Genomic DNA, 115,343 nt, shown 5'->3' on the forward strand with positions numbered 1-115,343 from the left:
GGTAATTAATGGCCGGAAAGGCCTTGAGACTTCATTCAGGAGCAGGCATGATTGATGGGATCAGTGTGTTATTCTTTCCTGTGTTTCTGCGATTCTCCCCTGAAAAAGAGCCAAAAAAAACGGCAGCCTGAGCTACCGTTTGTCTACGGACATGTGAAATTACGCTGCGCTGTTGGCGGCAATAATTTTCGCGACTTTATCAGCCTGAGTGTTCAGCTGCAGTTCGCGGTAGGCGTTTTCCATCAACGGCAACGCATCATGCGTTGCTTTTGTATCCGGGTAATCTTTCAGCATTTGCTCTACACGGTTAACGACAGCGACGTAAGCACCGCGTTTAGTGTAGTATTGCACCACTGACAGTTCGTATTTCGCCAAACGATCTTTCAGGAACACCAAACGTTTAGTCGCGTCTGTAGCGTACTGGCTGTTTGGATACGTGTGGATCAGCTGGCTGAAATCACGGAATGCTGCACGTGCATGCTGTGGATCACGGTCTGAACGATCAACCCCGAAAAATCCTTGCAGTGCACTGTCATCCAACGCCATATCCGTTAAACCACGCATATACATGACGTAGTCGATATTCGGATGGGTTGGGTTCAGACGCATAAAGCGATCAATAGAAGCCTGAGCCATAGGCAAGTCAGCAGACTTGTAATAGGCATAAATCAGATCTAACTGAACTTGCTGCGAGTAAGGCCCAAACGGGTAGCGGTTATCCAGCGCTTCTAATTGCGCAATAGCGCCTTTAAAGTTACCGTCCTGCAGCTTTTGCTGGGCAGTGGCATAAAGGACGTTAGGCGGGTTATCGGGAACCGTTTCTTTGGAACTGGAGCAACCGACCAGCGCCAGGCTCAACGTGGCTGCTGCCACCAGATATTTCACACGCGTCATGACGTTTTGATTATCCTCAGGTGTTATTCTGGGAGACTGTCCGTTAAGCTCCCGACAAAGACCAGCTACAATAGCACATTATTTTAAACGGCATCGCCGTGAAAACCCAACGTTAACCAAGAAGCTGCATATGGCACAACAAGTACAACTCACCGCAACGGTGGCCGAATCTCAACTCGGTCAACGGTTAGATCAGGCTTTGGCCGAATTGTTCCCTGATTATTCAAGATCTCGCATAAAAGATTGGATCCTTGAAGACAGGGTCACGGTCAATGGCAAAAAAGTGACCAAACCAAAAGAAAAAGTGTTGGGTGGCGAGGCTATCGCAATCGATGCGCAAATTGAAGAAGAAGCGCGTTGGCTGCCACAAGATATCGCTTTAGATATCGTGTATGAAGATACTGATATTTTAGTCATCAATAAACCCCGCGATCTGGTTGTTCATCCGGGCGCAGGGAATCCTGATGGCACGGTACTGAATGCGCTGCTGCATTATTACCCGGCAATTATTGATGTACCGCGCTGCGGCATCGTGCATCGCCTGGATAAAGATACCACCGGTCTGATGGTGATCGCCAAATCGGTGCCCGCACAAACGCACCTGGTGACCGCACTTCAGGCCCGCGAAATTACCCGCGAATATGAAGCAGTGGCGATTGGTACAATGACGGCAGGCGGCACTGTGAATGAGCCGATTGCGCGCCATTCCACCAAGCGTACGCATATGGCGGTTCATCCGACAGGAAAACCGGCGACTACGCATTACCGCATCATGGAGCATTTCCGTGCTCATACGCGTCTGCGCTTGCGTCTGGAGTCAGGTCGCACACACCAGATCCGTGTGCATATGGCGCACATTAACCACCCTCTGTTAGGCGATCAGCTTTATGGCGGCCGTCCGCGTCTGCCGAAAGGCGCCTCAGAATCGTTCATTAATATGCTGCGCGGGTTCGATCGTCAGGCTCTTCACGCTACTATGCTGCGCCTTTATCATCCGGTCACTGGTATTCAGATGGAATGGCATGCGCCAATTCCTCAGGATATGGTTGATCTGATTAATGCGCTCAAAGCAGATACTGAAGAGTTCAAGGATCAGATGAACTGGTAATGAGCGCCCTTATCCAGCCTCAGTGGCCGCAACCGGCATCGGTGCGGTCATGTGCAACAACCCGTGAAGGAGGCGTCAGTTTGCCTCCTTACGGGGCGCTCAACCTCGGCAGCCATGTCGGGGATTCTCCTGAAGATGTCGCTGCGAACCGCCAGCGTTTAATCGAACTTGGCGGTCTGCCTGCTGCGCCACACTGGCTGGAGCAGGTGCATGGCACCGATGTTATTCGTTTAACGACCGAAACGCCCCCTGTCTCCTCACTGATTGCTGATGCGGCGTATACCCGCGAATCAGGCGTTGTGTGTGCAGCAATGACGGCGGACTGCTTGCCGGTGCTGTTCTGCAGCAGGAATGGCGATGAAGTGGCAGCAGCCCACGCCGGCTGGCGTGGTTTGTGTGCGGGTGTGTTAGAAAACACAGTGGCCTGTTTTGAAGCGACGCCTGCAGACGTGATGGCGTGGATGGGACCTGCGATTGGCCCTTCTCATTTTGAAGTTGGCGGTGAAGTACGTGAAGCTTTTATGGCTGTGGACTCTGCCGCATCAGCCGCTTTTACACCTGCAGGGTCCAAATTTATGGCCGACATTTATCAACTTGCACGGTTTCGCTTGCAAGCTGCGGGCATCACCGCTATCTACGGCGGTGAATATTGCACCGTGACAAACAGCAACAAATTTTACTCTTACCGGCGCGACGGAATTACCGGACGGCTGGCAAGTTTAATTTGGCTGATATAACCTATTGAATCAAGACGATCCATCGCGCATAACCGCTGTCCTCAGAATATACTGCCAAGATAACCTTGAAAACGTGAGGGTTGACCTCATCTAATCTCCAGTAGCAATTTTGTTCAGTATTGGAGGTGTTATGCGTCTGGATCGTCTTACCAGCAAATTCCAGCTTGCCCTCGCGGATGCCCAGTCACTCGCGCTCGGGCGCGACAATCAATTTATCGAACCTGTTCACCTGATGAGTGCATTGCTCACTCAGGAAGGCGGAACCGTGCGTCCTTTATTAACAGCGGCTGGGGTTGATACCCAGAAACTGCGCACGGACGTTGATCAGGCTTTGGGGCGTTTGCCGCAAGTTGAAGGTACCGGCGGTGATGTTCAACCATCCCATGAGCTGGTACGTGTTTTAAATCTTTGTGACAAATTGGCACAACAACGTGCCGATACTTTCATCTCTTCAGAACTGTTTGTTCTGGCTGTGATGAAAGACCGCGGCTCTTTAACGGATCTGTTAAAAGCCTGTGGTGCAACGGCCGAGAAAATCACAACGGCTATCGATCAAATGCGTGGGGGTGAGAAAGTGGATGACCAGAATGCCGAAGACCAACGTCAGGCATTGAAAAAATTCACTATCGATCTGACCGAACGTGCCGAGCAGGGCAAACTGGATCCGGTTATCGGTCGTGATGAAGAAATTCGCCGGACCATTCAGGTTCTGCAACGTCGTACCAAAAATAACCCGGTTCTGATTGGTGAACCAGGTGTCGGTAAAACCGCGATTGCGGAAGGACTGGCACAGCGCATCATTAATGGTGAAGTGCCCGAAGGCCTGAAAAATAAACGCGTACTTTCATTAGATATGGGCGCCCTTGTGGCCGGGGCTAAATACCGTGGGGAATTTGAAGAACGACTGAAAGGTGTCCTGAGCGATCTCGCTAAACAGGAAGGCAATGTCATTCTGTTTATCGACGAATTGCACACCATGGTCGGTGCCGGTAAAGCCGATGGCGCGATGGATGCCGGTAATATGCTTAAACCGGCATTAGCGCGGGGGGAACTTCATTGTGTGGGCGCGACGACATTAAACGAATATCGTCAGTTTATCGAGAAAGATGCAGCGTTAGAGCGACGTTTCCAAAAAGTGTTTGTCGCCGAGCCGTCTGTTGAAGATACCATTGCTATTTTGCGTGGCCTGAAAGAACGCTATGAGCTGCATCACCATGTGCAGATTACTGACCCGGCAATTGTTGCGGCAGCTACATTGTCGCACCGTTATATTTCTGACCGTCAGTTACCGGATAAAGCGATCGACCTTATCGATGAAGCAGCATCCAGCATTCGTATGCAAATGGATTCCAAACCTGAATCTCTGGACCGTCTCGAACGTCGTATTATCCAGCTCAAACTGGAACAGCAGGCGCTGAAAAAAGAGTCTGATGATGCCAGCGTGAAACGCCTGGAAATGCTGGAAACCGAACTGAACCAGAAAGAGCGTGAATATTCTGAGCTGGAAGAAGAATGGAAAGCCGAGAAAGCCTCCCTGACCGGCACGCAGAATATTAAAGCCGAACTGGAGCAGGCTAAGATCACGCTTGAACAGGCCCGTCGTGTTGGCGACCTGGGTCGGATGTCAGAATTGCAGTACGGGAAAATTCCTGAACTGGAAAAACAACTGGCAGCTGCAACTCAGGCTGAAGGTAAGACCATGAAGCTGTTACGAAACCGCGTGACAGATGTGGAAATTGCCGATGTGCTGGCGCGCTGGACCGGCATTCCGGTTGCCCGGATGCTGGAAAGTGAGCGTGAAAAACTGCTGCGCATGGAAGAAGAACTGCATAACCGCGTAATCGGCCAGAACGAAGCGGTGGAAGCGGTATCTAATGCGATTCGTCGTAGCCGCGCAGGGTTGTCAGATCCAAACCGTCCGATCGGGTCATTCCTTTTCCTCGGTCCGACCGGTGTGGGTAAAACAGAGCTGTGTAAAGCGCTGGCGACATTCCTGTTTAACAGTGATGACGCGATGGTTCGTATCGATATGTCAGAGTTTATGGAGAAACACTCGGTTTCACGTCTGGTCGGTGCGCCTCCGGGCTATGTCGGTTATGAGGAAGGTGGCTATCTGACAGAAGCTGTCCGTCGTCGTCCTTATTCTGTCATCTTATTAGATGAAGTGGAAAAGGCGCACCCGGATGTTTTCAACATCTTATTGCAGGTGTTGGATGACGGTCGCTTGACTGACGGGCAGGGCAGAACGGTCGACTTCCGTAACACGGTTGTCATCATGACGTCTAACCTGGGTTCTGACATTATTCAGCAGCACTTCGGTGAGGCCAGCTATGCGCAGATGAAAGAATCGGTAATGGAAGTGGTTACACACAGCTTCCGTCCGGAATTCATCAACCGTATAGATGAAGTGGTCGTGTTCCATCCACTGGGTCATGCGCATATTAAAAATATCGCCAAGATTCAGCTGGAACGTTTGTACAAACGTCTGGAAGAACATGGCTACACAGCCACCCTGACCGATGCGGCTCTGGAATTGCTGGGGAATACCGGATTTGACCCGGTATATGGCGCGCGTCCGTTGAAACGTGCCATCCAGCAGGAGATTGAGAACCCGCTGGCGCAGCAAATCTTGTCAGGTAAGCTGATCCCAGGTAAGCCGATTACTGTCGATGTGGAAAATGATCACATCATCGCAAGACAGTAAATAGATACGTAGCAACCTTAAACGGGCTCCGGAGTCATCCGGAGCCCGTTTTTTATGCATTACTTGTTCGTTATTAATTCATTTGATGAATTTATGAACGCTTGGTAAGAAAAGTGAAATTAGCCCTTGCGGCCTGCTGAGAACTCCCTATAATGCCGCTCCATCGACAGGGAACAACGTGAACAACATCACGAAGTGACCGGGTCGGAAAGATTAAAAACAGTGATGACCGGGTAAAATAAACGGTTGACACTGAATGAGGAAAGCGTAATATACGCCACCTCGAGTTAGCAAGCGAAAGCGCGTAACTCACTGCTCTTTAACAATTTATCAGACAATCTGTGTGGGCACTCACAAGACGATATCAGCCACCTCGGTGGCAAAAAATATCAAGTCTTAGAGTGACCAAGCAGTAATTCATTTAGTTGAATTATTACGAAGTAATCTCTGAGCACCGCTTCACTTGTTGAAGCAAATCGAACTTTTAATTGAAGAGTTTGATCATGGCTCAGATTGAACGCTGGCGGCAGGCCTAACACATGCAAGTCGAGCGGCAGCGGGAAGTAGCTTGCTACTTTGCCGGCGAGCGGCGGACGGGTGAGTAATGTCTGGGAAACTGCCTGATGGAGGGGGATAACTACTGGAAACGGTAGCTAATACCGCATGACCTCGAAAGAGCAAAGTGGGGGATCTTCGGACCTCACGCCATCGGATGTGCCCAGATGGGATTAGCTAGTAGGTGAGGTAATGGCTCACCTAGGCGACGATCCCTAGCTGGTCTGAGAGGATGACCAGCCACACTGGAACTGAGACACGGTCCAGACTCCTACGGGAGGCAGCAGTGGGGAATATTGCACAATGGGCGCAAGCCTGATGCAGCCATGCCGCGTGTGTGAAGAAGGCCTTAGGGTTGTAAAGCACTTTCAGCGAGGAGGAAGGCATCACACTTAATACGTGTGGTGATTGACGTTACTCGCAGAAGAAGCACCGGCTAACTCCGTGCCAGCAGCCGCGGTAATACGGAGGGTGCAAGCGTTAATCGGAATTACTGGGCGTAAAGCGCACGCAGGCGGTTTGTTAAGTCAGATGTGAAATCCCCGCGCTTAACGTGGGAACTGCATTTGAAACTGGCAAGCTAGAGTCTTGTAGAGGGGGGTAGAATTCCAGGTGTAGCGGTGAAATGCGTAGAGATCTGGAGGAATACCGGTGGCGAAGGCGGCCCCCTGGACAAAGACTGACGCTCAGGTGCGAAAGCGTGGGGAGCAAACAGGATTAGATACCCTGGTAGTCCACGCTGTAAACGATGTCGACTTGGAGGTTGTGCCCTTGAGGCGTGGCTTCCGGAGCTAACGCGTTAAGTCGACCGCCTGGGGAGTACGGCCGCAAGGTTAAAACTCAAATGAATTGACGGGGGCCCGCACAAGCGGTGGAGCATGTGGTTTAATTCGATGCAACGCGAAGAACCTTACCTACTCTTGACATCCACGGAATTCGCCAGAGATGGCTTAGTGCCTTCGGGAACCGTGAGACAGGTGCTGCATGGCTGTCGTCAGCTCGTGTTGTGAAATGTTGGGTTAAGTCCCGCAACGAGCGCAACCCTTATCCTTTGTTGCCAGCGAGTAATGTCGGGAACTCAAAGGAGACTGCCGGTGATAAACCGGAGGAAGGTGGGGATGACGTCAAGTCATCATGGCCCTTACGAGTAGGGCTACACACGTGCTACAATGGCATATACAAAGAGAAGCGAACTCGCGAGAGCAAGCGGACCTCATAAAGTATGTCGTAGTCCGGATTGGAGTCTGCAACTCGACTCCATGAAGTCGGAATCGCTAGTAATCGTAGATCAGAATGCTACGGTGAATACGTTCCCGGGCCTTGTACACACCGCCCGTCACACCATGGGAGTGGGTTGCAAAAGAAGTAGGTAGCTTAACCTTCGGGAGGGCGCTTACCACTTTGTGATTCATGACTGGGGTGAAGTCGTAACAAGGTAACCGTAGGGGAACCTGCGGTTGGATCACCTCCTTACCTCAAGATACGCATTGTGCAGTGTCCACACAGATTGTCTGATAGAAAGTAACGAGCAGAAATACCTTAATAGGCTTGTAGCTCAGGTGGTTAGAGCGCACCCCTGATAAGGGTGAGGTCGGTGGTTCAAGTCCACTCAGGCCTACCAATTCGTCCTCATGCTGCGTTGTCGTCACACTCGTTTGCGGTTGCAAACGTCGTATGAACTCCGCCTTGCCTGAGAACAAATTGGCTGACTCATCTTGCTGATGAGTGATTAAGGTATCTGTAAGTGACTGTATGGGGCTATAGCTCAGCTGGGAGAGCGCCTGCCTTGCACGCAGGAGGTCAGCGGTTCGATCCCGCTTAGCTCCACCATTACCGTACAGCCCCTAAATAATACTTCAGAGCGTATTGGAAACAGTATGCTGCGAAGTATTTTGCTCTTTAACAATCCGGAACAAGCTGAAAATTGAAAGTTTACAGCTGAACATCACTCTCCGTAGCAGTACTGAGTGGTGGATTAGTCTGTAACAGAGTCTCTCAAATAATCGCAATGCGACGGTGGAAACACCTTCGGGTTGTGAGGTTAAGCGACTAAGCGTACACGGTGGATGCCTAGGCAGTCAGAGGCGATGAAGGGCGTGCTAATCTGCGAAAAGCGTCGGTAAGGTGATATGAACCGTTATACCCGACGATACCCGAATGGGGAAACCCAGTGTGCTCCGGCACATTATCATTACATGAATACATAGTGTAATGAGGCGAACCGGGGGAACTGAAACATCTAAGTACCCCGAGGAAAAGAAATCAACCGAGATTCCCCCAGTAGCGGCGAGCGAACGGGGAAGAGCCCAGAACCTGAATCAGTTTGTGTGTTAGTGGAAGCGTCTGGAAAGTCGCACGGTACAGGGTGATAGTCCCGTACACAAAAATGCACAGGCTGTGAGTTCGATGAGTAGGGCGGGACACGTGACATCCTGTCTGAATATGGGGGGACCATCCTCCAAGGCTAAATACTCCTGACTGACCGATAGTGAACCAGTACCGTGAGGGAAAGGCGAAAAGAACCCCGGCGAGGGGAGTGAAATAGAACCTGAAACCGTGTACGTACAAGCAGTGGGAGCCTACTTTGTTGGGTGACTGCGTACCTTTTGTATAATGGGTCAGCGACTTATATTTTGTAGCAAGGTTAACCGAATAGGGGAGCCGTAGGGAAACCGAGTCTTAACTGGGCGTCAAGTTGCAAGGTATAGACCCGAAACCCGGTGATCTAGCCATGGGCAGGTTGAAGGTTGGGTAACACTAACTGGAGGACCGAACCGACTAATGTTGAAAAATTAGCGGATGACTTGTGGCTGGGGGTGAAAGGCCAATCAAACCGGGAGATAGCTGGTTCTCCCCGAAAGCTATTTAGGTAGCGCCTCGTGAACTCATCTTCGGGGGTAGAGCACTGTTTCGACTAGGGGGCCATCCCGGCTTACCAACTCGATGCAAACTACGAATACCGAAGAATGTTATCACGGGAGACACACGGCGGGTGCTAACGTCCGTCGTGAAGAGGGAAACAACCCAGACCGCCAGCTAAGGTCCCAAAGTCATGGTTAAGTGGGAAACGATGTGGGAAGGCATAGACAGCCAGGATGTTGGCTTAGAAGCAGCCATCATTTAAAGAAAGCGTAATAGCTCACTGGTCGAGTCGGCCTGCGCGGAAGATGTAACGGGGCTAAACCATGCACCGAAGCTGCGGCAGCGACGCTTATGCGTTGTTGGGTAGGGGAGCGTTCTGTAAGCCGTCGAAGGTGGACTGTGAGGTCTGCTGGAGGTATCAGAAGTGCGAATGCTGACATAAGTAACGATAATGCGGGTGAAAAACCCGCACGCCGGAAGACCAAGGGTTCCTGTCCAACGTTAATCGGGGCAGGGTGAGTCGACCCCTAAGGCGAGGCTGAAAAGCGTAGTCGATGGGAAGCAGGTTAATATTCCTGCACTTGGTGTTACTGCGAAGGGGGGACGGAGAAGGCTAGGCTGGCCGGGCGACGGTTGTCCCGGTTCAAGCGTGTAGGGGGTGTGACCTGGTAAATCCGGTTGCATATCAACCCTGAGGCGTGATAACGAGCCACTACGGTGGTGAAGTAGCTGATGCCATGCTTCCAGGAAAAGCCTCTAAGCTCCAGGTAACACGAAATCGTACCCCAAACCGACACAGGTGGTCAGGTAGAGAATACTCAGGCGCTTGAGAGAACTCGGGTGAAGGAACTAGGCAAAATGGTGCCGTAACTTCGGGAGAAGGCACGCTGGCGCGTAGGTGAAGGGACTTGCTCCCGGAGCTGAAGCCAGTCGAAGATACCAGCTGGCTGCAACTGTTTAATAAAAACACAGCACTGTGCAAACACGAAAGTGGACGTATACGGTGTGACGCCTGCCCGGTGCCGGAAGGTTAATTGATGGGGTCAGCCGCAAGGCGAAGCTCTTGATCGAAGCCCCGGTAAACGGCGGCCGTAACTATAACGGTCCTAAGGTAGCGAAATTCCTTGTCGGGTAAGTTCCGACCTGCACGAATGGCGTAATGATGGCCAGGCTGTCTCCACCCGAGACTCAGTGAAATTGAACTCGCTGTGAAGATGCAGTGTACCCGCGGCAAGACGGAAAGACCCCGTGAACCTTTACTATAGCTTGACACTGAACATTGAGCCTTGATGTGTAGGATAGGTGGGAGGCTTTGAAGCGTGGACGCCAGTCTGCGTGGAGCCAACCTTGAAATACCACCCTTTAATGTTTGATGTTCTAACTCGGCCCCGTAATCCGGGGTGAGGACAGTGTCTGGTGGGTAGTTTGACTGGGGCGGTCTCCTCCTAAAGAGTAACGGAGGAGCACGAAGGTTAGCTAATCACGGTCGGACATCGTGAGGTTAGTGCAATGGCATAAGCTAGCTTGACTGCGAGAGTGACGGCTCGAGCAGGTACGAAAGTAGGTCATAGTGATCCGGTGGTTCTGAATGGAAGGGCCATCGCTCAACGGATAAAAGGTACTCCGGGGATAACAGGCTGATACCGCCCAAGAGTTCATATCGACGGCGGTGTTTGGCACCTCGATGTCGGCTCATCACATCCTGGGGCTGAAGTAGGTCCCAAGGGTATGGCTGTTCGCCATTTAAAGTGGTACGCGAGCTGGGTTTAGAACGTCGTGAGACAGTTCGGTCCCTATCTGCCGTGGGCGTTGGAAGATTGAGAGGGGCTGCTCCTAGTACGAGAGGACCGGAGTGGACGCATCACTGGTGTTCGGGTTGTCATGCCAATGGCATTGCCCGGTAGCTAAATGCGGAAAAGATAAGCGCTGAAAGCATCTAAGCGCGAAACTTGCCTCGAGATGAGTCTTCCCTGTGGCTTTAAGCCACCTGAAGGGACGTTTAAGACTAAGACGTTGATAGGCTGGGTGTGTAAGTGCAGCGATGCATTGAGCTAACCAGTACTAATGACCCGAGAGGCTTAACCTTACAACACCGAAGGTGTTTTTGATTTGAGAGACAGACTCGAGAGAGTAGATTTTCAGCGAATTGTTCCGGTATTGGTTCGTATGGCGGCGTGTGATGAGAAATTATGACACGACGCGGTATGAATGAAACAGAATTTGCCTGGCGGCAGTAGCGCGGTGGTCCCACCTGACCCCATGCCGAACTCAGAAGTGAAACGCCGTAGCGCCGATGGTAGTGTGGGGTCTCCCCATGCGAGAGTAGGGAACTGCCAGGCATCAAATAAGTGGAAAGCCCTGTACTGACGTACAGGGCTTTTTGCTATGGAAAATTTGACGACTAATACGACCTTAATCGCGCTTCGCGTCACAAAAAACGCCGCAACTCCAGGTAACAACCAAATTAATTTCCCTTATTTATTCATTCGTTGCTTAACTCAATATTTCTAATCGAATAATAAGTAGCAGCCTCACATTCCGGGTGAGCACTGCCAGGAGAAAGTAATATGATGGATACTCTGGGATCCCAGCCTGATCATCACGATCAGCAAGATAAGAAGAAACGTATTTTCGCTATTGTGGGGGCGTCTTCAGGAAATCTGGTGGAATGGTTTGATTTCTACGTCTACTCCTTTTGCTCGCTCTACTTTGCCTCTTCATTTTTCCCCAGCGGAAACAGCACAACTCAGTTATTACAAACGGCGGGTGTTTTTGCTGCCGGTTTCTTTATGCGTCCTATTGGCGGATGGTTATTTGGTTATATCGCCGATAAACACGGGCGCAAGAATTCAATGATGATCTCGGTCTGCATGATGTGCTGCGGTTCACTGGTCATTGCCTGTTTGCCTACCTACGCGACGATAGGCAGCTGGGCACCAATCTTATTGCTTATCGCCCGCCTGTTTCAGGGGCTTTCTGTTGGCGGTGAATACGGCACCAGTGCCACTTATATGAGTGAGGTGGCGATTAAAGGCCGTCGCGGTTTTTATGCTTCATTTCAGTATGTGACCTTGATCGGCGGCCAATTACTGGCTCTTCTGGTATTGGTAGTATTGCAGCAAATCTTCTCGAATGATGAACTCAAATCCTGGGCATGGCGGATTCCCTTTGCACTGGGTGCTGTGCTGGCCGTCGTTGCCTTGTTCCTGCGTCGTTCACTGAATGAAACGTCTGATAAACAGACCCGTGAACACAAAGATGCAGGTACGCTTTCAGGATTATGGAAGCATAAAAAAGCGTTCATGATGGTACTGGGATTTACGGCGGCAGGCTCTCTGACGTTCTATACCTTCACGACATATATGCAAAAATATCTGGTGAATACTGCCGGAATGGATACCAAAACCGCCAGCGCATTAATGACTGTCGCCTTGTTTGTCTTTATGTGTTTACAGCCCATTATTGGCGGACTGTCGGACAAAATAGGCCGCCGCAGTTCTATGCTGATATTCAGCGGCCTGGCGACTGTTTTCACCATTCCTATTTTGTATATTCTACAAACTGTTTCCAGTCCTTATATCGCCTTCGGACTTATTGTTATGGCACTGCTGATTGTCAGTTTTTACACATCAATCAGCGGGCTATTAAAGGCAGAGATGTTCCCGCCGGAAGTCAGGGCATTAGGTGTCGGATTATCTTATGCGGTGGCGAATGCTGTGTTTGGCGGCTCGGCAGAATATGTGGCGCTGACCTTTAAATCCTGGAATATTGAAGAAGTGTTTTTCTGGTATGTCTGCGTAATGTGTTTCATTGCATTTATTGTTTCGATGAAATTACACCGCAGGGGAAAGGAAATTCAGCTGTAGTTCGCCCTGTGAGAGTGCAGGGATGCACTTTTAATAATGGTGTTCGGCTCATTTGTGAAATGCGAGCATTCGCCGCGCCCCGATATCAGAATAATGACCGGCAGCCTGAGTGCCCAAGATAATTTTTGTATCATAAAACGAACTTCCCCATATAAAAAAGCCCGATCAAAATGATCAGGCTTTCAATATAGCCAATTACAGGATCCGGCTGATTAATCTGTCGATACGTATTCTGCGCAGACGGCGGATAAGCTTACGGACTTTCACAGGATAATTAGGAATACTTTCCAGTTCCATATAATGCGAGACAACCTGCGTATGCTGGCGAATTTCTTCCAGCTCTTTATGTCGCGCTTCTTCGAGTTCTTTATGCGGATCGTGGATAAGAATGGCATTCTCGAGATCCAGACGCCATGCGCGTGGATTCAGGTTATTACCCGTGATCAACTGCCAGCGATCATCTACCCACATTCCCTTCAGATGGTAACTGTTATCGCCGTCTTTCCACAGGCGAACAATCAGCTGCCCGCTGTCAACGAAGCGTTGTAAACGGCTCAGGAAGCGGCGCAGATTAATTTCATACAAATACGGTAAGGCGCCGATGATTTTGAATGGCTGATCCTGAGGGATATAAAAATCATTCGCGGTTTTATCACCCACGATAATTTCCACCTGCTTACCCCGGCGCAGCAGATGAATGATATTTCTCGCCAGCATGGCCGGCATATTGAAATAAGGTGTACATAGCGTCAGTTTATGCTCCGTACTGGCCATCAGATGATGGATAGTCCGGTTCAACTCATTTTGTTTGCCCAGACCGACGATAGGCGTCACTGCCAGTTCATCATTTCCTGCACTGTCTTTGAAATGATAACCGCTGATGCGCAGGTTCTGACGGAACTGACGTGTTTCGTTTTTGATCTCAATGCTTTTTGGACGATCTTCGCGATCAAGACGCTGTACGGCAGCAGCGGTCAGGATCGACTTCTTTATAAAGTCGGCCATGGCATTTGCCAGCGGGGCGTTAGTCATCAGCTGATAGCGATCGTAGCGGTATTTTTCATGACGATGCAGGTAAACATCATTGAGGCTCGCGCCGCTGTAGATCACCTGATCGTCAATAACAAAGCCCTTGAGATGCAAAACACCTAACGCTTCACGGGTGTTAACCGGAACGCCGTATACCGGCACGGAAAGCTCAGGATGCTCTTTTGCCATGCGACAATACCAGTCAGCATTGGTGTTTGAGGCTGCCGCGCCAATGCGGCCACGCTGAGCACGGTGCCAGTCAACCAGCACACAAATCTCCAGTTCAGGACGTTGTTGCCTGGCGGCATACAGCGCCGACAGCACATCACGACCACCATCATCGTTCTCTAAATAGAGCGCGACCAGATAAATCCGTTGGGTGGCGTTGGCAATGGCTTCGAGCAGCGTCTTACGGAAATCTGCAGGACAGTAGAGCGTTTTTACAGCATCAACCGTTTGGGGGAGTTTGGGCAGTTGAGCAAGGTGTTGTTGATGTTTATTACGTTTGAATTTTGACAACATCACAGTGCGCTTCTTCTCTCTTCATGTAATGGCTTTAGCGGCACAAGCAGACAGTGGTAACCGCACAATCGCTGGATAATACCATTAGTCCTGTCTCATGTGCGCATCTTTTGCCTGTTCACGGTGCAGGCTCACGGTTTTCTGCTGCGAAATCCGGGTCTTTTCCAGTGCCAGTGAAAGGTTCACAATGCCGTCCTGAATCTGAATATCAACGTCGAATTCCAGTTTTCTGGCCAGCGTGATCATGCCACGATTATTGGGCATTGTAATGCCTGTGAGACGTTGCAGGCCGTGCTCTGCCGCATAATGAATCATCTTATCAAGCAGTCGCCTTCCTAGCCCCAGGCCTTTCAGATCCGACCGCACCAGCACTGAGAATTCAGCATCAATATTATCAGGATCCGAGACCGCCCGGGTGACGCCAATAATTTCGCTTTCGTCATCCACAGTATGAATGGCGACGAATGCCATTTCACGGTCATAGTCGATCTGCGTCATGTTCGCTAAATCTTCATGCGTGAACTCATTGATCTCGCTGAAGTAGCGGTAATACAGGTCTTCCTTAGTGACTTTCAGGATAAACGCTTTCAGCAGCGGCTCATCTTCCGGAAGGATTGGCCGGAACAACGCGGGTGATCCGTCTTTCAGTATAACGCGCTCTTCCAGTTCGCGCGGATAAGGGCGAATCGCCAGTCGTGATGGAGCCTCTGCTCCCTGTGCACAAAGCTGCATGGACACGTCGAGCAGGCTGAGTTCGCTGCCGGAAATCAGCAGAGGATGGATATCCAGCCGTTCGATCTCCGGGCAGTCGATAATCAGGTTCGACACGTTCACCAGCAACTGACTCAGCGCCGGAATATCGAGAGGATGCAGGGCATTGCGGCCACGAATTTTGCCGCTCTTCAGCGCCTGAACCACCTGATAACGCGCCAGCGTCATGTTCAGCGGGGGCAGCGAAATCGCCGCCTGTCTTTCAGGTCGCCAGTCAGTGCCGCCTTCGGCCAGCATGATCAGCGGGCCGAAGACCGGATCCTGTTCGACGACTACGCGCAGTTCTTGTGAACCCGGCCGGTTGGCCATGGTTTGCACCAGCAACCCCAGGATCCTTGCGTGTGGAAATGCCTGTCTGGCACGGTCAAAAATGGCATTCGCCGCCTGCTCAACTTCGGCCGGTGTACGCAGATACAGCATCACGCCCTGAACTTCAGAATTATGCGGAATATCCGGGGAGCGCAATTTCAGTGCCACCGGATAACCCACCTGACTGGCGATATTCACGGCTTCGGCACTGTCGCTGGCAATCCATGTCGGCAGCACATTCATGCCGTACGCCTGCAATATCGCCCGGACCTCATGCGTATCCAGTTGTGTGGTGCCTTCCGCCAGCGTCCGGGCGATCAACTGATGCGCCTGATCGGTGTTTTGTTCCAGATCCGCCGGAAGCGCCGGGGTTTCTTTCAGCTGTTTCTGGTTGCGGCGATATTCCACCATGTGCATAAACGCCGTCACCGTGCCTTCCGGCGTGCGGTAGGTCGGGATCCCGGCTTCGGTGAACAGCTTACGGGCTTCCTGCGACGAAAACTCCCCGCACCAGTTGGTCAGGAGCGTGATGTATTTGCCGCGTGAATGCTTCTGGACGGCGTCAATAAGATGGCTGGCGGTCACCGTGCCATGAGCGGCGGCGCTGGGCGCGTGGATCACCAGCAGCGCATCGTAATCGGTGCTGTCGAGCAAGGCGGTCATCACTGCCTGATACAGTTGTGGTGTGGCGTCATCGTGTAAATCCAGCGGATTCGAGACGGCGATATTGTCAGGCAGAACGGCACTCAGTGTTTTACAGGTTTCATCAGTCAGTTTCGCCAGTTTGCCGTTACGGGCAAGCAACTGATCCAGCGCCATGGCAGCCGGAGCGGCACCGTTACTGATGATAAGTAAACGTTCACCCCGCAAAGGCCGCATATGGCTCAGGGTTTCGACGGCGGAAAACAATTCATGGGTATCCTGCACGCGCAGCAAACCGGCGCGCTGAATAGCCGCATCATAGGCGGCGTCGAGGCTCAGCGGGCTATTGAGTAATTGCTGCGCCTGTCCGCTGCGACCACTTTTGATCACCAGAATCGGTTTATTGCGTGATGCACTGCGCGAGGCGGAAAGAAAACGCCGCGCATCGCTGATGTGTTCGAGATACAGCAGAATGGCGCTGGTTTTACTGTCGCGGGCGAGGAAATCCAGCAGGTCATCGACATCAATATCCAGGCTGTCGCCCAGCGACACGAAATAGGAAAAGCCGACGGCACGCTGTTGCGCCCAGTCCAGAATAGTATTGGCGACCGCAGCCGATTGCGAAATAAACGCCAGCTTACCCGGCAGGATGGGCACCGGCGAAAAGCTGGCGTTTAGTTTTTGCCACGGTGCGAGAATGCCGAGACTGTTAGGGCCGAGCAGGCGCATCGAAAAGCGCTGGGCGCAGGCTTTGAGTTCAGCGAATTGTTGTGGCTGTGAGGAAAGCACAATCACGGTTTTACAGCCGCGTTCGCCGAGTTGTTCGAGCAACTCAAGATTGCGGTCAGCATGCGTACAAAGAATGGCGAGATCCGGCGACATCGGCAAACTGGCGACATCCTGCCAGGTCAGCACGCCACACACTGCGCGGTAAGCCGGTGTGACCGGTAAAACCGGGCCGTTGAATCCGCTGTCGAGCAGATTGCGCATCATCAGATATCCGGCCCGACCCGGTTTATTGCTGGCGCCGATGACCGCAATAGATTCTGGTCGTAATAGTGCTTCCAGTCCGCGCTGACTCATAACATCTCCGATTCATCATGTTCCCATGATTCTAGAGGCTTTCTTCACTCTTTGCTGTGAGCTGATGCACCGGATGATGGGGCTTTCCGGCCAGATACTGGGTGCGGAAATGGGTAAAGTGGCGCGAGAGGCCCGCTGAGGCGCTGAAATCTCCGGCTTTTTCCAGCAACGCGGCGGCGACCTCCACGGTGCAATGCAGTTCCGGGCGCGAGGCTTCACGCAGGATATAGCCGGAGCTGGCGCTCACATCGAGAGAGAAAACGGGCAGATTATCCAGATAAGGACTTTTGCGGAACATCTTGCGCGCTTCGTTCCACGTGCCGTCGAGCATAATGAATAAAGGCGGTTTGCTGTCTGCCGGAACTTCGGTAAACACCTGACGCGGTGGTTCGGCGAAAGAGGCCGGAAAAACCACGTAAGCCTGACGTTGCGGATCCGCAATGGCTTCCAGCAGCGCCGGATCGGTTTGCGTGCGTGACCACAAAAACGCCTGCGTATCCGGTAATACGTCCGCGATCAAGCGACCGGTGTTGCTCGGTTTCATCGGTTCAGTGTCAAACATCACCAGACAAAAACGGCTGGTGGCCTGATGAATTTCGCGTGTGGCGCAGATGCAATTGCGTTTGGGCAACAGACAGGTCTGACAGCGTATTGCCCGTGAACCTCGTGCAAGAAAAGGGCGGGTAGATCGGGCTAAACGCTGCTCACGCAGGCGAAGGACGGCGTTGTCTGACATAAGCATTCCGGTTTTCGAAAACGGCTATTCTAATCGCCCGGTGGTGGCAGGCAAGTGGCTTGTGTTCTGAACAGAAAAAGGCCCGTGCGGTGACGGGCCTTCAGCAGGGCTTTATCGCAGCTTATGCGTTACAATGATTCATTAAGCCAGTTGTTGAACGGTGCTTTAGGCATTGCCCCACTCAACATATCGACCATTTTGCCTTCATTAAACACCATAATGGTCGGAATACTGCGGATACGGAATCGCGCGCTCAGTTCAGGTTCAGCTTCGGTGTTCACCTTGATGAAGCGGATTTTACCGGCGCGTTCCTGTGCAACGTCTTCAAAAATTGGCGCGAAGTTAACGCAAGGTCCACACCACGGTGCCCAGAAATCGATGACTACCGGCAGATCATCCTGCAGGTATTTATCCAGCGTGGCAGCGGTTGCGTGAACCACATCGCCTTCAAAAAGTGCATGACCGCAACGACCGCATTTTGCGCCGTCGTCGATACGATCCTCAGGCAGGCGGTTGGTGGCCTGACATGATGAACAAACCGTATTCATAAAATAGCCTCTACATTGCTTAACGTGAGAATGGTATCAACCACAACCCCGGTTTTATCCTTAAAAGCGGTAAAGAACACGGCTGATATGTTACTTATATGTTGTAAGTATGGGGTCGATAGGTCACGTAAACAACGTGGTTTATTCAATGATTACGATAGTTTTTAGCTTTTGGTCCAAAGCCTGTGGCTTAGCTCACAGACATCAGGTAATCTTCGCGCCCTGCGCGTAGGTGGAGAGAAAAATGAACGATTCATTCAGTGGCAAGAACGGCAAAGTCAAAGTGATGTACGTCCGCAGTGACGACGACGGCGATAACCGCAATAACGATAAACGTCCTTCTAACAATAAAGGACGTCCGGGCGATAAACCTCGCCAGGGTTCCCGTCCAGACGATGCCCGCCGCAATGAGCGTCGCAGCAGCGATTCCCGTGGCGATTCCCGCGGCCCGGCACCACGCCGTGGTGATGATCGCCCGCGTCGTCCGGCGCGTGACGACGACGGCCCGTACTCTTCGCCGTGGAAAACAGTTTCACGTCCGCCGGCAGATGAATCTGTTCCGGATCACGGCGGTATCAGCGGTAAAAGTTTTATCGATCCTGAACAACTGCGTCGTCAGCGTCAGGAAGAAACCCGTGTGTATGGCGAAAACGCCTGTCAGGCACTGTTTGCCAGCCGTCCGGACGCCATCGTTCGTGCGTGGTTCGTGCAGTCCGTAACCCCGCGTTTTCGCGAAGCGCTGCGCTGGATGGCGGCGAACCGCAAAGCTTATCATGTGGTTGAAGATGACGAACTGGCGAAAGCGTCCGGTACCGAACACCACGGCGGCGTGTGCTTCCTGATCAAAAAACGTCAGGGTCTGGATGCAGAAACGTATCTGCAAACGGCTCCGGCGAAAGACTGCGTACTGGCGCTGGAAAACGTCGGCAACCCGCACAACCTCGGTGGTATCATGCGTTCTTGTGCGCATTTTGGTATCAACGGGATGATGGTTCAGGATCCGGCTCAGCTGGAATCTGGCGCGGCAGTCCGTACCGCTGAAGGCGGCGCGGAGCATGTTAAAGCCATCAATGCTGATAACTTCCTTGAAGTGCTGGAAACTTTCCGTAAAGCGGGATACACCATCGTGACCACCTCCAGCCATAAAGGTACAGCGCTGGGCAAAGCACAGTTACCGGCCAAAATGGTACTGGTGCTGGGCGAAGAAAGTGATGGTTTGTCTGACAGCGCATGGCAGCAGGGCGACCTGAGCGTGTCAATCGGCGGTACCGGCAAAGTGGAAAGCCTCAACGTTTCCGTGGCATCCGGTATTTTGCTGGCAGAATGGTGGCGTCAGAACCAGGCGTAGTAGCCCGGTTTCAGCCATAAAAAAACGGACGCTTAAGGCGTCCGTTTTGCTTTCTGACTGTCAGGGATTGCCTGAATCAGTGCGCGCCCCCCGCACCGCCGCCACTGGTGAATGGCGGTCGGGCGAACCAGATTAAAATCAGCAACACCAGGAATGCGCCACCGGATAACCAGAAAATCTCATTGGCAGAGATAATTAATCCCTGATTGGTGATCTCCCGCGCTATCCATCCTGAAGCCTGCTGGTGGCTCATGCCGAGGCCTTCCAGCTGCTGATAAGTCTGCGTCGCTGCCGGATTAAACGGCGTGATGTTTTCCGTTAACTGGGCGTGATGCAGCGATTCACGGTTCGACCACAACGTGGTGGTGATTGACGTACCAATCGAACCTGCCAGCGTACGGATAAAGTTCGACAGACTTGATGCCGCCGCCATCCGTTCCGGTGGTAATCCCGACAGAATAATGGTGGTCAGCGGCATGAAGAAGCAACCCACCGCAAAGCCCTGAATAAATTGTGGCCAGGCGGACGCGCCAAAATCCATCCCCGGTTCGAACGTATACGCGCGCCAGAAGAAGCAATAGGCATACATGATAAAGCTGAAGGTCACCAGCTTTCGCATGTCCAGACGATGTGCAAAACGCCCGATAATCGGCGACATCAGTACCGGCAAAATACCCACCGGCGCGGACGCCAGACCGGCCCAGGTGGCGGTATACCCGTAAACCTCCTGCAACAGCTGCGGCAGCAAGACAATGGCGCCGAAATAAAGCATGTAGGCCAGACTGATACACAACACACCAATGGTGAAGTTTCGCGATTTAAACAGTGACAGATCGACGATCGGATGCTCGTCGGTCAGTTCCCAGACCACAAGGAAACAGAGCGCGACCACCGCCACGACCGCCAGCACGATAATTTCTGTCGAGTTAAACCAATCCAGCTCCTTGCCCCGGTCAAGCATCACCTGCAAAGCACCGATACCCAGCACCAGCAGCACTAACCCCACACTGTCGATCGGACGGATCTGCGTGGCGGTTTCGCGTCCCTTCAGCGTTCTGAGCGTCAGGAACACCACGGCCAGGCCGATCGGTACATTGATGAAGAAGATCCAACCCCAGTGGTAGTTATCACTGATATACCCGCCGAGGATCGGCCCGCAAATTGGGGCGACGATCACCGTCATCGACCAGAGCGCGAGCGCGGTACTTCGCTTGGCCGGCGGATAGTTATTCAGTAACAGACTTTGTGACAATGGGATCAGCGGACCTGCCACCACGCCCTGCAACACACGGAAGAAGATCAGCATTTCCAGACTGTTGGACATTCCGCACAACCACGAAGCAAGGGCAAACAGCACTGTGGACCACAGGAACAGTTTGACCTCACCGATGCGTTTTGCCAGCCAGCCGGTGATCGGGATCGAGATGGCGTTCGCCACCCCGAACGAGGTAATCACCCAGGTGCCCTGTGAGTTTGAGGCACCCAGATTCCCGGCGATGGTCGGGATCGCCACGTTGGCGATCGTCGAGTCCAGCACCTGCATAAAGGTGGCCATAGACAAAGCCACCGTCATCCAGGCCAGCGGGGCGCCTACCAGCGGTTTATTTGCCACAGAGGCCTCCGGATGTTTTAGCCTGCATTGGCATGAATAACGTCAGAAATAATGGCGTTAACCGGCGCCAGATCCAGCGTCAGTGCTGAAGTCTGATACAGCGGTTCGCTGCGGACTTTATTGGCCAGCACCAGACCCTCGCGGTTCTGAGTATCCACCGTCACCAGCGTCGATAAACCAATACGCAACGGATGTTCAGCCACTTCCTGATCGTTGAGTTCGATACGTACAGGCAGGCGCTGAACCACTTTGATCCAGTTGCCGGTGGCATTTTGCGCCGGTAACAGCGAGAACGCGCCGCCGGTACCCATATCCATACCGACCACTTTGCCGTGATATTTCACGTCGTCGCCGTACATATCGCTGACCACGGTTGCCACCTGACCAATACGCATATTGGCGAGCTGGGTTTCTTTAAAATTGGCATCGACCCAGATGTGATGCGCTGGCACCACGGCCATCAGGGAAGTTGTCGGGCTGATCTGCTGGCCAATTTGAACAGCACGGCGCGAGACGAAACCGTCAACAGGGCTGCGCACTTTAGTACGTTGCAGGGCAAGCCATGCGTCACGAACCTGAGCGGCTGCCTGCAGAACCTGCGGTTGCTTATCGACCGGCGTATCCAGAATCATCGCCTGGTTGGCGTTGTATTGCTGAACGGCGACATCGTATTGTGCTTTCGCGGTATCGACGGCGTCACGGGCGTGTTGCAGTTCTTCACGGCCAATCGCATCGACATTACCCAGCACAATGCGGCGCTTAAGGTCAGTCTGCGCCTGTTGCAGTTGCGTCTGACGCAGCGCGATATTGGCCTGATATTGCTTACCGTTAATGATCAACTGATGCGTCTGACGCACACTGTTCGCCAGCGCCGTTTTAGAGCGCTCGAAAGCCTGCTCTGCATCGGTCGGATCGAGGGTCACCAGCACGTCACCTTTTTTCACAAAGTCGGTGCTGTCGAAATTGACGTCGGTCACGCTGCCCGACACTTGCGCCATAATCTGCACCTGGTTACCGGCCACATAAGCATCGTCGGTAGACTGGAAGTGACGTAATACCAGCAGCCAGTAGAACAGGTAGGCGATGGCGATAATAATGAAAATCCCGGTTAACAAGAGCATCGCGACTTTGCGCGTTTTCTTCTTATTTTTCGGAGCTTGCGGCGTTGCCTGAGTATCGGCATTTGCGCTCATGGTCTTCTCCACACTGAGTCTTTTATTATGATTTTAGGTCCGCTGCCGGGGCCTGATAGCCACCCCCAAGCGCACGGATGAGACTGATTTTTGCCTGCATCAACTGACTGCTGGCAGTGAGTTGCGCCTGCTGTTGTTGCAGGAGCGCTGACTGGCTGGTTAACAGCTCATCCCGTCCGATGACGCCAGCGTTGTATCTTGCATCTGAAACGCGATACACCTCGTCCAGCGATTTAGCGGCAGAAGACGCCTGCTGCAATTGTTCAACGCTGCTTTTCGAGACCGTAATGGCATCCGCAGTTTGCTGGATGGCGTTCAGGATGGTCTGGTTATACGACTCAACGGACTGGTCATATAACGCGGACTCTTCGCCCAGTTTGGCGCGCAGCGCACCGGCGTGGAAAATCGGCAGCGAAATGGCCGGCGCGATATTCCAGGCTTTACTGGCTGCTTCAAAAAGATTCGGGCTGGTGCCACCAAAGTTAGTGGTCGTCAGGCCACCGAAGGCACTGATAGAAAGGCTTGGGTAAAACTCTTTTTTCGCGGCGCTGACGCTCTGGGAATAGGATTCCACCAGATCACGCTGTGCGGCAATGTCAGGGCGTTTGCCGAGTAAATCCAGCGTCAGCTCACCTTGAGGTGCCAGCGCGTCTGGCGACGGCAATGCTACGGCGTGCAGCCCGTCCATCGCATCCGGGCCACGTCCCGCCAGCGCGGAAAGCTGATGGCGCAGCTGTTCGGTTTGCGACTTCAGATTGATGATTTGCTGTTTCGCGTTGTCGGCCTGTGCCTGGGTTTGCTGCGGAATTTCAATGCCGTACACACCGGCCTGATATTGCGCTTTGCGCAAATCAGCCAGATGCTGATTATTGTCCACTTCGTGTTGCAGAATATCCTGCAAGGCAAGATTGGCCTGCAACTGATAATAGGCTGACGCCACCGAACTGGTCAGCGTCAGAGCGGCTTCAGCCTGTTCGGCACGGGCGGAATCGACCTGTGCTTTCGCGGCATTCACCTGATTGCGGTATTTACCCCACCAGTCAAACTCATAGCTCAGATTCAGCCCGAGGCTGTTGCTGCTGTCGTAAATTGGCGCTTCGGGATAACTGGTCAGAAACGGCGGGATTGTGTTTTTTGCCACACGTTCACGACGCGTTGAACCGTTCAGATCCAGATAAGGGCCATTGGCGGCATCGGCCTCTCCCATCACACTTTGCGCTTCGCGCACCCGGGCGGCTGCCTGACGTAATGATGGCGAGTTTTGCAACGTCGTGGTCATCAGATTATCGAGTTGCGGGTCATTAAGACTGCGCCACCACTGAGGGCCGATAGTCAGGGAACTGACTTTTGCCTGCTGCAGATGAAGCTGTTGCGTATCCAGCAGCGACGACTGAGGGGCAATATTATTACCGGAGGCACAGCCGGCCAAAATCAAAACGGCAAACAGCGGCGTAAGCCTCCAGCGAGCTTGGAGTGACATGTGTGGTTTACCTGAACTGAAATCTAGAGTTGTTGTAGTGCTGTCGCATCCATCTGATCAAGGCGAGTTAACAGTTTGCGCGTCAGGGTTTCTAACTGCTTCTGTTCATCTGCGTCTAGCGTCGACCAGAGGAAGTGCAGGCTCTTATGTTGAGGCGGCAGTAACTTCTGAATAAAGGCTTCACCGTCAGCCGTCAGGTGCAAATGCAGGCACCGGCGGTCGTTATCGCTTTCACGGCGTTCGATCCATCCGCGCTTTTCCAGCTCATCCGCAATACGGGTGGCGTTGGTGCGGGATGAACCCAGCGCAGAGCTGAGCTCCGAAGGCTGAATGCTGTGACTTTCCTGCGCATCAAGGGTGAGCAACGCCATAAACAGCGTTTCATTAATTCCTTGTGCTTTCAGCATCTTATTACGGTTTTCAAGCAATTTACTTTGCATGTGCATACACAGGCGGGTCAGCAAAATTTCCTGATAAGGAAAATCTTTTTGCTTTTTAGCCCGGAAATTTAACATGTTTTCAATTGGCGCGAACGAACTGTCCATATGAGAAGCCTCATTAGTTACGAATGACATAGTAACGATGGTAATTAATAATATCAATGTCATGAATCACCAATTCTTTAGCAATTAGTGTTATCCATAACTCCGGTGAATTATTCGATGTTTAATGTATCGGGCAGACTTTGCCCGGTTGTTACCTCGCGGTAAAAAAAGTCTTCAGCCTGCCAGCAGCATCACCTTGAACACCAGACCGTACGCGACGGCACCGGTCAGGGTGGCAATAATAATGCTTTTGGTACGCCAGAAAATCAGTGCGAGCAGAGCGAAACCCGCCAGCGACGGCAGCAGCTTTTGCTGATCGCGCAGAATTTCAGGGGTGCCTGAAACCACCAGCAGCGCGCAAATTGAAGCGATACCAATGCTGTCGAGCACGCGGGATAACGGGCCACTTTTCAGTCCTGATTTCTGCCGCGAACCCAGGCGCAGAGGCAGATACCGGAACAGGTAATTGACGGTGCCGACGAGCAGACAAACCAGAATGACATCAGTGCTCATCTGAGGGGATCTCCGTGGCAGAATGGGCGTCGGGGCGTTGCAGCAAGGCGGCGAGACACCCGGCGCTCAGACCGCAGCCGATAGCCGCGGGAATCGACCAGAACAGCAGCCCGCCCAGCGCACCGGCCAGTGAGGCGACAAACACCATGCTCTGTCGGCGCTTAAAGGCTGCCAGCAAAAAACTCAGGAACAGCGCTGGTAACATAAATCCCAGTGCGGCTTCGATGGCGGGGAAATTTTCCAGCGGACCATTGCCAAACAGCGCACCTGCTGCGGTGCCGGAAACCCATGAAAGCCATGATGACAACGCAATGCCGCACATCCAGTTTTCACTCCAGCTGCGTTTATCACGGATGAGTTTGGCCGTAGCGGCAGCGAACACTTCGTCCGTCAGGCCGAATGCCCAGAGCGCGGTTTTTTTGCCATTGAGTTTCCCCACCAGACGGTTACGCAGCGACGGGCCATACAGCACGTGCCGGACATCCATCGCCATCACGGTCAGGGCGGAAACCCACAACGACATTCCTGCGCTGAGCAGCGCGGTGATCACAAACTGACTGGCGCCAGCGTAGATGAGAATGGAAAACAGCAGACTTTCAGCGGGTGTAAAACCCAGTTTGACGGCGCTAAGCCCGAATGCAAAAGCGATGGGCAGATAACCAATCACGATAGGCAGGCTATCGTTAATACCTTGTGCGAAAGTGGAAACGTGGACGGGGTCAGGTGCTTCGAGATCTGGATTGGTTTGCATGGGTGTTTGAAACATTGTGAAACCGGATGGTTGCCGGCAAATAATTCATGGCGTAAACATTACCAGACTGTAAGTATCGTTGACACCCTTTGGTTCAAATAAATTTCTTCAATGACTATTCGCAAGCTAATCAGGAGGAGTGATGGTTCCCTCCTGATGTAGTTTCGTATGTTATCAGGCCAGTGTGTACTTATGGCCCTTCCACCAGACCAGTAAATTCAGTAGACACATGATGATGCCTGCTGCTGAGACCCCGTACCAGCCCGCCGCCTGATAGGCTGAAGCCGACACCAGCGACCCCACTGCACCACCAATAAAGTATGTCGTCATGTAACCCGCGGTCAGACGGTTACGCGCTTCCGGCATCGTTTTATAGATAACGCTTTGGTTGGTGATGTGTACGCCCTGAACCGAAAGGTCCAAAATGATGATGCCGATAATCAGCGAAATCACCGAATATTGCCCGTATGCAATCGCAGCCCATGACAACAACAGCAATATCAGACCCGCTGTCGTGGTCAGATGCGCTTTGCCTTTATCCGCCAGATTCCCGGCACGGGTGGCCGCCAGCGCACCCGCCGCGCCCACCAGACCAAACAGGCCGATCACCCCTTCGGAATAGCGATACGCCGGGCCTGCGAGCAGGAACGCCATTGAGGTCCAGAGAATGCTGAAGTTGGCAAAACAGAACATACCGAGCAGCGCACGGGTGCGTAAAACAGGCGTACAGATGAACAGGGTGAAAATGGATTTCAGCAACTGCGGATAGTTCAGATCTGTTTTCTGCTGATGCTTAGGCAGTTTGCGCCACAGTACCAGCGCCATCACGATCATCAGCGCACTGGCGACCCAGTACACCGTCCGCCAGCCCCCGAGCGATGCCAGTGCCCCCGCGACGGTACGCGCCAGCAGGATCCCCAGTAACAGGCCGGACATAATCAGCCCGACAATTTTACCGCGACGCTCAGGTTCCGCCAGCGTGGCCGCCAGCGGCACCAGAATTTGTGCCACTACCGAGAACAGTCCGGTGAGCGCCGTCCCGATCAGCATGATGGTCAGCGTCGGTGCCATTGCCGTGATCAGCAATCCGGCGGCAGAAAGCAGCGTCATCAGTACAATCAGACCGCGACGTTCAAACATATCGCCCAGTGGTACGATAAACATCAGGCCACAGGCATAACCGAGCTGGGCCACGGTGACAATAAATCCGGCCTGATTCACCGACAGGCTGAATGCGCGGGCGATGGTTTCCAGCAGCGGTTGCGGATAATAGTTACTGGCGACGGCAAGTCCGGTGGCGACCGCCATCAGAATAATCAGCGCCGGGCTGAGCGGAGAATGTGTTGTAGTTTTTTTCATAATGAGAATAAACGGATCTTATTGAAGAAGCAGGGAAAGGCGAATGACGATTATCGTTTTGGTCAAAATATTAAACCAATGAATAGTTTTAATGGCAACTATCTGGTTTTGTAATAAACGCAATAATAAGGAAGCAGCAGGAGGCGTTTCCTGCTGCCAGATTGTCAGGCCAGCAATTCCTTACGTGCCGCCATCGCCAGAAAATGGCTGCGGTCGCGATACGACGGATGATTTTTAACTTTATTATCAATGCGCTTGATCAGGGTGTCAGGCAGCGAAATATTGATCCGGTGTGCTTTCCCTTCGAATTCTGAGAGATCAATATCAATCAGAAACCAGGTATCGAAGTCGGCATATTCGGGACTGGCGGCATAGACTAAATGGCCCGCGTCGAAAATGTCGTCAACCACGAAACGTTCGCTGTCGATCAAATCTTCTACTGTCATCAGGATGGCTTCGCGAACCATAGGGCCGATTTCTTCACGGGTATCCGCTGCAGAAAAACATCCGTAATCAAACGCGGTAAAGGCAGGCACCACCATACCGTAGGCGGTTTTGTCATCTTTTGGTGTTTCAAGACCGACTGAAAAGAACATATTCAACCTCCGGTTGCAGGATCATATCCCTGCCATTTTCATAATGGATTTGAGAGTTCCCACAGGTAAATCATTTTTGGGGTGGGGAACGGGAAATGTTTTGTTGGTGATGGGTGACCACCAAATTTGATGACTTCCTCCCCGGTGACGCTTGAGTTCACAACCCGCTGCAAGCAGCGCTTTAATCAATTCCGTCGATTTCATAAGCTCTCCCTGGTGAGGAATAATTATACACACGAATACACACGAACTCAATCACCCCACAAAAAAACGGGCGGAGATTTCTCTCCGCCCGCGGGTCTGACTGAGTCTGTGACTGCGTTATTTCGCTGCGGCAGCCGCTTCCTTCACCCAGCCGTCGAACTGTTCCTGATGGGCTTTAATCCAGCCATCGGTCTGTGCATCAATATCGGCTTCTGAATTTTTACCGGCATGCATGGCGGCGTTTTGCGCATTGATGTCTTTCAGAGGCAGTTTCATGATGGCAAACAGTTTCGCCGCTGCCGGGTTTTTCTCAGCCCAGGCTTTGTTCGCCACGATGTGCATGGTGCTCACCGGGAAACCGTAGTTTTTGCCGTTTGGCAGCTTGGTGTCGGCGTTTTTATCCCCCGGCACTACTGAGAACGGTACCTGCATCCACAACACGTCTTTGCCCGGGATCAGGACATTGCTGACCCAGTACGGCGTCCAGGTGTAATAGAAGATCGGTTTTCCTTCTTTGTAACGCGTAATGGTGTCGGCGATCATCGCAGAATAGTTACCCTGATTATGGGTCACGGTATCTTCCAGACCATAAGCTTTTAACTGCTCATTCAGTGCCGCTTCACAACCCCAACCCGGCGTACAGCCGGTCAGATCGGCTTTGCCGTCACCGTTGGTATCAAACAGTTTGGCCAGTTTCGGGTCTTTCAGCTGTTCGATATTGGTGATGTGATACTTCTCAGCGGTTTTCTTATCGATCAGCCAGCCTTGTGCCGCACCGGTCACGTAGGTGCCTTCACGGTAAAAGACTTTATCGCCACCGGCGGCTTTGTACATTTCATCATGCAGCGGTGACCAGTTGACGGCGGTGAATGTCGCATCTCCGGCCGCAATGGTGGTGTAGCCGACGTTATAATCGACTTCGCGTGTCGGCTGGACGTCATAACCCAGTTTTTCCAGCGCTTTATTCACCAGCTCAGTCTGAAATGTCTCTTCGCTGATGGTGCTCTGGATGGGCGTCACGGTGACGCCTTTACCCGGCAGATCGGCGGCGAATGAGGTGACTGTTGCAAATGTGGTGAGGGCAGCAACGGCCCAGAGTCCTGTCTTTTTCATAAATTCCTCGATTTTTATCATGCGTTATTTTGCTGCGGCGGCAGCTTCTTTGATCCAGCCATCGAAGGTCGCCTGATGTGCCTTGATCCAGCCATCAACGTGCTGCCGGATATCCTCAGAAGACGATTCCCCTTCATGCATCCGCAGGTTCTGCGCATTCACGTCGGCCAGAGGGAGTTTCATGAGGGCGAACAGTTTCGCGGCTGCCGGGTTTTTCTCAGCCCAGGCTTTATTCGCTACGATGTGTTCGTTATTGACCGGGAAGCCGTAGTTCTTACCGTTCGGCAGCGTGGTATCGAGATCTTTCTGCGAACCCGGATTGGCCGAGAACGGCACAGTCAGCCAGACCACGTCTTTGCCCGGTTTCATCTCGTTGCTGACCCAGTACGGCGTCCAGGTGAAGTACAACACCGGCTTGCCGGACTTATAGCGGGTGAGGGTATCGGCGATAATGGCCGAATAGTTGCCTTCGTTTTGCGTCACGGTATTGCTCAGGCCGTAGGCTTTGATTTGAGTATTGATCACCTGATCGCAGACCCAGCCCGGATTACAGCCCGCCATATCGGCTTTGCCGTCGCCGTCGGTATCAAACAGTTTGGCGATTTTCGGATCTTTCAGCTGTGACAAATCGTGGATGTGATATTTGTCGGCGGTTTTTTTGTCGATCAGATAACCCTGTGCCGCGCCGCTGATGTAGGTGCCCTGACGGTAGAACTTCTGGTCGCCACCGGCTGCGTTATACATGTCTTTTTGCAGCGGCTCCCAGTTCACCGCCATGTAGGTGGAATCGCCGCTGGCAATGGCGGTATACGCGACGTTGTAGTCCACTTCGCCGGTTTGCTGAACGTCGTAGCCCAGTTTTTCCAGCGCGCGGTTAACCAGTTCGGTCTGAAAGGCTTCTTCCGCGATGGTACTTTGCAACGGTTTGACGACCACGCCTTTGCCCGGTAAATCGGCAGCGAACGTTGTTGAGGATGTGACGAGTGTGCTCAGGGCTAGTGCCCAAATAGATGTTGTGCGCATGGTGAACCCTTATTCTTTTCCTCTTCATCATTGAGTTGTCGCCCGAATGATTTTGAGGATTGTTTATCAATACGTAAGAGTGGACTGCGTTGTTTTAGCTTTTGAGAGTTCCCGGCAGCGAACCGCCGGGAAAAGTGCAGTGTGTGAATCAGGCTTTCTTCGTGAAAGGTTTCATCACCAGACCGACAGGACCGCGGGTGAACCAGCGGTGGCCGCCTTTGCTGCGGCTGTCGCGTCCCATCGACTGGGTGAGACGGTCAAGGATGATGGCGAGAATAACGATACCCGCCCCCCCGACTGACGCCAGACCCATATCCAGACGGCCGATACCGCGCAGTACCATCTGGCCCAGACCCCCTACGGCGATCATCGAGGCGATAACCACCATCGACAGCGCCAGCATCAGCGTCTGGTTGATACCTGCCATGATGGTCGGCATGGCCAGCGGCAACTGCACTTTAAACAGCAACTGACGCGGGCTGGAACCAAAGGATTTCGCCGCTTCGATCAGATCTTCCGGCACCTGATTAATACCCAGAATCGTCAGACGTACCACCGGCGGCAGGGCGAAGATGATCGTCACCACTACGCCCGGCACGTTACCGATACCAAACAGCATGACGATCGGCACCAGATACACGAACGCTGGCGTGGTCTGCATGGCATCGAGTAACGGCCTGATAATTTTGGCTGCCTTCTGACTGCGGGCCAGCCAGATACCGAGCGGCAGACCTATCAAGATACAGAAGAACAGCGAGGTCAGAACCAGCGCCAGCGTGACCATTGCCTGTGACCAGGCACCGATTGCGCCAATCAGTACCAGCGAAACCAGCGTGGCCGCACCCATACCGAAACCGGCCATCTGCCAGGCGAGCAGGGCGAAGACCAGGATCGCAATCGGTGCAGGCAGGGATTCCAGACCGTGCTGGAAACCGCTCAGGACGAAATCGACCGGCACGCGGATCCCCTGGAATACCGGGCGGAAGTTGCCCACCAGCCAGTCGATCCCTTCCGTGACCCAGCGGTCGAGCGGGATCAGCGTGCTGTGAAACGGATCGAGAATATTAAAATGCTGATGATGTTCCGGCGCGACGCTCAGCCAGTCGTTGGTCTGGGCGGCGGCGTGATGTGTGGCGTCCGGTGTGCTGGTCGCGGCATCGCTGCCGCCGCCCCACGGATCACTGCTGCCCGCATCGGCTGGCGCGGCGTCAGCTTGTGGCGCGACACCACCACTGGCGTTATCGGCACTCCACGGATCCACGGAAGGATCCAGAGCCTGTGTCTGAGCGGCCTGTGCATGCTGTGTAATGGTGTTCGTTATGGTTGAAGTGCTCATTCGTTACCCCCTTCTTTGTCCAGAGCCTGAAGCAGCATGGCTTTGGAAATAATGCCGATATAGTTATTGTCCTCATTGATGACCGGCACGGCGCAAGGCGCGGCGGCGACATGAGAAATCAGTTCGCTGAGTGGCATGTCTGCCTGCACGGCTGCCGGAGATTCCAGCAGGGCGCTTTCCAGCGGCTGATTGGTTTTGAGCGCAGTTTTCAGCGATTCAATCGACACCACGCCGATGAATTTCTGTCCACGTTCAAGCACATAACCATATTCGCGGTCTTCATCTTCGAGCAGCTTGAGGGCGGCACGGGGACCAAAACCGGGGGTTTTACGAATAAGCGCGCCACGACGGCGGGCAATGTCTTTGGCGCTGAAGACCTGACTGATATCCACACCACGGAAGAAGGTGCGCACATAATCGTTGGCCGGATTATTGAGAATGTCTTCCGGCGTGCCGACCTGCACCACTTCGCCGCCCTGCATAATGGCGATACGGTCGCCGATACGCATGGCTTCGTCCAGATCATGGGAAATAAACACGATGGTGCGCTGATGCTGAGCCTGAAGCTTCACCAGTTCATCCTGCATTTCGGTACGAATTAACGGGTCGAGTGCCGAGAAGGCTTCATCCATCAGCAGAATATCAGGGTTGTTGGCCATCGCGCGGGCCAAACCGACACGCTGACGCATCCCGCCGGACAATTCATCCGGATAAGAGTTGGCATAGTTTTCCAGCCCGACCTGACGCAGTGCATCAATCGCTTTGGCATTGCGCTCTTCCACCGGCACACCTGCCAGCTCCATACCAAACGCCGTGTTGTTCAACACGGTCAGGTGTGGCATCAGCGCAAAAGACTGAAACACCATACTGATTTTGCTGCGGCGTACCTGGCGTAATTTTGCTTCTGAGATTTTGGCGATATCTTCGCCGTCGATCAGGACTTCGCCGCGGGTGGGCTCTATCAGACGATTGAGAAGGCGTACCATGGTGGATTTACCGGAACCGGATAACCCCATGATGACGAAAATCTCGCCTTCTTCAATGGCCAGACTGGCATTCTTAACGCCAAGTGAAAGACCTGTTTTCTCAAAAATTTCTTCTTTACCCTTGCCTGCGTCAATCATCTTGAAAGCGCGATCCGGGTTTTCGCCAAATACCTTATAAAGGTTCTTTACTTCGATTTTAATTGCCATGCAATATGCATTCCTTGGATATAAATAGCCGTATCGGCTCGATGTCTAATTTTTGTGTTGGACCGTATAGGGTTTTGCCTGTTACCAAATAGTGAACGCGTTATACCCTAACACATCGAAATTCTGAGACAAGTCTCAATGTTTCCGGAGAATATTCATGGTTGGTTTTCCGGTTACGTATTTATCTGTATTTTCGGTGGTTAATTTCATTCAGCATGCGTTGACAATTAATGACAAATTACCGCGTGTCTTCGTTTGAGGTTTTTACCTAATTCCCCGGCGGAAATATGCGCTGTAAATATAATTAATTATATGATTTAATTGAAATTAATGACTTTTGTTTGAGCGAAATTTTGGGGTGTAATAATTGCGTGATTTAAATGAAATTAATGCGTAACCCTCACGGCGTGTTGACAGGTGTAAATAGAGATTTCAGATTTATGTGAAAGCCGTGAATTTACCGGTTGTCTGAAAGATGAATGCACAGTGAAATAATAGTCTGAACCGGCAGGGGAAGCCGGAAATTCGCCGGTGATGACACCGGCAGAGAGTGTGAAATTCGTCCAGTGAAACAGCCAGAATTCGGCATCAGGAAGATGGTTTGCCGTCATCGGCTATTTTTCGATACAGGCGCCTCGGATGTCCGATATTTCCGTACTGCATCTCCACGGCGATAAAGCCAATTTCCACACAGTATTCGAGATAACGGCGACCTGTCGTTTTGCTGATCCCAACTTCTTCCACCACCTGTTCGACCGACCAGCTGACGTCAGGTCTGGCGGTAAAAGCACGCTGAACCAGTTCCAGTGTATTCGGCTCAATGCCTTTGGCGGAAGGCGCTGACGGCGCATCGGTAGCGGGCAGATTGAACAGTTTATCCAGCGCCCGTTGATCAACCACTTTGACATTACGCAGGGTTTGCACCAGTTGCATAAAGCGTTCAAGCGAACTGCGCAGACGATGGAATGACACCGGCTTGATAATGTAATCGAATGCGCCACTGCGCATCGCCTGACTACAGGTTTGCATATCGCTGGCGGCGGTAATGAAAATCACCGAGCAATCGACGCTTTTCAGCAACGGGCTGTCGATCAAATCGACCCCCTGACCGTCGGGCAAATAGTTATCCAGCAAGATCAGCCGTGGCTGATGCTGCCGCAGCAGGGAACGCGCCTGTTCCAGCGTGGCCGCAATACCGACCACGCGCAGATTGAAATTTTGCTCGATAAAGTCACGATGCAGACCGGCCAGATGCGGCTCATCTTCCACAATCACGACATCGAGTGCGCTGCTGTTATTCATGGTTCTGTCCTGTTGAGGCTTCCGCCGGGTACGGGATAAAGACTGAAAATATCGTACCTTGCGGCGTGTTGTCTGAGATTTCGATGCTGCCACCCGCCTGACGGACATAACCGGCCACCAGATACAGGCCGATACCGTGTTCTGCGCCTGTGGCGTCCTGCCCGCTGGAAGGCTTGCTGGTGACGCCTTGTTCAAACAGGTGCGGCTTAAGTTCGTCTTCCACACCGCTGCCCTGATCGGCGACTTCAATCAGCAGCTCACGGTTCCTGTCGGAAATATACAATTCGACCGGTGCCGGTGGCGTCAGTGCTTTCAGCGTGGCATCCACGGCGTTATCCAGCAAATTACCCATCACTGACATCAGTTCGGTTTCACTGATGGTCGCCGGAATGCGGGTTAGCTGACAAGCGGGGTCGAAACTCAGCCCGACACCTTTTTCGCGCGCGCTGACGTATTTTCCCAGCAGCAGGCCGCACAGCGCCGGCGAGGTAAAGCGCGCCGAGACGAAATCCAGTACCGCCTGCGCGCCTTGCGACTGTGCCTGAATATAGTGCATGGCGTCGTCGTAACGCTGCATTTGCAGCAAGCCTGCCAGCGTAGCGGTCCAGTTCAGTTGTTCATGGCGCATGATGCGCAGATTATCGGCGTAGCGTTTCACCTGACTCAGCTGGCTGCTCAGTGTATTAATGTCGTTTTTATCGCGGAAACTGAATACCCAGCCACTTTCTGCACCGGGTTCAAGTTCGATTGGCACACGATTGACGATCACCTGGCGCTGATTAAGTACCGTAATCTGATCATGCTGGCTGTTATTTTCACTGACCCCGCTTTGCGTAAAAAATGCGGGTGGCGTATGCAGTACCTCCGCCAGCGGTTTCCCCAGCAATTCGTTTTCGGGCTGGCGGATATCCAGTAACTCGCGTGCGGCACGGTTAATCAAAATCAGCTGTTTTTCAGCGTTAACAGCAAATACGCCCTCATACATGGCTTCCAGCAACGCTTTTTGCTGGCGAACCAGCAGGGCGATAGCTTTGGGCTCCAGCCAGAACATCTGTTTTTTAACGTTGCGGGTAAACATCCATGAAAAAATAAACAGCAGTAATAAAAGCAGCAAACCGTATAAACCGGCCTGCGCCAGACGGCGGCCATTAATATTATCGATGTAAGACGTGAGATAACCGACCGAGACAATACCGATCACCTGATTATTCGCATCCAGAATCGGGGCTTTGCTGCGCAAGGAAACGCCAATGCCGCCCTGACGCACAGAAATAATGGTTTTACCGGCCAGCACACCGGCGTTATCACCGCCAATCATCGGCAGGTCTATGCGCTCCGGCGATTCGGAATGATAAAGATGCAGCTCGCGGGTATCGCCGATAACGATATAACTGGCGTCACTTTTATCGCGTAATGGCTGGATAAGTTGTGCGATACCGGGGATATCCCGCGTCTTAACTTTCTGCGCCAGCCCCGGCATCAGCGCGATCTCGCTGGCCTGAACCCGCGCTCGCTGACCGAGATCATGATGCAACTGGCGGTCGATAATATGAAATAAAATAGCCCCGAGCAGTGCCAGCAACACGCAGGAAAATACCACCAGAGATAAAAATAGTTTTACCTGAAAAGGTAATCTGAATTTCATACGACCTGCTGCAAGGCGAACCTGAGATAGACATTCAATAAGCCTATCACGGCGAAATGTGAGTCGTAATCGCAGAGAATCGGAGTTGTGAACAGAAGATTAAAATAATGATTATTTCACACAGTAATAACAGGGTTAATAGCGGTATTTACTACTAATCTTATAATCCTTATAAATCAGGGTGCATTAACACCATAAACACCATAACAACCTTTATCCCTGCGATTTTAATTTGAACAACCTCACATCCGGCTGACCGGCTGTTTTCATATGCTCAGACCCTCAATAAGAAAAGTATTCAGAAAAAAGAGGCAATGTCATGAGCACAACCGACGATTCCTACATCGCTGTCAAAGAAACGAAAACCTCCGGCCTTTCAGCCAGACAAAAATGGTGGCACATTCTGGATAACTACAAGATAGGTATTATCCCGCTGCCCTTTTTCCTGCTGGCGGGGGTGCTGATCCTGCTTGACTGCCTGAACGGCAAGTTGCCGGGTGATATCGTGGTGATGGTCGCCACGCTGGCCTTCTTTGGTTTTGCCTGCGGTGAATTCGGGAAACGCTTACCGGTGGTGGGTAAACTGGGGGCCGCGGCGATTTGTGCCACTTTTATTCCTTCGGCGATGGTGCATTACGGCCTGCTGCCGGATGTTGTTGTTGATTCCACAGTCAAATTCTATAAATCCACCAATATTCTCTACCTTTATATCTGCTGCATTATTGTCGGCAGCATTATGAGCATGAACCGTCAGGTGCTGATCCAGGGCTTTATGCGTATTTTCGTACCGATGCTGTGCGGGGAAGTGGTCGGCATGATTGCCGGTATGGCGATGGGCACTGTGTTAGGTTTACCGCCAATGCAAACCTTCTTCTTCCTGATCCTGCCGATCATGGCTGGCGGTGTAGGGGAAGGTGCGATCCCGCTGTCGATGGGTTACGCGACCATTCTGCATATGGAGCAGGGCGTGGCGCTTGGGCGCATTCTGCCGATTGTGATGCTTGGCGGTCTGACGGCTATCGTGCTGGCGGGCGTACTGAACCAGCTTGGAAAACGTTATCCACATCTGACGGGCGAAGGCCAGCTCATGCCGTCGAAAAAAGGCCAGATGGGCAGTGGCACCGATGAATTTGAGGGCAATCCGGGCGTCAACGCGCTGGCCTGTGGGGCACTGCTGGCGATCCTGCTGTACATGGTCGGCATGCTGGGTCAGAAATGGATCGGCCTGCCGGCGCCGGTCGGCATGCTGTTTGCGGCGGTACTGGTGAAACTGGCGAACGGCGTCTCGCCGACCATCCAGCACGGTTCAATGACGGTGTATAAATTCTTCCGTACGGCGGTAACTTATCCGGTGTTGTTCGCGGTGGGTGTAGCGATCACGCCGTGGCAGGAACTGATCAACGCTTTCACCCTTCAGAACCTGCTGGTCATTGTGACCACGGTGATGGCGCTGGTGGGCACCGGTTTTTATGTGGGTAAGAAAATTGGTATGCACCCTATCGATGTGGCGATTGTCTCCTGCTGCCAGAGCGGGCAGGGCGGCACTGGCGACGTGGCGATTCTGACATCCGGCAACCGCATGACGCTGATGCCTTTCGCGCAAATCGCTACCCGTATCGGCGGTGCCATCAACGTTTCTGTCGGTCTGTTTGTTCTGGCGAAGTTCTTCTCATAACATCTTCACCCACCCCTTCAGCCTGAGGGGGGGGGGTCCTGAGAAAAAATCCCCAGTCCAATTTTGGACTCAATTCAACCTGCTTATTTATTGTTCAGCGGTTATTATTTGCGCACTCAGAGACGAGTCACCCGCCCCGTGAGCAGGTTCCCACGTAAGGAAGAGCACTATTTTTTGACCAAAGAATCCACGCATGTTCCGTATTAAATCGCTTGTTTCTGCTTTACTACTTCTCGTTACCGGTTTGTTTAGCATCCAGTCCTTTGCTTTTGATATGCCAAAAGAATTTGAGTCTATGGACAGCTATAAATTTTTTCATGGCGAACTTTTTAATGAAAAAGGATCCCCCGTGACTGCGGTCAATGCGGGCAACTCAGAAAATATTAAAAGCGCCCTGCTGGCTGAATATCCACGCTGGAAAGGGACACATTACCGCTGGGGCGGAACCACACACAAAGGCGTCGATTGCTCGGCGCTGATGCAGCATCTCTTCAGGGATTCTCTGCAAACACGTCTGCCAAGAACCACCTTTCAGCAAATCAGGAACGGCAGAAAGGTGAGTAAAAATAACCTGAAACCGGGAGATTTAGTGTTTTTCAAAACGTCGCCGGGCGATCGTCATGTCGGCGTGTATGTCGGGGATCATCAGTTCATTCATGCCTCGAAAATTGAAGGCGTTACTATTTCATCACTGGATAATCAGTATTGGGTTGATCATTACGAAACAGCACGCCGCCTGACATTCATCAGTTGATCAGTCGACGTTTTAATAAATTTTTTTAATGTTATGAATTTGCAGAATTATATTTCCGATTAACGAATGCTTTAGTCATTATTAATTAGAAAGATTGTTATTAGTTGTGGATAATCGTTTTTCATTTTTTATTTAAAATAATATTTCAGGTTAGGTTTTTTATGCATTCAGTTATTAATCGCCGTATCACCAAAACGCTTGCGTTGGTTATTCTTGCCGGGGGATTGCTCTCCGGATGTGATTCGAAAACTGTCGGGGATAAAGAAGTGAAATTCGTAAATATTGAACAAGTCGTCAATGAATCAGGTCTTGCCGCCCAACAAAAAACGCATCTCGAAGCTGTTTATAAGAGCCTTCAGGGTACGGCTAAACAAGCGGAAGAAATCTATAAAACCATGACGCCGGAAAAGGCAGCACAGGTTCGTCAGGCTGATACTAAAGCTCTGAATGCCCAATGGCAGGTACAGATGCAAGCGGCGCGTCAGGTTGTTGCAGATCAGATTAAAAAGTCGGCGGAACAATACCGGGTTGCTCACAAGATTGGAGCAATCTTGCCTGTCCAAACGACGGTAAGTTATGCGAAAGATCTGGATATCAGTACAGAACTGGCGGCTCAGCTGAAGACTGAAAAAGTAACTTTTGGCGAATTGCCTAAATTAACGCCGAAAATGGCACCACAACCGGCGGCTAAAACCCCAGAAGCCAAAAAATAATTTCCCTGTTATTTGCTTTACCCGTATTCATTTAACACCTTCTCAGTATCTGAATTAACGTTTTAATGTAGCGTTAATTCAGAATGCTGATCTCTATAAAACTACTTATCTGACGAAGCCTGCCAAAGATTCAGCTGACCATCTGCCACATGCTTATCAATCGCCGTCAGCTCTTCAGCGGTGAAGCGCAGATTCTCCAGTGCTTTCACGTTTTCATCCAGTTGCTCCGGACGACTCGCCCCAATCAGCACCGACGTCACGCGATCGTCTTTCAGCAGCCAGCTCAGCGCCATCTGCGCCATGGTCTGTCCGCGCTGTTGTGCCATGTCATTGAGTAATCGCAGGCTGTTCAGGTTGTCCTCTGACAGCATTTTGGCATTCAGGCCACGCACTTTATTACCTTCCACCTGCATCCGCGAACCGTCCGGAATACCGTTGAGATATTTCCCGGTCAGCAGCCCCTGCGCCAGTGGCGTAAACGCAATACAGCCTGTGCCATTTTGCTCCAGCGTATCCAGCAAACCGCTCTTGTCTACCCAGCGGTTCAGCAGATTGTAGGACGGCTGATGGATAAGCAGCGGCACTTTCAGCTCGCGTAACAGTTCCGCCATGATCCGCGTACGTTCCGGCGAATAAGAAGAAATCCCGACATACAGCGCCTTACCGCTTTGCACCGCATAAGCCAGCGCCGCCGCCGTTTCTTCCATCGGCGTTTCTTCATCCACCCGGTGCGAATAGAAGATATCGACATAATCCAGCCCCATGCGTTGCAGGCTCTGATCCAGACTGGCGAGCAGATATTTGCGCGAGCCACCGGAACCGTAAGGCCCCGGCCACATGTCGTAACCGGCTTTGGTGGAGATGATCAGTTCATCGCGATACGGCGCAAAATCCTGCTTCAGCAAACGGCCAAAGTTTTCTTCCGCAGAGCCCGGAGGCGGCCCGTAGTTATTCGCCAGATCAAAATGAGTGATACCTAAATCGAAGGCTTTTTGCAGCAATGCCCGCTGAGATTCCAGCTGACTGACATGGCCGAAGCTATGCCACAGGCCGAGAGAAAGTGCAGGGAGTTTTAAACCGCTCTGACCGCAGCGACGGAATTGCATGGTTTCATAGCGGGAGGGTGAAGCCTGATAGGGCGTCATGATGTTTCCTTTTTCTGAGCGTAGGGTTTTGAAACACTGTTTCTATACTAACGCGGTGAAAAATAACGGCAACATCAGAAAGTGGGTTTTAGCTCCTCCCCCTGCGAAGGGGAAGGAGTACAAGCAAACCTTGCTCTTCTCGGGGAGAATCAGAAATCCCAGTCCTCGTCTTCGGTGTTGACGGCTTTGCCGATCACATAGGAAGAGCCGGATCCTGAGAAGAAATCATGGTTTTCATCGGCATTTGGCGACAATGCTGACAGGATAGCCGGATTGACGTCGGCCATGCTGGCCGGGAACAGGGCTTCGTAGCCGAGATTCATCAGCGCTTTGTTGGCGTTGTAGTGCAGGAATTTCTTCACGTCTTCGCTCCAGCCTACGCCGTCGTACAGTTCTTCGGTGTAGCGGATCTCGTTGTCGTACAAGTCCTGAATCAGATCAAATGCCTGCTCCTTGATCTGACGCTGGCGCTCTTCGCTTTCCAGCGCCAGCGCTTTCTGGAATTTATAGCCGATGTAGTAACCATGAACCGCTTCATCACGGATGATCAGACGGATCAAATCGGCGGTATTAGTCAGCCTGGCGCGGCTCGACCAGTACATCGGCAGGTAGAAGCCGGAGTAGAACAGGAACGATTCGAGGAACACGCTGGCGACTTTCTTCATCAGCGGATCTTCGCCGTCGTAATAGGACAAAATGATCGCGGCTTTATTTTGCAGCGCGACGTTTTCCTCACTCCAGCGGTAGGCTTCATCCACGTCAACGGTGGCGCAAAGCGTCGAGAAAATCGAGCTGTAAGAACGCGCATGGACCGCTTCCATAAAGCAGATATTCGAGTAAACCGCTTCTTCGTGTGGCGTTACCGCATCTTTCATCAGCGTGGGTGCGCCGACGACGTTTTGCACGGTATCCAGCAGCGTCAGGCCAGTAAATACGCGGATCGTCAGCTGTTTCTCTTGTGCGCTGAGCGTCGCCCAGGACGGAATATCGTTCGACAACGGCACCTTTTCCGGCAACCAGAAGTTCGACGTCAGGCGGTTCCACACTTCCAGATCTTTATCGTCCTGGATTTTGTTCCAGTTAATGGCTTTACTGACCGGCTGTTGCACTAACAATTGTTTTACTGCGCTCATCTTTTAAATCCTTTCAGTCGGTTACAGCGTGCAGGAAACGCAGCCCTGAACTTCGGTGCCTTCCAGTGCCATCTGGCGCAGACGGATGTAATAAATGGTTTTAATGCCTTTGCGCCAGGCGTAAATCTGCGCTTTATTGATGTCACGCGTGGTGGCGGTATCGCGGAAGAACAGCGTCAGCGACAGCCCCTGATCGACGTGCTGTGTGGCTTCGGCGTAGGTATCAATGATTTTTTCCGGGCCGATTTCATAGGCATCCTGGTAGTAATCCAGATTGTCGTTGGTCATAAACGCCGCCGGATAATACACACGGCCAATCTTGCCCTCTTTACGGATTTCCACGCGGGACACGATCGGGTGAATACTCGACGTCGAATTATTGATGTAAGAAATAGAACCGGTTGGCGGCACCGCCTGTAAATTCTGATTATACAGGCCATGCTGCATCACCGAGGCTTTCAGCGCCGCCCAGTCTGCGGTGGTCGGAATGGCTATTCCGGCGTCAGCAAACAGTTCGCGCACACGATCGGTTTTCGGCTGCCATTTCGCGGCCAATGCATCATCGACATATTTGTCGAAATACGTGCCACTGGCGTAAGTCGAATCTTTGAACCCTTTAAATGACTGCTGGCGTTCGATGGCGATCTGGTTCGAGGCGCGGATCGCGTGGTAAGCCACGGTGCAGAAATAGATATTGGTGAAATCCAGACCCTCTTCCGAGCCGTAGTAAATACGCTCGCGGCACAGATAACCGTGCAAATTCATCTGGCCGAGGCCGATGGCGTGCGAATCCTGATTACCCTGATCAATAGATGGCACTGAACGGATGTGGCTCATGTCGGACACCGCCGTCAGCGCACGCACCGCCATTTCGACAGTATTGCCGAAATCCGGCGAATCCATCGCCGAAGCGATATTCAGCGAACCGAGATTACAGGAAATATCTTTGCCAATGTGCTGATAAGACAGGTCTTCGCCGTAGATCGTCGGCGAATTCACCTGCAAAATCTCCGAACACAGATTGCTCATATTGATGCGACCTTTGATCGGATTGGCGCGGTTGACCGTGTCTTCAAACATCATGTACGGGTAGCCGGATTCGAACTGAATTTCTGCCAGTACCTGAAAAAATTCACGCGCGTTGATTTTGCTTTTATGAATGCGCTTGTCATTCACCATCTCGCGGTACTTCTCGCTGATACTGATTTCTGACATCGGTACGCCATACACTTTCTCGACGTGATAGGGCGAGAACAGGTACATATCTTCGTTATTCTTTGCCAGCTCGAAAGTGATATCCGGAATGACCACGCCCAGCGACAGCGTTTTTATACGGATTTTTTCGTCAGCGTTTTCGCGTTTGGTATCAAGGAAACGCAAAATATCCGGGTGATGGGCGTTCAGGTAGACCGCTCCCGCGCCCTGACGTGCGCCGAGCTGATTGGCGTAAGAAAAGGCATCTTCCAGCATTTTCATAATCGGGATCACGCCGGAAGACTGGTTTTCGATGCGCTTAATCGGCGCGCCCACTTCGCGGATGTTGGTCAGCATAAACGCCACACCGCCACCGCGTTTGGAAAGTTGCAGCGCCGAGTTCACCGAGCGCCCGATGGATTCCATGTTGTCTTCAATGCGCAGCAGGAAACACGACACCAGTTCGCCGCGCTGCTTTTTACCGCAGTTGAGGAACGTCGGTGTGGCAGGCTGGAAGCGGCCGGAAATGATCTCATCGACAAAATGACCTGCGAGCCGGATATCGCCACGGGCCAGCGTCATCGCCACCATGCACACGCGATCTTCATAACGCTCAAGGTAGCGTTTGCCGTCGAAGGTTTTCAGCGTGTAGCTGGTGTAATACTTGAATGCGCCCAGAAACGTCTGGAAGCGGAATTTTTTGGCGTAAGCCTGTTTGAACAGACGCTTGATGTCGTCGAATTCATACTGATTGAGCACGTCGGCTTCGTAATAACCTTCTTCCACCAGATAACGCAGTTTCTCCGCCAGATTATGGAAGAAAACCGTGTTCTGATTGACGTGTTGCAGGAAGTAATGGCGCGCCGCCAGTCGGTCTTTATCAAACTGGATCTGGCCGTTAGCGTCGAACAGATTCAGCATCGCGTTAAGCGCGTGATAGTCCGGGCTGCGGGTGCCGGGGTCGGAAATTGCTAGTTCTGTCGCTGCCAAAATTCTGTTACTCCCTGTCTGACCTTTGCAACGTCTTCCGGCGTTCCCAGCAACTCAAAACGGTACAGGTAAGGGACCTGACACTTCTGGGAAATAATATCGCCGGCAATACAATACGCTGCGCCGAAGTTGGTGTTTCCTGCGGCAATCACGCCGCGAATTAATGAACGGTTATGTTCATCATTGAGGAAACGGATCACCTGCGTGGGCACCGCCCCTGTTGCTGATCCACCGCCGTAGCTTGGCACCAGCAAAATATAGGGTTCGTCCATACGCAGCTTTGCGCCTGCTCCGCCGATCGGAATACGGATTGCTGGCAAATCAAGCTTGCCGACAAAACGATGAGTGTTTTCCGACGAACTGGAGAAATACACTAACGGATGCATCAGCCGGGCCTCAGAAGGCAGTTTGCAACTGGCGCAGGGCGGAAATTTTGTCCGGACGGAAACCAGACCAGTGGTCGTCACCGGCCACAATCACCGGTACCTGCTGATAACCCATGGCACGAACCTGGCCGAGCGCCTGCTCATCCTGAGTCAAATCCACAACCTGATAAGCGATGCCTTGTTTATCTAATGCACGGTAAGTCGCGTTGCACTGGACACAGTCGGGTTTGCTGTAAATAATAATGCTCATGATTCGTATTTCCATTTAGTAAGAAATCAGAGACAATTTTTGCCTTCCCGCTGTGCGGCTGATTGAGCCGGGGGAAAGACGCGAGAGTCGGTGCCATCGTGGCGTCCCGATGCTTTGAATACTAGATGTGGTGATTTAAATTTTCAACCACACAATATGTAGATTTTCCAATTTTGCTTGTTGCAAAAACGGCAAAGCCCGCAGGGAGCGGGCTGGAGAGAGAAAACTTTTTTCAGTTCAAAAAAACAACAGAAAAATGACTGACGCATACCGACGGCGAGGCGGTTAAAGGCATTCATCAGGCTGATGGCGAAGGTCAGTTCCGAGATTTCCACGTCGTTGAACTGCGCTTTCAGCGGTTCAAAGGCAGTGTCCGGTGCGCCGGTTGCCGCCACTAACGTCAGCGATTCTGCCCATGCCAGCGCCGGTCAGGAAAGACGCCGTGCGTAAGCCCATCAATCCGATGCTGCCTTCAGTTTCTTCCCTTCCTTTCCAGCTCGGGCTGCAGGCGCTGTCTGACTGGCGGGTTGAGCACCGCGAACGGGGCGACGCGTTACGTCCGAACGGCCTGCTGATGGGGTTTGTGAATATCAGCTCGCAGGCGCAGGCGGACGAACTGGTGCAGCGGCTGGCGCAGGTGGTGGCTGACAGCCGCTGATCAGTGCGGCATTCGTCTGGCGACCAGTGTGAATTTATAATCATCCGTGCGGAAGGTATTACGGCTGAATTCAAACACCGTGCCGTCCGCCAGAAAACCCTTCGAGATTTTCTGCAAAATCGGCTGATCTGCGGCCACGCCCAGCAGCGACACCATCTCTTTGGTCGGCATCAGCGGGATAACTTCCTGCTCGCTGCGGTCAATCACCAGATGTTTGGTCTGCTCCATCCAGGCATATTTCGAACCCTGCATCACCTCGTAAGTCAGGTCAGGGAACAAGTCCAGCGGCATCCAGGTTTCTTCCAGCGTCACAGGTTTGCTGGCGATATAGCGCAGGCGCTTGATGTAATACACCCGCGCCTGTTCAGCCAATGCCAGCGCTTCGGCGATACCGATCGGCGGTTTCACAATGGAGAACGCCAGAACCTCACTGTGCGAGGGCCTGTCCAGAGGCTGTAACTTCTCATCAAAGCTGGTCAGCTGATAAATATCGTAATTGACCTTCGCTTCCTTCACGTAAGTCCCGCTGCCCTGCACACTTTCCAGCACATCCTGTTCGACCAGCAGCTTAATCGCCTGCCGTACCGTCACACGACTGACGCCAAACTGCTCGCGCAGACGCAATTCTGTCGGCAGCGCATCGCCTGTTTTGATTTCTCCGCGCTGGATCTGATCGCGGATCTGCGAAGCGATCTGGCGGTAAAGCGGCTGATTACTCACGTTTCAGATTCCTGTCTGGCACTTTTTGACGAGTGTAGCAGTTCGCAGACTCTGCAAAAACAATACAACCCAACGAAAGATCTTCTATCCGGATCACATTCATCTCTTGCTGATTTGATGTGTAATACAAATACAATACAACAATAATACAAATATTGTTTTTTCATCGATTCAGACAGGACAACTTTATGGATCTGACATTACTGACCTCACCCGAACTGATACATCTTAATAGCCATTTTTCCAGCCGTGAACGGGCGATCGCTTTTCTTGTTCAGCAACTCGATCAGCAGGGGATCCTTGATAACGCAAAGGATTTTTTGCAGGCGGTGACGGAACGTGAAAACGAAGGCCCGACCGCGCTGGGTGAAGGACTGGCGGTACCGCACGGCAAATCGGCCAGCGTCCGGCGCGCGGCGTTTGCGCTGGCAACGCTGGAAAATCCGCTGCCCTGGCAGGGCGTAGATGGCGAGGAGCCGGTAAATATGATCTTCCTGCTGGCGATCCCCGAAGCGGAGGCGGGTTCGACTCACATGGAACTGCTGACGGCACTGACCACGCGGCTGGTGGATGATGACACCCGTGCGGCGTTGATGGTGGCGCGACACGTGCAGGAGGTGCTGGCGCTACTGGGCGCAGAGCCAGCGACGGAAACGCCGCATCCGCAGATTCTGCCTGACGATGCGCCGCGGGTGGTGTGTGTTACCGCCTGTCCGGCAGGCATCGCGCACACTTACATGGCAGCGGAATACCTGGAAAAAGCGGCGAAAAAATTAGGTATCCACATTGATGTGGAAAAGCAGGGCGCTAACGGCATTGAGAATGCGATCACTGCCGCGCAATGTGATCGCGCCGTTGCCTGCGTTTTTGCCGCTGAAGTGGCAATCAAAGACAGCCAGCGTTTTGACGGGATCCCCTGCGTTCAGGTGCCGGTGGCGGAACCGATCCGCCACGCCGAAGCGGTGCTGCAACAGGCGCTGGCGATACGGCGTCAGCCCGGTGAAACCGTGGCTTCAGCGCCGGTTAATCCGCAGAAAACCAGCATAAAAGCAGATTTAAAACAGGCGTTGCTGAGCGGGATTTCCTTTGCGGTTCCGCTGATTGTCGCCGGTGGCTCGTTGCTGGCGGTGACCGTGCTGATCGCGCAACTGTTTGGCTGGCAGGAACTGTACGCGCAGAAAGCGTCATGGCTGTGGATGTACCGTCAGCTCGGCGGCGGCATGTTAGGCATTCTGATGGTACCGGTGCTGTCGGCTTACACGGCGTATTCGCTGGCAGACAAACCGGCGCTGACGCCGGGATTTGCCGCCGGACTGTGCGCCAACATGATCGGTGCAGGTTTTCTCGGTGGTGTTGCGGGTGGCCTGATTGCCGGTTATGTCATGCGCTGGATGAAAAAACATGTCCGCCTGCGCGCCAGCTTCAACGGCTTCCTGATGTTTTACCTCTATCCGGTGCTCGGCACGCTGGCGACCGGCAGCATCATGTTATTTGTGATCGGCGAACCGGTGGCGTGGCTCAACAGCAGCCTGACCGCGTGGCTGAACGGATTATCCGGCAGTAACGCGATGGTACTCGGCGCGATGGCAAACGGCGTTTACGGCCCTTACGCCATTTTCGGTGCGACCAAAATGGTCTCGGCATTTACCGTGACCGCGTCAACCCTACTGGCACCCCACCTGTTTAAATCTTTTGAAATCGAAACCGGAAAGTCCACCTGGCTGCTCGGCCTGGCGGGGATCACCGAGGGCGCGATCCCGATGGCGATTGAAGATCCGCTGCGTGTCATTGGCTCCTTCCTGGCAGGGTCGGTAGTGACTGGCGCGATCGTCGGGGCTTCGGGGATCGGCCTTTCCACGCCGGGCGCGGGCATTTTCTCCATGTTCCTGCTGCATGACGGCGGATGGGGTGGCTGGCTGTCGGCAGCTATCTGGCTGGGCGCCGCGCTGGCGGGCACGGTGATCTCCACGCTGGTTCTGCTGAGCTGGCGCGGCTACGCGGTACGACAGGGACATTTCACCGGCGACATCCCTTCTTCTTAATTTTGGGTTAATTCACATTATGCCCTGCAGGGCTTGAAAGGAATGATTTTATGACTGTTTCCCGCGTTCATCTGACCCCGCATATGCACTGGGATCGCGAATGGTATTTCACGACGGAAGCCTCGCGGATCCTGCTGGTTAATAACATGGCGGAGATCCTCGATCGTCTGGAAAATGACGCTGACTATCCGTTTTACGTCATGGACGGACAAACGGCGATCCTCGAAGATTATTTTGCCGTCTGCCCGGAAAACCGTCCGCGTGTGAAAGCGCTGGTCGAAGCCGGAAAGCTGATTATCGGCCCGTGGTATACGCAGACCGACACGATGGTGGTCAGTGGCGAATCCATCCTGCGTAATCTGCTTTATGGTATGCGCGACTGCCGCGAGTTTGGTGAGCCCATGAAAATCGGCTATCTGCCGGATTCCTTCAGCATGTCTTCTCAGCTTCCACATATCTTTAACGGGTTTGGCCTGCAACATGCCATGTTCTGGCGCGGCTGCTCGGAACGCCACGGCACGGATAAAACCGAATTCCGCTGGCAGAGTAACGACGGCAGCGAAGTCACCGTGCAGGTGCTACCGCTGGGTTATGCCATCGGCAAATATTTACCCGAGGATGAAAAGGCGCTGCGCGAACGGCTGGATAAGTATTTGCCGGTGCTGGAAGCGGCGTCGCTGACCGGCGATATTCTGCTGCCTAACGGTCATGATCAGATGCCGCTGCAGCAAAATATCTTTACCATCATGGAGATGCTGCGGCGGATTTACCCGCAGCGCAGTTTCCAGCTGAGCCGTTTTGAAGAAATTTTTGAACGCATCGATGCCATCAAACCGCAACTGGCGTTGTTGCGGGGGGAATTTAACGATGGCAAATACATGCGCGTTCACCGCACCATTTCCTCGACCCGTATGGACATCAAACAAGCCAACGCAGCGATTGAGAACAAAATCGTCAATGTGCTCGAACCCTTGTGTTCCATCGCCTGGCGCTTGGGTTTTGATTACCATCACGGTCTGATCGAAAAAATGTGGAAGGAAATCATGAAGAACCACGCGCACGACAGCATCGGCTGTTGTTGCAGCGACAAGGTTCATCAGGAAATTATGTCGCGCTTTATTCTCGCTGACGACATGGCCGAAAACCTCATTCAGTTCACGATGCGTAAAATCATCGACAACCTGCAACCCGACGGTCACACCGCTGACCGGCTGGCGCTGTTCAACTTCTCGCTGTATCCGCGGCAGGAAACGGTCAATACCACCGTGCGGATACGGGCGTCCTCTTTCAGCCTGACTGACGGGCAGGGCAGTACGGTGCCTTATTTCATCCGCGAAGCGCGGGAAATCGATCCGGGGCTGGTGGACAGGCAGATTGTGCATTACGGCAATTACGAACCCTTTATGGAATACGACATCCAGCTTTGCGCCACGCTGCCCGCGATGGGCTACGTCACCCTGAACGTTACGCCGCATCAGCCGGGCATTTTGCAGCCCGCGCCGCAGGGCGAAGAGACGCTGGAAAACGATTATTACCGCGTGACGGTTAACCCGAACGGTACGCTGGATATTCTGGATAAACAGACTTTCCACCGTTATCAGCAGGTACTGGAACTGGAAAACGGCTCTGACGATGGCGATGAATATGACTATTCTCCGGCGCGTGAGGAATGGGTGCTCACCTCGGGCAGCCTGACGGCTGAGGTGAGTTATCAGCATCAGCCGTGGCAAAGCACGGCGACCATTTCGCTGAACATGCCGCTCCCCCGCACGCTGGAAGATCGCGCTGCGCGGACGCTCAGCTGTGAAATGCCTGTAACGATCAACGTGACGCTGGCGAAAAACAGCCGCCGGATTGAAATCGAACTGGCGCTGGAAAACCGCGCGGAAGATCACCGGTTGCGGGTACTGATCCCGACGCCGTTTGCCAGCCAGACAGTGGTAGCCGACAATCAGTTTGGTTGTATTACCCGCCCGGTAAATGATGCGGCGATGGACAACTGGGAAGCAGAAAGCTGGAAAGAAGCGCCGGTACCGGTATGGCAGCTAATGAATTTCGCGGCATTACAGGACGGCAATCATGGGCTGGCGCTGTTTACCGAAGGGTTGCGTGAGTTTGAGGTGGTCGGCGAATCCTATAATACCTTCGCCCTGACGCTGTTTCGCGCCGTCGGTGTTTTGGGTAAGGAAAATCTGTTGCTGCGTCCTGGACGTCCTTCCGGCATCAAAATGCCGACGCCGGATTCGCAGATGGCAGGCAAACAGGTTTACCGTTTCGCCCTGTTCGGTTTCAGCGGCGATCCTGTTCAGGCAAATGCCATGCAACATGCGCGGGATTATCTGACGCCGGTGCGCACCTACAACAAAATGCCGTATGACGCGATGAAGCTGAATCTGACGAAAAACAAAACCCCGTCGCGTTTCAGCCTGATGCACAAATGCATATCGGGTACGGTGTTAAGCGCCCTGAAAAAAGCCGAAGATGAAGAGGCGCTGATTGTGCGGGTTTATAACCCCTCGGAAACGCAAAGCACGCAGGATAATTTGCAGATTAATGTCACTGTGGCCGAATGGCAGGAAGTCCGCATGGATGAAACGCAGGCCTCTTCTCACCATAAAAAAGGTGACCTGGGGACATTTAAACCCAGCCAGTCAAAGAGTTTTCGCATTCATTTTTAACGTTAACGGGTTGCAAAAATAGAAAACGGAGCCCGAAGGCTCCGTCGTCTTTTTAGCAACTGCGCGGCAATGAGGGAGCCACGCGGATGTTTCAGCTTTTTAAGCCATATTCCCGACACAGGAGTGAAACATCACAAATTGCCTCTTTACGTTAGCGGCGTCCCAACAGAACACCGATAACAATACCGATTGCCGCACCTGCACCGACGCCGTACCACGGATTATCTTTCACATAATCATTGGCTGTAGCCGCCGCTTCACGCGCCTGCTGACTCAATTTTTCGCTGTTGAAACGAGCACGGGTTTCACGCAGAACACCCTGTGCTTTACTGCGGATTTTATCCAATTCATCCCTGGATTTATCACCTGCAGACTGAAGCACTTCATCCAGCGTGTCTGCCAGCAGGGTGACGTCCTGATCGACATTTTTTTCAATTTTATCTTTTCTGTTAAACATTCCGTCTCTCCTTGTGTGACTGTTATCATAAGCATAGACCATAATGTTGTACCGGATGGTTCTTTAAGGACAAAGGTCTGTGATTTCGGGGCTTTTCAGGCCATGTCACTGCGTCACAAAGTCAGGTGCGGCGCGGGCTGGCGTGATACAGATCAGATTTTTCTGCAAAACAAAATTCGCGTTACAGCCCATAACATTTTTAACCCGTTTTGAGGGAAAAACCTGTTTATACTGTGTATTCCACTCCCTGTGATCTCATTTTTCGGGTCCGCCCATGTCTTTAAGTACGCTTCGTTCTAACGCTCTGCTCAATAAACGCATTTTGTCGTTCATGCTGTTCACTTTCGTTGTCTATCTGACCATTGGTTTGCCGCTCGCGGTGCTGCCGGGATTTGTGCATAACACGCTGGGATACAACTCCGTGCTGGCGGGGCTGGTGATCAGTGTTCAGTATTTCTCTACGCTCATCAGCCGTCCGCACGCCGGGCGATATGCCGATCTCCTTGGCCCAAAACGGGTGGTCATTTTTGGCCTGATTTGCTGCGGGTTCAGCGGGGTCTTTTACGTGCTGGCGTATCTGCTCTCCGCCATTCCGCTGGCGAGTTTGCTGCTGCTGTGCATCGGCCGCGTTTTTCTGGGGGTCGGTGAAAGCTTCGGCAGCACCGGGACCACGCTGTGGGGGATCGGCGCGGTCGGCGCAAAACACACGGCGCGGGTGATTTCATGGAACGGCGTGGCGACGTATGGCGCGATGGCGGTCGGCGCGCCGCTCGGGGTACTGCTTAATCACGGTTACGGGCTGATGGGCGTGGCGGTGTTAATTATGGTAGCCGCCGCATTTGCCGCGATACTGGCCTGCATGAAAGCCGCGATTTCTGTCACCGCCGGTAAACGTATTGCCTTCAAAGCGGTGGTCGGGCGCATCTGGTTGTATGGACTCGGGCTGGGGTTCGGCACCATCGGCTTTGGCGTTATCGCCACCTTTATTACCCTTTACTACGCCGATAAAGGCTGGAGCGGGGCGGCCTTTACGCTCACCTTATTCAGCCTCGGATTTGTCGGTGCACGCCTTATATTTGGCAACATGATTAACCGGTTCGGTGGCCTGCGGGTCTCACTGGTCTCCTTTGTGTTGGAAGTTGCGGGCTTACTGATGATCTGGCTGGGGCACGATCCGTTATCGGTGCAACTGGGCGCCTTTCTTACCGGTTCAGGTTTCTCGCTGATTTTCCCGGCGCTGGGCGTGGAAGCGGTAAAACAGGTGCCGCCGCAAAATCAGGGCACGGCACTGGGGCTATATTCCGCCTTTCTCGATCTGGGGCTCGGCATTACCGGGCCGGTAGCCGGGCTGATTATTTCCCATTTTGGAACGCCGTCTATTTATCTGGCAGCGGCATTTATGGTGGTGATTGCCTGGCTGCTGACCCTCAGATTATGGGTTACGACGTCGCGGCAATCTCCTGCGGAATAGCCCTTTCAATGGCAGGGGGAATGCGTTTAGATAAATCCTAAATACGCCAAAATTTGGGATAAACGCATTGTCTGGCAGAGTTATTGCGGTAAGGTCGCCTTGCGGTTAAAGAAGCGAGGAGCAACCATGTATTTACGGCCAGATGAAGTGGCACGTGTTTTAGAAAACTCAGGGTTTGAACGTGATTTTATTGATGATAAAGCCTACGGTTACCGCCGGGGCGAGCACTATGTGTATGTAAACCGGGAAGCGCGGTTTGGCCGGACTGCCCTGGTAATACACCCGGCGCTGAAAGAGCGCAGTGAGCGTTTTGCTGAACCTACAGCATCGTTTCGCAGCAGTGAAGCTTACAAGAATTTCCCGCTGGATGTCTCCAGCGACAATGAAACTTACTATGGCATTTGCCATGGTTTCAGTTCACGCCAGATCCTGGCCAGTTATCTGGACAACGTTTTCAGGTAATCCGGCGACGTTGCAGGGTGATGCGAAAAAGCCACTGAATTCAGTGGCTTTTTTACGTTAAACCAGATGGATTTGATTATAGGTTTCGTTGTAGTCGCGGCGAAACTGCGCCAGCTCGAAGGGTTCGATATCCAGTTCGGCAAAATAGAACAGCGCCAGCTCGGCGTGTTCGCTGCTTAACTGTGGCGGCAGATGCGCGCGCACTAAAATGTTTCGCCAGCGGACGATATTCTCTTCCGAAGGATCTTTAATAAACGTCTGATAAATAAAAACAACATAAGCAGCTTTGCGGATTTCTTCAGCATAGCCACCGCTGATTGAGCGGATAAACATCTGGCTCTGACGTTTGCCCATTTCCAGCAACATGGAATCGATATAAACCGGCTTTATTTTCAACAGACTGGCGAGAGAATCATTCGCTTTACGGGTATCTGCTGTCATAAACCAATAACCCACAATAAAAACCACAACAATTGCAGCAAGCATAATCCATATCATTCTGGACTCTGGCCTCCGGCCTTTTCTGGCGTGATGTGAAAGGTGCATGCAACACCCGATGCTGCGAGTTTATCTGCTAATCAGGGGAAATACGTGAAGGAGTGACAAAGAATTTGCGCCCGCTGAGCAGAATGTCATTGTAGGGTCATGGGATATTGATTAATTCCGTGTAAAAACACATGAACTTTTAAGGAGTGAAAGATGGCCAGAAACATTGAGATCAAAGCCCGGATTGATGATTTTTCCGCACTGTATGAAAAAATTGCGCTGCTTTCTGATGGATTGCCGGACATCATTGAGCAGGACGACACCTTTTTCGTGTGTCCGCACGGACGCCTGAAATTACGCACATTAGCACCCGACCGCGGCGAGTTGATTTTCTATCAGCGTCCTGACAAGGCGGGTCCGAAAACCAGTTTCTACACGCTTTCAGAAACGCATGATCCTGACAGTCTGCGCGAAACCCTGACGCTGGCCTATGGCGCTGCCGGACGGGTCATCAAACAGCGCACCCTTTTTATGACCGGACGAACCCGCCTGCATCTCGACAGGGTAAAAGGACTGGGCGATTATCTGGAATTCGAAGTCGTGCTCGCTGATGATGAAACGCAGGAGCAAGGTATTGCCATTGCAGAAGATTTACTGGAACGGCTGGGGATTGACCGCCAGGAACTGGTGGATCAGGCGTATGTGGATTTGCTGAATGCGAAAGGCAAACACCTTCACGATTAAATTCACCATCACCGCCTTCATATCAGGAAGGCGGTAATATGTTGAAAGTTACTTGGTTTCTTCCAGCGAATACGGCAGCGGCTGAATGCTCAACTGGCTGGTCGCGTCATCGCGCACCCGCAGACGGGCATCGGCTTGCAGATCGTTATTCAGCACGGCCTGAACCCAAAGCGTGCCGTCGCTGAGCTGAACCGCCGCGAGAACGGTGCCGGTCCGGCGCCAGTTTTCACCCAGTTGCAGTTCGAGATCGTCCGCCGGTGCAGGTACTTTGCTCCCTTTACCAGCCAGCCAGTACAGTGCACGTTTGTTCGCCCCACGGTATTTCGCACGCGCCACCATTTCCTGACCGGCATAGCAGCCTTTGGTAAAGCTGATGCCGTCGAGCGCCTGAATGTTGGTGGCCTGCGGGATAAACTGCACGGCGTTGGCGGTATCAATGACCGGGAAACCGGCTTCGATATCCAGCGCCAGCCATTGCTGACTGTCGTTGCGCTGTGCCTGTTCACCCAGTTCTTCCACCACCTGACGGGCTTTTTCCGGGCTGGTGACAATCAGATAACGCTCGGCGGGCAGGGAGAAATGCAGCAGGGTGGTTTCATCTTGTTGTACGACCTGCTGTTCCGCCGTTGGCAAGGTTGAAAAAAGTCCGGTCAGTGCCGCACTGGCCTGAAAACCGGCCACACCGAGCAGCACCACATCGTCATCGGCAGTGAACGTCACTTTAGAAAATACCGCGTACTTTTTGATTTCCGTTAGCTGTGTGTCGCGTAAATTGCGGCGTTCAATAAACGCCATACCATCGCCACGCTTGAACAGGCGCAAATTACTCCACATTTTCCCTTTCGCATCACAGTGCGCACAGAGAATATGCTGATCGGCGGCCAGTGCATCGACATCCGCAGTGACCTGGCCTTGCAGGTATTTCACGGTGTCTGCACCGGTCATGGTCACCTGTGCCCAGTCTTCCAGTGAAATCAGCGTCAGCGGAAGGTGGGAAGACGCTGAAGGTTTTTGCGGTGGAAAGGGAAATTCGTTAGCCATTTTCTAATCCCGGTCTGTGAAATGTGACTGATGCCTCATGGTAAAAGAGCCCACCCGCTTTGAAAACAGTTATTGGTGCCTTTTCCAGGATGCCTTCCAGAGAATGTAAGACAAACGGCAGGTTTGCATCAGGTTTTCCAGCACATCACATAGATTGACAAAACAGGGCACTGAAAAGTTACGCCCCTGCGCAACGGGCTGTTAGAATCGCTTTCTATATAAAAGAATTCTCATTCTGTATCCTAAAAAAGAGTCTTGTTATGGAAAGCAAAAACCCACTGGATATTAATAATCGATCCCGCGTTCACTGGGCCTGCCGTCGTGGCATGCGCGAGCTGGATATCTCCATCATGCCGTTCTTCGAATATGAATATGATTCGCTGAGCGAGACCGATAAAGAAGTGTTTGTCCGCCTGCTGACCTGTGATGATCCGGATCTGTTCAACTGGCTGATGAATCACGGCGAACCGAAAGACACCGAATTGCAGCGTATGGTCGCCCTTATCCAGACTCGAAACAAAGCCCGTGGCCCTGTGGCGATGTGATCTCAGGGTGTCCTGGCGCAGTCAGTTGATTTCACTGGGATGTTATGGCGGAGTGATGTTGCTGATTTTGCTGGCACCCTGGCCTGCAGGTTACTGGCCGGTATGGATGGCGTTGCTTTTGCTGGTGCTGTTTGAATGCATCCGCAGCCAGCGGCGTATTACGGCGCGTACGGGCGAAATGATCCTGCTCGAGGATAACCGTCTTTTGTGGCGCGGCCATGAATGGCAGATTAAACAACCGGTATGGATGATAAGCCATGGCGTACTGCTCTCGCTGCGTCGCGAAAAGCGTAAAGGCGGGCTGGCGCAGGCGATGCGCAGTTCAAGGCAGCGATTATGGCTGGCGTCGGATAGTATGAGTCTGGAGGAGTGGCGGCGGTTGCGACAGATATTGCTCAGTAGCACTCCGCGCAGCCCGGCAAAACCGGGCTGAGAGAGGCCATGTTCATGGAAGGCTGACGCTGATTTATTATGCTGCGTTAAAGCAGGGCGTCCATTTCCAGCAGGATCTGCTCGCACCATTGTTGCAGGCGTTCTTCGGTAAGATCGAACTGGTTCACATCATCCAGAGCCAGCCCGACGAAATGTTTACCGTCCGCACTCAGTGGTTTCGGACTGGTGAATTCAAAGCCTTCTGTCGGCCAGAAGCCAATGAAATGCACGCCAAGGGGAACCAACTGATGATAAAGCATGCCGAGTGCGTCAAGGAACCATTCGCCGTAGCCGAGCTGGTCGCCCATGCCATACATGGCCACGATTTTGCCGCGTAATTTCAGCGTCGGAAGTTGATTCCAGACCGCTTCCCAGTCTTCCTGGATTTCGCCAAAATCCCATGTCGGGATGCCCAGGATCAGGATGTTGTAGTCTTCCATCCTGTCGGGATCAACATCTTTTATGTTATGCAAATCAACCAGTTCTTCGCCCAAAATATCGCGGATTTTTTCCGCCGCCATTTCGGTGTAACAGGTGCTGGAACCGTAGAAAAGTCCGATCTTCATACTTGCTGCCATAACGTTATCAGAATACGAATGGCAGGCAGTGTAGCAGATTTGAGCGCATGAAAGGCATAATGGCCGTCGTGAGTAAGAGGAGTCGGAATGTCAAAACAAGATAATGCGCGTCCTCAGGATGTTACGCCTGAGCAGGCGGCACAAGCGGTCAATGAGGCCGATCAGAGCCTGACTGAGCAGTTTCTGGATATGCTCTGGATCGAGCGCAATCTCGCTGAAAATACGTTGTCGTCCTACCGTCAGGATCTGAAATCCCTGCTGGGCTGGCTGCATCATAACAACACGGATCTGCTGCATGTCAGCGCCGAAGATTTACAGCTATTCCTTTCCGAGAGGATCGAGGGGGGATACAAAGCCACCAGCTCAGCACGGTTGCTCAGCGCGATGCGTCGCCTCTTTCAGTATATGAACCGCGAATCCGTGCGCCAGGATGACCCGACCGCGCTGCTGTCTTCGCCAAAATTACCGCAACGCCTGCCGAAAGACCTCAGCGAGGCGCAGGTTGACGCATTGCTGGCCTCACCGAGTGTTGATGTGCCTCTTGAACTGCGCGATAAAGCTATGCTGGAGCTGCTTTATGCCACCGGTTTGCGTGTTTCCGAACTGGTCGGACTGACGCTCAGCGATCTGAGCCTGCGCCAGGGGGTGGTGCGGGTTATCGGTAAAGGCAACAAAGAACGGCTGGTACCGATGGGCGAAGAAGCCGTGTACTGGATCGAAAATTATTTCGAACACGGCAGGCCGTGGCTGCTGAACGGACAGTCGCTGGATATCGTGTTCCCCAGTAACCGGGCGCAGCAAATGACACGCCAGACGTTCTGGCATCGCATCAAACACTATGCGATCCTTGCGGGCATTGATGCGGAACGGTTGTCTCCCCACGTTCTGCGCCATGCTTTCGCCACCCACTTATTGAATCACGGTGCGGATCTGCGCGTCGTGCAAATGTTGTTAGGTCACAGTGACTTATCGACCACGCAAATCTATACCCATGTAGCGACTGAACGACTCAAACTGCTACATCAACAACATCATCCCCGTGCGTAACAGGCCGGAGAAAAAGGACGACATGATGAAAAAAGGTTTAATGCTGCTGACACTTCTGGCTGCGTGTATGAGTTCCGCGGTCCATGCTGACGAAGCAGCAATCAAAGCCACGTTGGGCAAACTGGGCATGAGCCATGCCGGGATCCAGCCTTCGCCGGTAACCGGTTTGAGTGCGGTCTCTACCGACAGCGGCACCCTTTACATTACCGACGACGGCAAGCACGTTTTGCAGGGCCCGCTGTATGACGTCAGCGGCAGCCATCCGGTTAACGTCACCAACAAAACGCTGGTGAAGAAGATGGATGCGTTACAAAACGAGATGATCATTTATAAAGCCAAAAACGAAAAGCATGTGATCACGGTGTTTACTGACATCACCTGCGGCTATTGCCACAAGCTGCATCAGCAGATGCAGGACTATAACGATCTTGGCATAACCATCCGTTATCTGGCCTTCCCGCGTCAGGGGCTGAATTCCAAAACCGAGAAAGACATGCAGTCGATCTGGTGTACAGGCAACCGCAAAACCAACTTTGATGCGGCAATGCGTGGCGATGACATCACGCCTGCTACCTGCAAAACCAGTGATATTGCGAAACACTTTGAGCTGGGCGTTCAGTTCGGCGTGACAGGCACTCCGGCCATCGTGCTGGAAGACGGAACGTTGATCCCTGGTTATCAGCCGCCAAAAGAAATGGCCGCCATGCTCGACCAGCAGGATCCTTCACATAAAACCGGTGGTTGATTTTTCGTGACCTTGCAGACTCAACTTCGCCGCCGTGAGGCGGCGACTGGCGTGGATCTTCCCGCCGAACTCTCCCCGCTGTTACGCCGCCTGTATCTCGCCCGCGGTGTGACACAAAGCCAGGAGCTGGAACGCGGCGTTCGCGGCATGCTGCCTTATCAGCAGCTTGATGGCATTGATACCGCCGTTGCCTTGCTGCAAAAAGCGCTGGCTGAGCGTCTGCGTATAATTATCGTCGGTGATTTTGATGCCGATGGCGCAACCAGTACCGCGCTGACGCTGCTGTCGTTACGCAGCATGGGCTGCGGGAATCTGGATTATCTGGTACCTAACCGTTTTGAAGACGGCTATGGCCTCAGCCCGGAAGTGGTTGAACAGGCGGCGTCGCGCGGTGCGGAGCTGATCCTCACCGTTGATAACGGCATTTCTTCCCACGCGGGCGTGACGCTTGCCCACGAAAAAGGCATTCAGGTGCTGGTCACCGATCACCACTTACCGGGCGAAACATTGCCGGATGCCGAAGCGATCATTAACCCGAATCTGGTCGGCTGCGAGTTTCCCTCCAAATCGCTGGCGGGTGTTGGCGTGGCGTTCTACCTGATGCTGGCGCTGCGTAGTGCTTTGCGTGAAAGCGGCTGGTTTGAACAAAACGGTCTGACGATCCCGAATCTGGCGGAACATCTGGATCTGGTGGCGCTCGGCACGGTGGCGGACGTCGTGCCGCTCGATGCCAACAACCGCATCATGGTGTATCAGGGGCTGAACCGTATCCGTGCCGGAAAATGCCGTGCGGGGATCCGGGCGCTGCTGGAAGTGGCCGGGCGCGAAGCCCGTACGCTGTGCGCCAGTGATTTAGGTTTTGCGATCGGGCCACGGCTGAATGCTGCCGGACGTCTCGATGATATGTCGGTGGGTGTGGCGCTGTTACTCAGCGAAGACATCGGGCAGGCGCGTGCGCTGGCCAGCGATTTAGATGCGCTGAACCAGACCCGCCGTGAGATAGAGCAGGGCATGCAGGTCGAAGCACTGGCGCTGTGTGACAAGCTGGAACGCAGTACCGACGCGCTGCCGTTCGGGCTGGCGATGTACCATCCGGAATGGCATCAGGGCGTGGTCGGCATTCTGGCATCTCGCCTGAAAGAGCGCTTTAACCGGCCGGTGATTGCGTTCGCACCGGCGGGTGAAGGCATTCTGAAAGGGTCCGGTCGCTCGATTGCCGGATTGCATATGCGCGATGCGCTGGAGCGCCTCGATACGCTTAATCCCGGTCTGATGATGAAATTCGGCGGACACGCGATGGCCGCCGGTTTGTCGCTGGAAGCCCATAAGTTCGACGAATTTAGAGACAAATTCGCCGGACTGGTCGGGGAATGGCTGGATCCTTCACATCTGGAAGGGGTGGTCTGGTCGGATGGCGAGCTGTCGGCGCGTGAACTGACGATTGATACGGCTGAAATGCTGCGCGACGGCGGCCCGTGGGGGCAGGCGTTCCCGGAACCGACCTTTGACGGCAGGTTCCGTATCCTGCAACAGAAACTGCTGAAAGAGCGTCATCTCAAGCTGATGATTGAACCTGTCGGCGGCGGCCCGTTGCTCGACGGTATTGCTTTTAATATCGATCCGACTTTCTGGCCGGACAGCAGCATCCGCGAAGTGCAACTGGCCTACCGGCTGGATATCAATGAATTTCGGGGAAATCGCAGCGTTCAGTTGATTATCGAACATTTATGGCCGAAATAAGCGATTTTTGCCCGCAATAAACCCTGCAAAAAAACGGCTCCTTGCTATAAAAAGACCGCTAATTCCGTTAGAATCGGCGGTTCGAATGGCATTGGGCCAACTCCGAATCTAACGTAAGACGCGAAAAATCATGTTTGAAATTAATCCGGTTAAAAACCGCATTCAGGACCTGTCCGAGCGGACAGTCGTTCTTCGGGGGTATCTTTGACTATGATGCCAAGAAAGAACGCCTCGAAGAAGTAAACGCCGAGCTGGAACAGCCGGACGTCTGGAACGAGCCAGAACGCGCACAGGCGCTGGGCAAAGAACGTTCCTCACTGGAAGCTATCGTTGAAACTATCGATGAGTTGTTGCAGGGCGCGGAAGATGTGACCGGCCTGCTGGAACTGGCTGTTGAAGCCGATGATGAAGACACCTTCAACGAAACGGTTGCCGAACTCGATGTACTGACCGCCAAACTGGAACAGCTGGAATTCCGCCGCATGTTTTCCGGCGAATACGACAGTGCGAGCTGCTATCTCGATATCCAGGCCGGTTCCGGTGGTACGGAAGCACAGGACTGGGCGAGCATGTTGCTGCGCATGTATTTGCGCTGGGCAGAAGCCAAAGGTTTCAAAACTGAAGTGATCGAAGAGTCCGACGGCGAAGTTGCCGGGCTTAAATCTGCCACCATCAAGATCATCGGCGATTATGCCTTCGGCTGGCTGCGTACGGAAACCGGCGTTCACCGCCTGGTGCGTAAAAGCCCGTTCGATTCCGGCGGCCGTCGCCATACGTCTTTCAGTTCCGCGTTTGTGTATCCGGAAGTGGATGACGATATCGAAATCGAAATTAACCCTGCCGACCTGCGTATCGACGTATACCGCGCGTCAGGTGCGGGTGGTCAGCACGTCAACAAAACGGAATCTGCGGTACGTATTACCCACCTTCCGACCAACATTGTGACCCAGTGTCAGAACGACCGCTCCCAGCATAAAAACAAAGATCAGGCCATGAAGCAGATGCGTGCGAAGCTTTATGAGTATGAAATGCAAAAGAAAAATGCGGACAAACAGCAGCTGGAAGACAACAAGTCTGACATCGGCTGGGGCAGCCAGATTCGTTCTTACGTGCTGGACGATTCGCGTATTAAAGATTTACGCACGGGTGTTGAAACGCGAAATACGCAGGCCGTACTGGATGGCGACCTGGATAAATTCATTGAGGCAAGTTTGAAAGCCGGGTTATGAGGAACCAAAATGTCTGAGCAACAACCAGCAGCGCAAAGCGCAGAAAACGTACCAGATCTTAACAACGAGCTGAAATCTCGTCGTGAGAAGCTGGCTTTACTGCGCGAATCCGGTATCGCTTTCCCTAACGATTTCCGTCGTGACAGCATCTCTGATGAATTGCATGCGAAATATGGCGAAAAGACCAACGAAGAACTGGAAGCATTAAACATCGAAGTCACTGTCGGTGGCCGTATGATGACCCGCCGTATCATGGGCAAGGCGTCTTTCGTGACCCTGCAGGATGTCGGCGGCCGTATCCAGCTTTACGTTGCGCGTGATGACCTTGCAGAAGGCATCTACAACGAGCAATTCAAGAAATGGGATCTGGGCGATATCCTGGGGGCGACCGGTAAACTGTTCAAAACCAAGACCGGCGAACTGTCGATCCATTGTTCTGAACTGCGTCTGCTGACTAAAGCGTTGCGTCCGTTGCCGGACAAATTCCACGGCTTGCAGGATCAGGAAGCGCGTTACCGTCAGCGTTATCTCGACCTGATCGCTAACGAAGATTCCCGTAAAACTTTCAAGATCCGTTCTCAGATCATGTCGGGCATCCGCAGCTTCATGGTGGAAAACGGCTTCATGGAAGTCGAAACCCCGATGATGCAGGTGATCCCTGGCGGCGCGGCGGCGCGTCCGTTCATTACTCACCACAATGCGCTTGATATCGATATGTACCTGCGTATCGCGCCGGAACTGTATCTGAAACGTCTGGTTGTCGGTGGCTTCGATCGTGTATTCGAAATCAACCGTAACTTCCGTAACGAGGGCGTTTCTCCGCGTCACAACCCAGAGTTCACCATGATGGAACTCTACATGGCGTACGCGGATTACAAAGACCTGATCGTTCTGACCGAATCCCTGTTCCGCACCCTGACTGAGTCCGTTCTGGGCAGCAGTGTGGTGCAGTACGGCGATCAGACGTTTGATTTCGGTAAGCCGTTCGCCAAACTCACCATGCGTGAAGCGATCTGCAAATACCGTCCGGAAACTAACGTTGCTGATCTCGACGATCTGGCTAAAGCGACCGCTATCGCAGAATCACTCGGCATCAACATCGAGAAGAGCTGGGGTCTGGGCCGTATCGTGACCGAGATCTTCGAAGAAACCGCCGAAGCACAGCTGATCCAGCCAACCTTCATTACCGAGTATCCGGCAGAAGTTTCTCCGCTGGCGCGCCGTAATGACGTGAACCCTGAAATCACGGACCGTTTCGAGTTCTTCATCGGTGGCCGTGAAATCGGTAACGGGTTCTCTGAGCTTAACGATGCCGAAGATCAGGCACAGCGCTTTGCTGATCAGGTTTCTGCGAAAGATGCCGGCGACGACGAAGCGATGTTCTACGACGAAGACTACGTAACAGCGCTGGAACACGGCCTGCCACCGACCGCCGGTCTGGGCATTGGTATCGACCGTATGGTGATGCTGTTCACCAACAGCCACACCATCCGCGACGTCATCCTGTTCCCGGCAATGCGTCCGCAGACTCAGAAATAAGTTTTCCTCAGAAACAACAAAGGGCGCTCCGGCGCCCTTTTTCATGCTGCAGATCACGCCACATGCTAACTGCTTAAAACTCCAGCGCTTATCCGCAATCACGTCTTGCTCCGCCGTCGTAACCGGTTATAATGCCAGTCGCACACCGATGCGGGTGTAGTTCAATGGTAGAACGAGAGCTTCCCAAGCTCTATACGAGGGTTCGATTCCCTTCACCCGCTCCAGAAGCTTCTGACTTATTAAGAATAACTAAATCAGCAAGTTATCAGGCGTTTGAATCCTCGAATACTCCTTAAAGTATCACCGTGACTTATCCCAGAACTGTCGTGTTTTGGTGTGTGGTTCTGGGAGCATATCAAACCGCTGGCGGTCGTTCCACGTCTTACCGCGATAGCACAACAAGAACTCTATGCCGTTCTAAAGGCTCTAAACTCTCCCAAAGCTCATAGCAGGGCGCATTCAAGCCCGATGTTATTAAACAGGTCTATGGTGGTAACGTACCTGCAAACGTATGCAGGCTCTGCCAGCGGTTCAGCCACGCTTCCTCACGGATACACGGTTATCCTGATAAGACTCTGCTATAGGTTACATTAATGAAGTCGCTCCGCTCCGCATGGTGTATTACCACCAACGGGGCTTTATGGTTTCTATTGGTCCAACTCTTGCGATGGCTCATTTTTAATCGTTCTAAGTTTGAGCATTTCGCTTTTTCCGGAGTCTGTCAGAATCCAAAATAAAGCCATACTCCCGGCTGTAGTCTTGAGGGATTTTATAGAAATTAATCCATAAGCTTGGAGTTGAATGCCAATAGTTTTCAAGTCTTGTGAGATAACAGATGGAGTAGTGCCTCCTTTCCCTAATTTTCTTTGTGCAGCTTCAACTATTATATTAGATACTTTACTTTCTGCTGTGTATTCAGATAAGTAAGGTGAAATAGTATAAAATATATCTCGCCAGGACATTTCTACATTCCACTCCCTTGCCCCTGCTCTGCCAATCTGTTGAGCTGTATAATATGATTTACAAGTAAATTTAAATACACTTTCAATACCCACTAAATTTAGTGACTCAAATTTAATATTATTATTTTTAATGTCAATCAATTCATTTTTCAAAATCTCATAATCTTTCTGAAGTTTTATCATTTCCCGTAAATCAGATTCATTACCTATGCTATTGGCACGTACCCAGCCAACCGCAGGATAAGTCTTTATAGTTTTAGTCATACTTAAGGCCACTAAGCCGGGAAGATCTTTCGCTGTTGACCATGTCTTTCGAAGTCTACCTTTGGAAGCCTTTTCAATAAATAATTCCAATTTATTAACTAGCTCTTCATTTATTTCTGACTTGGAAACTGGTAATTCAGAACGATTCTCATGTGTCAGTACAATAATTTTAATGCCCTTGGAAACAGCATAGTCGAATTCTTTTTCCGTATAACTAAGGCCATCTTCGGCTACGGAACCGTAACGGCCGCCGATGATTAGAAGGTAGTAATCACAATCATCGATTATTTTTTTTATAAACTCCCACTGTTCCTCATCAATAGCCGGAAATAATTCCATCCCAGCGGGAATACAGTCCATTTCCATTAACGTTTGGATAACGTTACTGCGTTCATCCTTTAAATCGGTAAAAGTAGAGCTAACAAATACCTGATATCTTTTATCCATAATAATACTCTTGTAATTAATTATATTATGATCTACACCAAGAGTCGCAGGGAGAGAATTATCTCTCCCTGCGAGATATTAACCTGCTTTAGAATAAGAGTCGCGAACGCCATCACTGTAACCATCAGCAAACGCAGCATGCGGACTTTTATGGCGAACAATCCCAGCTTGGCTAAATGGAAGAGTATTTAAATCTAAGGATGCACGACATGTTCGAGTTAAACCCAGTGCGTAGCCTTGATCATAAGCACAACCACTGCATTTATGACGGCCCATGCCACCCTGATCATGTGGCAATCTAGCTAGAGATTCATCGTAACGATGTTGGTGAGTACAAATAGTCATGTTGAATACCTTAATGTTTGATTTGAAATCAACTTTTAGTTGAGATCAACTTTTAGGTTGCAAGTTTATTTGCATGACTCGATTAGCATGACTACAATCCGACTGTTGAATGTAGGAAGTAGGTGCAGCTTTATCAATTAACTAAAAATTTGGCGATTTTTAGTGATCACGCATCTTAAATAGGCTGAATTCACTATTGTGGATTCGGCCTTTTTGCTTAAGAGCACAACATGTAGTGGTGCTAGCTCAAGTAATGATCAAGATAGTGACTGAATGGCCCTTTGGCAAGTGAAGATAATGACCAGATTTGTGGATAACTTGGGGAGAAATTAACGGGCCAAGGCTGCGGAGTCCGCCGTTGCTGGCGCGACAAACCTGTCAATATCTGAGATGCGATTTTCTTATATTTTTACGAAAGGTGATCGACTGCCGGTTTATTAAACATTAGAAAAAAACGCTATATTGATCTTAATTACTATTCTAAAAAATCATATTGGCGCGGCGGTACACTCCAGAAGCCTAAAAATAGTATTTTATCTAATGCTTCCTAGTGAAGTTTTTTGAAAAAGTCCATTCAGCAAACGCTTTGCTTCCTATCTTAGTTAACCTATTAATTGTCTTTTTACACTTATGCCAAGTGCGAACTAAATTTTATTATTTCTAAATGAGTGAGTTCCTCCACTTATGCTGCCTCGCTTGCCCCCGTAGCCTTCTGCTACCTGTCTACTTTCCTCCTTTTCTGTGCAATTTTGTGGGCTTAAGTTGTTCTTTACACATCAATATAAGCTTTGCTCCTATCTCATTTGAGTACACACCATCGATAGGTAAGTACTGCATTGTATCAACTATCAAATAAGGCTTGTTGTAACTCTAATGATAGACTATCGTTAGGGTGACTTAATTGGTATTTAGGGTGACAGCATGAGCAAGTTTGGTTACATACGAGTATCAACCGCAGAGCAGAACACAGCACGTCAGGAAGCAGCATTGGAGCCGCTGTGTGATGAGCTTGTAATAGATAAGGTATCAGGCAAGAGCACTGACAGACCGCAGTTACAACTCTTGTTACAGCGTGTGCGTACTGGTGATGAAGTGATAGTGAAGAGTGTTGATCGTCTGGCACGTAACACTAAGGATCTCCTCACAATATTAGATGAGCTGCTAGCCGCTGGTGTTACGGTTCGATTCATTGATAACGGAATGGAGTTCTCAGAAAACCCAACATCCCGATTCATGATCACTATGTTGGGTGCAGTTGGCGAGTTAGAGCGTAGCTTCATCCGTCAACGCCAGTCAGAAGGAATTGCAGTTGCTAAGACAGAGGGCAAGTTCAAAGGTCGCAGCAAGAACAGCGTGTTACGACAAGAGGTGCAGAAGCTACTCGAACGCGGCTTAAACAATGATGAGGTCGCTAAGCTGGCTGGTTGTGGCGTTGCAACCGTGTACCGTATTAAACGTGAACTCAACTCAGAACCCAGTAATACATAGTACTGTAACTGTCTGTTTTTACTGTAAAGGTACTTAGAATAGCACTCTTAGGGGAAGAGGGGGACACCGCATAGGTGTTTAGGGTGCCCACTTAAAGGGGAGATGATAAGACTGTGTTCCCACCTGAGTATAATAGAGAGAATATTCAACCTGTGATTTATGAAATCACAAGTCGGATGAGCTTTCCCCATCAGCCATTCTGAGCAAGCCGAATAAACCCAAATGTAGAATCGCCAAGGTACATCACACTTAAGTGGTGCGCGTAGTTGCGTCTGGATATCGTGGGGTTTCGGTGGAGGAAAGCATGTTTCAACTAGATGAATATGAATTACCAAAGCAGTTTAGTACCGATACCACACCGCCAGATCTTACAAAGATGGACGTACACTTTTGGGGCATGTTTCAACGTGGCTGGATTCCCTCAGCCAATGACTTACAAGCCCATTCACTAAAAGCACTGCACGGACGCTATAAGGATCTACACGGGCGAGATGATATGAAGACAGCGATAGCGGACAAGCTACGTGCTGAGAGCGCTATCAGACGTATTGCAATGCAGAATCCTAACCGAATTAGCCTGAACCAATCACAGGTTACGCTCGCGGTAAAAACCTCGCTTGATGTTTACCACACAGGCGAGACTCAACCTAGCATCAATATTGTACGTGACCTTTTACCCGGAAAGGAAGTTAAGCCCGTGATGAGTCGCCCACAACAGCGTAAACGTATGAAGAAAGCCCTCAAAGCAAATGCCAGCCACCCCGCAGTAATAACAGCAGTTGCACAGGGAAATCCTATCCGCATGGATGCAGACACCCTGAGTTCCGGCCTAATGAGCCTCCAGAATGCTGCTATGGTTGTGCGCAAGCTGAATGACCATGAACAACGTCTTGCTGATATGGAAGCCCGCATGAAAGAGCTGGAAGCGTTTAAAGCCAGCACTGAGAAGCGTCACGCAATCGAGGATGCAGGACAAACGCCAGAGCAACGCGTCATCGAGTTACGCAAGCAGGGCCTAGGTTATAAAGCGATTCATTCAGCCACGGGGGTTCCTGCCAGTACCGTGCGCGATATGTGCAAGCGCAATTCGATTTAATGCCAGTATGGGTGTGGGCATCCGCACCCACCCGCACCCCCTGAACACCAAGAAAGTCTTATATATAAATATATATGTAACCCTTCTGCTTAAAAATACTCAGCCCCGCTGGGTACGCCCCTCCCCCCCCACCAATCCTGTCCGTACGCACTATCTACAAAAGGAGTTACCCATGCCGATTCGTCAACCGAGTCACATACCAAGCCGTGTCTCAGGCAAAGCCAATACAACCTTTACTTACGTTGAACGCCAGACCATTCAGGACATTGCCCAGCGGATGCGAGGAGCGAATAAAAACCAACATACTGAGTTACAAGCAGCCCTAGATCATCTGGTAGGAGATCGCGACTTAACCCCAGCAGATGCCCGCCTAATTGCTGTACACGCTGCTTACGGAGCTGCTGACGGAAAAACAGGAGAAACAGGCGGCAATGATGCTTGGCAATCTCTTATCCCGACCCTGACAGACTCTGACTAATACTGCCTGAGTCGAGCTAGAACTAACCAAACCAAAAGGAAAATCATGAATAATCAATCCAGTAGCAACAAGAAAGTCACTGTTTTACCTACTCCCGACGCAGTGGTACATGCCGCTGTTGATGTTAAATCGACTGAGCAAACACAAAGCACTACTTCTCAGGTAACCGGTACGGATGCCTCTGCGCGTGCTCACGCAGGCCGTGGGGCTGTGCTTTCTGCATTAGAGTACGCGAGTAGTGTTGATGCAGCAGAGGGCATACAGGATCTTCCAGAGCTGTTCAAAGCGGTTGACTACCCGGCTGATGGATTGTCCCACGGCTACCGAAGTACTGCATACGGCCGCATTCGATTAGACCTGCGCGATATCACCCGCGACTGGCAGATTCATACTCAGAATGACCTTGATGATTTGTTGGGTGTGATTGCATCCGAGCTGGTCAATAAGATGAATCACCAGAAGCGTCACAATATCAATCGCATTGAGAATAACCGACTTCAAACGTTGGCTGATAAAGCTGCTGCGGATTACAAGGTAATTGCGGATGGTTACATTCAGCAGTATCTACTTAGAAAGCGTTTCTCTGAGCCAGAAGTGCAAGAGCTTTTACAGATGGTAGCTGATAACAAAATTGGCTTTGTTCGTGGCATTGTCGGTTCAGGTATCGACGTGCAGGCTGTACACGCAAGTATCGGTACTAATTGGAAAGCAGCGGCGGACGAATGGGCGAATAACACTACGCAAGCTGGCTCGTGCTCATTCAGCACCGGCGCCACCGATAACGTAGATGGTACATCATTTATTCTACAGGTTCGCCCTGCGGGTAAATGGATTCTGTCAGCGTGGGCCGATGGTTCATGGTATCCGCTTCAAGCCTCACCAGTTGCCCTACCTGATGCACTATCTGACCGCGCCGTCATTGATTCCATACGTGAAGCCCAGACTAAGCCCCGCCCAGTTACAGGTGATATCTTCATGGATGAATTGCAGTATGAACATTAATCCCTTGCCGAACGGGCGACACCCGACAAATCGAGAGCTGCAACTGATGCGTCTGGGGTATCCAGAGTATCAGCAACGACTCCTCAGCATTCACAAGAGTAACCCCCTGCGGTACAGCGCAATTATGGATGGACGTAAACGGTTCTACCAACCGAACTGGTCATGCCCTACCTGTTTAAACTCTGAACGTTACACAAGAAATCTGGCCTGTGCTTACTGTGCAGGGCAGCGCGTCCGCTTGTGTTTCACCATCCTCGAAGGTGGATTATCTGTGTACAAGCCAACCTCAGAGGAGCGCTCTGAAATGTACCAGCAGCGTAAGCAGAAACTCATTTATAAACGGGATTTTAATCAGCGTCTGAAATTACTGGGTGATATCCGATGTGGTGGGTGGGAGTTCCGCTGCGGTGAATTCATTGGAAAGAACCTTTCTGGAATTCAAGTTCAGATATCGCTGCATGAGCCTGACGCCTTCACAGTGCGGACTCTTTGCAAGCAGGATGCGAGCTTTGAATCCATCTGGAGTTACGTGCATGACCATTTAAGAATCCCCGATACAACCGGTAGAACAACCGGCACAACTAAATAACCCCAGCGCCATTGCTGGGAGGAGACAGTATGCGAACTGAAACAAAACCAGCAGTAAGTGTCATTACCCCAAAGAAAATCCGTCGCTCGCGTTCCCGTGCGGTATCAGTACAACAGGCGGCGCGGTTTAACGCTGTGCTTTCACTGTGTGATAAATCCCCTTCGGGGCTTGTCTGGAAGGAGTGGAATAGAGGTGTTGGTGCTCGCAGTCGGGAGTGCGGCGAAACAGCCGGTTGTGAGAAAAGAAATTATCCAGGAATTTATCTCGTGGGGCTTGACGGCCAGCGGTGGTACAGCCGCGTTGTGGTTTCTGCATTAAAAGCATTGCATGAGGCTCATAATGGCAACTTATAACGAGGTACCTATAGTACGTACTCTGGAAGAACAGTTCTTATTAGCGGATGACTCACCCTCTGGCCTGCGGCATTGGGCGGGCGGGTGGATTGGCCCCGTTGCTGGTACCCCGTGCAATGTGTTCTACCCGTACTCGGAGGCTGAGCGCTTTGCTGGTCAGCATCTCTGCCCGATGGATTATGAGGTTCGTGTCCAGACCGGTTGGAATGTAGTAGATCTCGGTTTCACATACGACTGTTACGCACAGTACGAGGTGCTACCGGCCACGTCCGTGCGCGAGTATCTCGAGCTTGTTCGCGAAATAGAACTACTTACTGCAATAGTGCTGATAGGTCGCACCCACTAGTAGACCTGTACCGCCCCAGAACTTTCTTTCCCATAATTTAAATAGACAACTCACAAACTCATTTGGTGGGCTGCTGCATGATCATAAGGAATTCGGATGAGTATATTCCCTAAAGAAATAACTGAAATACTGGCTGATGTGCTGGCTCCTGATGTGCATTCACCTAGCGGCCTTGTTTGGAAATCTTCCGTAGCTAATAGGATTAAAATTCACGGTTATGCTGGTACTCACGGCAAAGATGGCTATTGGGCTGTACAGATTAAGGGTAAGAAACTGGCAGCTCATCGTGTGTTGTGGTGGTTATTAAATGGGGAGATTCCTGTGGGGCAATGCATTGACCATATAGACGGTAACAGAGGAAACAACAGGCCGGAGAATCTGCGACTTTGTACGCGTGCTCAGAATAACTGGAACACTCATAAAAGGACTGGCAGGCTGCCGAAAGGAATTACCGCTGTTGGGGAAGCGTACCACGCACAGGTACAGACTAACGGCACCCGCTGGCGCGCACGCTCCAGAAATCTGGACACACTGACCAGAGCTGTGCAGGCGGTGCGGGCACAAATGCATGGCAACTTCACTTGTCATGGATAACGCGGGTGGAATTGTGCCTCAATCAAAGCCAATTAGGAAAGAAGCAAGCTGCACATCACGTCATGGTTCCCAGAAGGAACTAGTGACCACCCAGAAGGCGTTAAGCACTTGTTTCACTTTGATTCAGGTTTTAAGGAGCGGTGAATATATTTCACTAGGCGGGAATTATAATTAATTTTCGTCAACATTTACATACCCCGCCTTTAATAATTCCTGTACCAGTTTTGAAATTTCAGTTTCTTCAAGGTCACACAGCGGAAATTCATCTTTAGTGGATAACCTTTCCCTTATTGACTCAACTGCTGTGATGCATTCATTCTCTATGTTTGTTAGATAAACTTTTCGGCCATCGGTAACATCACCATATTCATTGAAGCTTTCAGAAATAATCATCATATCCCATTCACGGGAATGGTCGGTGCTGTCATAAATAAAAGGGAGTGCTTTTTTATTACTAGTCGATGTATTGATATCCTTTACTCGTTGGCTACCGGCTGGTTCTTTTATGTTGGGGTGCATTCCGAACAGGCATTGTACATGAAATGTTATCCAAGCTAGCGGCACCAACGCTACCCAGAAAACGCCTACGATAGCAGCTATGATTAATATTACTGTCAAAGCATTAACCAGCCATAATGAAGTTATCACTAATACCTCTCTAAACGGTCTGTATGACGTTGTGACCGTGTCCGTTTTTTTATCGATCTAGTTGTACTCTTATACGAATAAAAGGCTATAGCGGCCTTCTGAGATTACTCTCAGGACAGAGTTACACGGCGCGAGCGTCCCCGCTACTTCTGTGCATTCAATATATAACCTGTGCATTATCCAAGTGAGTCGTCAGTCGCCCCATCGTTTCCCATTCTCTTCGACTGTATATGGGATATTGGGATTTCCAGCTTTCCATAAACGTAAGAATAAACTTATGTGCTTTGAGCAGGGGCCGGGATGTGCCGAAATACCATCCGTTGTTTCTATGATGCACGCGTTTGTGGTTTCTGGAGTTGGATTTTTTACAGGATATACGCTGAACGTATCAATAAACCGAATTGTTACAGAACCCAAATCACTGGCAGATACTGCCACCGCACTAAATGATAGACCTAGTGCTAAAACTACTGTCTTCATACAACCCCATGCTTGGCAAGTTAGATAATTGATTACACGGGTCATTCTGGCAGCAATGGGGTCTCATTGATAATTGGTTTGATAGATCAATATCACCTTATCGATCGTCAAAAACGATCGGTTGGAACAGTTCAAAAATAGTGCGATTTTTATGCTTTTGGTTCTGAGGAAAGCGAAGATTGTTATCTTAATAGCAGAGGGTCTAGTCAAGACAACTGAACTGCGGATACGGGTATAATAAAAAGGGAGGCCAAAGCCTCCCCTTTGCGCATAGGTAACTCAGCGTTTTTTGTCGGACTGCGAAACAACTGTTCCGGCAAGAGTGCGCGTTAAAGCAGCGGAACGAGGGTTATCCAAAGCTGCTGACGCTTTAGATTCCATTGAAGCACCCGTTTGTTTACTTGTGCCCGATTGTGCAAGAGCGGAACCAGCTAAGCTTCTTTGGAGTGCTGACGCGTTAGGGTTATTAAGAGTTTGTGCAGCCTGAGAGGCCACTGATTTAGAGGTTTGCTTTGAATTTGCCATCTTTAGACGCCTTATCGTTATTGAAGGGTTTTTCACTGCATGTGGTGTTTTTTATAAATACAAACACTACATGTAGATTTGACTGTATATCTAAACAGCGGCCAGATCAAAGCTAATTTGGGTTAAAACCTCAAAAAGATTCAGCCCTTCTTTTTAAAGGAGGTATCCCTTTGATAATCCACTAGTTCAATGATCCGTTTTAATTCTTCAAGCTCAGCACCTTGACTATAAATCTGTTTAGCTAGTGTCTTCTGTGAATGTCCGACTAGTGCAGCTATCCGACTGTCGTCGATGTTTTGCCTGTCCAAACAAGTGATGAACATTCCCCTTAAGCTGTGAAAACATTGCCTGTCTGTAGCATTGGGCAATACCTCATTTCTTAACCGTGTAAATTGCTGACTGAACCACGGCCCACGCTTGGCATCTGCTCTTTTGATGGCGTTTGCTTTAGTCAGCAGGTATCGCCCATATTGCCCTTGCTCATTTATTCGTATGTACTTCTCAATTATGTTCGTCAATGCAGAATGAATCGGCACAAGCCTGATGCCTGCTTTTGTTTTAGATGCCTTTACTCGCAGGCACCTTACACCGTCAATTTCCTGCACGTCAGAGATCTCCAGAGAAGCGATCTCATTCAAGCGCATGCCTGAGTACCACCCAATCAAAATAACGTCCTGTAGATCTTCTGAGGCCGTTTTAATTAAGGTAGTGATCTCTTCATCTGTGAAAGGCTGATAGCTTTTAACTGTACTCTTAGCCTCAAGCCGATGACCAGTAAACGGAGAAGCGTCGGGGATGTCGTCATAGCAGCGGCGTGCATATTCATAAATTGAATTCAATCCTGATAGGTAATTCTGGATTGTCTGGACTGATTTATTCGACTTTAGTTCACGTACGAACCGTGTCACATCGGTACGGGTGATATTCACTAAAAGGATGTCTCCCACTCCAATCTGTGCCAGAAATAATTTTGTAGAAAGGGCGTGCTTACTCAACGTGCTAGGGCTTCGAGTATTTCTGTACTCAGCTAGATACTCACTAGTCACGGCTTGCAGCATTACCAGTGCGGCAGGGGACATAGCGCATGTTTGACCGAGTTTTTGTACAGCTAGAATGGCTCGATTTAACGCCGCGGTTTCAGTATCAATAGAATGCTTTTCTTTAACGTGGTTCCACTCCACAACTAATTGGTCGCGTACTTTTCTGGCCTTATGAACATCACGCTGCCCAGTGCTTTTTCTGAAAAGGAGCCGCCCGTTTGTTAAATGCCGCATATGCTTAGGCACTGATATTTGAAACATCCAAATGCCTGACTCGTGTTTGTACAGGTACTGATTACGTGCATTGCTGCCCATAGCGTTATCCCATTCTCTGATGTAATATTCACGGCATCAGCAATGGGATTAGGCACTTAGCGACTACTTTAACAGTACCTGTATTCGATTCCCTTCACCCGCTCCAAAAGCTTCTTCCCCAAATCTGTTCAATATCCCAAAAAATTCACTGGTCAATCCCGCTTATTCGTATTTTCTGTACGACGTTTCTGCGCATCCAAATTTTTGAATCAAAAACTAAAAACGATGCAAAGCAGCTGCCTATACTGCGCAGGGAGAGAAGAAACATGAAGGCTTTCAAGCACGGTTGCTGAGTAAGAATTTGGCCAGCTCCCTCCCCTGCGAAGAGGAGGGTTGGGGTGGGGTATTAAGGTCAGATCGCAATGCGGAAATATCGACTGTTTTAGGGTTTGCTAAACCCCCTCCCAGCCTCCCCCTTCGCAGGGCTGTCTCTTATACACATCTCAAATTACGGGGAAATGGCCGTAATTTGAGAAATATAGCTTACTGATTTTAAAAGAAATATTTTCGAGTTACTCAAGCGCGAGCTTAAAATAATTCTCTTATAAAACAACAGTATAGAGACTTGTGTATAAGAGACAGTCGCAGGGGGAGGAGCACACTTGCAATCCCTGCAACTCCTTGCAAACCATTAAATTTATCTGGAATCATCACCTCAGTTTCGTTCTTTGCCACTGGGTTTAGCTACGCGCTTTACGCTATAGTCGCGTCGCTGCGGTAAAATCTGCAGCCGGGCGTGAGAACTCGAAATCTACTGGAAAACGGCACAGTTTCTGTTGTGCATAAACATCAGCTTAGAATGGAGTTCTCAATGAAAATACTTCAGTTTCCCACCTTTCTCCCTTTCCCACATTCCCCTGTGATCCTGACCTCAGGAGCACAACATCATGAATAATCACGACTGGCATCAGGCAGATATTATTGCGGCGCTGCGTAAAAAGGGTACGACATTGGCGGCGGTATCACGGGCTGCGGGGTTAAGTTCTTCGACGTTATCGAACGCGCTTTCGCGGCCGTGGCCGAAAGGGGAAATACTGATTGGTCAGGCGATTGGCGTTCATCCTGCGGTGATCTGGCCAAGCCGTTATTACGACCCGAAAACACATCAGTTAATTGAACGCCGTACACGAAATCATTTGGTGCAAATTATTGAGCGGGCAGGGCATTAGTAATGATGATCATCCTGCCCGCTCGTTTACGCTAACAGCAATTACTTATTCTTTACCTGTAATCCGCGCGGCAGATTATTGTTATCCACCTGCGGTAAACCGGTAGAAGCAGAAGAGGTCAGTAAGCCTGTCTCAACGTAGTTTTGCAGCTTCTCGCGGGTATCGGTGATATCCAGGTTACGCATGGTCAGCTGACCAATACGGTCATCAGGTGAGAACACGGAATCGCCTTTTTCCATGGTCAGGCGCTCTGGTTTGTAAGTCAGGTTCTCAGACACCGTGTTCATGATGGTGTAGTCATTGCCGCGACGCAGTTCCAGCGTCACTTCACCGGTGATTTCGCTGGCGACCCAACGCTGAGCGGAGTCACGCAACATCAGAGCCTGCGGATCGAACCAGCGGCCCTGATACAGCAGACGCCCCAGCACGCGGCCATTCGCATGATATTGCTCGATGGTGTCTTCGTTATGAATACCGGTCAGCAGACGTTCATAAGCGATGTGCAGCAGCGCCATTCCCGGGGCTTCGTAGATGCCACGGCTTTTGGCTTCGATGATACGGTTTTCAATCTGGTCGCTCATGCCTAAACCATGACGGCCACCAATGCGGTTGGCTTCCATCATCAGCTCAACGCTGTCGTCAAAGGTCACGCCATTGAGCGCAACAGGATAACCACGCTCAAAACGGATGGAGACTTCTTCCGCTTTCACGACCACATTCTCGTCCCAGAATTTCACGCCCATAATCGGGTTAACGATTTTGACGCCGGAATCGAGGAATTCCAGATCTTTGGCTTCGTGCGTCGCGCCCAGCATGTTGGAGTCTGTGGAGTAGGCTTTCTCGGTCGACATTTTGTAGTCGAAACCGGACTGAATCATGAATTCTGACATCTCATGACGGCCGCCGAGTTCATCGATAAAGTCAGTGTCCAGCCATGGCTTATAAATTTTCAGTTCAGCATTGGTCAGCAGGCCGTAACGGTAGAAACGCTCAATGTCGTTCCCTTTATATGTGCTGCCGTCGCCCCAGATATTCACGCCGTCTTCTTTCATTGCGGCAACCAGCATGGTACCGGTCACGGCGCGGCCCAGCGGCGTGGTGTTGAAGTAAGTCACGCCCGCCGTGGTGTTATGGAATGCACCACATTGAATGGCGGCAATCCCTTCGGCAACCAGTTGCTTACGGCAATCGATCAGGCGAGCTTTCTCTGCACCGTACTCCAGCGCTTTACGCGGAATGGCATCGTAATCTTCTTCATCAGGCTGACCCAGATTAGCTGTGTAGGCATAAGGGATTGCCCCTTTTTTCTGCATCCACAGCAGGGCTGCACTGGTGTCCAAACCGCCGGAGAATGCAATCCCCACACGCTGATTAATCGGAAGGTGCTTGAGAATAGTTGTCATCGGTTAAATCCTGTATGAATGGGGTCTGTCTGCTTAAGGTTTCAATGCCTATATTGATATCGCAAAACCGGCGTCGGGTAAAAGGGATTTTGCATATTTATGTAAATTTTATCGCATAACTATCTAGTTGTCATGCCCTCAAAGCGGCATTTGATTCAAAATTATTCACTGTACGCGCAAGCCCTCGACACTCTGCAGGGGCAAAATCAGTACCGTTTTCAGGCTGTTTTCAATGCAACCGATAATCTCTTCACGCGGGCCGAGGCGCCAGTCATCGCCTGCATAAAACTCTTCCAGGATCTTATCCATACTTTCGATACTCTCAAATGCACGGATCAGGTAATAGCAGTCCGGAGTATGCAATGAATTCCCAAATGACACGACATCGATTGCGCAGCGTCGATGTAAGGGAACGCTGATTTCCCTCATGATGCGATGAAACGCGGCTCCCATACCCGGTTGTAAGGTGTATTGCAGAATCTCTACGGTTCTTGTATCAGCACTCATTATCTCATCCCTGTTAAAAACCTGAGGTTTCAGCATACGCGAAAATGAGGGGTTTTTTGTCGCATCGTCCTTAAATTCCCTCCAGCGGCAGCACATCCAGCGGTTTCATGCGCCGCCAGCAGGGTGGTGCCGTTTCCGGCATTTGCCCGTACTATGCATCAGTTCGACCAGTACGAAACCGCTTTTCCGCTGCGGAATTTATACGATGAGGTGATCGACGGTGTCGGGCTGGTGGGGCCGGAAAAGTGGATTAAATCGCTGACCGGTAATCTGAAGTTATTGCGCTAACGTGTTGATGCTACGGGTATAAAAAAGACCGGATACAGGGGTCGTATTCGGTCTTAGTTTTGTGCTAATCCGTATTCAGCTCGTCGCTTTCAGCTGCGGATAGCGTTTGAAAATCGTCAGACACCAGACGAACGCGACACAGCCGATCAGGCCACCGGCGTAGCCGATATTGCTCATTTCCAGATGCAGACTCACCTGATTACCGATCAGCGCGCCGGCACCGATACCGATGTTATAAATACCGGAAAGCAGCGCCATCGACACGTCGGTGGCGTCGGTCGCCAGTGCCAGCACGCGCACCTGCATTGCCAGGCCGATAATCATCATCGCCAGTCCCCAGATAACACACAGCACTGAAATGGCGACCGGACTCATCGCCGCCACAAACAACAGGAGCATGCTCAGTGTGACCAGCAGGATCGGGCCGCTGAGCATGGCTGCCGGGAAACGGTTGCCGAGCAAACTGAACGCAATGCTGCCGAGAATACCCGCGCCGCCGAAAATCAGCAGCAGGAAGGTGGTGAAGTTTTCACCCATGTTGGCCACGCTCTGGATAAACGGTTCGATATAACTGTATGCCGTATAGTGAGCGGTCACTATCAGTGCGGTCAGAAGATACATACCGACCAGCGCCGGACGGCGGAACAACATCGGCACGCTTTTCAGTGAACCGGTATGTTCACTTGGCAACGGCGGCAGCAGTTTAATCAGACAAATCAGCGTCAGCAGCGCAACGATGCCGATGCTCATAAAGGTGGTTCGCCAGCCAAGATACTGACCAATAAGCCGGCCCAGCGGTAAGCCGAGCACCATCGCCAGTGCGGTGCCGGTGGCTAACATACTGAGCGCCTGCGTTTTTTTACCGGCCGGTGCCACACGGATCGCCAGCGAGGCAGTGATCGACCAGAAAATGGCGTGGGCGAGGGCGATGCCGACGCGCGAGGCCACCAGACTCCAGAAATCCCAGGCGACGACAGATAACGCATGGCTGACGATAAACAAACTGAAGATGATGATCAGCAGGCGCTTTCGCTCAACATTGCGGGTCAGCAGCATCAGCGGCAGCGACATCAGCGCGACGACCCACGCATAAATGGTCAGCATCAGGCCGACCTGCGCGGTCTGCATATTGAAACTGGTGGCGATGTCGGAAAGTAATCCGACGGGCACAAATTCAGTGGTATTGAAGATGAATGCGGCAATAGCCATCATCACAACGCGAAGCCATGCTGTCCTGCGCGAAACGGTATCTGATTGCATTGAAATTTATGACTTATAAGAAGATGTTGAAGTCAGACATCTGTCTGGCAGATGCCTGTTGAGCGCATAGTGTGTTTTATTTGTTCGAAAAATGAAACAGAAAATTGGCCTATCAGATAAATCTTCAGGCGACAATTTTAGTGACGGAAACTGAGACGCAGGTCACTGTGTTTTATTGCGGATGCCAGCACCAGTGCCACGGCTCATAAATAAATCCCCAGGGATTATTCAGCGGAAATGACATCACAAAACCGAATCCGGCGGCGTGGGTTTGCAGCCACTGAAAAGCTTCTGTTTCACCAAAAACGCCGGTCACTTCGTCGCAGCCGGGGGTATTAATATCCACCGCGCAGCCGGTGTGATGTTCGCTGCATCCGGGCGGCGCCAGCGAGGTAAAGAAATCTTCCGGGGCGATGCCTGCCTGTTGTTTAGTGCGGATTAACTCAGCCTGATAGTTCAGGCTGCGCCAGGCGGAAACCAGATAAATCGCCACGCCGTCAGCGGCAGCCTGCTGTTTCATGGTGTGCCAGGCGGCAGCGGCGGGTACGGTCAGACGGTATATTTTACCGCTGTCGGCATCGGTTTCCGCCTCCACCAGTAAGTGCTCACTTACTTCTTCAAAATACGGCAGTGTGCGGTGGGCGATAACCGCCGGATCGATATGCAGCTCCCGCAGTATCTGCTGCGTTTGCGCTTTGAGTTCCGCCTGGTTCATGCCGGTCCGTCCCCCGAACGGCCAATCACATCGTTCATGGCTTCCGTCATCGCTTTACCCGCTGAGCGCATCGACTGCTGATAGCGCGAAGCGGCAACAACAAATGCAGTAAGAAGCTGGGTATCCTGTGCATGTTGCTGATATTCAGGGTGCCATTGCACGCCAAGACAGAAATCATAGCCTTCGCATTCAATGCCTTCGATCACGCCGTCGGGGGCATACGCGTTGATGATGCAGCCGGGTCCAACGGATTTCACGGCCTGATGGTGCGAGCTGTTCACCACGTAATTGTCACGATCCACGCAGCGGCTGAGCAGTGAGCCTTCTACAATTTCTATCGGATGGCGTGCGCGTTTTTTACCGCCAGCGTTTTCGGTATCGACAGTGGTGCTGTGCTCAAGGGCATCGGGCAATGCATCGGGAATATGCTGATACAGCGTGCCGCCGGTTAATACGGCAAGTAACTGCTGGCCGCCGCAAATCCCGAGCAACGGCATATTGCGCTGCATGGCACCTTTGACGATGGCTTTTTCAAATTCGGTACGGGCGGGTTTCAGGCGAACCTGATCACTGGTTTGTTGTTCATTAAACAGTTCAGGCGGCACATCAAACGCCCCGCCGGTCACGACAATGGCGTCGCACAGCGCCAGATATTCATCGGCCAGCGCCGCGTGATGCGGCAAGGCCAGCGGCACCGCGCCCAGTTCCGCCAGACTGTCCATATAATTCTGACGCAAGGCATACCACGGATAATCGGCATAGCCACCGGCTTCCTCGCTGTCGAGCGTTACCCCAATAACCGGTCTGGATTGAAATTTTGTCTGCATTCGCCTGAGTCCCTGCATTAAGATGAAAAACAGTCAGAAATTCACCATATCAAGTCGTGGTCGGCGCAAACAATATAAATTATCAATAGGTCATATTTTCAGGATTTAGCTCTGGTTTTCTCATCCGTTCAGGGGAGATGTCAGTGCATTTTCCGCGCTAACCCTGCGTTTTCCTGACAAAATTCCGGTCTTCGCTGACACTTCCTGATGCTTTTTTATCGCTGTCTTCAATATTGATTCTCATTGTGTTCTTAATATTACCTGCCGCCAAAGGATAAATTAGCGGGTATAATTCATCCTGCTGATAGAAATAGAAATTCTTAATTGCTAACGAAATCTTTACGTTGTCCTAAAAACAGCCAACCGTGGTTTTCAGGGATAATGTTTTTTGACTGATATTGAAAATCTCTGGTTGAAGGTCATTTTTCAGCTGTTTTCTCCTCATTAATACTGCGAAACCAAGAAATTTATGCTGCCGACTGCCTCGTCTCGTTCCAAAAAACGCACATTCCTGTGGGTTACTGTCGCCATTATCGTTGCTGCGATCCTGGTCTGGTTCTTTGCTTTCCACCAAAGTGCGTCTGATCCTTCTGCCCAGAAAAAGCCTGGCCGTAGCGGCATGCGCGCGATGCGTGGCCAGATGATGGCGGGAATGGCAACGCCGGTGCAGGCCGGAAAGGCCACCCAGGCTGACGTACCGGTGTATCTGCGCGCACTGGGCACGGTCGTGGCGAATGCCACGGTGACGGTGACCAGCCGGGTGGATGGCCAGCTGATGAAGGTGTATTTCACCGAAGGTCAGAAAGTGGAGCAGGGGCAGTTGCTGGCGCAGATTGACCCGCGCAGCTATCAGGCGACCCTGGAGCAATATCAGGGCTCACTGGCACAGAATCAGGCGCTGTCGAAAAGTGCCGAACTGACGCTGGCGCGTTACCGCAAACTGTATGCTCAGGATTCCCTGGCGCGTCAGGATCTGGAAAGCCAGATTGCGACAGCCGGTCAGTACGCGGGTGCCGTCAAAGCCGATCAGGCACAAATCGCTGCGGCCAAACTGAATATTGAGTTTGCGAAAATTACCGCACCGGTCAGCGGGCATGTCGGTTTACGACTGGTCGATCCGGGCAACATGGTCACCAGCGGTTCCACCACCGGCATTGTCACCATTACCCAGACTCAGCCGATTGCCGTGACCTTCAGTGTGCCGCAAAGCAATCTGCAAACCCTGCTCAAAGCGTTGCGGGGCGGCAATCAGTTGCCGACCACGGCTTTTGACCAGAGTGGCAGCGAAGTGCTCGGACAGGGCAAACTGCAATTTATCAGTAACGAAATTGACACCAGTACCGGCAGCATCAAGCTGAAGGCATTATTCGATAATGCCGATGAAAAACTCTATCCGAATCAGTTTGTGAATGCCCGCTTACAGGTGGCGACGCTGAAAGACGCCACGGTGATCCCGGCGGCAGCCTTGCAACTGAGCAGCGACGGCGACTTTGTTTATGTCGTGAAAGCGGATAACACCATTGAACGGCGCAGCGTGAAATCCGGCCCGGATTTTGGTGATGACCAGGTGGCGATTTTGTCCGGCGTGAAGCCGGGCGAGCAGGTGGTGACCACCGGTATTGACCGTCTGAACAACGGCACTAAAGTCGACATTGTGACACCAGTCTCAGGTAATTCTGCGACTGCTGACAGTTCGTCGAAACAACGTGAGCAAAGCGGTGGCGTGGATAAGGCCACGACAGGTGCGGATAAAACGACTGTTGCTCCGCAGGCAAACCAAAACACTGCCGGTAAAGACAGCGGGTCTAAATGAATCCTTCACGCCTCTTTATACTCCGGCCGGTCGCGACCATTCTGCTGATGGTCGCCGTGCTGTTGTCGGGAATTTTTGCCTACAACATGCTCTCGACTTCGGCGCTGCCGCAGGTCGATTACCCGACCATTCAGGTGACCACGCTGTATCCGGGTGCCAGCCCGGATGTGATGGCATCCGGCATCACCGCGCCGCTTGAGCGTCAGCTCGGGCAGATGGCGGGGCTGAGCCAGATGTATTCCACCAGCGCCAGCGGTTCTTCCATTATCACGCTGAAATTCTCGCTGGATTTGTCCCTCGACGTCGCCGAGCAGGAAGTGCAGGCGGCGATCAATGCTGCTGACAGCCTGCTGCCGAGCGATTTACCGAATCCGCCGACCTACAAAAAGGTCAACCCGGCGGATGCGGCGGTGCTGACGCTGGCTGCAACCTCTGAATCATTGCCGCTGACTAAAGTGCAGGATCTGGTGAATACCCGCGTGGCGCTGAAACTGTCACAGATTTCCGGCGTCGGTATGGTCACCCTGGCGGGCGGGCATCAGCCGGCGATCCGTGTGCAGGTGGATCCGCGTAAGCTGGCGGCGCATAACCTCAGCATGGAAACCATCAACACGCTGATCGGCAACAGCAACGTCAACGGTTCCAAAGGGGGCTTTGACGGCCCGCATCATTCGATCACTATCGATGCCAACGACCAGCTGCGCACCGCCGCTGAATACGGCAACCTGATTGTTAACTATGAAAACGGGGCGGCGCTGCGTCTGCGCGATGTCGCGACGCTCTCCGAAGCGCCGGAAAATCAGTACCTTTCTGCCTGGGCGAACAAACAACCGGCGATCATTATCAGCGTTCAGCGTCAGCCGGGCGCCAACGTGATTCAGGTGGTGGATGCCATCAAAGCACAACTGCCGAAATTGCAGGAAGCGCTGCCGGAATCCGTCAAAATCAACGTGATTTCTGACCGGACACAAACCATCCGTGCCTCGATCAGCGATGTTCAGTTCGAACTGCTGCTGTCGATTGCGCTGGTGGTGATGGTCACCTTCCTGTTCCTGCGCAATGTCGCGGCCACACTCATTCCGAGCGTCGCCGTGCCGCTGTCGCTGGTCGGTACTTTCGGCGTGATGTACCTGTGCGGTTTCAGCCTCAATAACCTGTCGCTGATGGCGCTGACCATTGCCACCGGCTTTGTTATTGATGACGCTATTGTGGTGGTTGAGAATATTTCGCGACGGCTGGAAGAGGGCGAAACGCCGATGCAGGCGGCGCTGAAAGGCTCGCAGCAAATCGGTTTCACCATTATTTCCCTGACCTTCTCACTGATTGCCGTGCTGATCCCGCTGCTGTTTATGGGCGACGTGGTAGGGCGTCTGTTCCGTGAATTCGCCATTACGCTGGCGGTGTCGATTCTTGTGTCGATGGTGGTTTCGCTGACCCTGACACCGATGTTGTGTGCTTATTTGCTGCGTCATACGCCGGAAGAAAAACAGAGCAAGTTTTACCGTAAAGGCGGTGAGTTTTTCGACAAAATGATCGCCGGTTACGACCGTATGCTGATCGTGGTACTGAACCATCAGAAACTCACGCTGCTGGTGGCCGCCGCGACGTTAGTGTTCACCGCGTTGCTGTATGTGATTGTGCCAAAAGGGTTCTTCCCGTCGCAGGATACCGGGATGATCCAGGGGATCACTCAGGCGTCGCAGGATGTTTCGTTCAGCGAAATGGGGCGTCGTCAGCAATTACTGGCCGCCGCTATTCTCAACGATCCTGACGTGGAAAGCGTGTCTTCTACCATCGGTGTGGACGGCAATAACACCAGCCTGAACAGCGGGCGTTTGCAGATCAGCCTGAAATCGTTTGATGAACGCAGCGAACGTGCACCGGCGATCATTGAACGCCTGAAACAGGAAACCGCCGGTGTACCGGGCATTGAGCTTTATATGCAGGCTTCGCAGGATCTGACCGTGGACGATCAGGTGACGCCTAGCCAGTACCAGTTCACGCTTGATGATGCCGACAGCGAAAATCTGGTGGAATGGACACCGAAGCTGACTGAGAAACTCAGTGCATTGCCGGCGTTCAGCGACGTGGTGAGCAACCTGCAAAATCAGGGGCAGATTGCTTATGTGGAACTGGACCGGGATGCTGCGGCCCGCTACGGTATTACGGCGTCTGACGTCGATACCGCGCTGTACAACGCCTTCGGTCAGCGACTGGTTTCCACCATCTTTACCCAGGCGAACCAGTATCGCGTGGTGCTGGAAGTGGCGCCGCAGTTCCAGCAGTCACCGGCCTCTTTTGATGATGTCTATCTGGCGACCAACAACAGCACATCGACCAGCGGTACGGTAGCGACAACGACGACGACCACCACGTCAACGACGTCAGACAGCGGTAATCCGACCACTAATTCCGGTGCCACTAACGGCATGGTCAAACTGACGTCGATTGCCAAAATTCATATGCGCACCGGCGCACTGTTGCAGGCGCGGCTCAATCAGTTCCCGGCGGTCACCGTCTCCTTTAACCTCAAAGACGGTTATTCGCTGGAACAGGCGCAGCAGGCGATCAAAACCACCGTAGCCGATATCGCCATGCCGGACAGCATCACTTTGCGTTATCAGGGGGCGGCGGCCTCTTTTGAAAGTGCCACCGGCAACACGCTGTGGTTGATCCTTGCCGCGCTGCTGACCATGTATGTCGTGCTCGGTATTCTGTATGAAAGCTTTATTCATCCGGTGACCATTCTGTCCACGCTGCCGTCGGCGGCGGTCGGTGCGTTACTGTCGCTGATCTTTACCGGTACGGAATTCAGCCTGATCGCACTGATCGGGGTGATCCTGTTGATCGGCATCGTGAAAAAGAACGCCATTATGATGATCGACTTTGCGCTGGATGCGGAAAATAAACAGGGATTATCGCCGCGTGAGGCGATTCACCAGGCGTGTTTACTGCGTTTTCGTCCGATCATGATGACCACCATGGCCGCGCTGCTCGGTGCGCTGCCGCTGATGCTGGCGAGCGGATCCGGCGCGGAACTGCGTCAGCCGCTGGGGCTGGTGATCGTCGGCGGTCTGATCTTCAGCCAGATCCTGACCCTGTTCTCGACGCCGGTGATTTACCTGATGTTTGACCGGCTTTCCCACCGCCTCAATCCACGTCACCGGCGTGCAGCGAAGCAGGCGGAATAAATGAACATTTCGCGTTTCTTCATCTTCCGCCCGGTCGCGACATTGCTGCTGACGATGGCGATACTTCTGCTCGGTTTGCTTGGGTATCGCCTGCTGCCGGTGGCACCGCTGCCGCAGGTGGATTTCCCGACCATTCTGGTCAGTGCCAGTCTGCCGGGCGCCAGCCCTGAAACCATGGCGGCGACGGTTGCCACGCCGCTGGAAAGGGCGCTCGGGCAAATCGCCGGGGTAACGGAAATGACCTCGCGCAGTTCGCAGAGCTCGACCAGCGTTATCCTGCAATTCGATCTCGATCGCGATATCAACGGCGCGGCGCGTGACGTGCAGGCGGCGATCAACGCCTCCCGTGCATTACTGCCGAGCAGCATGCCGTCGCTGCCGACCTATCGTAAAGCCAACCCGTCGGATGCGCCGATCATCATGCTGGCGCTGACTTCGGCCACGCGCAGTAAAGGCGAGCTGTACGATATTGCCTCGAGCCAGTTGCAACAGAAAATCGCGCAGGTCAACGGCGTCGGGCAGGTTTCTCTGGTGGGGTCCGCGCTGCCGGGCGTGCGTATTGATTTACGCCCGGAAGCGGTCACCTCTTACGGAATTTCCCTCGACACCATCCGCGCTGCCATTGCCGACAGTACCAGCAACCTGCCGAAAGGCTTACTGCAAGGGTCGGATCAGTCGTGGATGATTGAAGGCAACGGCCAGCAAAGTACCGCCGCGCAGTACAAAACGCTGATTGTCACCTACATTAACGGCTCGGCCATCCGCCTCAGCGACATCGCCAATGTGTATGATTCCGTCGAAGACAAATACAACGTCGGGTATTACAACAGCACGCCGTCGGTAATGATTGGCGTGACGCGCCAGGCTGGCGCGAACATGCTGGAAACCATTCAGGCGATTAAAGCCGCGCTGCCGCTGATGAAAGAAAGTCTGCCGGGTGACGTGCAGCTTAATCTGGCGCTGGATCGCTCGCCGAACGTTTCCGCTTCCCTGCGTGATACTGAAATGACCCTGATGGAAGCCACGCTGCTGGTGATCGCGGTGGTCTTTGTGTTCCTGCGTAACTGGAATGCGGTGCTGATCCCCGCCGTGGCGCTGCCGGTATCCCTGATCGGCACCTGTGCGGTGATGTATCTGCTTGGCTACAGTCTGGATAACCTCTCGATGATGGCGCTGATCATCTCCACCGGTTTCGTGGTCGATGACGCCATTGTGGTGCTGGAGAACATTACGCGGCATATCGAAGAGGGAATGGGACCGGTGCGCGCGGCGCTGAAAGGCGCACAGGAAGTCAGTTTTACCGTGCTGTCGATGACGCTGTCGCTGATCGCGGTATTCATTCCGATCCTGCTGATGGGCAGTATTGTCGGGCGTCTGTTCCGCGAATTTGCGGTGACGCTCAGTGTCTCGCTTATCATCTCGATGCTGGTGTCACTGACCCTGACGCCGATGCTGTGCGCGCGTTTCCTCAAGCGTAAACCGCCGGTGGAAAAACGCCAGCCGCGCATTTACCGCATGATCGAACGCGGCCTGAATAAACTGCTGGCGGCCTATTCTGCCGCGCTCGGCTGGGTGATGCGCCATCAGCTGATCACGCTGGTGGGGTTATTCCTCACCGTGATCCTCAACTTCTATCTTTATACCGTGGTGGAAAAAGGTTTCTTCCCGGATCAGGACACCGGCATGCTGATGGGTATGTTGCGTGCGGATCAGAACACCTCGTTTCAGTCGATCCAGCCGCAGGTGCTGAAATACAGCAAGATCATTCAGGATGATCCGGCGGTAGAAGCGGTGATGAGTTCGGCGGGCAGCGGCGGTTTTGGTTCACGCAACACCGCGACCTTCTTCGTGCGTCTGAAAGATTTCGATAAACGCACCGCGACCGCCAATCAGGTGGCTAACCGTCTGATGATGGCGACCGGCAAAGAGCCGGGTGCGCAGTTGTTCCTGATGGCGGCGCAGGATCTGCATATCGGCGGGCGCAGTGCCAACGCGCAGTATCAGTACAGCCTGCAATCTGATGATCTTTCTGTGCTGCGGGAATGGGCGCCGAAAGTGCAGAAAGCCCTGGCGAAATTGCCGCAACTGACCGGCGTGGATTCCGATGCGCAGACCGGCGGGCAGGAGATCATGCTCAATATTGACCGGGATCGCGCCACGCAGCTCGGCGTGAACGTGAAGATGATCGACACCTTGCTCAATAATTCCTTCAGCCAGCGGCAGGTTGCCACGATTTACAAAACGCTGAACCAGTATCACGTGGTGATGAACCTGACATCCGACTACACCAGTAATCCGGATGTGCTGCATCAGCTGTATGTGGTGACGGATGCCGGTAATCAGGTGCCGTTGTCGGCGTTTGCCACCTTCAGCGGGGCGAATGCGCCGCTGTCGGTTTCCCATCAGGGACAGACGGCGACCACCACGATTGCGTTTAACCTCGCCGACGGGTACGCGCTGGAAGATGCGCAGGCGGCGCTGAAAACCGCCATGGCGCAAATCGGCCTGCCGGATACCGTTCATGGCAGTTATGCCGGTACGGCACAGGCGTTTGAAGCGCTGGCCAGTTCGATGCCGTGGCTGATCCTGGCTGCGCTGGCGGCGGTGTATATTGTGCTCGGCGTGCTGTATGAAAGCTATATTCACCCGCTGACCATTCTCTCCACGCTGCCTTCCGCCGGTCTGGGCGCGCTGTTACTGATGCTGATGACCAATACGCAACTGACGGTGATCGCACTGATCGGGATCCTGCTGCTGATCGGCATCGTCAAAAAGAATGCGATCATGATGATCGACTTCGCGCTCGACGCTGAACGGCGGCTCGGCCTGACGCCACAACAGGCGATCACCCAGGCCTGTCTGATGCGTTTTCGTCCGATCCTGATGACCACGCTGGCGGCGTTCTTCGGTGCCTTGCCGCTGGCGATGGGCAGCGGCGGTGACGCGGATTTGCGCAGTCCGCTGGGTCTGGCGATTGCCGGTGGTCTGGCGCTGAGCCAGATCCTGACGTTATTCACCACGCCGGTGGTTTACCTGTATATGGATCGCACCAGCCGTGCGACGCACCGTCTGTGGCAGCGACTGCGTCCTCACACGCCGCCGCCGGAGGCCCGTACACATGACTGATCACACTGAAACTCATTACCCTGAAGCGAATCTGATGACTCTGCAAAAAACACGTTTAATGGTGTTCCGTCTTGCCCCGCTGGCGCTGGCCTTACTGGTCAGCGCCTGTGCCGTCGGCCCTGATTACCAGCGGCCGGATGTGGCTATGCCAACGGCCTTTAAAGAAGCCAAAGGCTGGACGGCCGCGATCCCGAAAGATAATCAGGCCAAAGGCGACTGGTGGGCGGTGTATCAGGATCCTGAGCTGTCGTCCCTGCTGACACAGGTGCAGATTTCCAACCAGAACGTTGCGCAGTATGCCGCGCAATACCGTCAGGCGCAGGCACTGGTGACACAGGCGCGTTCCGATTTGTATCCTTCCGTGGATGCGACCGTCGGCAGTACGCGCAATGGCACATCCACCTCCACCACCAACAGCCAGTCCGCACAATTGAGTGCAAGCTGGGAACTGGATTTGTGGGGCAAACTGCGCCGCACGGCAGAAGAGCAGGATGCCAGCGCGCAGGCCAGCAAGGCCGATCTGGCCGATGCCACGCTTAGTGCGCAATCCGAACTGGCGCAGGATTATTTTCAGCTACGGGTGATGGATCAGCAAATCGCGTTGTATAAGCAAAGCATCGACGCCTATCAGCGTTATCTGACGGTGATTGAGAACCAGTATGCCGGTGGCAGCACCTCGCGTGCCACACTGGCGCAGGCGCAAACTCAGTTGGAAAGCACCAAAGCGTCGGCGCTGGATCTGCAATGGCAGCGCGCCCAGCTTGAGCATGCCATCGCCGTGCTGATCGGCAAACCACCGGCACAGTTCAGCCTCGCGGCACGTGACGTAAAACTCAACCTGCCTGCGATGCCGGATGCGATTCCGTCGCAACTGTTGCAGCGCCGTCCTGATATCGCCGCTGCTGAGCGCACCATGGCCTCAGCCAATGCCGCCGTCGGTGTCGCGACCGCCGCGTACTATCCTGATCTGACCTTAAGCGCCAGCGGCGGCTTTGCCAGCTCGGCCTTCCACAACCTGTTCTCGCTGCCCAACCGTGTCTGGTCTTTAGGCCCGGAACTCAGCCAGACGGTACTGGATTTCGGTTCCACCCGTGGCAAAGTGGCACAGGCCGAAGCCGCGTATGACGCCGACGTCGCCAGCTATCGCCAGAGCGTGTTAACCGCGATGCAGGAAGTGGAAGATTATCTGGTCGAACTGCACACGCTGGACACCGAACTGGTCGCCCGTCAGAACGCCGCCGATGCCGCCAAAGAATCCGCCCGCGTGACCTACAACCAGTATCAGGCCGGGATGATCGACTATCTCGACGTCGCCACGACCGAAAACACCAGCCTGACGCAACAGCAAAGCGTCCTGTCACTGCTCAGCACCCAGATGGTCACCAGCGTCAAGCTGATCGCCGCACTGGGCGGGGGATGGAACGGGGATGTGGGGAAATAAGAGAGGGTGAATTATCTCTGCACTAAGGGCACATGAAAATGTCTTTGGTGTAGAGATCGTTATTCATTTCAGTTTCAGCGCGAATGTTGCCATTCATCTTTAAAAATAATATTACGTGCACAATACTTCCAGGTACTCGCTTCATAACGAAGTAAGATAGTTTTCATATGCGTTTTAACTCATTTTTTTATTTGTATTTATCAAATTTTGATGTAAGTTTCGCAAAAATGAGAATCCAGATGATTACCGATGCCGCGCCTATCAACACGCCATACGAGGGAAAGATATAGATACAAAGCAGCCATGATGAAATAATAACAATAGGAAATAAAATGTCTGATAATAATAAAGATATTAAGCTTTTAAACATTATATTTGTCCCTTAACTCTTCATAAGCCTCATCTAAATTACGCAGCATTTTAGCCCTTACTTTCTTTATTACATCCTCTAATGCAGGTTCAATAAAATAATAAAAAATTTCTAATTCAGCGGTGTATAAGATTCCAGGCGTTTGGTAAGATTTAAATAGCACCACAGCCATCAGGATTATACAAGGGTAATTTCTGATTATGTGAGGCTAGTAACGGCTATAAATTTTCCTTAGTGAGTGACGGTTGATATCGACTACTTACGAGCGTAAATACTGGAGTGGCGCGCTAAATTTGGCCGTCTGAAGAGAGGTGATTTAATCGCCTAATTAGTAATAAATTTCTGAAAATTCCATTTTTAAAGGTTCTCCAATAGATTGTGAAAACATATGGGCATAACGTAATGGCTCTTTTTTAAATGGACTCAGCGGGTTTCATGCGCTACATAAGCCGAACTGTTGCCCGTCAGCCACTGGATTGATTTTCCGGTAAATGAGTATCGAACCGCTTTTCTACCACGCCAGGCATCACATCCTGTACCGTGCTGCTGTCGTAACTAAAATTAGCGTTAGTGTTAGACATATACCCAAACCTATCTCTTAAGTTAAGAGACTTCTACTGTCTGGCTTTTCGTGGGGCCCACTCAATGGTAAATCGATCAGCATGGACTTAGTACCTTACGCAAGGAACGATTATGTACGGTAACGATGAAATTATTAGTCATTTACAGGCGAATAAAATTCTTGCACTAAAGCTAGATCACGCTGTAACTGCTGTCGGTCAGCAGGTCGCAAATCAAGTTGAAACATTAGGGAAGGGTGCTACCAGGCTGTTGTATTATACGTCCTGTTTTACCGATGAATATAACGATGTTTGCCAAAAACAAAAGACGGAAGATCTGCGCTTCAGGAACGGTGTCATTCGAATTATCCAGAATGGTGATGTTGTCTATAATATGCTTCATATCTACTTTGAAGAAATATTTAAATACAAAACCAATGACCAATTAGAGTATATCAAAAAACAGCTCATGGCTGTGAATGTTCATATCGCCGCCAGCTCACTTACAGGGGCAGGATATGCTTTAGCGGCCGCATTGGATTGAGTCTAAGTGTGCAACTCAGCTCTCTTACGGGGCGTGCAGCTGGTACGGTTGCCGGTGTAGTGACTACGTATGGCTTGGTTCAGAAAGCGGTGGATAGTGCCCATCGTCTATCCGTTCGATATCCCGCCTATTACGCAGCCCTTTATGCGCAAGAGCTGGAAATGATGTATTTCCTTATTGAGCCAGTGTTCGAACGCGCGGGTGCACTTGAAGTGCAATGGTCTGATTCCAACATCGCAAGTATCATTACTCGAATGATTCGATAACCATGATTAAATATCTAAAGAAATTTCTACTGTGGCAACTAGCGTTTTTATCATCACTGTACGGGCCTGTGGTTCTCACGATTATTTTCGCACTATTTCAGGGTTATTTTTTTCCTGATAGTCCCGTCTGGCCGATAGGCGTATTCGCCATAGTTATGATTGTTATTTTTATACGTTACTGTAAATGGTGACGGTCGAAAAATTAACCGCTGTTAAATTATCACTGATAAGGAAATTGAATGTCCACACCCGCTCACTTATGGCTTGAAGATGAAAATGGTTCTCCGGTTGTCGGTAGCTGCATGATGCCACTGCGTTTAGGTTCCATTGAGCTGAAATCATTCTCCCACGGTGTCACTATCCCCGTTGATTCTCAATGCGGAAAACTCACGGGTACGCGCGTTCATCGGCCTATCACGATAGTGAAAGAATTCGATCAGACTACGCCTCTCCTGTATCGAGCAGTGTGTGAAGGCCGAACCATGAAGAAGGCAATAATCAAGATGTACCGCATCTTGGAATCTGGCATCGAGGCCGAGTATTTCAATATCATCCTGGATAACGTCAAAATCACGACAATTTCACCCTACCTGGCTCCAGGCGGCATGAGCAGCACGCATCTGGAAACGCTAGAGTTACGTTATGAGGCGATCACATGGAAGTACACTGACGGAAACATTATCTACCGAGATTCATGGAATGACCGTTGTTGTGCATGACCACCGTTTTTATTTGCGGCACATTTCCCACAGGTAAAGAATAGCTAATGCCACCCGAGGTGGGTGCACCGGAAAACGGGGTACGACGCTGGCAGCGGTATCGCGCAGTGCGGGATTGAGTTCATCGACGTTGTCGAATGCGCTGTCGCGGTCATGGCCGAAAGGGGAGAAGGTGATTGCACAGGCGCTGGATGTGCATCCGAGCGTGATCTGGCCGAGCCGTTATTTTGATGCGCGGGAGGAGTTGGTAGTGAAAGTCATTCGGAATTCAGCGAAATCCTGAGTGACGATGAGCTTTTTTGGAAGCTTTGCCGCAGCGATGAAAGTACAGAGTTGCTGATAAAACAGTAATCTATATTCTGCACACTGCTCTGTAAGTGAATACATTTTGTTCAGTGGCTACATGAGGGCTACAATGTAGCTACACGACAAAATTGATCCGGAGGTTTTATGACTGACACTGTTGTCAGAGCTCGAGTAACTTCAGCGTCAAAGGCTGCTGCAATGGCAAACGCAAAGGCAATGGGGTTGGATCTTTCGACAATCATTCGAATGGTTGTAAATAGGTTGGCTGTGAATGCTGAGCTACCCGTCGATTTGTTGCAGCCTAATGCAAAAACACTTCAGGCCATTCGTGATATGGAAAATGGAATTGGTGTTGAAAGTGTCGCAACGATTGAGGAGTTGAAGCACGATCTGGGATGGTGATATGTGCTAAGGATTGTTTATCAGACAAGATTCAAAAAGGATGCGAAAAACGCCGACTTCCGTCGGCGTTTCCATTCACTCAAAAATCACTCCTTCCAGCCGCCCCCTAAGGCTTTATACAAACTGATGTCCTGATTCAGTTGGGCAAGCTGGGTGGTGATCAGTGTTTGCTGAGCAGAGTACAGGGAGCGCTGTGCGACCAGTACACTGAGGTAATTGTCGACACCGCCTTTGAAGCGCATCTGCGAGAGATCGAAGTTGCGCTGGTTGGCGTCGGCGTCCTGCTGGCGGGCCCGCAGTTCGTCTTTGTAAGTCGCCTGACCAGCTAAGCCGTCGGACACTTCCTTGAATGCCGTCTGAATCGCTTTCTCATAGTTAGCGATATCAATTTTTTTGGTGTCCTTCGCGATGTCGAGATTGGCCTGATTCACGCCGCCGTCGAAGATCGGGATGTTAACCGAAGGCATAAATGACCACGCGCCGGTACCGCCATCGAACAGTTTACTCAGGCTGCCGCTTTCAGTGCCTGCCGTGCCGGTCAGCGTGATGCTCGGGAAGAACGCCGCCCGCGCCGCGCCGATATTGGCGTTGGCAGCTTTCAGCGTATGTTCAGCGGAAATAATATCCGGACGGCGGGTCAGCAGATCAGAGGGCAAACCGGCCGGTGTCTGCGGGAATTTCCAGTCCTGTTGCAGGGTGGCGTTCGCCAGCAAACTCTGGGGGATGGTGGTGCCGACCAGCAGGGTCAGCGCGTTGACGTCCTGACGCACCTGGCGTGTGTACTGGGCGATATCGGCCTGCGCCGCGCGCACCGTGGTTTCGGCCTGCACCAGATCCTGTGAGGTGTCGATGCCGGAATCGTAGCTGCGTTTGGTGAGTTCGTACGATTTTTTCTGACTGTCGGCGGTGCTGATTGCCAGTTTTAGCAGATCGTTATCCGCCGCCAGACTCAGATAGCCGGAAGCGACCTCAGACACCAGCGAGATTTGCGTGGCGCGCTGCGTGGCTTCTGTCGCCAGGTAAGTTTCCAGCCCCTGATCGCGCAGGCTGCGTAAGCGGCCAAACAGGTCAACCTCATAAGAGGTTACGCCCAGATTGGCACTGTATTGCTGATACGTCACTGGTCCGCTGGTTTGTGTTGAATACAATCCGCCCGGCAGATGCTGGTTAGTTTCACCGGCGCTGGCGTCGAGTGTCGGCAGCAGAGCGGCGCGGTCAATCTGGAAGGTAGCGCGTGCGGTATCGACGTTTAATGCCGCGACCCGCAGGTCGCGGTTGTTAGCCAGAGACATGCCAATCAGCTGCTTCATCGCCGGTTGATTGAAGAAGGCTTTCCAGCCGATATCCTGCGCAGCGCTGGTTTTCGCGCCATCCCAGTTGCTGGCGACCGGCAGTGCAGGGCGCTGATAATCAGGTTCCAGGGTACAGCCCGCCAGCAGGGTGAGTGAAAACGCGCTGACAAGCGACAGTGCGAAATGCGGTTTATTCATGGTGTGTGGCCTCTGGTGCAGGAAGCGCCTTATCGTGTTTTTTCGATTTGCGGGTGAACAGATTCACCACCGTGACGTAGAACATCGGCACGAAGAAGATCGCCAGGAAGGTCGCCGTGAGCATGCCGCCGACCACCGCCGTCCCGATGGAATGCTGGCTGCCCGCGCCCGCGCCACTGGAAATCGTCAGCGGGAATACGCCGAGGATAAAGGCCATTGAGGTCATGATGATTGGCCGGATACGCAGTTTGGCTGCTTCGATGGCCGCCTGGGTGACCGACATCCCTTCGTTCTCATGCAACTCTTTGGCGAACTCGACAATCAATATGGCGTTCTTCGCTGCCAGCCCGACGGTCGTCAGCAGGCCAACCTGGAAGAAGACGTCATTCGACAAGCCACGCAGCAGCACGGCACCGATGGTGCCTAAAATCCCCAGCGGTACCACCAGCATGACGGAGAACGGAATTGACCAGCTCTCGTACAGCGCTGCCAGACACAGGAACACCACGATCATCGACAGACTGTAAAGCGCCGGGGTTTGTGAGCCGGAAAGCTTCTCTTCATAGCTCAGACCATGCCATGCCACTTTGTAACCCGGTGGCAGTTTGGCCGCGATTTCCATCACCGCCTCGTTGGCATCACCTGAGCTGTAGCCCGGTGCCGGTGAACCCATCAGTTCGACAGAAGACACGCCGTTGAAACGCTCATAACGCGGTGAGCCGTACACCCATTTGCCGCTGCCGAAGGCGCTCCACGGCACCATATCGCCGCTGGAATTACGGAAATACCAGTTGTTCAGATCTTCAGGCGTGACGCGGGAAGCCGCCTTGCCCTGGATGTAAACACGTTTCACGCGGTCGTTGTACATGAACTGATTCACATACGCTGACCCCCAGGCCGCTGACAAGGTGTTGTTGATGTCATCGAGGCTCAGACCCAGCGCCTGCGCACGTTCATCGTCAATTTCCAGCTGATATTGCGGCTCATCTTCCATCCCGTTCGGACGCACAGCCGTCAGGCGTTTGTCCTGCGAAGCCAGTTGCAGGAACTGGTTACGCGCGGCCATCAGGGCTTCATGCCCCTTGCCGTTGGTGTCTTGCAGGAAGAAGTCGAAGCCGGTGGCATTACCGAGTTCCATGACCGCTGGCGGAACGAAAGCAAATACGCGGGCGTCTTTGATCGTCGCGAAATGCGCCATCGCACGACCGGCCAGCGCCTGAACTTTTTGCGCGGCGGCCGGGCGGTCTGCCCAGGTTTTCAGCTGTACGAACGCAATCCCGACGTTCTGGCCTCGTCCGGCGAAGCTGAAGCCGTTGGCGGTAAACACCGAGGAAACGATGCCGCTTTCCTGCGTCATCAGGTATTCCCGGACATTATCCAGCACCTGCTGGGTTCGTTCTGCCGAAGCGTTGGCGGGCAACGTCGCCTGAACAAACATTACGGCCTGATCTTCATCCGGCAGGAAGGTGGTCGGCACGCGGGTGAACATAAAACCGGTGGCGATGACGATCAGCAGGTAGATGCCCATAAACAGACGGCGGCGGGAGATCACCGTGCCGACGGCGCGGGTATAGCGCATCGCGCCTTTATCGAAGTTACGGTTAAACCAGCCCGCAAAGCCTTTTTGGGCTTTCTCCTCGTCATTGTGTTTGATGATAGTGGCACACAGCGCCGGGGTGAAAATCAGCGCCATCAGCACCGAAAGCGCCATGGCAGACACGATGGTGATCGAGAACTGACGGTAGATGATCCCGGTCGAGCCGCCGAAGAAGGCCATCGGCACCAGCACGGCAGACAGCACCAGGGCGATACCAAACAGCGCACCCTGGATCTGTTTCATCGATTTAATGGTGGCGTCTTTTGGTGAGAGCTTTTCTTCCGTCATCACGCGTTCGACGTTTTCCACCACCACGATGGCATCGTCCACCAGCAGGCCGATCGCCAGCACCATCCCGAACATGGTCAGGGTGTTAATGGAATAACCCGCTGCCGCCAGAATACCGAATGTCCCGAGCAGAACCACCGGCACCACCAGCGTGGTCACCAGCGTCGCGCGCAGATTTTGCAGGAACAGCAACATCACGCAGAACACCAGCACGATGGCTTCGATCAGCGTTTTCACCACTTCCTCAATCGACGCGCTGACCACCGGCGCGGTCTGGTACGGGAACTCGACTTTCACGCCGGCGGGCAGAGAATCTTCCAGCCCGGCGATGGTTTCTCTTACTGCTCTGTCGGTGTCCAGCACGTTCGCGCCGCTTGCCAGACGCAGGGCGATAGCAGTAGACGGTCTGCCGTTAAAGGTCGAGGAGATGGAATAACTTTCCGGCCCCAGATCGACGTTGCCGACATCACTGAGACGCACCTGAGAGCCGTCTGCATTCACTTTCAGCAGTACGTTTTTGAACTGATGAATACTGTCGAAACGGGTTTTACCAATGATCGTTGCGCTGAGTTTGCTGTCTTTGACCGTCGGCAGGCCGCCGAGGGAACCGGACGATACCTGCACGTTTTGTGCTTCTATGGCCGTGCTGACATCACTTGGGACCAGCTGATATTTATACAGTTTTGCCGGGTCGAGCCAGATACGCATCGCGTATTCTGAACCGAGCAGCAGGAAGTCGCCGACGCCTTTGGTACGCACGATCGGGTCTTCAAGTTTGGTCACCAGCAGGTTACTCAGATCCGAGTTACTCATTTTACCGTCGGTCGAAATCAGGCTGACCAGCAGCATGAAGTTGGCCTGATATTTGGCAATACGGATCCCCTGATTGACTACTTCGGTCGGCAGTTGCGATTCGGCCAGAGACACTTTGTTCTGTACCTGAACCTGCGCGATATCCGGGTTGGTGCCCTGATCAAAGGTGGCAATGATGGTGGCGCTGCCGTCGCTGTTACTTTGCGATTCGATATAGCGCAGGTTATCCAGCCCGTTCAGTTGCTGTTCAATGACCTGAACCACAGTGTTCTGGGCGGTTTCCGCTGACGCACCCGGATAGGTGACGCTGACGGAAATTGCCGGCGGCGCGATATTCGGGTATTGGCTGATCGGCAGTTTCATGATCGACAGCGCACCGGCGAGCATGATGACGATGGCGACAACCCAGGCGAATATAGGGCGGTTAATAAAGAAAGTAGACATTCAGCTCACCTATTGCGCGGAAGGATCGGTCATCGCGAGATTAGCCTGTTCGGCAGGGGCACTGGCTTTACGCTCGGTGGCATTCACTTTGGCACCCGGCCTGACGTTCTGTAATCCGTCGGTGATCACTTTGTCGCCATCGTTCAGGCCCTGATTCACCAGCCAGTTGCCGTTCATCATCTGACCGGTGGTGATGGAACGCTGTGCGACCGTGTTATCGGCGTTCACTACGTACACATACGGCGCGCCTTTCACGTCATGCATGATGGCTTCCTGTGGCACCAGAATGCCTTTGTCATCAATGCCTTGTTGCAGTTGGGCGTGAACAAACATCCCCGGTAACAATTCATCGTGCGGGTTCGGGAAGGAGGCACGCAGGGTGACGGAACCGGTGCTTTGCGACACGGTGACTTCGGAGAATTCCAGCTTGCCCGGCAGGGCATATTTGCTGCCGTCTTCCAGCGTCAGGGTGGCCTGGGCGGCGTTGTCACCGGCGCTTTGCAACTTACCGGAAGCCAGCGCACGGCGCAGTTTCAGCACGTCCAGCGAGGATTCGTTCACATCGACATAAATAGGATTGAGCTGATCGATGGTGGTCAGAGACGCCGTCTGGCCGCTGGTGACCAGCGCACCTTCGGTATACATCGAACGGCCTATGTGACCGGAGATCGGCGCGTACACTTTGGTGTATTGCAGATTGACACGGGCGGTTTCGACATCCGCTGCGGCTTCCCGTTCGGCAGCGACGGCATCGTCATACTGCTGACGACTGACGGCCTGCGCCTCAACCAGCGGCTTGTAGCGGCGGGCGGTCGCATCGGCGCTTTTCCAGGTCGCCATGGCGCGGTCAAATGTCGCCTGATAGGTTGAGGGATCAATCTGATAAAGCTGCTGACCGGCTTTGACTTCGCTGCCTTCCACAAACAGGCGTTTCTGGATCACGCCATTCACCTGCGGACGGACTTCCGCGCTGCGTACGGCAGTGGTGCGGCCGGGCAGGCTGGTGGTCAGGGTGACGGGCTGGCTGTGCAAAGTAACGACATTCACCGCAGGGGTCTGTGCTGCCGGGGAAGCAGAACTGGCGGAACCATCACATGCACAAAGCAGTACCACTGTACTGACAGAAAGTAACTTGAGGCGCATAGAATTCACTCTTTTTGGGGAATTGAGAATAACCATTCTCAACAAGTCCTCCACTATACGAGAGCGCCCGGTTTTCCGGTGTAAGGATATTGTCATCACCCATGTTTCGATATTTCAAAATATGAGAGAAATGTTGCTGTATAACCCCTTATTATTGTGTGGTTTTGATCTTTTCGTGCAGTGCAAAATAGCAGGAAACTAGTTACTTAGTAAACTAATTAATATGCTCTAAGAATAATTAACAGATGAATATTCTAAAAGTGAATGAATTGTTGGGTGTTAAAAAAGTGTGAAGTAAATCAAACAAATTTATACATTTTAACCTGCTCCTTACCAGAAAAGGCTGAAGGATCCCGGTCACAGCCGTTACCTTAAGAGCCGAGAGCAAGCAGTTCTCACATTTGCTTGTTGCCAGCCGTTCTGAACAACGGCCAGTTGCAACCCCCGCGCCCACAGTCCGATGTGGGCTTTTTTTTGTTTTACCTCCACACCTGCTTTCCTCCCGCAAAACTGTGATCCCTTTCATACTCCTGACTGTTATGTCTATACAACTATACATTCTGTGACTTAACTCAATTAACGGTTTATTTTTAGCCAGCGAATTGAGGGAAGACAGATGATAAAACTTGGCAGCAAGGTACACGATCTGGGGAAAGCCCTGATGACACCTATCTCGGTGATTGCCGCCGCCGGGATTTTCTTAGGTCTGGCCGCCGCGTTGCAGAACCCGGCGGTGACCGGTGAAACCTTTACCCAGATGAAAACATTGCAACTGGTGATCGGCTTTATCCGCCAGGTGTCGGGTGCGCTTTTTGCCAACCTGCCGCTGTTTTTTGCGGTTGCCACGGCAATGGGGCTGGCTAATGCAGAGAAGGCCACGGCGGCCTTTTCGGCTGTGATCGGCTTTGTCGGGTTGCACGTCGGGGTGAATTACAGCCTGCTGGCGCAGGGTATTACGCCGGAAACCATTACCGTCGCCAAACTCACTGCAAAAGGCATGACCGAAAGCGACGCGATGATTTACGCCGCCGAATTCACCAACACGCTGGGGATTTTCACCTACAACATGAGCGTGCTGGGCGGGGTGCTGGTCGGGTTAATCACCATGTGGCTGCACAATCGTTTCTATACCATCGTGCTGCCGACGGCGATCGCGTTTTTTGGCGGGCGGCGTTTTGTGCCGATTATCACCGTGCTGGTGCTGCCGATCGTCGGTGTGCTGATGTCGCTGATCTGGCCGACTGTTGCGCTGGGGATCCAGTGGATCGGCGAGCTGATCGGGCGCACGGGCGAGATCGGTACCTTTATTTATGCTGCGTCAGAACGTTTGCTGATCCCAACCGGTTTGCATCACATCATTAATGAAACCGTGCGCTTTACGCCCATCGGCGGCGTGACAACAGTGGATAACCAGAGCATTGTCGGCGCGCTGAACATCTTTAATGCTGCACTGGCGAATCCGGGCCTGATCCCTGATGCGGTCACGCAGCAGGCGACGCGCTTCCTGGCGCAGGGGAAAATCCCGGTGATGATGTTCGGGTTACCCGCGGCGGCGCTGGCGATGTATCACTGCGCACGGCCGGAACACAAAGGCCGCGTGAAAGCGTTGATGCTGGCGGGCGCGCTGGCGTCGTTCACCACCGGGATCACTGAACCTCTTGAGTTCTGCTTTATTTTCGTCTCGCCGGTGCTGTACATCCTGCACGCGGTGCTGACCGGTGTGTCGTTTGTGTTAATGCAGATGCTGCATGTGATGATCGGTAACGTGCAGGGCGGGGCGATCGACTTCCTGATCTTCGGTGTGCTCGGCGGCAGCCGCACGCACTGGTGGTATCCGCTGATCCTCGGCATTTTCTATGCACCGCTGTATTACTTCACCTTCCGCTGGGTCATTTTGCGGATGCAGATAAAAACGCCGGGACGTGAGGATGAAAATGATGCCGAAGAACGTGCAAAACCGGCGCAGGGTACGGGCGAAAAAACCAAAAATATTATCATCGGACTGGGCGGCGAGGGGAATATTACGGCGGTTGATTGTTGTTTCACCCGTCTGCGTGTGAAGGTGAAAGATATGACTCAGGTACAGGATGGCACATTAATGAAAACCGGCGCGATGGGGGTGAAACGCATCACCGAAACGGACGTGCATGTCATTTATGGCCCGCAGGTTGAACAGGTGGCAAATCTGGTGAAGGCGGAGTTGTCGGGCATTGCCTGACGGCGCTTAAACTTTAACTTTGGCATGGACGCTGAAGCCATAGTTTTTCTGGTTGTAGTAAACATCAGACACTTCAAACAGCGTGCCGTCAGTGAACGACACAATCGCGTGAGAATGCAGCACCGGCTGGTCGCGTGACAGGTTGAGCGCGAGGCGGATCTCGTTGGACGGCAGTTCTGCCGAAATCAGTTTGGTGCTGCCCGCAGGCTGGAAACCTTTCGAGCGGATATAGGCATATTTTGACGAGGTCATGGCGGCGCGGGTGATATCCGGGAACCGGTCGCACAGCATCCAGCATTGTTCATACACAAACGGCTCATCACCCAGCAGACGCAGGCGGATCATAAAATAAACTTCAGTACCGGGCCGAATATTCAGCTCGCGGGCGATGTCTTCACTGGCAGGCATACGGCGAAATTCCAGCACCTGATTTTCAATGCGCTGATTATTTTCCTGGGCGACTTCGCTGGCGGTGAGATGCCGGTCGAGCGGCAGAATGATTTTCTGCTGTTTTGGCGGTTCAACCACAAAGGTGCCGCGACCACGAAAACGGGCCACACGCCCCTGACGCACCAGATAATCCACGGCCTTTCGCGCGGTCATGCGTGATACGCCATAGATCTCGCACATAGCGGCTTCGGTCGGGATCGGATCACCGGGGCGAATTTCACCGGTGCTGATTTTTTCGGTAAGTTGCTGCTCAATTTGCAGATAAAGCGGTGTGAACGAATTTTTATCTATCTTCATTAACCCTTACCTCCGATCCGTTTCAATTTCACTTAAGAATGATTGTATAGTCAGCTATACAAACCAGCCAGCCACCCTGTTGGTTTTCTGCCCAAAATGGGTTTCAGCACACACAAAAAATAAAGGTTGCTGACATCAGCAACCTTTCTGCATTTTGAAACCTTTTCGCCGGAATCAGGCGTTATTCAGGCAACAGCGCAGTGGAAGTGAATCCGCACGGGCCATTTTCCTGATTTTTGAAACGCCAGCAGTGCTGATGATATTTTGCGACCGAATTCCGGTGCGCCACACTGATAACCGAGGTGTCCGGCAATTCGCTCAGCAGCAGAGCGTATACCTGTTGTTCGGTTTCGTCATCCAGTGCGCTGGTGGCTTCGTCGAGGAACAGCGTATCGGGTTTGATCAACAGCGCACGGGCAAAGGAGAGCCGCTGCTGTTCACCCGGCGAGAGGCGCTGGCTCCAGTTGGCGTAATCATCCAGAATTTCTACCGCCGCCAGATGTGACAGACGGCATTGTGTCAGCACCTGTTGCAACCGTTCATCAGTATATTCACGGCTGGCGTCAGGATAACTGAGCGCATCGCGCAACGTGCCAATTGGAATGTAACTGCGCTGTGGCAGGAACAGATAACGCTTACCCTCCGCCAGCGCAATATGGCCGGAGCCGTAAGGCCAGATACCGGCAATTGCACGCAGCAGCGTTGATTTACCACAACCGGAAGGCCCGGCAATCAGCACGCGTTCGCCCGGTTGCATGGCAGCAGAAATATTGCAAAACAGCGGATTACCGTTCGGCAGGTTCAGCGTCAGTTTATCAAGCTGTAAGGCGTGTTCGGTGCTTTTGCCTACGCTGATACCGCGCGGCTGAGCGTTAACCTGATCGATTGCCGCATTAAAACCGGCAAGACGGTTAACCGTGGCTTTCCAGTTTGCCAGATCGGTAAAGGCATCGATGAACCAGGACAACGCGCCCTGTACCTGACCGAACGCTGAAGCAATCTGCATCAGCGCACCCATTTGAATGGCACCCGCGAAATAGCGCGGCGAGGCCACCAGGATCGGGAAGATATTGGCAAACTGTGCGTAAAAGTTGGTCGCGACGTTCAGACGACGGGTCACGCGCATGATTGACCACCAGTTGGTTTTGATGGATTCAAACTTGCCGGTCAGCTGGTCATGCTCGTTTTTCTCCCCGTGATAGAGCGCGATAGCGTCGCTGTTTTCACGAATACGGATCAGGCCAAAACGGAAGTTCGCCTCGAACCATTCCTGATTAAATCCGAGTCTTACCAGTGGCTTACCGATATACCAGATAATGAAGGAGCCGATGGCGGCATACAGCAGCGCAAACCACAGCATGTAGCCGGGAATTTCAAAATGATGGCCCGCGAGCATAAAATTCAGCGGCCCGCTGATGGACCACAAAATAAACACGAACGAGAACAGCGTCACCACGCTCGACAGCAGACCGAGCACCAGAGAAAGAGTCCCGCTGGTCAGAGCATTCAGGTCGTCGGAAATACGCTGATCGGGGTTATCCACCTGATGCTGATACTCCGTGTAATAATAGGCGTGATTGGTCAGCCACTTCTCCATATACTCTTCTGTCATCCAGCGCCGCCAGCTCATTTGCAGGCCCTGCGTCAGATAAACCCTGTAGATGGCGATAACGATGAACAGCAGCGCCAGCCAGGTAAATTTCCACAACTGGGCTTTGAAAACCGGATAGTTTCTGTTTTGCAGCGCGTCATAAAAGACACGGTTCCATTCGTTAAACTGTACGCTGAGGTACACACCGGCCAGCGAAAGGATGATAATTGTGGTCAACATGCCCCAGGCACGCCACTTTTCTTCTGAGCGCCAGTAAGGCTTAATTAACTGCCAGACGGCGCCCCATTGCGCCGATTTCCCAGGTTTTTTAGTCATAATAGCCATGTGTAATCGATATGTTGTAAAGCCAATCATCCCAGAATGAGTGGCTCAGTGCGATAGGGCAATGAGCCACTTGTAAGGATGTTTTTCCAGCACGAAGCTCTGTAGACCACAAAAGTAGAAGGATGTTTGATGAAAGTCGCAGTGAATTTACTGCTGGTGGCAGGATGTTTTGCCAGTGTTCAGGCGTTTGCCCAGATTGATGAACCGGATATCAATGCCGATTGTGTTAAAGCCGGAATTTATGCCGCTGCCGGAAAAGTGGCTTACCAGCAGGGCGATATGGGCAAAGCCCGGGACATTTTCCGTAATCAGGTCGCCTGGAGTGAGTTTTGCCATAAGCCGCAAGACCAGATCGCCACGGCCTACAACAACATTGCGCTGACCTACATAAAGCAGGGCGATTATCTGAAAGCCAAAGCCTGGCTGATGCTGGCACCTGCTGACAAAAAATCACAATACAACCTGAGCCAGATGCAGCCAAAACTGGCTGCCTTGCCGCCAGCGGAAAGTCCGGCAGGGATTTACTGGCAATATGCGGGATTTGGCAGCTGGAATATCCTCGAAGTGAAGGCCGAAGAGGCGCAGTTTAAAATCGATTTCAGTGGATTATATATGGGGCAGATGTCGCTCTATTATGGCCCGAACATGGGCGAATTTTCAGTGGTGACGGCCATTAAAGATAACCACGCGATTTACCATGAAACTGACGATGCCGCCGTTGCGGGCGGCGAGTGCAGCGTTGACATGAACTTCACGCCACAGAGCGTTAAACTTCACACCACCCATGACTGCGGTTTCGGTCACAACGTGCAGGCCGAAGGCGAATTTGTGCGGGTGACGCAGTAGGTATTAAGGGGGAGCACCTCGTCAATGTACATTTCAACTTTTTGATTTTGCTGTAATACCCCACCCCAACCCTCCCCTTCGCAGGGGAGGGAGCCGCTCGACGTATGCCTTTAGCCGAAGAGGGCGCCGACTCAGGTCATATTCACTGCGGCCACTTCATTTCGCCCTTCAATACTTTTGCGCTCAGTTCTAAAGAAGATTCTTCTTTCAGTTGCGGATAATGTTTTTTCATGGCGGCGATCAGCGCGGCGGAATCTTTCGCTTTCGGTAATTCTTTTTCCAGCGTCAGCAGATACTGGCGGGTGAATTTCACCGATTCCAACGTTTTCGGCGCGCCCGGCAGGTAATGCCCCGGCACCACGGTTTCCGGTTTCAGAGCGGCAATTTCATCCAGTGCTTCTACCCACTGTTTACGCGAGGTCGGCGTTTGCGTATCTGCTGTCCAGACATGCATGTTATTGCCATTCACCAGTACACCGCCCACCACTGCTTTCAGCGACGGGATCCACACAAACGTCCGCTCATCGTCCACACCCTTCACTTCAAATTTATGCCCTTCCAGTTCAAACGTTTTGCCTTGCAGCGCTTCGGGAACCACGACAGATTTTGGCGCGTTGTCTTTAAGCTGCGGGCCCCAGAACGCGACTTTGCCGTCTTTAGTGGCGTTGATCTGATTGAGGGTTGCCTGCGTGGCGATGATCTTTGCTTCCGGGAAGGCGGCATGAATGACATCCAGCCCGAAGTAATAATCCGGGTCGGACTGGCTGATGTACACGGTCGTCAGTTTCTTGCCGGTGGCTTTGATCATCTCCACCAGTTTTTCGGCGTCATTACGCTGGAACTGTGCGTCGATCAAAACCGCTTCTTTGTCGCCGGTAATAATTTCAGAAGAAACCGGGAAAACGCTTTTTTCACCGGGGTTATACACGTCCATTTTCAGTGCACTGGCGGCGTGAGCAGACAGGCTGCTGCCCAGCAGCGCGGCGATTAACGTCAGGTGTTTGAGTTGCATAATATTTCCTCAGAAGCATAAATAATCACGTTCAGTAAGACTCTACTGTACGTTGCATAATCCGCAGGAAAAACCGGATAATGCGCAACTGTTTGTTGCATAAACCGGACGAATCATGGACAGAATTACCGCTGCACAAGTGTTTGTTGCCATTGTTGAACGGGGAAGCATGGTCAGTGCCGCCGAATCGCTGAATATGTCGCGGGCAATGGTGACGCGTTATCTGTCGGAGATGGAAAAGTGGTCGGGCGCACGCCTGTTGCACCGTTCCACCCGCAAACTCAGCCTGACGGATGCGGGCGAAAATACGCTGGCGCGCTGCCGGAAAATGCTGTCGGTGGCGGCGGAAATGGGCAGCGTGGCGGACACAGGAAATGAAGCGTTACGCGGCTTGCTGCGTCTGAGCTGCTCGCCGTCGTTCGGGCAGGGTGCGGTGGTGATTGCGGTCAGCGAGTTTTTGCGGCGACATCCGCAGGTAAGCATTGATCTTCAGCTGGAAAGCCGGGCGATCAACCTGGTGGAAGACCGGATCGATCTGGCGCTGCGCATCACCAACGATCTGGATCCTAACCTGATCGCCCGGCCACTGGCGCTGTGTCCGTCGGTCGTCTGTGCATCTCCGGCTTATCTTGCCGCGCAGGGCACGCCGCAACATCCGCAGGATCTGGCGGTGCACAATTGTCTGACGTACACCTGGTTCGGCAAAAGCCTGTGGCAGTTTGAACGCCAGGGGGAACAGGTCGCGATTCCGGTGAGCGGAAACCTCAGTGCCAACGAATCGCTGGTACTACTTACCGGCGCGGTGGAAGGCGCGGGGATCGTCATGCAGCCCTATTATTCGGCGGCACCGCTGATTGCCAGCGGCCAGCTTGTAGCCTTACTCAGCGAGTGGCAGCCACAGGAGATGGGGATTTATGCGATTTACATGTCACGGCGGCAAATGCCTGCGGCGTTGCGTGCGCTGCTCGATTTTCTGGTGGAGTGGTTTAAAAGTCATCCGCGCTGGCTGTCGCTGAAGGATGAAAAACACTGAGCCGCTGGCAGGCGATGCCACCCTGGGAACGGTTCCTTTTTCGCTTTGCTGCATGTTATACAATGTATTGTTATGTAAAGATTAATACGGATATCGGGTGATTTTCAGGCAGTAAGGGCACAGACTGCGTCTGGTCAAAAGTGTGATCAACGTGGTATTTAAGCCCTTCCGGCGCAATGCCGGAGCCTTTAATCATAACGATAATATCCGGAGTTTTTATGCCTGTCGCACTCCTGGCACTGGCGCTCAGCGCGTTTGCCATCGGTACTACTGAATTTGTCATCATGGGGTTGCTCCCTAACGTGGCGGGGGATCTGAATGTCAGTATCCCTTCTGCAGGCTGGTTAATCAGCGGATACGCGCTGGGCGTGGCGATCGGTGCACCGATCATGGCCGTGCTGACGGCAAAACTGCCGCGAAAGAAAACCCTGCTGCTGCTGATGAGCATCTTTATCATCGGAAATGTGATGTGCGCACTGTCGTACAGCTACGATTTCCTGATGCTGGCGCGTGTGATCACCGCGCTGTGCCATGGTGCATTCTTCGGGATTGGCGCGGTGGTAGCGGCAAGTCTGGTGGCGCCTAACCGCCGGGCCTCTGCGGTGGCGCTGATGTTCACCGGCCTGACGCTGGCTAACGTACTGGGCGTTCCGCTCGGTACCGCGCTCGGACAGGCTTTTGGCTGGCGTTCAACGTTCTGGGTGGTGGCGGTGATTGGCGTGGCCTCGCTGTTCGCGCTGTATAAAAAGCTGCCAGATAAGAAAGAAGAAGAGCCGACCAATCTGCGTAAGGAAATCCGTGCGCTGGGCAGCCTGGGGTTATGGCTGTCGCTGTCGATCACGATTTTCTTTGCGGCGGCGATGTTTGCGCTGTTCACGTATATCGCGCCGATCCTGACACAAATCACCGGCGTGTCTGAGCACGGTGTCAGCTGGACGCTGTTGCTGATCGGCCTCGGTCTGACCATCGGTAACGTACTGGGCGGGCGTCTGGCGGACTGGCGTCTGGGTATTTCACTGACCCTGACATTCCTGATGATCGCGATATTTTCCGTCCTGTTCAGCTATACCAGCGTGCATCTGCTGGCGGCGGAAATCACGCTGTTTATCTGGGCAATGGTGAATTTCGCGGCGGTTCCGGCGTTGCAGGTTAACGTGGTGACCTACGGTAAAAACGCGCCAAACCTGGTGTCGACCCTGAACATTGCGGCGTTTAACGTCGGCAATGCGCTGGGGGCCTGGGTGGGCGGCGCGGTGATTGAACGCGGAATGGGACTGGGCACCGTGCCGCTGGCGGCGGGAGGACTGGGCGCTATCGGTTTCGTACTGTGTGTGATCACTTTCCGCCGTGCGGCGAAGAAAGCGGAAAAAGTGGCCGCGTAATTCAGCCACAGAAAAGCGTAAAGGCCACGCGGGATTTCTCCGGCGTGGCCTTATTTTTTTCTGTTCAGCGCATCAGCGCGGCCTCGAGAAGCCCGGCAAAGCGTTGCGCCTGCTGATGGCAATGTTCGATAAATGTGGTGACCAGCGCCGAAGCGGGGCGGTGCAACGGCCGGATCAGGCTGACGGTAAAGGGTACGGCGACGCTGAATTCCCGCAGGACGAGTCCGTTGTCACAATAATCCAATGCAGTCAGCGGGTTGACGATCGACACGCCCGCGCCTTCCCGCACCATACTGCACACCGACGCGGCGCTGTGGGTTTCCATCACCAGCCGCCGTGTAACCTGTTGTTCCATAAATAACGTATCCAGCAGTTGCCGGTAACTGTCGGTCGCCGACAGGCTGATATAATTCAGCCCGCTGAAATCTTGTGGTGTGAGTCGCTGTTTTGCGGCCAGAGGATGTCCGGCAGGCAGCACACACACTTCGTTCAGCGTCAGCAGCGTCTGCCGCTCGGTCCCGGCGGGCGTCTGGGTATTTTCCGTCAGTCCTAAATCATGGCGCTGCGCCGACAGCCATTCTTCCAGCAGCGGCGATTCCTGCGGCACGATATTGAAACTGACGTCAGGATAGCGGTCAAGAAACGGCTTACACACCGCAGGTAGCAGCGACTGGCTGAATACCGGCAGGCAGGCAATCGACAGCTGCGCCTGCTCGAACTGACGGATGCCTTCCGCTGCGCTGATAATCCTGTCCAGCCCGTAATATGACCGCTGCACTTCCTCAAACAGCCGTAAACCCTGCACCGTCGGATATAACCGCCCGCGCAGGCGCTCGAACAGTTGTAAATCCAGCAGCTTTTCGCAGCGCGCCAGCTCGCGGCTGACCGTCGGCTGTGACGTATTGAGCAACGCAGCAGCTTCGGTCAGATTGCCGGTGGTCATTACCGCATGAAAAATTTCGATATGGCGCAGTGAAATGGCTGGCATGGTTTCATCCGCTAAGCGATGACAAGAGTCCATATCATAAATGAATAGACTGGCCTGAAATAGATATTTTATCGCCAGTCCGCCACGCGGCATACTGAGGGAAATATAACTGAATTCACCTGACGGAAAATCTTATGCCACGCGCTCTGAACGACATGACTACCGCGCTTAACGCCGCGAATTTACGGGCTCTGCCGCAACAATTTGGCTGCCCTGTGTGGGCGTATGACGCGGAGATTATCAAAGCGCGCATTGCCCAGTTGCGTCAGTTTGACGTGATTCGTTTTGCGCAGAAAGCCTGTTCTAATATTCATATCCTGCGCCTGATGCGCGAGCAGGGAGTGAAGGTCGACTCCGTTTCTCTGGGCGAAATTGAACGTGCGCTGGTGGCCGGTTTTATTCCGGGCGGCGAAGACAGCGAGATTGTGTTTACTGCTGACGTACTGGATCAGCCGACACTGGAACGCGTGACAGCGCTGGATATTCCGGTGAACGCCGGTTCCATCGACATGCTCAGCCAGATTGGCCAGCACAAAGCCGGCCATCCGGTGTGGCTGCGTGTTAATCCGGGCTTCGGTCACGGCCACAGCCAGAAAACCAATACCGGCGGTGAAAACAGTAAACACGGGATCTGGTATGCCGACTTACCGCAGGCGCTGGCTGAGATCGCCCGTTACGGTCTGAAACTGGTGGGCATTCATATGCATATCGGTTCCGGCGTGGATTATGGTCACCTTGAGCAGGTTTGCGATGCGATGGTGCGTCAGGTGATTGAAACCGGACAAGATATTGAAGCTATCTCCGCCGGTGGCGGTCTGTCGATCCCGTATCATTTTGAAGAAGAATCCATTGATACCGGCCACTATTTTGGCCTGTGGAACCGGGCGCGTGAGCAGATTGCGGCGCATCTCGGGCATGAGATTAAACTGGAGATCGAACCGGGGCGTTTCCTGGTGGCGGAATCCGGCGTGCTGGTGGCACAAATCCGTGCGGTAAAAAACATGGGCAGCCGTCACTTTGTGTTGTGTGACGCGGGCTTTAACGACCTGATGCGTCCGGCGATGTACGGCAGCTATCATCATATTTCACTGTTACCGGCCGATGGTCGCGATGTGAGCGGGCAACCGCTGACTGATGCCGTGATCGCCGGTCCGCTGTGTGAATCCGGTGACGTGTTCACCCAGCAGGCAGGCGGCGGAGTGGAAACCTTCCCGCTGCCGCCGGTCAATATCGGTGATTATCTGGTGTTCCACGACACCGGTGCTTACGGCGCATCGATGTCATCCAACTACAACACCCGTCCTTTGCTGCCGGAAGTGTTGTTTGAGAATGGCGTGCCACGACTGATTCGTCGCAGGCAGACGGTGGAAGAGTTAATTGCTTTAGAACTGTAATCTTTGCTCCTGAATATCAGCGACGGTCTGCTTTGCTCCTCCCCCTGCGAAGGGGGAGATTGGGAGGGGGTTTAGCAAACAACCCAGTTGTCATTAATACCCCACCCCAGCCCTCCCCTTCGCAGGGGAGGGAGCCGATCGAGTTGCCTTTACTTCTTCGCAAAGCAGGGAGCTTACTTATCAAACATCTCTTTTCTCAGTAACACGATCTCTTCTGCCAGATCACGGCACAGCATGGCGGTCATCAGATGATCCTGCGAGTGCACCATGATCAGATTCACCGGAATTTTGCCCACGCCTTCATCCAGGCCAATCAGTTGTGTCTGTACTTTGTGCGCAACACGCGCCGCGTCGTCAGAGGCTTTCAGCATCGCATCGGCCTGCGCCCACTCTTTTTTACGCGCGTGCTGAATCGCCATCATGGCGTTAGAGCGTGCTTCTCCGGCGTTGATCAATAACTCCATCACCGTTTGTTCCAGATCGAATTCCATCGAAAACTCCAAATTGGTATACCAGAAAAGTGTGAATTCATCATATTGGAATTCCAATATTCACATGTGAGAACGCTGTCACAGAAATTAATTCGTATTCCGCTATTTTTTGGCATGCCACATTGCGTAATTATTCCCGCAATATGGCCGACAGGATGATTTACAGAACCGGAATCTGACCCTGCTTCGTGCGACACCTTTATTCCTCATTCAATATAAAAGGTGAAGACGAAACCAACACCTGTGCAGTATAGAAAAAAGAAAATGAGGTGCTGTCATGTCACTGAAAGACCGCTTTATCGATTCTCTGGGGGGATTCGCCAATACCTTTAATAGCTTCAGATATATCATGGCTATTAAGGCGTCTTTTATCACGTTAATGCCCGTCATTATTGTGGGGGCATTCTCAGTTTTAATTTCAAATATGGTGATGGATCCGAAAAACGGATTAGCCCACTTTGAAATGTTCTCCTGGCTGGCCATGCTCAAACCGATCATGAGCAGTATTAACTACGCCACGCTCAGTTTTCTGACCATCGGTGCGGTGTTTTTAATTGGTATCGAACTCGGGAAAATTAACGGCTCACGCTCGTTATTTCCCGGCCTGCTGGCGGTGATTTGTTTTATTGCCGTCACGCCGACTACCGTCGATATGATGGTCAACGGCCAGATGCAGGAAGTGAAAGATGTGCTGGCAAAACAGTTCTCCGATACGAAAAGTCTGTTCCTCGGCATGTTTATTGCCATTCTGTCGGTCGAGATTTATTCCCGTCTGGAACGGGTTAACGGCCTGCGCATAAAAATGCCGGAGAGCGTACCGCCCAATGTGTCGGCCTCATTTTCGGCACTGATCCCCGCCATTATTACCGTGGTTCTCGTCGCCACCTTCGGCTTTGTATTCCACCGCGTCACCGGCATGTATCTGTATGACGCGGTGTATCAGGTGATCCAGCGTCCGCTGGAATCGGTGATGCAGAGCCTGCCGGGTATTCTGTTGCTGATGTTTGTCGCACAGCTGTTCTGGGTGATTGGTATTCACGGCAACCAGATGATTAAACCGATCCGCGAACCGCTGTTGCTCGGTGCAATCATGGTTAACATGACTGCGTTTGAGCAGGGCCACGAAGTGCCGAATATCATCACCATGCCGTTCTGGGATGTGTATATGAGCATCGGCGGTTCCGGCTGCACTATCGGTTTGCTGCTGGCGGTAATGATCGCTACCCGCCGTAAAGAGATGCGCGAAATCGCCAAACTGTCCCTCGGGCCGAGCTTCTTCAACATCAATGAACCGGTGATTTTCGGTATGCCGATTATGCTCAACCCGATCCTGGCAATTCCGTTCATCATCACGCCGCTGATTACCGGCACCATCGGCTACTTTGCCACCAGCCTCGGATTCGCCGGACGTGCGGTGGTGATGGTGCCGTGGACCACGCCGCCGATCATCAACGCCTGGTTGTCGACAGCCGGTTCCATGGGCGCGGTGGTTACCCAAATTGGCTGCATCGCGGTGGCGGTGCTGATTTATCTGCCGTTCGTGAAAGTGGCCGCGCGCCGTGCCGATCAGGCGCAGCTGGAAGCCATGCAGCAGAGCCAGAAACAGGCTGCCACGGCGTAAAACCATCCGGAAAAAGAGGGACGTTATGAGCAAGGTTTCAATCGCCATTCCAGACGGATTTATTCTCGGTGCCGCCGCCTCTGCGTGGCAGACCGAAGGCTGGAGCGGCAAAAAAGACGGGCAGGATTCGTATCTGGATCTCTGGTACAAAAATAACCGCCACGTCTGGCACAACGGTTACGGCCCGGCGAAAGCCACCGATTTCATCAACCGCTATCAGGAAGATGTTGCGCTGATGAAAGCCAGCGGGCTGAGCCATTACCGCACGTCCGTCAACTGGTCACGCTTTCTGACAGATTATGAACTGGGCATAGTCGATGAAGAGTACGCCGCGTATATCGACGACCTGCTCGATGAGATGAAGCGCAATGGCATCGAGCCGATGCTGTGCCTGGAGCATTACGAATTACCGGCGTTTCTGATGGAAAAATACGATGGCTGGAGCTCGAAAAAAGTCGTCGATCTGTTCGTGCTGTACGCGGAAAAAGTCTTTGAACGCTTTGCCGGAAAAGTCAGCCGCTGGTTTACCTTCAACGAACCGGTTGTGGTGCAGACCCGCGTCTACCTGGACGCCATCCGCTGGCCGTTCGAGCAAAACACTGCGAAATGGATGCAATGGAATCACCACAAAGTGCTGGCGACCGCCAGAGTCGTCGAGCTGTTTTATCGCAAAGGGTATAACGCCTCGGGCACTGTCGGTGTGATTTTAAATCCGGAAGTGACCTACGCCCGCTCAACGGCAGCGCATGATCAGCGGGCGGCGTATTTATACGATTTATTCTATAACCGCGTATTTTTGGATCCGATGATTAACGGGGAATATCCTCAGGAACTGTTGGAATTACTGGAAAAGCACGGTGTACATTTCGATTATACAGAAGCGGAACTGGCGGTTATCCGTCATAACACCGTGGATGAAGTGGGGATTAATCTTTATTATCCGCACCGGGTGAAAGCACCGTCCCGCGAATGGAATAAAGGCACACCATTCCATCCGGCGTATTACTACGAACATTTCGAATTGCCCGGACGCCGGATGAATAAATCGCGAGGCTGGGAAATCTATCCGAAAATTATTTATGACATGGCGATGCGCATTAAAGCGGAATACGGAAATATTTCGTGGTTTGTGGCTGAAAACGGCATGGGTATCGAAAATGAAGGTCAGTTTCGCGATGCCGTCAGCGGGGAAATTCAGGACAACTATCGCATTGAATTTATTGCCGAGCATCTTTACTGGACATTAAAAGCGCGGGAAGACGGCGCCAATTGTCAGGGATATATGCTCTGGGCCTTTACCGATAATGTCTCGCCAATGAACGCCTTTAAAAACCGTTACGGGCTGATCGAGATTGATCTTGAGAACAATCGCGATCGCCGTCAGAAGAAATCATCTCACTGGTTTAAATCGCTCAGTGAAAGTGGTGTGTTGTCTTTAACGCTCGATGACCAGGAAAAATAACCTAAGGAAACACTATGAAACGAATCGTTTTAGCCTGTTCGGCAGGGATGTCCACGTCGCTGGTGGTCACCAAAATGGAAAAAGAAGCCGCTGCCCGTGGCATGGAATTTCAGATTTACGCGATCCCTGAAAACAATCTGCGCGATGAACTTGAAGCCTATGGCCGCGATATTGTCGTCGTGCTGCTCGGCCCGCAGGTACGTTTTAAACTGGCGGAGAATAAAAAGCTGACTGATGAGCACGGCATTCCGATTGCGGTGATCGACATGGTGGCTTACGGCACGTTAAACGGTGCAAAAGTGCTGGATCAGGCGTTATCTCTGATACAGTAACATCCGGTCTTTTTTGTTTTTTGCATCAGGGTGATTGTGTGGAAAAAGGTGTGGTTTCGCAGGACAGAAAGCAGTATCAGGAAATCGGGCATGACCTGCGTGAGCAAATCAAGCAAGGGCATTTCGCTGTGGGATCCCGCCTGCCGCCCGAACGTAATATGGCGGAAAACTACGGCGTCAGCCGGACGATTGTGCGCGAAGCCTTACTGATGCTGGAACTGGAGGGCACGGTGGATATCCGTCAGGGTTCCGGCGTGTACGTGATCCGCATTCCTTCACAGGAAGAAGGCGAAGACGAACTGATGTATCAGGGGCAGATCGGCCCCTTTGAAATCTTACAGGCACGGCAGTTGCTCGAAAGCAATATTGCCGCGTTTGCCGCCAAAATGGCGACCAAAGCGGATATCGAAAATCTGCGCCGCACGCTGGATCAGGAACAAATCGCCATCGTTGCCAACGACGAAAGTGGCGATAATGACCGGTTGTTCCATCTGCTGATTGCCGGTGCGACACAAAACCAGATGCTGCTCGATTCGGTGAAAAATATCTGGATGCACCGCGATTCCAGCCCGCTGTGGAAACAGTTACACAGCCATATCGCCACCCGCGGGTACCGCCTGAAATGGCTGGCTGATCATCAGAATATTTTGGCCGCACTGCGCCGCCGCGACGTCATGGGTTCGTATCAGGCGATGTGGCAGCACATGGAAAATGTGAAAAATACGCTGATGGAATTGTCGGATGTGGATGCGCCGGAGTTTGACGGCTATCTGTTTGAATCTGTGCCGATTTTTCAGGGAAAGATGGTCTGAACACGATGAAGATTATTAACCTGAGTGAACGGCCCGAATTTCAGGACGCGGTCACAGACTGGCTTTGGCAGGCATTTGGCAGCGAAAACAGCCGGGAGTTTTTTGCCAGCGTGGTGCGAAGCAGCCTGTCCGGCGCAGATTTGCCGCAAACCTTTATCGCACTCGAAGGCGATAAACTGGCCGGAACCGCGGGCCTGTGGCGCTGCGATTTAATCAGCCGTCAGGATCTTACCCCGTGGCTGGCGGCGTTATACGTAGATGAGGATTTCCGTTCGTGCGGGCTGGGGCAGCAGTTACAGACCTTTGTGCTGGAACAGAGCCGCCGCAGCGGCTTCCGGGAGTTGTATCTCTACGCTGAATTTACCGGCTATTACGAGCGTTTTGGCTGGAACTACATTGGCGATGCGCTGGATTATCCGGACAAGCCGGTACGCGTCTATCACCAGTCACTCTAGGTGTTTGACGGGCCGCTCACCGAGTGACGACGTACCAGCGTCGGGCTGAACATATGGGTGGTTTCCGGTAACGGCTGACCATTTGCCAGCGCTAACGCCAGTTGCGCCGCCTGATTTGCCATCGCCACCACCGGATAACGAACGGTGGTCAGACGCGGGCGCAGGTAACGTGAAATCAGCACATCATCAAAGCCAATCAGCGAAATTTCGCCCGGCACATCAATACTGTTATCGCTTAATACCGATAACGCACCGGCGGCCATCGGGTCGTTGTAGCAGGTCACTGCTGTAAATCCTTTGCCCAATCCCAGTAAATCGGCCATGGCTTTTTCGCCACCGATTTCATCGGGTTGCGCGTACGCAATCAGCTTGTCATCCACCGGAATGTTGTGTTCGGTGAGGGCGTCGATATAGCCCTGAAGCCGGTCGCTGGCATCGGAAATGCCGTGGTTGGAACATAAAATCGCGATGCGCTGATGGCCGGCCTGAATGAGGTGGCGCGTCGCCAGCCAGGAACCGTAGCGGTC

General features: G+C 52.4%; 98 protein-coding genes, 3 tRNA genes, 3 rRNA genes and 3 pseudogenes (1 of these 107 cut by a window edge). 54 read left to right on the top strand and 53 right to left on the bottom strand.

The genetic code is table 11. The features are described 5' to 3' along the window. Positions 1-159: 159 nt before the first annotated feature. Positions 160-894 (bottom strand): outer membrane protein assembly factor BamD, encoded by a 735-nt coding sequence (bamD, locus tag RAHAQ2_RS03680; RefSeq protein WP_013574066.1) that lies wholly within the window; start codon positions 892-894, stop codon positions 160-162. A 130-nt stretch (positions 895-1,024) separates the two neighbouring features. Between bamD and rluD the strand changes: the two genes are divergently transcribed. From rluD to RAHAQ2_RS03725, 9 genes are all read left to right on the top strand, one after another. After that, positions 1,025-2,002, top strand: coding sequence for a 23S rRNA pseudouridine(1911/1915/1917) synthase RluD (gene rluD, locus RAHAQ2_RS03685; RefSeq protein WP_015695956.1), 978 nt, complete (start codon positions 1,025-1,027; stop codon positions 2,000-2,002). Continuing rightward, positions 2,002-2,739 (top strand): purine nucleoside phosphorylase YfiH, encoded by a 738-nt coding sequence (gene yfiH, locus RAHAQ2_RS03690; RefSeq protein WP_015695957.1) that lies wholly within the window; start codon positions 2,002-2,004, stop codon positions 2,737-2,739. Before rluD ends, yfiH begins: the two co-directional genes overlap by 1 nt. Before the next feature lie 130 nt (positions 2,740-2,869). Next, positions 2,870-5,443: an ATP-dependent chaperone ClpB gene (gene clpB / locus RAHAQ2_RS03695; protein ID WP_015695958.1), complete on the top strand. Its 2,574-nt coding sequence runs from the start codon at positions 2,870-2,872 to the stop codon at positions 5,441-5,443. Positions 5,444-5,928: 485 nt separating this feature from the next. Then, a 16S ribosomal RNA gene (locus tag RAHAQ2_RS03700) occupies positions 5,929-7,471 on the top strand. A gap of 71 nt (positions 7,472-7,542) precedes the next feature. Further along, positions 7,543-7,619 (top strand) — tRNA-Ile (locus RAHAQ2_RS03705). A gap of 133 nt (positions 7,620-7,752) precedes the next feature. Beyond that, positions 7,753-7,828: transfer RNA gene (locus RAHAQ2_RS03710), tRNA-Ala, on the top strand. A gap of 209 nt (positions 7,829-8,037) precedes the next feature. After that, a 23S ribosomal RNA gene (locus RAHAQ2_RS03715) occupies positions 8,038-10,946 on the top strand. A 137-nt stretch (positions 10,947-11,083) separates the two neighbouring features. Then, positions 11,084-11,199: ribosomal RNA gene (rrf, locus tag RAHAQ2_RS03720) — 5S ribosomal RNA — on the top strand. The 16S, 23S and 5S rRNA genes sit together here with 2 tRNA genes alongside, the layout of an rRNA operon. A gap of 228 nt (positions 11,200-11,427) precedes the next feature. After that, the gene (locus RAHAQ2_RS03725) at positions 11,428-12,726 is read left to right on the top strand and encodes an MFS family transporter (RefSeq protein ID WP_015695959.1); all 1,299 of its coding nucleotides are present in this window, start codon (positions 11,428-11,430) and stop codon (positions 12,724-12,726) included. A 195-nt stretch (positions 12,727-12,921) separates the two neighbouring features. Here RAHAQ2_RS03725 and pssA read toward each other — a convergent pair whose 3' ends face one another. The 5 genes from pssA to trxC all read right to left on the bottom strand — a co-directional run bounded on the left by pssA (position 12,922) and on the right by trxC (position 18,366). Beyond that, positions 12,922-14,274 carry a CDP-diacylglycerol--serine O-phosphatidyltransferase gene (gene pssA / locus RAHAQ2_RS03730; protein ID WP_238532071.1) on the bottom strand — a complete coding sequence of 451 codons (1,353 nt, stop codon included), beginning with the start codon at positions 14,272-14,274 and terminating at the stop codon, positions 12,922-12,924. Beyond that, positions 14,255-14,302: a hypothetical protein gene (locus RAHAQ2_RS25900; RefSeq protein ID WP_217203873.1), complete on the bottom strand. Its 48-nt coding sequence runs from the start codon at positions 14,300-14,302 to the stop codon at positions 14,255-14,257. Before RAHAQ2_RS25900 ends, pssA begins: the two co-directional genes overlap by 20 nt. Positions 14,303-14,361: 59 nt before the next feature. Beyond that, positions 14,362-17,082 (bottom strand): bifunctional acetate--CoA ligase family protein/GNAT family N-acetyltransferase, encoded by a 2,721-nt coding sequence (locus RAHAQ2_RS03735; protein ID WP_015695961.1) that lies wholly within the window; start codon positions 17,080-17,082, stop codon positions 14,362-14,364. A 31-nt stretch (positions 17,083-17,113) separates the two neighbouring features. Next, the gene (locus RAHAQ2_RS03740; protein ID WP_015695962.1) at positions 17,114-17,818 is read right to left on the bottom strand and encodes a tRNA-uridine aminocarboxypropyltransferase; all 705 of its coding nucleotides are present in this window, start codon (positions 17,816-17,818) and stop codon (positions 17,114-17,116) included. A 128-nt stretch (positions 17,819-17,946) separates the two neighbouring features. Continuing rightward, positions 17,947-18,366 (bottom strand): thioredoxin TrxC, encoded by a 420-nt coding sequence (gene trxC / locus RAHAQ2_RS03745; protein WP_015695963.1) that lies wholly within the window; start codon positions 18,364-18,366, stop codon positions 17,947-17,949. Positions 18,367-18,610: 244 nt separating this feature from the next. Between trxC and RAHAQ2_RS03750 the strand changes: the two genes are divergently transcribed. Beyond that, positions 18,611-19,714: a tRNA/rRNA methyltransferase gene (locus tag RAHAQ2_RS03750; protein WP_015695964.1), complete on the top strand. Its 1,104-nt coding sequence runs from the start codon at positions 18,611-18,613 to the stop codon at positions 19,712-19,714. Positions 19,715-19,790: 76 nt separating this feature from the next. Here the strand turns inward: RAHAQ2_RS03750 and emrB are convergent, their stop codons facing one another. The 15 genes from emrB to RAHAQ2_RS03830 all read right to left on the bottom strand — a co-directional run bounded on the left by emrB (position 19,791) and on the right by RAHAQ2_RS03830 (position 35,579). Next, on the bottom strand, positions 19,791-21,326 hold the full coding sequence (gene emrB, locus RAHAQ2_RS03755) for a multidrug efflux MFS transporter permease subunit EmrB (RefSeq protein ID WP_015695965.1): 1,536 nt from the start codon (positions 21,324-21,326) through the stop codon (positions 19,791-19,793). Positions 21,327-21,343: 17 nt separating this feature from the next. After that, positions 21,344-22,519 carry a multidrug efflux MFS transporter periplasmic adaptor subunit EmrA gene (gene emrA / locus RAHAQ2_RS03760; RefSeq protein WP_015695966.1) on the bottom strand — a complete coding sequence of 392 codons (1,176 nt, stop codon included), beginning with the start codon at positions 22,517-22,519 and terminating at the stop codon, positions 21,344-21,346. Positions 22,520-22,544: 25 nt separating this feature from the next. After that, positions 22,545-23,999: an efflux transporter outer membrane subunit gene (locus tag RAHAQ2_RS03765; RefSeq protein ID WP_015695967.1), complete on the bottom strand. Its 1,455-nt coding sequence runs from the start codon at positions 23,997-23,999 to the stop codon at positions 22,545-22,547. Positions 24,000-24,022: 23 nt separating this feature from the next. Next, on the bottom strand, positions 24,023-24,544 hold the full coding sequence (mprA, locus tag RAHAQ2_RS03770; RefSeq protein WP_015695968.1) for a transcriptional repressor MprA: 522 nt from the start codon (positions 24,542-24,544) through the stop codon (positions 24,023-24,025). Between the two features lie 174 nt (positions 24,545-24,718). Beyond that, the gene (gene ygaH, locus RAHAQ2_RS03775) at positions 24,719-25,057 is read right to left on the bottom strand and encodes an L-valine transporter subunit YgaH (protein ID WP_015695969.1); all 339 of its coding nucleotides are present in this window, start codon (positions 25,055-25,057) and stop codon (positions 24,719-24,721) included. After that, positions 25,047-25,808 carry an AzlC family ABC transporter permease gene (locus RAHAQ2_RS03780; protein ID WP_015695970.1) on the bottom strand — a complete coding sequence of 254 codons (762 nt, stop codon included), beginning with the start codon at positions 25,806-25,808 and terminating at the stop codon, positions 25,047-25,049. The genes ygaH and RAHAQ2_RS03780 overlap by 11 nt, the downstream gene beginning before the upstream one ends. A 174-nt stretch (positions 25,809-25,982) precedes the next feature. Beyond that, positions 25,983-27,167, bottom strand: coding sequence for an MFS transporter (locus RAHAQ2_RS03785; protein WP_015695971.1), 1,185 nt, complete (start codon positions 27,165-27,167; stop codon positions 25,983-25,985). A 164-nt stretch (positions 27,168-27,331) separates the two neighbouring features. Next, entirely contained in the window at positions 27,332-27,763 is a 432-nt protein-coding gene (locus RAHAQ2_RS03790; protein ID WP_015695972.1) for a type II toxin-antitoxin system HicB family antitoxin, read from the bottom strand. A gap of 21 nt (positions 27,764-27,784) precedes the next feature. Beyond that, positions 27,785-27,967, bottom strand: a complete 183-nt coding sequence (locus RAHAQ2_RS03795; protein ID WP_015695973.1) for a type II toxin-antitoxin system HicA family toxin — start codon at positions 27,965-27,967, stop codon at positions 27,785-27,787. Between the two features lie 117 nt (positions 27,968-28,084). Beyond that, entirely contained in the window at positions 28,085-29,080 is a 996-nt protein-coding gene (proX, locus tag RAHAQ2_RS03800; protein WP_015695974.1) for a glycine betaine/L-proline ABC transporter substrate-binding protein ProX, read from the bottom strand. Between the two features lie 24 nt (positions 29,081-29,104). After that, positions 29,105-30,103: a glycine betaine/L-proline ABC transporter substrate-binding protein ProX gene (proX, locus tag RAHAQ2_RS03805; RefSeq protein ID WP_015695975.1), complete on the bottom strand. Its 999-nt coding sequence runs from the start codon at positions 30,101-30,103 to the stop codon at positions 29,105-29,107. Between the two features lie 148 nt (positions 30,104-30,251). Then, positions 30,252-31,439, bottom strand: a complete 1,188-nt coding sequence (gene proW, locus RAHAQ2_RS03810; protein WP_015695976.1) for a glycine betaine/L-proline ABC transporter permease ProW — start codon at positions 31,437-31,439, stop codon at positions 30,252-30,254. Next, positions 31,436-32,632: a glycine betaine/L-proline ABC transporter ATP-binding protein ProV gene (gene proV / locus RAHAQ2_RS03815; protein WP_015695977.1), complete on the bottom strand. Its 1,197-nt coding sequence runs from the start codon at positions 32,630-32,632 to the stop codon at positions 31,436-31,438. Before proV ends, proW begins: the two co-directional genes overlap by 4 nt. A 588-nt stretch (positions 32,633-33,220) precedes the next feature. Continuing rightward, on the bottom strand, positions 33,221-33,934 hold the full coding sequence (locus RAHAQ2_RS03825; protein ID WP_015695979.1) for a response regulator: 714 nt from the start codon (positions 33,932-33,934) through the stop codon (positions 33,221-33,223). Then, a complete protein-coding gene (locus RAHAQ2_RS03830) occupies positions 33,927-35,579 on the bottom strand; it encodes an ATP-binding protein (RefSeq protein WP_015695980.1) in 1,653 nt (550 codons plus the stop codon). The genes RAHAQ2_RS03825 and RAHAQ2_RS03830 overlap by 8 nt, the downstream gene beginning before the upstream one ends. A 319-nt stretch (positions 35,580-35,898) precedes the next feature. Between RAHAQ2_RS03830 and RAHAQ2_RS03835 the strand changes: the two genes are divergently transcribed. The 3 genes from RAHAQ2_RS03835 (at position 35,899) to RAHAQ2_RS03845 (ending at position 38,721) form a co-directional block, all read left to right on the top strand. Further along, on the top strand, positions 35,899-37,254 hold the full coding sequence (locus RAHAQ2_RS03835; RefSeq protein WP_015695981.1) for a 2-hydroxycarboxylate transporter family protein: 1,356 nt from the start codon (positions 35,899-35,901) through the stop codon (positions 37,252-37,254). A 193-nt stretch (positions 37,255-37,447) separates the two neighbouring features. After that, positions 37,448-38,008: an NlpC/P60 family protein gene (locus tag RAHAQ2_RS03840; protein ID WP_015695982.1), complete on the top strand. Its 561-nt coding sequence runs from the start codon at positions 37,448-37,450 to the stop codon at positions 38,006-38,008. Positions 38,009-38,169: 161 nt separating this feature from the next. Further along, a complete protein-coding gene (locus RAHAQ2_RS03845) occupies positions 38,170-38,721 on the top strand; it encodes an OmpH family outer membrane protein (protein WP_015695983.1) in 552 nt (183 codons plus the stop codon). A 101-nt stretch (positions 38,722-38,822) separates the two neighbouring features. Here RAHAQ2_RS03845 and mgrA read toward each other — a convergent pair whose 3' ends face one another. From mgrA to RAHAQ2_RS25905, 6 genes and pseudogenes are all read right to left on the bottom strand, one after another. Beyond that, complete coding sequence (gene mgrA / locus RAHAQ2_RS03850) at positions 38,823-39,866, bottom strand: L-glyceraldehyde 3-phosphate reductase (RefSeq protein WP_015695984.1); 1,044 nt, start codon at positions 39,864-39,866, stop codon at positions 38,823-38,825. 149 nt (positions 39,867-40,015) lie between these two features. Continuing rightward, the gene (gene nrdF, locus RAHAQ2_RS03855; protein ID WP_015695985.1) at positions 40,016-40,999 is read right to left on the bottom strand and encodes a class 1b ribonucleoside-diphosphate reductase subunit beta; all 984 of its coding nucleotides are present in this window, start codon (positions 40,997-40,999) and stop codon (positions 40,016-40,018) included. Between the two features lie 21 nt (positions 41,000-41,020). Beyond that, positions 41,021-43,183: a class 1b ribonucleoside-diphosphate reductase subunit alpha gene (gene nrdE, locus RAHAQ2_RS03860; RefSeq protein WP_015695986.1), complete on the bottom strand. Its 2,163-nt coding sequence runs from the start codon at positions 43,181-43,183 to the stop codon at positions 41,021-41,023. Continuing rightward, entirely contained in the window at positions 43,165-43,569 is a 405-nt protein-coding gene (gene nrdI, locus RAHAQ2_RS03865) for a class Ib ribonucleoside-diphosphate reductase assembly flavoprotein NrdI (protein WP_015695987.1), read from the bottom strand. The genes nrdE and nrdI overlap by 19 nt, the downstream gene beginning before the upstream one ends. 10 nt (positions 43,570-43,579) lie before the next feature. After that, the gene (gene nrdH, locus RAHAQ2_RS03870; RefSeq protein ID WP_015695988.1) at positions 43,580-43,819 is read right to left on the bottom strand and encodes a glutaredoxin-like protein NrdH; all 240 of its coding nucleotides are present in this window, start codon (positions 43,817-43,819) and stop codon (positions 43,580-43,582) included. 260 nt (positions 43,820-44,079) lie between these two features. Beyond that, positions 44,080-44,244, bottom strand: a pseudogene (locus RAHAQ2_RS25905) (carboxymuconolactone decarboxylase family protein); the annotation flags it as partial. A 17-nt stretch (positions 44,245-44,261) separates the two neighbouring features. Here RAHAQ2_RS25905 and RAHAQ2_RS03880 point away from each other — a divergent pair. Beyond that, a complete protein-coding gene (locus tag RAHAQ2_RS03880) occupies positions 44,262-44,477 on the top strand; it encodes a hypothetical protein (protein WP_037040522.1) in 216 nt (71 codons plus the stop codon). Here RAHAQ2_RS03880 and RAHAQ2_RS03885 read toward each other — a convergent pair whose 3' ends face one another. After that, on the bottom strand, positions 44,478-45,197 hold the full coding sequence (locus RAHAQ2_RS03885; RefSeq protein ID WP_015695989.1) for a GntR family transcriptional regulator: 720 nt from the start codon (positions 45,195-45,197) through the stop codon (positions 44,478-44,480). Positions 45,198-45,385: 188 nt separating this feature from the next. Here RAHAQ2_RS03885 and RAHAQ2_RS03890 point away from each other — a divergent pair, with 188 nt between their 5' ends. Together RAHAQ2_RS03890 and mngB are read left to right on the top strand one after the other, a co-directional pair. Beyond that, a complete protein-coding gene (locus tag RAHAQ2_RS03890; protein WP_015695990.1) occupies positions 45,386-47,239 on the top strand; it encodes a fructose PTS transporter subunit IIA in 1,854 nt (617 codons plus the stop codon). A gap of 50 nt (positions 47,240-47,289) precedes the next feature. Next, the gene (gene mngB / locus RAHAQ2_RS03895; RefSeq protein WP_015695991.1) at positions 47,290-49,917 is read left to right on the top strand and encodes a mannosylglycerate hydrolase; all 2,628 of its coding nucleotides are present in this window, start codon (positions 47,290-47,292) and stop codon (positions 49,915-49,917) included. A 151-nt stretch (positions 49,918-50,068) separates the two neighbouring features. Here mngB and RAHAQ2_RS03900 read toward each other — a convergent pair whose 3' ends face one another. Next, complete coding sequence (locus tag RAHAQ2_RS03900; RefSeq protein WP_015695992.1) at positions 50,069-50,374, bottom strand: ElaB/YgaM/YqjD family protein; 306 nt, start codon at positions 50,372-50,374, stop codon at positions 50,069-50,071. Between the two features lie 274 nt (positions 50,375-50,648). Here RAHAQ2_RS03900 and RAHAQ2_RS03905 point away from each other — a divergent pair, with 274 nt between their 5' ends. Together RAHAQ2_RS03905 and RAHAQ2_RS03910 are read left to right on the top strand one after the other, a co-directional pair. Beyond that, a complete protein-coding gene (locus RAHAQ2_RS03905) occupies positions 50,649-51,845 on the top strand; it encodes an MFS transporter (RefSeq protein ID WP_015695993.1) in 1,197 nt (398 codons plus the stop codon). A gap of 126 nt (positions 51,846-51,971) precedes the next feature. Further along, entirely contained in the window at positions 51,972-52,307 is a 336-nt protein-coding gene (locus RAHAQ2_RS03910; protein WP_015695994.1) for a DUF2002 family protein, read from the top strand. Between the two features lie 57 nt (positions 52,308-52,364). Here the strand turns inward: RAHAQ2_RS03910 and RAHAQ2_RS03915 are convergent, their stop codons facing one another. Continuing rightward, a complete protein-coding gene (locus tag RAHAQ2_RS03915) occupies positions 52,365-52,805 on the bottom strand; it encodes a DUF1198 domain-containing protein (RefSeq protein ID WP_013574104.1) in 441 nt (146 codons plus the stop codon). Positions 52,806-53,006: 201 nt separating this feature from the next. On the opposite strand from RAHAQ2_RS03915, the gene RAHAQ2_RS03920 reads away from it, so the two are divergent. Beyond that, positions 53,007-53,537, top strand: coding sequence for a class IV adenylate cyclase (locus RAHAQ2_RS03920; RefSeq protein ID WP_015695995.1), 531 nt, complete (start codon positions 53,007-53,009; stop codon positions 53,535-53,537). A gap of 48 nt (positions 53,538-53,585) precedes the next feature. On the opposite strand, the gene ygfZ is transcribed toward RAHAQ2_RS03920, so the two are convergent. Beyond that, entirely contained in the window at positions 53,586-54,578 is a 993-nt protein-coding gene (ygfZ, locus tag RAHAQ2_RS03925; RefSeq protein ID WP_015695996.1) for a tRNA-modifying protein YgfZ, read from the bottom strand. 278 nt (positions 54,579-54,856) lie between these two features. On the opposite strand from ygfZ, the gene sdhE reads away from it, so the two are divergent. Together sdhE and RAHAQ2_RS03935 are read left to right on the top strand one after the other, a co-directional pair. Continuing rightward, positions 54,857-55,123 (top strand): FAD assembly factor SdhE, encoded by a 267-nt coding sequence (sdhE, locus tag RAHAQ2_RS03930; protein ID WP_037035260.1) that lies wholly within the window; start codon positions 54,857-54,859, stop codon positions 55,121-55,123. Continuing rightward, positions 55,104-55,556: a protein YgfX gene (locus RAHAQ2_RS03935; protein ID WP_015695998.1), complete on the top strand. Its 453-nt coding sequence runs from the start codon at positions 55,104-55,106 to the stop codon at positions 55,554-55,556. The genes sdhE and RAHAQ2_RS03935 overlap by 20 nt, the downstream gene beginning before the upstream one ends. Before the next feature lie 46 nt (positions 55,557-55,602). Here RAHAQ2_RS03935 and fldB read toward each other — a convergent pair whose 3' ends face one another. After that, positions 55,603-56,121: a flavodoxin FldB gene (gene fldB / locus RAHAQ2_RS03940; protein WP_013574110.1), complete on the bottom strand. Its 519-nt coding sequence runs from the start codon at positions 56,119-56,121 to the stop codon at positions 55,603-55,605. Between the two features lie 99 nt (positions 56,122-56,220). Between fldB and xerD the strand changes: the two genes are divergently transcribed. The 6 genes from xerD to RAHAQ2_RS03970 all read left to right on the top strand — a co-directional run bounded on the left by xerD (position 56,221) and on the right by RAHAQ2_RS03970 (position 62,657). Further along, positions 56,221-57,180, top strand: coding sequence for a site-specific tyrosine recombinase XerD (xerD, locus tag RAHAQ2_RS03945; protein WP_015696000.1), 960 nt, complete (start codon positions 56,221-56,223; stop codon positions 57,178-57,180). Between the two features lie 25 nt (positions 57,181-57,205). Further along, positions 57,206-57,925: a bifunctional protein-disulfide isomerase/oxidoreductase DsbC gene (dsbC, locus tag RAHAQ2_RS03950; RefSeq protein ID WP_015696001.1), complete on the top strand. Its 720-nt coding sequence runs from the start codon at positions 57,206-57,208 to the stop codon at positions 57,923-57,925. A 6-nt stretch (positions 57,926-57,931) separates the two neighbouring features. Further along, positions 57,932-59,665 (top strand): single-stranded-DNA-specific exonuclease RecJ, encoded by a 1,734-nt coding sequence (gene recJ, locus RAHAQ2_RS03955; RefSeq protein ID WP_015696002.1) that lies wholly within the window; start codon positions 57,932-57,934, stop codon positions 59,663-59,665. 130 nt (positions 59,666-59,795) lie between these two features. Beyond that, positions 59,796-60,894, top strand: a protein-coding gene (gene prfB / locus RAHAQ2_RS03960; RefSeq protein ID WP_015696003.1) for a peptide chain release factor 2 whose coding sequence is annotated in 2 segments (ribosomal slippage) — positions 59,796-59,870 and positions 59,872-60,894 — 1,098 coding nt in all. Because the reading frame shifts where the segments join, the coding sequence is not laid out codon by codon here. Positions 60,895-60,903: 9 nt separating this feature from the next. After that, a complete protein-coding gene (lysS, locus tag RAHAQ2_RS03965; protein ID WP_015696004.1) occupies positions 60,904-62,433 on the top strand; it encodes a lysine--tRNA ligase in 1,530 nt (509 codons plus the stop codon). 150 nt (positions 62,434-62,583) lie between these two features. Beyond that, positions 62,584-62,657 (top strand) — tRNA-Gly (locus RAHAQ2_RS03970). A 423-nt stretch (positions 62,658-63,080) separates the two neighbouring features. Here the strand turns inward: RAHAQ2_RS03970 and RAHAQ2_RS03975 are convergent. Both RAHAQ2_RS03975 and RAHAQ2_RS24790 read right to left on the bottom strand, forming a co-directional pair. Beyond that, complete coding sequence (locus RAHAQ2_RS03975) at positions 63,081-64,106, bottom strand: DUF4062 domain-containing protein (protein WP_015696005.1); 1,026 nt, start codon at positions 64,104-64,106, stop codon at positions 63,081-63,083. 78 nt (positions 64,107-64,184) lie between these two features. Beyond that, positions 64,185-64,451 carry a hypothetical protein gene (locus RAHAQ2_RS24790; RefSeq protein WP_015696006.1) on the bottom strand — a complete coding sequence of 89 codons (267 nt, stop codon included), beginning with the start codon at positions 64,449-64,451 and terminating at the stop codon, positions 64,185-64,187. 921 nt (positions 64,452-65,372) lie between these two features. On the opposite strand from RAHAQ2_RS24790, the gene RAHAQ2_RS03980 reads away from it, so the two are divergent. The 7 genes from RAHAQ2_RS03980 (at position 65,373) to RAHAQ2_RS04010 (ending at position 70,397) form a co-directional block, all read left to right on the top strand. Further along, positions 65,373-65,939: a recombinase family protein gene (locus RAHAQ2_RS03980; protein ID WP_015696007.1), complete on the top strand. Its 567-nt coding sequence runs from the start codon at positions 65,373-65,375 to the stop codon at positions 65,937-65,939. Between the two features lie 304 nt (positions 65,940-66,243). Further along, positions 66,244-67,035 carry a hypothetical protein gene (locus tag RAHAQ2_RS03985; protein ID WP_015696008.1) on the top strand — a complete coding sequence of 264 codons (792 nt, stop codon included), beginning with the start codon at positions 66,244-66,246 and terminating at the stop codon, positions 67,033-67,035. Positions 67,036-67,207: 172 nt separating this feature from the next. Next, on the top strand, positions 67,208-67,513 hold the full coding sequence (locus tag RAHAQ2_RS03990; RefSeq protein ID WP_015696009.1) for a hypothetical protein: 306 nt from the start codon (positions 67,208-67,210) through the stop codon (positions 67,511-67,513). A gap of 45 nt (positions 67,514-67,558) precedes the next feature. Then, the gene (locus tag RAHAQ2_RS03995) at positions 67,559-68,515 is read left to right on the top strand and encodes a hypothetical protein (protein ID WP_015696010.1); all 957 of its coding nucleotides are present in this window, start codon (positions 67,559-67,561) and stop codon (positions 68,513-68,515) included. Beyond that, positions 68,505-69,104, top strand: coding sequence for a hypothetical protein (locus RAHAQ2_RS25450; RefSeq protein ID WP_148267113.1), 600 nt, complete (start codon positions 68,505-68,507; stop codon positions 69,102-69,104). Before RAHAQ2_RS03995 ends, RAHAQ2_RS25450 begins: the two co-directional genes overlap by 11 nt. 29 nt (positions 69,105-69,133) lie before the next feature. Then, positions 69,134-69,457 (top strand): hypothetical protein, encoded by a 324-nt coding sequence (locus tag RAHAQ2_RS25455; RefSeq protein WP_015696012.1) that lies wholly within the window; start codon positions 69,134-69,136, stop codon positions 69,455-69,457. A 442-nt stretch (positions 69,458-69,899) separates the two neighbouring features. After that, the gene (locus tag RAHAQ2_RS04010; RefSeq protein ID WP_015696014.1) at positions 69,900-70,397 is read left to right on the top strand and encodes an HNH endonuclease; all 498 of its coding nucleotides are present in this window, start codon (positions 69,900-69,902) and stop codon (positions 70,395-70,397) included. A 171-nt stretch (positions 70,398-70,568) separates the two neighbouring features. On the opposite strand, the gene RAHAQ2_RS04015 is transcribed toward RAHAQ2_RS04010, so the two are convergent. The 4 genes from RAHAQ2_RS04015 to RAHAQ2_RS04020 form a co-directional block, all read right to left on the bottom strand. Continuing rightward, positions 70,569-71,045 carry a hypothetical protein gene (locus RAHAQ2_RS04015; RefSeq protein ID WP_015696015.1) on the bottom strand — a complete coding sequence of 159 codons (477 nt, stop codon included), beginning with the start codon at positions 71,043-71,045 and terminating at the stop codon, positions 70,569-70,571. A gap of 192 nt (positions 71,046-71,237) precedes the next feature. Then, complete coding sequence (locus RAHAQ2_RS25460) at positions 71,238-71,525, bottom strand: hypothetical protein (protein ID WP_148267114.1); 288 nt, start codon at positions 71,523-71,525, stop codon at positions 71,238-71,240. A 279-nt stretch (positions 71,526-71,804) separates the two neighbouring features. Beyond that, the gene (locus tag RAHAQ2_RS24795) at positions 71,805-72,050 is read right to left on the bottom strand and encodes a hypothetical protein (protein WP_015696016.1); all 246 of its coding nucleotides are present in this window, start codon (positions 72,048-72,050) and stop codon (positions 71,805-71,807) included. 140 nt (positions 72,051-72,190) lie between these two features. Beyond that, positions 72,191-73,405: a site-specific integrase gene (locus RAHAQ2_RS04020; protein WP_015696017.1), complete on the bottom strand. Its 1,215-nt coding sequence runs from the start codon at positions 73,403-73,405 to the stop codon at positions 72,191-72,193. An 887-nt stretch (positions 73,406-74,292) separates the two neighbouring features. Between RAHAQ2_RS04020 and RAHAQ2_RS04025 the strand changes: the two genes are divergently transcribed. Further along, positions 74,293-74,574: a helix-turn-helix domain-containing protein gene (locus RAHAQ2_RS04025; RefSeq protein ID WP_015696018.1), complete on the top strand. Its 282-nt coding sequence runs from the start codon at positions 74,293-74,295 to the stop codon at positions 74,572-74,574. Between the two features lie 41 nt (positions 74,575-74,615). On the opposite strand, the gene argG is transcribed toward RAHAQ2_RS04025, so the two are convergent. Next, complete coding sequence (gene argG, locus RAHAQ2_RS04030; RefSeq protein WP_015696019.1) at positions 74,616-75,977, bottom strand: argininosuccinate synthase; 1,362 nt, start codon at positions 75,975-75,977, stop codon at positions 74,616-74,618. Between the two features lie 165 nt (positions 75,978-76,142). After that, on the bottom strand, positions 76,143-76,484 hold the full coding sequence (locus tag RAHAQ2_RS04035) for a hypothetical protein (RefSeq protein WP_015696020.1): 342 nt from the start codon (positions 76,482-76,484) through the stop codon (positions 76,143-76,145). A 123-nt stretch (positions 76,485-76,607) separates the two neighbouring features. Here RAHAQ2_RS04035 and RAHAQ2_RS24625 point away from each other — a divergent pair. Continuing rightward, positions 76,608-76,772: pseudogene (locus RAHAQ2_RS24625) on the top strand (DUF2000 family protein); the annotation flags it as partial. Between the two features lie 75 nt (positions 76,773-76,847). Here the strand turns inward: RAHAQ2_RS24625 and RAHAQ2_RS04040 are convergent. The 3 genes from RAHAQ2_RS04040 to RAHAQ2_RS04050 form a co-directional block, all read right to left on the bottom strand. Continuing rightward, positions 76,848-78,032: a sugar transporter gene (locus RAHAQ2_RS04040; RefSeq protein ID WP_015696021.1), complete on the bottom strand. Its 1,185-nt coding sequence runs from the start codon at positions 78,030-78,032 to the stop codon at positions 76,848-76,850. 172 nt (positions 78,033-78,204) lie between these two features. Further along, on the bottom strand, positions 78,205-78,747 hold the full coding sequence (locus RAHAQ2_RS04045) for a M15 family metallopeptidase (RefSeq protein WP_015696022.1): 543 nt from the start codon (positions 78,745-78,747) through the stop codon (positions 78,205-78,207). Next, positions 78,744-79,574, bottom strand: a complete 831-nt coding sequence (locus RAHAQ2_RS04050; RefSeq protein WP_015696023.1) for a gamma-glutamyl-gamma-aminobutyrate hydrolase family protein — start codon at positions 79,572-79,574, stop codon at positions 78,744-78,746. The genes RAHAQ2_RS04045 and RAHAQ2_RS04050 overlap by 4 nt, the downstream gene beginning before the upstream one ends. Positions 79,575-80,043: 469 nt before the next feature. Here RAHAQ2_RS04050 and RAHAQ2_RS04055 point away from each other — a divergent pair, with 469 nt between their 5' ends. Genes RAHAQ2_RS04055 through RAHAQ2_RS04070 form a run of 4 tightly spaced genes read left to right on the top strand, consistent with a single transcriptional unit; the run spans position 80,044 to position 89,145 of the window. Beyond that, the gene (locus RAHAQ2_RS04055) at positions 80,044-81,387 is read left to right on the top strand and encodes an MdtA/MuxA family multidrug efflux RND transporter periplasmic adaptor subunit (RefSeq protein ID WP_015696024.1); all 1,344 of its coding nucleotides are present in this window, start codon (positions 80,044-80,046) and stop codon (positions 81,385-81,387) included. Next, positions 81,384-84,578, top strand: coding sequence for an efflux RND transporter permease subunit (locus tag RAHAQ2_RS04060; RefSeq protein ID WP_015696025.1), 3,195 nt, complete (start codon positions 81,384-81,386; stop codon positions 84,576-84,578). The genes RAHAQ2_RS04055 and RAHAQ2_RS04060 overlap by 4 nt, the downstream gene beginning before the upstream one ends. Further along, positions 84,579-87,704: an efflux RND transporter permease subunit gene (locus RAHAQ2_RS04065; protein ID WP_015696026.1), complete on the top strand. Its 3,126-nt coding sequence runs from the start codon at positions 84,579-84,581 to the stop codon at positions 87,702-87,704. Continuing rightward, positions 87,697-89,145, top strand: a complete 1,449-nt coding sequence (locus RAHAQ2_RS04070; RefSeq protein ID WP_015696027.1) for an efflux transporter outer membrane subunit — start codon at positions 87,697-87,699, stop codon at positions 89,143-89,145. The genes RAHAQ2_RS04065 and RAHAQ2_RS04070 overlap by 8 nt, the downstream gene beginning before the upstream one ends. A 362-nt stretch (positions 89,146-89,507) precedes the next feature. Here the strand turns inward: RAHAQ2_RS04070 and RAHAQ2_RS04080 are convergent, their stop codons facing one another. Beyond that, the gene (locus tag RAHAQ2_RS04080; RefSeq protein ID WP_015696029.1) at positions 89,508-89,687 is read right to left on the bottom strand and encodes a hypothetical protein; all 180 of its coding nucleotides are present in this window, start codon (positions 89,685-89,687) and stop codon (positions 89,508-89,510) included. A gap of 521 nt (positions 89,688-90,208) precedes the next feature. On the opposite strand from RAHAQ2_RS04080, the pseudogene RAHAQ2_RS04085 reads away from it, so the two are divergent. From RAHAQ2_RS04085 to RAHAQ2_RS04105, 4 genes and pseudogenes are all read left to right on the top strand, one after another. After that, a pseudogene (locus RAHAQ2_RS04085) lies at positions 90,209-90,885 on the top strand (hypothetical protein). A gap of 239 nt (positions 90,886-91,124) precedes the next feature. Further along, the gene (locus RAHAQ2_RS04095) at positions 91,125-91,604 is read left to right on the top strand and encodes an Hcp family type VI secretion system effector (protein ID WP_015696031.1); all 480 of its coding nucleotides are present in this window, start codon (positions 91,125-91,127) and stop codon (positions 91,602-91,604) included. Between the two features lie 40 nt (positions 91,605-91,644). Beyond that, complete coding sequence (locus RAHAQ2_RS04100) at positions 91,645-91,887, top strand: helix-turn-helix domain-containing protein (RefSeq protein WP_037040500.1); 243 nt, start codon at positions 91,645-91,647, stop codon at positions 91,885-91,887. A gap of 167 nt (positions 91,888-92,054) precedes the next feature. Then, the gene (locus tag RAHAQ2_RS04105; RefSeq protein WP_013574135.1) at positions 92,055-92,312 is read left to right on the top strand and encodes a type II toxin-antitoxin system RelB/DinJ family antitoxin; all 258 of its coding nucleotides are present in this window, start codon (positions 92,055-92,057) and stop codon (positions 92,310-92,312) included. A gap of 86 nt (positions 92,313-92,398) precedes the next feature. Here the strand turns inward: RAHAQ2_RS04105 and RAHAQ2_RS04110 are convergent, their stop codons facing one another. Genes RAHAQ2_RS04110 through RAHAQ2_RS04120 form a run of 3 tightly spaced genes read right to left on the bottom strand, consistent with a single transcriptional unit; the run spans position 92,399 to position 98,087 of the window. Continuing rightward, positions 92,399-93,802 (bottom strand): efflux transporter outer membrane subunit, encoded by a 1,404-nt coding sequence (locus tag RAHAQ2_RS04110; protein ID WP_015696032.1) that lies wholly within the window; start codon positions 93,800-93,802, stop codon positions 92,399-92,401. Continuing rightward, complete coding sequence (locus RAHAQ2_RS04115; RefSeq protein ID WP_015696033.1) at positions 93,795-96,944, bottom strand: efflux RND transporter permease subunit; 3,150 nt, start codon at positions 96,942-96,944, stop codon at positions 93,795-93,797. Before RAHAQ2_RS04115 ends, RAHAQ2_RS04110 begins: the two co-directional genes overlap by 8 nt. A gap of 9 nt (positions 96,945-96,953) precedes the next feature. After that, the gene (locus RAHAQ2_RS04120) at positions 96,954-98,087 is read right to left on the bottom strand and encodes an efflux RND transporter periplasmic adaptor subunit (protein WP_015696034.1); all 1,134 of its coding nucleotides are present in this window, start codon (positions 98,085-98,087) and stop codon (positions 96,954-96,956) included. 616 nt (positions 98,088-98,703) lie between these two features. Here RAHAQ2_RS04120 and RAHAQ2_RS04125 point away from each other — a divergent pair. After that, on the top strand, positions 98,704-100,305 hold the full coding sequence (locus tag RAHAQ2_RS04125; protein ID WP_015696035.1) for a PTS transporter subunit EIIC: 1,602 nt from the start codon (positions 98,704-98,706) through the stop codon (positions 100,303-100,305). A gap of 6 nt (positions 100,306-100,311) precedes the next feature. On the opposite strand, the gene RAHAQ2_RS04130 is transcribed toward RAHAQ2_RS04125, so the two are convergent. Together RAHAQ2_RS04130 and RAHAQ2_RS04135 are read right to left on the bottom strand one after the other, a co-directional pair. Then, positions 100,312-101,052, bottom strand: coding sequence for a GntR family transcriptional regulator (locus RAHAQ2_RS04130; RefSeq protein ID WP_015696036.1), 741 nt, complete (start codon positions 101,050-101,052; stop codon positions 100,312-100,314). A gap of 181 nt (positions 101,053-101,233) precedes the next feature. After that, positions 101,234-102,988 carry an ABC transporter ATP-binding protein/permease gene (locus tag RAHAQ2_RS04135; protein ID WP_015696037.1) on the bottom strand — a complete coding sequence of 585 codons (1,755 nt, stop codon included), beginning with the start codon at positions 102,986-102,988 and terminating at the stop codon, positions 101,234-101,236. A 129-nt stretch (positions 102,989-103,117) separates the two neighbouring features. On the opposite strand from RAHAQ2_RS04135, the gene RAHAQ2_RS04140 reads away from it, so the two are divergent. After that, positions 103,118-103,834 (top strand): tetratricopeptide repeat protein, encoded by a 717-nt coding sequence (locus RAHAQ2_RS04140; RefSeq protein ID WP_015696038.1) that lies wholly within the window; start codon positions 103,118-103,120, stop codon positions 103,832-103,834. A 142-nt stretch (positions 103,835-103,976) separates the two neighbouring features. On the opposite strand, the gene RAHAQ2_RS04145 is transcribed toward RAHAQ2_RS04140, so the two are convergent. Next, positions 103,977-104,846 (bottom strand): MBL fold metallo-hydrolase, encoded by an 870-nt coding sequence (locus tag RAHAQ2_RS04145; RefSeq protein ID WP_015696039.1) that lies wholly within the window; start codon positions 104,844-104,846, stop codon positions 103,977-103,979. Positions 104,847-104,961: 115 nt separating this feature from the next. On the opposite strand from RAHAQ2_RS04145, the gene RAHAQ2_RS04150 reads away from it, so the two are divergent. Beyond that, the gene (locus RAHAQ2_RS04150; RefSeq protein ID WP_015696040.1) at positions 104,962-105,879 is read left to right on the top strand and encodes a LysR family transcriptional regulator; all 918 of its coding nucleotides are present in this window, start codon (positions 104,962-104,964) and stop codon (positions 105,877-105,879) included. A gap of 218 nt (positions 105,880-106,097) precedes the next feature. Beyond that, entirely contained in the window at positions 106,098-107,261 is a 1,164-nt protein-coding gene (locus tag RAHAQ2_RS04155) for an MFS transporter (protein ID WP_015696041.1), read from the top strand. A gap of 64 nt (positions 107,262-107,325) precedes the next feature. Here the strand turns inward: RAHAQ2_RS04155 and RAHAQ2_RS04160 are convergent, their stop codons facing one another. Further along, positions 107,326-108,249, bottom strand: coding sequence for a LysR family transcriptional regulator (locus tag RAHAQ2_RS04160; protein WP_037040511.1), 924 nt, complete (start codon positions 108,247-108,249; stop codon positions 107,326-107,328). A gap of 134 nt (positions 108,250-108,383) precedes the next feature. Here RAHAQ2_RS04160 and lysA point away from each other — a divergent pair, with 134 nt between their 5' ends. Next, on the top strand, positions 108,384-109,643 hold the full coding sequence (gene lysA / locus RAHAQ2_RS04165; protein WP_015696043.1) for a diaminopimelate decarboxylase: 1,260 nt from the start codon (positions 108,384-108,386) through the stop codon (positions 109,641-109,643). 173 nt (positions 109,644-109,816) lie between these two features. Here the strand turns inward: lysA and RAHAQ2_RS04170 are convergent, their stop codons facing one another. Further along, positions 109,817-110,134: a PTS lactose/cellobiose transporter subunit IIA gene (locus RAHAQ2_RS04170; protein ID WP_015696044.1), complete on the bottom strand. Its 318-nt coding sequence runs from the start codon at positions 110,132-110,134 to the stop codon at positions 109,817-109,819. A 277-nt stretch (positions 110,135-110,411) separates the two neighbouring features. Here RAHAQ2_RS04170 and RAHAQ2_RS04175 point away from each other — a divergent pair, with 277 nt between their 5' ends. The 5 genes from RAHAQ2_RS04175 to RAHAQ2_RS04195 are packed head-to-tail and all read left to right on the top strand — an operon-like array spanning position 110,412 to position 114,816. Beyond that, positions 110,412-111,755, top strand: coding sequence for a PTS sugar transporter subunit IIC (locus tag RAHAQ2_RS04175; RefSeq protein WP_015696045.1), 1,344 nt, complete (start codon positions 110,412-110,414; stop codon positions 111,753-111,755). A 25-nt stretch (positions 111,756-111,780) separates the two neighbouring features. Further along, complete coding sequence (locus RAHAQ2_RS04180; RefSeq protein ID WP_015696046.1) at positions 111,781-113,217, top strand: glycoside hydrolase family 1 protein; 1,437 nt, start codon at positions 111,781-111,783, stop codon at positions 113,215-113,217. A gap of 14 nt (positions 113,218-113,231) precedes the next feature. Continuing rightward, positions 113,232-113,549, top strand: a complete 318-nt coding sequence (locus RAHAQ2_RS04185) for a PTS sugar transporter subunit IIB (protein ID WP_015696047.1) — start codon at positions 113,232-113,234, stop codon at positions 113,547-113,549. A 38-nt stretch (positions 113,550-113,587) separates the two neighbouring features. Further along, a complete protein-coding gene (locus tag RAHAQ2_RS04190) occupies positions 113,588-114,361 on the top strand; it encodes an FCD domain-containing protein (protein WP_015696048.1) in 774 nt (257 codons plus the stop codon). Between the two features lie 5 nt (positions 114,362-114,366). Further along, positions 114,367-114,816: a GNAT family N-acetyltransferase gene (locus tag RAHAQ2_RS04195; protein WP_015696049.1), complete on the top strand. Its 450-nt coding sequence runs from the start codon at positions 114,367-114,369 to the stop codon at positions 114,814-114,816. Here RAHAQ2_RS04195 and galR read toward each other — a convergent pair. Continuing rightward, positions 114,813-115,343: the 3' portion of an HTH-type transcriptional regulator GalR gene (galR, locus tag RAHAQ2_RS04200; RefSeq protein ID WP_015696050.1), read on the bottom strand. It continues 477 nt past the right edge of the window; only the last 531 of its 1,008 coding nucleotides appear in the window; the start codon falls outside the window, past its right edge; the stop codon is at positions 114,813-114,815. The two genes, RAHAQ2_RS04195 and galR, sit on opposite strands and share 4 nt — an antisense overlap.

It is taken from the genome of Rahnella aquatilis CIP 78.65 = ATCC 33071, from assembly GCF_000241955.1.
GTDB lineage: Bacteria > Pseudomonadota > Gammaproteobacteria > Enterobacterales > Enterobacteriaceae > Rahnella > Rahnella aquatilis.

Bases quoted from the DNA above. Each gene is read 5' to 3' on its own strand.
- bamD (WP_013574066.1), bottom strand. From the start codon at position 894: ATGACGCGTGTGAAATATCTGGTGGCAGCAGCCACGTTGAGCCTGGCG.
- rluD (WP_015695956.1), top strand. From the start codon at position 1,025: ATGGCACAACAAGTACAACTCACCGCAACGGTGGCCGAATCTCAACTC.
- yfiH (WP_015695957.1), top strand. From the start codon at position 2,002: ATGAGCGCCCTTATCCAGCCTCAGTGGCCGCAACCGGCATCGGTGCGG.
- clpB (WP_015695958.1), top strand. From the start codon at position 2,870: ATGCGTCTGGATCGTCTTACCAGCAAATTCCAGCTTGCCCTCGCGGAT.
- RAHAQ2_RS03725 (WP_015695959.1), top strand. From the start codon at position 11,428: ATGATGGATACTCTGGGATCCCAGCCTGATCATCACGATCAGCAAGAT.
- RAHAQ2_RS03735 (WP_015695961.1), bottom strand. From the start codon at position 17,082: ATGAGTCAGCGCGGACTGGAAGCACTATTACGACCAGAATCTATTGCG.
- RAHAQ2_RS03740 (WP_015695962.1), bottom strand. From the start codon at position 17,818: ATGTCAGACAACGCCGTCCTTCGCCTGCGTGAGCAGCGTTTAGCCCGA.
- trxC (WP_015695963.1), bottom strand. From the start codon at position 18,366: ATGAATACGGTTTGTTCATCATGTCAGGCCACCAACCGCCTGCCTGAG.
- RAHAQ2_RS03750 (WP_015695964.1), top strand. From the start codon at position 18,611: ATGAACGATTCATTCAGTGGCAAGAACGGCAAAGTCAAAGTGATGTAC.
- emrA (WP_015695966.1), bottom strand. From the start codon at position 22,519: ATGAGCGCAAATGCCGATACTCAGGCAACGCCGCAAGCTCCGAAAAAT.
- RAHAQ2_RS03765 (WP_015695967.1), bottom strand. From the start codon at position 23,999: ATGTCACTCCAAGCTCGCTGGAGGCTTACGCCGCTGTTTGCCGTTTTG.
- mprA (WP_015695968.1), bottom strand. From the start codon at position 24,544: ATGGACAGTTCGTTCGCGCCAATTGAAAACATGTTAAATTTCCGGGCT.
- ygaH (WP_015695969.1), bottom strand. From the start codon at position 25,057: ATGAGCACTGATGTCATTCTGGTTTGTCTGCTCGTCGGCACCGTCAAT.
- RAHAQ2_RS03780 (WP_015695970.1), bottom strand. From the start codon at position 25,808: ATGCAAACCAATCCAGATCTCGAAGCACCTGACCCCGTCCACGTTTCC.
- RAHAQ2_RS03785 (WP_015695971.1), bottom strand. From the start codon at position 27,167: ATGAAAAAAACTACAACACATTCTCCGCTCAGCCCGGCGCTGATTATT.
- RAHAQ2_RS03790 (WP_015695972.1), bottom strand. From the start codon at position 27,763: ATGTTCTTTTCAGTCGGTCTTGAAACACCAAAAGATGACAAAACCGCC.
- RAHAQ2_RS03795 (WP_015695973.1), bottom strand. From the start codon at position 27,967: ATGAAATCGACGGAATTGATTAAAGCGCTGCTTGCAGCGGGTTGTGAA.
- proX (WP_015695974.1), bottom strand. From the start codon at position 29,080: ATGAAAAAGACAGGACTCTGGGCCGTTGCTGCCCTCACCACATTTGCA.
- proX (WP_015695975.1), bottom strand. From the start codon at position 30,103: ATGCGCACAACATCTATTTGGGCACTAGCCCTGAGCACACTCGTCACA.
- proW (WP_015695976.1), bottom strand. From the start codon at position 31,439: ATGAGCACTTCAACCATAACGAACACCATTACACAGCATGCACAGGCC.
- proV (WP_015695977.1), bottom strand. From the start codon at position 32,632: ATGGCAATTAAAATCGAAGTAAAGAACCTTTATAAGGTATTTGGCGAA.
- RAHAQ2_RS03825 (WP_015695979.1), bottom strand. From the start codon at position 33,934: ATGAATAACAGCAGCGCACTCGATGTCGTGATTGTGGAAGATGAGCCG.
- RAHAQ2_RS03830 (WP_015695980.1), bottom strand. From the start codon at position 35,579: ATGAAATTCAGATTACCTTTTCAGGTAAAACTATTTTTATCTCTGGTG.
- RAHAQ2_RS03835 (WP_015695981.1), top strand. From the start codon at position 35,899: ATGAGCACAACCGACGATTCCTACATCGCTGTCAAAGAAACGAAAACC.
- RAHAQ2_RS03840 (WP_015695982.1), top strand. From the start codon at position 37,448: ATGTTCCGTATTAAATCGCTTGTTTCTGCTTTACTACTTCTCGTTACC.
- RAHAQ2_RS03845 (WP_015695983.1), top strand. From the start codon at position 38,170: ATGCATTCAGTTATTAATCGCCGTATCACCAAAACGCTTGCGTTGGTT.
- mgrA (WP_015695984.1), bottom strand. From the start codon at position 39,866: ATGACGCCCTATCAGGCTTCACCCTCCCGCTATGAAACCATGCAATTC.
- nrdF (WP_015695985.1), bottom strand. From the start codon at position 40,999: ATGAGCGCAGTAAAACAATTGTTAGTGCAACAGCCGGTCAGTAAAGCC.
- nrdI (WP_015695987.1), bottom strand. From the start codon at position 43,569: ATGCATCCGTTAGTGTATTTCTCCAGTTCGTCGGAAAACACTCATCGT.
- nrdH (WP_015695988.1), bottom strand. From the start codon at position 43,819: ATGAGCATTATTATTTACAGCAAACCCGACTGTGTCCAGTGCAACGCG.
- RAHAQ2_RS03890 (WP_015695990.1), top strand. From the start codon at position 45,386: ATGGATCTGACATTACTGACCTCACCCGAACTGATACATCTTAATAGC.
- mngB (WP_015695991.1), top strand. From the start codon at position 47,290: ATGACTGTTTCCCGCGTTCATCTGACCCCGCATATGCACTGGGATCGC.
- RAHAQ2_RS03900 (WP_015695992.1), bottom strand. From the start codon at position 50,374: ATGTTTAACAGAAAAGATAAAATTGAAAAAAATGTCGATCAGGACGTC.
- RAHAQ2_RS03905 (WP_015695993.1), top strand. From the start codon at position 50,649: ATGTCTTTAAGTACGCTTCGTTCTAACGCTCTGCTCAATAAACGCATT.
- RAHAQ2_RS03910 (WP_015695994.1), top strand. From the start codon at position 51,972: ATGTATTTACGGCCAGATGAAGTGGCACGTGTTTTAGAAAACTCAGGG.
- RAHAQ2_RS03915 (WP_013574104.1), bottom strand. From the start codon at position 52,805: ATGATATGGATTATGCTTGCTGCAATTGTTGTGGTTTTTATTGTGGGT.
- RAHAQ2_RS03920 (WP_015695995.1), top strand. From the start codon at position 53,007: ATGGCCAGAAACATTGAGATCAAAGCCCGGATTGATGATTTTTCCGCA.
- ygfZ (WP_015695996.1), bottom strand. From the start codon at position 54,578: ATGGCTAACGAATTTCCCTTTCCACCGCAAAAACCTTCAGCGTCTTCC.
- fldB (WP_013574110.1), bottom strand. From the start codon at position 56,121: ATGAAGATCGGACTTTTCTACGGTTCCAGCACCTGTTACACCGAAATG.
- xerD (WP_015696000.1), top strand. From the start codon at position 56,221: ATGTCAAAACAAGATAATGCGCGTCCTCAGGATGTTACGCCTGAGCAG.
- dsbC (WP_015696001.1), top strand. From the start codon at position 57,206: ATGAAAAAAGGTTTAATGCTGCTGACACTTCTGGCTGCGTGTATGAGT.
- lysS (WP_015696004.1), top strand. From the start codon at position 60,904: ATGTCTGAGCAACAACCAGCAGCGCAAAGCGCAGAAAACGTACCAGAT.
- RAHAQ2_RS03975 (WP_015696005.1), bottom strand. From the start codon at position 64,106: ATGGATAAAAGATATCAGGTATTTGTTAGCTCTACTTTTACCGATTTA.
- RAHAQ2_RS24790 (WP_015696006.1), bottom strand. From the start codon at position 64,451: ATGACTATTTGTACTCACCAACATCGTTACGATGAATCTCTAGCTAGA.
- RAHAQ2_RS03980 (WP_015696007.1), top strand. From the start codon at position 65,373: ATGAGCAAGTTTGGTTACATACGAGTATCAACCGCAGAGCAGAACACA.
- RAHAQ2_RS03985 (WP_015696008.1), top strand. From the start codon at position 66,244: ATGTTTCAACTAGATGAATATGAATTACCAAAGCAGTTTAGTACCGAT.
- RAHAQ2_RS03990 (WP_015696009.1), top strand. From the start codon at position 67,208: ATGCCGATTCGTCAACCGAGTCACATACCAAGCCGTGTCTCAGGCAAA.
- RAHAQ2_RS03995 (WP_015696010.1), top strand. From the start codon at position 67,559: ATGAATAATCAATCCAGTAGCAACAAGAAAGTCACTGTTTTACCTACT.
- RAHAQ2_RS25450 (WP_148267113.1), top strand. From the start codon at position 68,505: ATGAACATTAATCCCTTGCCGAACGGGCGACACCCGACAAATCGAGAG.
- RAHAQ2_RS25455 (WP_015696012.1), top strand. From the start codon at position 69,134: ATGCGAACTGAAACAAAACCAGCAGTAAGTGTCATTACCCCAAAGAAA.
- RAHAQ2_RS04010 (WP_015696014.1), top strand. From the start codon at position 69,900: ATGAGTATATTCCCTAAAGAAATAACTGAAATACTGGCTGATGTGCTG.
- RAHAQ2_RS25460 (WP_148267114.1), bottom strand. From the start codon at position 71,525: ATGAAGACAGTAGTTTTAGCACTAGGTCTATCATTTAGTGCGGTGGCA.
- RAHAQ2_RS24795 (WP_015696016.1), bottom strand. From the start codon at position 72,050: ATGGCAAATTCAAAGCAAACCTCTAAATCAGTGGCCTCTCAGGCTGCA.
- RAHAQ2_RS04020 (WP_015696017.1), bottom strand. From the start codon at position 73,405: ATGGGCAGCAATGCACGTAATCAGTACCTGTACAAACACGAGTCAGGC.
- RAHAQ2_RS04025 (WP_015696018.1), top strand. From the start codon at position 74,293: ATGAATAATCACGACTGGCATCAGGCAGATATTATTGCGGCGCTGCGT.
- argG (WP_015696019.1), bottom strand. From the start codon at position 75,977: ATGACAACTATTCTCAAGCACCTTCCGATTAATCAGCGTGTGGGGATT.
- RAHAQ2_RS04035 (WP_015696020.1), bottom strand. From the start codon at position 76,484: ATGAGTGCTGATACAAGAACCGTAGAGATTCTGCAATACACCTTACAA.
- RAHAQ2_RS04040 (WP_015696021.1), bottom strand. From the start codon at position 78,032: ATGCAATCAGATACCGTTTCGCGCAGGACAGCATGGCTTCGCGTTGTG.
- RAHAQ2_RS04045 (WP_015696022.1), bottom strand. From the start codon at position 78,747: ATGAACCAGGCGGAACTCAAAGCGCAAACGCAGCAGATACTGCGGGAG.
- RAHAQ2_RS04050 (WP_015696023.1), bottom strand. From the start codon at position 79,574: ATGCAGACAAAATTTCAATCCAGACCGGTTATTGGGGTAACGCTCGAC.
- RAHAQ2_RS04055 (WP_015696024.1), top strand. From the start codon at position 80,044: ATGCTGCCGACTGCCTCGTCTCGTTCCAAAAAACGCACATTCCTGTGG.
- RAHAQ2_RS04060 (WP_015696025.1), top strand. From the start codon at position 81,384: ATGAATCCTTCACGCCTCTTTATACTCCGGCCGGTCGCGACCATTCTG.
- RAHAQ2_RS04065 (WP_015696026.1), top strand. From the start codon at position 84,579: ATGAACATTTCGCGTTTCTTCATCTTCCGCCCGGTCGCGACATTGCTG.
- RAHAQ2_RS04070 (WP_015696027.1), top strand. From the start codon at position 87,697: ATGACTGATCACACTGAAACTCATTACCCTGAAGCGAATCTGATGACT.
- RAHAQ2_RS04080 (WP_015696029.1), bottom strand. From the start codon at position 89,687: ATGGCTGTGGTGCTATTTAAATCTTACCAAACGCCTGGAATCTTATAC.
- RAHAQ2_RS04095 (WP_015696031.1), top strand. From the start codon at position 91,125: ATGTCCACACCCGCTCACTTATGGCTTGAAGATGAAAATGGTTCTCCG.
- RAHAQ2_RS04105 (WP_013574135.1), top strand. From the start codon at position 92,055: ATGACTGACACTGTTGTCAGAGCTCGAGTAACTTCAGCGTCAAAGGCT.
- RAHAQ2_RS04110 (WP_015696032.1), bottom strand. From the start codon at position 93,802: ATGAATAAACCGCATTTCGCACTGTCGCTTGTCAGCGCGTTTTCACTC.
- RAHAQ2_RS04115 (WP_015696033.1), bottom strand. From the start codon at position 96,944: ATGTCTACTTTCTTTATTAACCGCCCTATATTCGCCTGGGTTGTCGCC.
- RAHAQ2_RS04120 (WP_015696034.1), bottom strand. From the start codon at position 98,087: ATGCGCCTCAAGTTACTTTCTGTCAGTACAGTGGTACTGCTTTGTGCA.
- RAHAQ2_RS04125 (WP_015696035.1), top strand. From the start codon at position 98,704: ATGATAAAACTTGGCAGCAAGGTACACGATCTGGGGAAAGCCCTGATG.
- RAHAQ2_RS04130 (WP_015696036.1), bottom strand. From the start codon at position 101,052: ATGAAGATAGATAAAAATTCGTTCACACCGCTTTATCTGCAAATTGAG.
- RAHAQ2_RS04135 (WP_015696037.1), bottom strand. From the start codon at position 102,988: ATGGCTATTATGACTAAAAAACCTGGGAAATCGGCGCAATGGGGCGCC.
- RAHAQ2_RS04140 (WP_015696038.1), top strand. From the start codon at position 103,118: ATGAAAGTCGCAGTGAATTTACTGCTGGTGGCAGGATGTTTTGCCAGT.
- RAHAQ2_RS04145 (WP_015696039.1), bottom strand. From the start codon at position 104,846: ATGCAACTCAAACACCTGACGTTAATCGCCGCGCTGCTGGGCAGCAGC.
- RAHAQ2_RS04150 (WP_015696040.1), top strand. From the start codon at position 104,962: ATGGACAGAATTACCGCTGCACAAGTGTTTGTTGCCATTGTTGAACGG.
- RAHAQ2_RS04155 (WP_015696041.1), top strand. From the start codon at position 106,098: ATGCCTGTCGCACTCCTGGCACTGGCGCTCAGCGCGTTTGCCATCGGT.
- RAHAQ2_RS04160 (WP_037040511.1), bottom strand. From the start codon at position 108,249: ATGCCAGCCATTTCACTGCGCCATATCGAAATTTTTCATGCGGTAATG.
- lysA (WP_015696043.1), top strand. From the start codon at position 108,384: ATGCCACGCGCTCTGAACGACATGACTACCGCGCTTAACGCCGCGAAT.
- RAHAQ2_RS04170 (WP_015696044.1), bottom strand. From the start codon at position 110,134: ATGGAATTCGATCTGGAACAAACGGTGATGGAGTTATTGATCAACGCC.
- RAHAQ2_RS04175 (WP_015696045.1), top strand. From the start codon at position 110,412: ATGTCACTGAAAGACCGCTTTATCGATTCTCTGGGGGGATTCGCCAAT.
- RAHAQ2_RS04180 (WP_015696046.1), top strand. From the start codon at position 111,781: ATGAGCAAGGTTTCAATCGCCATTCCAGACGGATTTATTCTCGGTGCC.
- RAHAQ2_RS04185 (WP_015696047.1), top strand. From the start codon at position 113,232: ATGAAACGAATCGTTTTAGCCTGTTCGGCAGGGATGTCCACGTCGCTG.
- RAHAQ2_RS04195 (WP_015696049.1), top strand. From the start codon at position 114,367: ATGAAGATTATTAACCTGAGTGAACGGCCCGAATTTCAGGACGCGGTC.